The sequence below is a fragment of the Winogradskyella sp. J14-2 genome (assembly GCF_001971725.1).
Lineage (GTDB): Bacteria > Bacteroidota > Bacteroidia > Flavobacteriales > Flavobacteriaceae > Winogradskyella.
Map to the genome: position 1 here is coordinate 3,141,272 of NZ_CP019388.1, position 115,343 is coordinate 3,256,614.

96 protein-coding genes, 1 tRNA gene and 1 riboswitch (2 of these 98 running past the window's edge) are annotated in these 115,343 nt (G+C 34.6%); of the genes, 42 read left to right on the top strand and 55 right to left on the bottom strand.

The genetic code is table 11. The features are described 5' to 3' along the window. The 4 genes from rmuC to BWZ20_RS14160 all read right to left on the bottom strand — a co-directional run. A protein-coding gene (gene rmuC / locus BWZ20_RS14145; RefSeq protein ID WP_076620877.1) for a DNA recombination protein RmuC crosses the window boundary here: on the bottom strand, window positions 1–1,289 show its 5' portion. Its footprint begins 100 nt before the window's first position; the window shows 1,289 of its 1,389 coding nt (coding positions 1–1,289); its start codon is at window positions 1,287–1,289; the stop codon falls past the left edge of the window. A gap of 74 nt (window positions 1,290–1,363) precedes the next feature. Further along, window positions 1,364–2,158, bottom strand: coding sequence for an ABC transporter ATP-binding protein (locus tag BWZ20_RS14150; RefSeq protein WP_076620879.1), 795 nt, complete (start codon window positions 2,156–2,158; stop codon window positions 1,364–1,366). A gap of 49 nt (window positions 2,159–2,207) precedes the next feature. Next, window positions 2,208–3,200 (bottom strand): FecCD family ABC transporter permease, encoded by a 993-nt coding sequence (locus tag BWZ20_RS14155; RefSeq protein ID WP_410529703.1) that lies wholly within the window; start codon window positions 3,198–3,200, stop codon window positions 2,208–2,210. Between the two features lie 36 nt (window positions 3,201–3,236). After that, entirely contained in the window at window positions 3,237–4,394 is a 1,158-nt protein-coding gene (locus BWZ20_RS14160; RefSeq protein WP_076620883.1) for an ABC transporter substrate-binding protein, read from the bottom strand. 286 nt (window positions 4,395–4,680) lie between these two features. Continuing rightward, window positions 4,681–4,943: riboswitch (cobalamin riboswitch) on the top strand. Window positions 4,944–5,043: 100 nt separating this feature from the next. Here BWZ20_RS14160 and BWZ20_RS14165 point away from each other — a divergent pair. Continuing rightward, a complete protein-coding gene (locus tag BWZ20_RS14165; RefSeq protein WP_076620886.1) occupies window positions 5,044–6,975 on the top strand; it encodes a TonB-dependent receptor plug domain-containing protein in 1,932 nt (643 codons plus the stop codon). Between the two features lie 36 nt (window positions 6,976–7,011). On the opposite strand, the gene BWZ20_RS14170 is transcribed toward BWZ20_RS14165, so the two are convergent. Further along, window positions 7,012–8,466 (bottom strand): S41 family peptidase, encoded by a 1,455-nt coding sequence (locus BWZ20_RS14170; RefSeq protein ID WP_076620889.1) that lies wholly within the window; start codon window positions 8,464–8,466, stop codon window positions 7,012–7,014. Between the two features lie 187 nt (window positions 8,467–8,653). On the opposite strand from BWZ20_RS14170, the gene BWZ20_RS14175 reads away from it, so the two are divergent. From BWZ20_RS14175 to BWZ20_RS14190, 4 genes are read left to right on the top strand one after another with little or no spacing between them, the layout of a single operon-like run. After that, window positions 8,654–9,163 (top strand): RNA polymerase sigma factor, encoded by a 510-nt coding sequence (locus tag BWZ20_RS14175; RefSeq protein ID WP_076620891.1) that lies wholly within the window; start codon window positions 8,654–8,656, stop codon window positions 9,161–9,163. Then, a complete protein-coding gene (locus BWZ20_RS14180) occupies window positions 9,150–9,644 on the top strand; it encodes a hypothetical protein (RefSeq protein WP_076620894.1) in 495 nt (164 codons plus the stop codon). The genes BWZ20_RS14175 and BWZ20_RS14180 overlap by 14 nt, the downstream gene beginning before the upstream one ends. 19 nt (window positions 9,645–9,663) lie before the next feature. Continuing rightward, window positions 9,664–10,239: a DUF4252 domain-containing protein gene (locus BWZ20_RS14185; RefSeq protein ID WP_076620896.1), complete on the top strand. Its 576-nt coding sequence runs from the start codon at window positions 9,664–9,666 to the stop codon at window positions 10,237–10,239. Window positions 10,240–10,245: 6 nt separating this feature from the next. After that, a complete protein-coding gene (locus BWZ20_RS14190) occupies window positions 10,246–10,791 on the top strand; it encodes a DUF4252 domain-containing protein (protein ID WP_076620898.1) in 546 nt (181 codons plus the stop codon). A gap of 20 nt (window positions 10,792–10,811) precedes the next feature. Here BWZ20_RS14190 and BWZ20_RS14195 read toward each other — a convergent pair whose 3' ends face one another. The 3 genes from BWZ20_RS14195 to BWZ20_RS14205 form a co-directional block, all read right to left on the bottom strand. Beyond that, window positions 10,812–11,039, bottom strand: coding sequence for a hypothetical protein (locus tag BWZ20_RS14195; protein WP_076620900.1), 228 nt, complete (start codon window positions 11,037–11,039; stop codon window positions 10,812–10,814). Continuing rightward, window positions 11,040–12,383, bottom strand: a complete 1,344-nt coding sequence (gene purB / locus BWZ20_RS14200; protein WP_076620902.1) for an adenylosuccinate lyase — start codon at window positions 12,381–12,383, stop codon at window positions 11,040–11,042. A 117-nt stretch (window positions 12,384–12,500) separates the two neighbouring features. Further along, the gene (locus tag BWZ20_RS14205; RefSeq protein ID WP_076620904.1) at window positions 12,501–13,064 is read right to left on the bottom strand and encodes an adenylosuccinate lyase; all 564 of its coding nucleotides are present in this window, start codon (window positions 13,062–13,064) and stop codon (window positions 12,501–12,503) included. Window positions 13,065–13,106: 42 nt separating this feature from the next. Between BWZ20_RS14205 and BWZ20_RS14210 the strand changes: the two genes are divergently transcribed. Both BWZ20_RS14210 and BWZ20_RS14215 read left to right on the top strand, forming a co-directional pair. Then, a complete protein-coding gene (locus tag BWZ20_RS14210; protein ID WP_076620906.1) occupies window positions 13,107–13,586 on the top strand; it encodes a heme-binding domain-containing protein in 480 nt (159 codons plus the stop codon). A 128-nt stretch (window positions 13,587–13,714) separates the two neighbouring features. Beyond that, window positions 13,715–14,980 carry a glycosyltransferase gene (locus tag BWZ20_RS14215; RefSeq protein ID WP_076620908.1) on the top strand — a complete coding sequence of 422 codons (1,266 nt, stop codon included), beginning with the start codon at window positions 13,715–13,717 and terminating at the stop codon, window positions 14,978–14,980. A 123-nt stretch (window positions 14,981–15,103) separates the two neighbouring features. Here BWZ20_RS14215 and BWZ20_RS14220 read toward each other — a convergent pair whose 3' ends face one another. Beyond that, window positions 15,104–15,778, bottom strand: a complete 675-nt coding sequence (locus BWZ20_RS14220) for an SIR2 family NAD-dependent protein deacylase (RefSeq protein ID WP_076620910.1) — start codon at window positions 15,776–15,778, stop codon at window positions 15,104–15,106. A gap of 137 nt (window positions 15,779–15,915) precedes the next feature. Here BWZ20_RS14220 and BWZ20_RS14225 point away from each other — a divergent pair, with 137 nt between their 5' ends. After that, the gene (locus BWZ20_RS14225) at window positions 15,916–16,575 is read left to right on the top strand and encodes a TrmH family RNA methyltransferase (protein ID WP_076620912.1); all 660 of its coding nucleotides are present in this window, start codon (window positions 15,916–15,918) and stop codon (window positions 16,573–16,575) included. 5 nt (window positions 16,576–16,580) lie between these two features. Here the strand turns inward: BWZ20_RS14225 and BWZ20_RS14230 are convergent, their stop codons facing one another. The 3 genes from BWZ20_RS14230 to BWZ20_RS14240 all read right to left on the bottom strand — a co-directional run bounded on the left by BWZ20_RS14230 (window position 16,581) and on the right by BWZ20_RS14240 (window position 20,154). Then, window positions 16,581–17,387 (bottom strand): carboxypeptidase-like regulatory domain-containing protein, encoded by an 807-nt coding sequence (locus BWZ20_RS14230; RefSeq protein ID WP_076620914.1) that lies wholly within the window; start codon window positions 17,385–17,387, stop codon window positions 16,581–16,583. Window positions 17,388–17,507: 120 nt separating this feature from the next. Further along, complete coding sequence (locus BWZ20_RS14235) at window positions 17,508–19,301, bottom strand: DEAD/DEAH box helicase (protein WP_076620916.1); 1,794 nt, start codon at window positions 19,299–19,301, stop codon at window positions 17,508–17,510. 277 nt (window positions 19,302–19,578) lie between these two features. Further along, the gene (locus BWZ20_RS14240) at window positions 19,579–20,154 is read right to left on the bottom strand and encodes a non-canonical purine NTP diphosphatase (protein ID WP_076620918.1); all 576 of its coding nucleotides are present in this window, start codon (window positions 20,152–20,154) and stop codon (window positions 19,579–19,581) included. Between the two features lie 157 nt (window positions 20,155–20,311). Here BWZ20_RS14240 and BWZ20_RS14245 point away from each other — a divergent pair, with 157 nt between their 5' ends. Beyond that, window positions 20,312–20,611: an HPF/RaiA family ribosome-associated protein gene (locus BWZ20_RS14245; RefSeq protein WP_076620920.1), complete on the top strand. Its 300-nt coding sequence runs from the start codon at window positions 20,312–20,314 to the stop codon at window positions 20,609–20,611. A gap of 53 nt (window positions 20,612–20,664) precedes the next feature. On the opposite strand, the gene rlmH is transcribed toward BWZ20_RS14245, so the two are convergent. Together rlmH and BWZ20_RS14255 are read right to left on the bottom strand one after the other, a co-directional pair. Next, complete coding sequence (gene rlmH / locus BWZ20_RS14250; RefSeq protein ID WP_076620921.1) at window positions 20,665–21,138, bottom strand: 23S rRNA (pseudouridine(1915)-N(3))-methyltransferase RlmH; 474 nt, start codon at window positions 21,136–21,138, stop codon at window positions 20,665–20,667. Between the two features lie 11 nt (window positions 21,139–21,149). After that, complete coding sequence (locus BWZ20_RS14255) at window positions 21,150–22,040, bottom strand: hypothetical protein (protein WP_076620923.1); 891 nt, start codon at window positions 22,038–22,040, stop codon at window positions 21,150–21,152. Window positions 22,041–22,065: 25 nt separating this feature from the next. Here BWZ20_RS14255 and nadC point away from each other — a divergent pair, with 25 nt between their 5' ends. The 4 genes from nadC (at window position 22,066) to priA (ending at window position 26,870) form a co-directional block, all read left to right on the top strand. Beyond that, window positions 22,066–22,923: a carboxylating nicotinate-nucleotide diphosphorylase gene (gene nadC, locus BWZ20_RS14260; RefSeq protein WP_076621375.1), complete on the top strand. Its 858-nt coding sequence runs from the start codon at window positions 22,066–22,068 to the stop codon at window positions 22,921–22,923. 56 nt (window positions 22,924–22,979) lie between these two features. Next, window positions 22,980–23,921 carry a YihY/virulence factor BrkB family protein gene (locus BWZ20_RS14265; RefSeq protein WP_076620925.1) on the top strand — a complete coding sequence of 314 codons (942 nt, stop codon included), beginning with the start codon at window positions 22,980–22,982 and terminating at the stop codon, window positions 23,919–23,921. After that, window positions 23,911–24,333, top strand: a complete 423-nt coding sequence (locus BWZ20_RS14270; protein ID WP_076620927.1) for a DUF2147 domain-containing protein — start codon at window positions 23,911–23,913, stop codon at window positions 24,331–24,333. Before BWZ20_RS14265 ends, BWZ20_RS14270 begins: the two co-directional genes overlap by 11 nt. 104 nt (window positions 24,334–24,437) lie before the next feature. Then, window positions 24,438–26,870 (top strand): primosomal protein N', encoded by a 2,433-nt coding sequence (gene priA, locus BWZ20_RS14275; protein WP_232217116.1) that lies wholly within the window; start codon window positions 24,438–24,440, stop codon window positions 26,868–26,870. 248 nt (window positions 26,871–27,118) lie between these two features. Here priA and BWZ20_RS14280 read toward each other — a convergent pair whose 3' ends face one another. Next, on the bottom strand, window positions 27,119–27,814 hold the full coding sequence (locus tag BWZ20_RS14280; RefSeq protein ID WP_076620930.1) for a LytR/AlgR family response regulator transcription factor: 696 nt from the start codon (window positions 27,812–27,814) through the stop codon (window positions 27,119–27,121). A gap of 198 nt (window positions 27,815–28,012) precedes the next feature. Here BWZ20_RS14280 and rpsF point away from each other — a divergent pair, with 198 nt between their 5' ends. From rpsF to BWZ20_RS14305, 5 genes are all read left to right on the top strand, one after another. Beyond that, window positions 28,013–28,351: a 30S ribosomal protein S6 gene (gene rpsF / locus BWZ20_RS14285; RefSeq protein WP_076620932.1), complete on the top strand. Its 339-nt coding sequence runs from the start codon at window positions 28,013–28,015 to the stop codon at window positions 28,349–28,351. Continuing rightward, window positions 28,351–28,650, top strand: a complete 300-nt coding sequence (gene rpsR / locus BWZ20_RS14290; protein ID WP_171032511.1) for a 30S ribosomal protein S18 — start codon at window positions 28,351–28,353, stop codon at window positions 28,648–28,650. Before rpsF ends, rpsR begins: the two co-directional genes overlap by 1 nt. Window positions 28,651–28,662: 12 nt before the next feature. Next, entirely contained in the window at window positions 28,663–29,124 is a 462-nt protein-coding gene (rplI, locus tag BWZ20_RS14295) for a 50S ribosomal protein L9 (protein WP_076620937.1), read from the top strand. A gap of 68 nt (window positions 29,125–29,192) precedes the next feature. After that, window positions 29,193–30,065, top strand: coding sequence for a glycerophosphodiester phosphodiesterase family protein (locus BWZ20_RS14300; RefSeq protein ID WP_076620940.1), 873 nt, complete (start codon window positions 29,193–29,195; stop codon window positions 30,063–30,065). A gap of 37 nt (window positions 30,066–30,102) precedes the next feature. Continuing rightward, window positions 30,103–30,585 carry a DUF6495 family protein gene (locus BWZ20_RS14305; RefSeq protein ID WP_076620943.1) on the top strand — a complete coding sequence of 161 codons (483 nt, stop codon included), beginning with the start codon at window positions 30,103–30,105 and terminating at the stop codon, window positions 30,583–30,585. Between the two features lie 85 nt (window positions 30,586–30,670). Here the strand turns inward: BWZ20_RS14305 and BWZ20_RS14310 are convergent, their stop codons facing one another. Further along, complete coding sequence (locus BWZ20_RS14310; protein ID WP_076620946.1) at window positions 30,671–31,912, bottom strand: ABC transporter permease; 1,242 nt, start codon at window positions 31,910–31,912, stop codon at window positions 30,671–30,673. Between the two features lie 224 nt (window positions 31,913–32,136). Between BWZ20_RS14310 and hisS the strand changes: the two genes are divergently transcribed. After that, window positions 32,137–33,801, top strand: coding sequence for a histidine--tRNA ligase (hisS, locus tag BWZ20_RS14315; RefSeq protein ID WP_076620948.1), 1,665 nt, complete (start codon window positions 32,137–32,139; stop codon window positions 33,799–33,801). Between the two features lie 83 nt (window positions 33,802–33,884). Here hisS and BWZ20_RS14320 read toward each other — a convergent pair whose 3' ends face one another. Both BWZ20_RS14320 and BWZ20_RS14325 read right to left on the bottom strand, forming a co-directional pair. Continuing rightward, window positions 33,885–39,788 carry a LamG-like jellyroll fold domain-containing protein gene (locus BWZ20_RS14320; protein ID WP_076620950.1) on the bottom strand — a complete coding sequence of 1,968 codons (5,904 nt, stop codon included), beginning with the start codon at window positions 39,786–39,788 and terminating at the stop codon, window positions 33,885–33,887. A 197-nt stretch (window positions 39,789–39,985) separates the two neighbouring features. After that, on the bottom strand, window positions 39,986–45,211 hold the full coding sequence (locus BWZ20_RS14325) for a M14 family zinc carboxypeptidase (protein WP_076620952.1): 5,226 nt from the start codon (window positions 45,209–45,211) through the stop codon (window positions 39,986–39,988). 331 nt (window positions 45,212–45,542) lie between these two features. Between BWZ20_RS14325 and BWZ20_RS14330 the strand changes: the two genes are divergently transcribed. The 17 genes from BWZ20_RS14330 to BWZ20_RS14410 all read left to right on the top strand — a co-directional run bounded on the left by BWZ20_RS14330 (window position 45,543) and on the right by BWZ20_RS14410 (window position 76,215). After that, window positions 45,543–48,335 (top strand): helix-turn-helix domain-containing protein, encoded by a 2,793-nt coding sequence (locus tag BWZ20_RS14330; RefSeq protein WP_076620953.1) that lies wholly within the window; start codon window positions 45,543–45,545, stop codon window positions 48,333–48,335. A gap of 250 nt (window positions 48,336–48,585) precedes the next feature. Next, a complete protein-coding gene (locus BWZ20_RS14335) occupies window positions 48,586–51,600 on the top strand; it encodes a SusC/RagA family TonB-linked outer membrane protein (protein ID WP_076620955.1) in 3,015 nt (1,004 codons plus the stop codon). A gap of 12 nt (window positions 51,601–51,612) precedes the next feature. After that, window positions 51,613–53,154: a RagB/SusD family nutrient uptake outer membrane protein gene (locus BWZ20_RS14340; protein ID WP_076620957.1), complete on the top strand. Its 1,542-nt coding sequence runs from the start codon at window positions 51,613–51,615 to the stop codon at window positions 53,152–53,154. 12 nt (window positions 53,155–53,166) lie between these two features. Next, on the top strand, window positions 53,167–54,906 hold the full coding sequence (locus BWZ20_RS14345) for a LamG domain-containing protein (protein WP_076620959.1): 1,740 nt from the start codon (window positions 53,167–53,169) through the stop codon (window positions 54,904–54,906). 152 nt (window positions 54,907–55,058) lie between these two features. Continuing rightward, window positions 55,059–56,642 carry a sulfatase family protein gene (locus BWZ20_RS14350; RefSeq protein WP_232217117.1) on the top strand — a complete coding sequence of 528 codons (1,584 nt, stop codon included), beginning with the start codon at window positions 55,059–55,061 and terminating at the stop codon, window positions 56,640–56,642. Then, window positions 56,632–58,713: a glycoside hydrolase family 172 protein gene (locus BWZ20_RS14355; protein WP_076620962.1), complete on the top strand. Its 2,082-nt coding sequence runs from the start codon at window positions 56,632–56,634 to the stop codon at window positions 58,711–58,713. The genes BWZ20_RS14350 and BWZ20_RS14355 overlap by 11 nt, the downstream gene beginning before the upstream one ends. Next, complete coding sequence (locus tag BWZ20_RS14360) at window positions 58,713–60,080, top strand: glucoamylase family protein (protein ID WP_076620964.1); 1,368 nt, start codon at window positions 58,713–58,715, stop codon at window positions 60,078–60,080. The genes BWZ20_RS14355 and BWZ20_RS14360 overlap by 1 nt, the downstream gene beginning before the upstream one ends. A gap of 1 nt (window position 60,081) precedes the next feature. After that, window positions 60,082–61,428, top strand: coding sequence for a glucoamylase family protein (locus tag BWZ20_RS14365; protein ID WP_076621377.1), 1,347 nt, complete (start codon window positions 60,082–60,084; stop codon window positions 61,426–61,428). Between the two features lie 10 nt (window positions 61,429–61,438). Further along, entirely contained in the window at window positions 61,439–62,224 is a 786-nt protein-coding gene (locus BWZ20_RS14370) for a prolyl oligopeptidase family serine peptidase (protein ID WP_076620966.1), read from the top strand. Beyond that, window positions 62,224–64,575 carry a beta-glucosidase BglX gene (gene bglX / locus BWZ20_RS14375; protein WP_157358419.1) on the top strand — a complete coding sequence of 784 codons (2,352 nt, stop codon included), beginning with the start codon at window positions 62,224–62,226 and terminating at the stop codon, window positions 64,573–64,575. The genes BWZ20_RS14370 and bglX overlap by 1 nt, the downstream gene beginning before the upstream one ends. A gap of 43 nt (window positions 64,576–64,618) precedes the next feature. Then, a complete protein-coding gene (locus tag BWZ20_RS14380; RefSeq protein WP_076620968.1) occupies window positions 64,619–66,838 on the top strand; it encodes a glycoside hydrolase family 3 N-terminal domain-containing protein in 2,220 nt (739 codons plus the stop codon). A 9-nt stretch (window positions 66,839–66,847) separates the two neighbouring features. Beyond that, window positions 66,848–69,448: a glycoside hydrolase family 2 TIM barrel-domain containing protein gene (locus BWZ20_RS14385; protein WP_083677232.1), complete on the top strand. Its 2,601-nt coding sequence runs from the start codon at window positions 66,848–66,850 to the stop codon at window positions 69,446–69,448. Window positions 69,449–69,556: 108 nt separating this feature from the next. Then, entirely contained in the window at window positions 69,557–70,444 is an 888-nt protein-coding gene (locus BWZ20_RS14390) for an alpha/beta hydrolase (protein ID WP_076620970.1), read from the top strand. Beyond that, on the top strand, window positions 70,444–72,144 hold the full coding sequence (locus tag BWZ20_RS14395) for a sulfatase (RefSeq protein WP_076620972.1): 1,701 nt from the start codon (window positions 70,444–70,446) through the stop codon (window positions 72,142–72,144). The genes BWZ20_RS14390 and BWZ20_RS14395 overlap by 1 nt, the downstream gene beginning before the upstream one ends. A gap of 3 nt (window positions 72,145–72,147) precedes the next feature. Beyond that, window positions 72,148–73,995 carry a family 43 glycosylhydrolase gene (locus BWZ20_RS14400; RefSeq protein WP_083677233.1) on the top strand — a complete coding sequence of 616 codons (1,848 nt, stop codon included), beginning with the start codon at window positions 72,148–72,150 and terminating at the stop codon, window positions 73,993–73,995. Then, window positions 73,995–74,828, top strand: a complete 834-nt coding sequence (locus tag BWZ20_RS14405; protein WP_076621381.1) for an endonuclease/exonuclease/phosphatase family protein — start codon at window positions 73,995–73,997, stop codon at window positions 74,826–74,828. The genes BWZ20_RS14400 and BWZ20_RS14405 overlap by 1 nt, the downstream gene beginning before the upstream one ends. A 10-nt stretch (window positions 74,829–74,838) precedes the next feature. Then, window positions 74,839–76,215, top strand: a complete 1,377-nt coding sequence (locus BWZ20_RS14410) for a sugar porter family MFS transporter (protein WP_076620974.1) — start codon at window positions 74,839–74,841, stop codon at window positions 76,213–76,215. A gap of 129 nt (window positions 76,216–76,344) precedes the next feature. Here the strand turns inward: BWZ20_RS14410 and BWZ20_RS14415 are convergent, their stop codons facing one another. From BWZ20_RS14415 to BWZ20_RS14425, 3 genes are all read right to left on the bottom strand, one after another. Beyond that, window positions 76,345–77,478: a PepSY-associated TM helix domain-containing protein gene (locus BWZ20_RS14415; RefSeq protein WP_076620976.1), complete on the bottom strand. Its 1,134-nt coding sequence runs from the start codon at window positions 77,476–77,478 to the stop codon at window positions 76,345–76,347. Between the two features lie 61 nt (window positions 77,479–77,539). Next, complete coding sequence (locus BWZ20_RS14420; RefSeq protein WP_076620978.1) at window positions 77,540–79,963, bottom strand: TonB-dependent receptor; 2,424 nt, start codon at window positions 79,961–79,963, stop codon at window positions 77,540–77,542. 458 nt (window positions 79,964–80,421) lie between these two features. After that, a tRNA-Met gene (locus BWZ20_RS14425) sits at window positions 80,422–80,495 on the bottom strand. A 128-nt stretch (window positions 80,496–80,623) separates the two neighbouring features. Here BWZ20_RS14425 and BWZ20_RS14430 point away from each other — a divergent pair. Together BWZ20_RS14430 and BWZ20_RS14435 are read left to right on the top strand one after the other, a co-directional pair. Next, on the top strand, window positions 80,624–81,016 hold the full coding sequence (locus BWZ20_RS14430) for an START-like domain-containing protein (RefSeq protein WP_076620980.1): 393 nt from the start codon (window positions 80,624–80,626) through the stop codon (window positions 81,014–81,016). A gap of 66 nt (window positions 81,017–81,082) precedes the next feature. Further along, a complete protein-coding gene (locus BWZ20_RS14435) occupies window positions 81,083–81,937 on the top strand; it encodes an aminotransferase class IV (RefSeq protein ID WP_076620982.1) in 855 nt (284 codons plus the stop codon). Here the strand turns inward: BWZ20_RS14435 and BWZ20_RS14440 are convergent. The 5 genes from BWZ20_RS14440 to BWZ20_RS14460 all read right to left on the bottom strand — a co-directional run bounded on the left by BWZ20_RS14440 (window position 81,934) and on the right by BWZ20_RS14460 (window position 86,483). Continuing rightward, window positions 81,934–82,488, bottom strand: a complete 555-nt coding sequence (locus BWZ20_RS14440; protein WP_076620984.1) for a YqgE/AlgH family protein — start codon at window positions 82,486–82,488, stop codon at window positions 81,934–81,936. The genes BWZ20_RS14435 and BWZ20_RS14440 overlap by 4 nt on opposite strands. Window positions 82,489–82,619: 131 nt before the next feature. Then, window positions 82,620–82,892: an HU family DNA-binding protein gene (locus BWZ20_RS14445; RefSeq protein ID WP_076620986.1), complete on the bottom strand. Its 273-nt coding sequence runs from the start codon at window positions 82,890–82,892 to the stop codon at window positions 82,620–82,622. A 197-nt stretch (window positions 82,893–83,089) separates the two neighbouring features. After that, window positions 83,090–84,049 carry a methionyl-tRNA formyltransferase gene (fmt, locus tag BWZ20_RS14450; RefSeq protein WP_076620988.1) on the bottom strand — a complete coding sequence of 320 codons (960 nt, stop codon included), beginning with the start codon at window positions 84,047–84,049 and terminating at the stop codon, window positions 83,090–83,092. Next, on the bottom strand, window positions 84,046–85,941 hold the full coding sequence (locus BWZ20_RS14455) for an ATP-dependent DNA helicase RecQ (RefSeq protein ID WP_076620990.1): 1,896 nt from the start codon (window positions 85,939–85,941) through the stop codon (window positions 84,046–84,048). Before BWZ20_RS14455 ends, fmt begins: the two co-directional genes overlap by 4 nt. A gap of 2 nt (window positions 85,942–85,943) precedes the next feature. Next, entirely contained in the window at window positions 85,944–86,483 is a 540-nt protein-coding gene (locus BWZ20_RS14460; RefSeq protein ID WP_076621382.1) for an AAA family ATPase, read from the bottom strand. Window positions 86,484–86,574: 91 nt separating this feature from the next. Between BWZ20_RS14460 and BWZ20_RS14465 the strand changes: the two genes are divergently transcribed. The 3 genes from BWZ20_RS14465 (at window position 86,575) to murA (ending at window position 88,914) form a co-directional block, all read left to right on the top strand. Next, window positions 86,575–86,868 (top strand): DUF493 family protein, encoded by a 294-nt coding sequence (locus tag BWZ20_RS14465; protein ID WP_076620992.1) that lies wholly within the window; start codon window positions 86,575–86,577, stop codon window positions 86,866–86,868. Between the two features lie 87 nt (window positions 86,869–86,955). After that, window positions 86,956–87,597 (top strand): DUF4290 domain-containing protein, encoded by a 642-nt coding sequence (locus tag BWZ20_RS14470; protein ID WP_076620993.1) that lies wholly within the window; start codon window positions 86,956–86,958, stop codon window positions 87,595–87,597. A gap of 6 nt (window positions 87,598–87,603) precedes the next feature. Next, window positions 87,604–88,914, top strand: coding sequence for a UDP-N-acetylglucosamine 1-carboxyvinyltransferase (gene murA, locus BWZ20_RS14475; RefSeq protein WP_076620995.1), 1,311 nt, complete (start codon window positions 87,604–87,606; stop codon window positions 88,912–88,914). A 148-nt stretch (window positions 88,915–89,062) separates the two neighbouring features. On the opposite strand, the gene BWZ20_RS14480 is transcribed toward murA, so the two are convergent. The 25 genes from BWZ20_RS14480 to BWZ20_RS14595 all read right to left on the bottom strand — a co-directional run bounded on the left by BWZ20_RS14480 (window position 89,063) and on the right by BWZ20_RS14595 (window position 108,631). After that, complete coding sequence (locus tag BWZ20_RS14480) at window positions 89,063–90,373, bottom strand: hypothetical protein (protein WP_076620996.1); 1,311 nt, start codon at window positions 90,371–90,373, stop codon at window positions 89,063–89,065. A gap of 5 nt (window positions 90,374–90,378) precedes the next feature. Beyond that, window positions 90,379–90,858 carry a T9SS type A sorting domain-containing protein gene (locus BWZ20_RS14485; protein WP_198034955.1) on the bottom strand — a complete coding sequence of 160 codons (480 nt, stop codon included), beginning with the start codon at window positions 90,856–90,858 and terminating at the stop codon, window positions 90,379–90,381. A gap of 10 nt (window positions 90,859–90,868) precedes the next feature. Further along, window positions 90,869–91,687 (bottom strand): helix-turn-helix domain-containing protein, encoded by an 819-nt coding sequence (locus tag BWZ20_RS14490; protein ID WP_076621383.1) that lies wholly within the window; start codon window positions 91,685–91,687, stop codon window positions 90,869–90,871. Window positions 91,688–92,019: 332 nt separating this feature from the next. Continuing rightward, complete coding sequence (locus BWZ20_RS14495; protein WP_076621000.1) at window positions 92,020–93,324, bottom strand: cryptochrome/photolyase family protein; 1,305 nt, start codon at window positions 93,322–93,324, stop codon at window positions 92,020–92,022. Between the two features lies 1 nt (window position 93,325). After that, a complete protein-coding gene (locus BWZ20_RS14500) occupies window positions 93,326–93,787 on the bottom strand; it encodes an SRPBCC family protein (protein ID WP_076621001.1) in 462 nt (153 codons plus the stop codon). Between the two features lie 11 nt (window positions 93,788–93,798). Further along, the gene (locus tag BWZ20_RS14505) at window positions 93,799–94,263 is read right to left on the bottom strand and encodes a TspO/MBR family protein (RefSeq protein ID WP_076621003.1); all 465 of its coding nucleotides are present in this window, start codon (window positions 94,261–94,263) and stop codon (window positions 93,799–93,801) included. A 7-nt stretch (window positions 94,264–94,270) separates the two neighbouring features. Then, window positions 94,271–94,435: a Lacal_2735 family protein gene (locus tag BWZ20_RS15340; protein WP_157358420.1), complete on the bottom strand. Its 165-nt coding sequence runs from the start codon at window positions 94,433–94,435 to the stop codon at window positions 94,271–94,273. A gap of 5 nt (window positions 94,436–94,440) precedes the next feature. Beyond that, the gene (locus tag BWZ20_RS14510; RefSeq protein WP_076621004.1) at window positions 94,441–94,980 is read right to left on the bottom strand and encodes a glutathione peroxidase; all 540 of its coding nucleotides are present in this window, start codon (window positions 94,978–94,980) and stop codon (window positions 94,441–94,443) included. A gap of 3 nt (window positions 94,981–94,983) precedes the next feature. Continuing rightward, a complete protein-coding gene (locus BWZ20_RS14515) occupies window positions 94,984–95,667 on the bottom strand; it encodes an SDR family NAD(P)-dependent oxidoreductase (protein ID WP_076621006.1) in 684 nt (227 codons plus the stop codon). A 4-nt stretch (window positions 95,668–95,671) separates the two neighbouring features. Further along, window positions 95,672–95,899 carry a hypothetical protein gene (locus tag BWZ20_RS14520; RefSeq protein WP_076621008.1) on the bottom strand — a complete coding sequence of 76 codons (228 nt, stop codon included), beginning with the start codon at window positions 95,897–95,899 and terminating at the stop codon, window positions 95,672–95,674. Window positions 95,900–95,902: 3 nt separating this feature from the next. Then, complete coding sequence (gene folE, locus BWZ20_RS14525) at window positions 95,903–96,595, bottom strand: GTP cyclohydrolase I FolE (protein ID WP_076621010.1); 693 nt, start codon at window positions 96,593–96,595, stop codon at window positions 95,903–95,905. 55 nt (window positions 96,596–96,650) lie between these two features. Next, entirely contained in the window at window positions 96,651–96,923 is a 273-nt protein-coding gene (locus BWZ20_RS14530; protein ID WP_076621011.1) for a TIGR03643 family protein, read from the bottom strand. 2 nt (window positions 96,924–96,925) lie between these two features. Further along, a complete protein-coding gene (locus tag BWZ20_RS14535; RefSeq protein ID WP_317041685.1) occupies window positions 96,926–97,309 on the bottom strand; it encodes a hypothetical protein in 384 nt (127 codons plus the stop codon). Window positions 97,310–97,451: 142 nt separating this feature from the next. Next, window positions 97,452–98,942 (bottom strand): cryptochrome/deoxyribodipyrimidine photo-lyase family protein, encoded by a 1,491-nt coding sequence (locus tag BWZ20_RS14540; protein ID WP_076621015.1) that lies wholly within the window; start codon window positions 98,940–98,942, stop codon window positions 97,452–97,454. Next, a complete protein-coding gene (locus BWZ20_RS14545) occupies window positions 98,939–100,417 on the bottom strand; it encodes a cryptochrome/photolyase family protein (protein ID WP_076621017.1) in 1,479 nt (492 codons plus the stop codon). The genes BWZ20_RS14540 and BWZ20_RS14545 overlap by 4 nt, the downstream gene beginning before the upstream one ends. A gap of 166 nt (window positions 100,418–100,583) precedes the next feature. Further along, window positions 100,584–101,888 (bottom strand): DASH family cryptochrome, encoded by a 1,305-nt coding sequence (locus tag BWZ20_RS14550; RefSeq protein WP_076621018.1) that lies wholly within the window; start codon window positions 101,886–101,888, stop codon window positions 100,584–100,586. Beyond that, window positions 101,870–102,007, bottom strand: a complete 138-nt coding sequence (locus tag BWZ20_RS14555) for a DUF2256 domain-containing protein (RefSeq protein ID WP_076621020.1) — start codon at window positions 102,005–102,007, stop codon at window positions 101,870–101,872. The genes BWZ20_RS14550 and BWZ20_RS14555 overlap by 19 nt, the downstream gene beginning before the upstream one ends. Continuing rightward, entirely contained in the window at window positions 102,004–103,425 is a 1,422-nt protein-coding gene (locus tag BWZ20_RS14560; protein ID WP_076621022.1) for an SDR family oxidoreductase, read from the bottom strand. The genes BWZ20_RS14555 and BWZ20_RS14560 overlap by 4 nt, the downstream gene beginning before the upstream one ends. Further along, the gene (locus BWZ20_RS14565) at window positions 103,425–104,063 is read right to left on the bottom strand and encodes a flavin reductase family protein (protein ID WP_076621024.1); all 639 of its coding nucleotides are present in this window, start codon (window positions 104,061–104,063) and stop codon (window positions 103,425–103,427) included. Before BWZ20_RS14565 ends, BWZ20_RS14560 begins: the two co-directional genes overlap by 1 nt. A gap of 1 nt (window position 104,064) precedes the next feature. After that, on the bottom strand, window positions 104,065–105,375 hold the full coding sequence (locus BWZ20_RS14570) for an ABC1 kinase family protein (RefSeq protein WP_076621026.1): 1,311 nt from the start codon (window positions 105,373–105,375) through the stop codon (window positions 104,065–104,067). After that, window positions 105,376–106,032, bottom strand: a complete 657-nt coding sequence (locus BWZ20_RS14575; RefSeq protein ID WP_076621028.1) for a TetR family transcriptional regulator C-terminal domain-containing protein — start codon at window positions 106,030–106,032, stop codon at window positions 105,376–105,378. 99 nt (window positions 106,033–106,131) lie between these two features. Then, complete coding sequence (gene arsB / locus BWZ20_RS14580) at window positions 106,132–107,175, bottom strand: ACR3 family arsenite efflux transporter (RefSeq protein ID WP_076621030.1); 1,044 nt, start codon at window positions 107,173–107,175, stop codon at window positions 106,132–106,134. Window positions 107,176–107,181: 6 nt separating this feature from the next. After that, the gene (locus BWZ20_RS14585; protein ID WP_410529712.1) at window positions 107,182–107,793 is read right to left on the bottom strand and encodes a low molecular weight phosphatase family protein; all 612 of its coding nucleotides are present in this window, start codon (window positions 107,791–107,793) and stop codon (window positions 107,182–107,184) included. A 19-nt stretch (window positions 107,794–107,812) separates the two neighbouring features. Continuing rightward, complete coding sequence (locus BWZ20_RS14590; protein WP_076621033.1) at window positions 107,813–108,286, bottom strand: DUF6428 family protein; 474 nt, start codon at window positions 108,284–108,286, stop codon at window positions 107,813–107,815. Between the two features lie 12 nt (window positions 108,287–108,298). Next, window positions 108,299–108,631 (bottom strand): ArsR/SmtB family transcription factor, encoded by a 333-nt coding sequence (locus BWZ20_RS14595; protein WP_076621035.1) that lies wholly within the window; start codon window positions 108,629–108,631, stop codon window positions 108,299–108,301. Between the two features lie 151 nt (window positions 108,632–108,782). Between BWZ20_RS14595 and BWZ20_RS14600 the strand changes: the two genes are divergently transcribed. Next, window positions 108,783–109,631: a DUF2911 domain-containing protein gene (locus BWZ20_RS14600; protein ID WP_076621037.1), complete on the top strand. Its 849-nt coding sequence runs from the start codon at window positions 108,783–108,785 to the stop codon at window positions 109,629–109,631. Between the two features lie 64 nt (window positions 109,632–109,695). On the opposite strand, the gene BWZ20_RS14605 is transcribed toward BWZ20_RS14600, so the two are convergent. The 4 genes from BWZ20_RS14605 to BWZ20_RS14620 all read right to left on the bottom strand — a co-directional run. Beyond that, the gene (locus tag BWZ20_RS14605) at window positions 109,696–111,507 is read right to left on the bottom strand and encodes a sodium:solute symporter (protein WP_076621039.1); all 1,812 of its coding nucleotides are present in this window, start codon (window positions 111,505–111,507) and stop codon (window positions 109,696–109,698) included. A 188-nt stretch (window positions 111,508–111,695) separates the two neighbouring features. Continuing rightward, window positions 111,696–112,055: a DUF4262 domain-containing protein gene (locus BWZ20_RS14610; RefSeq protein ID WP_232217118.1), complete on the bottom strand. Its 360-nt coding sequence runs from the start codon at window positions 112,053–112,055 to the stop codon at window positions 111,696–111,698. A 77-nt stretch (window positions 112,056–112,132) separates the two neighbouring features. Next, window positions 112,133–114,652, bottom strand: a complete 2,520-nt coding sequence (locus BWZ20_RS14615; RefSeq protein ID WP_076621044.1) for a PIG-L family deacetylase — start codon at window positions 114,650–114,652, stop codon at window positions 112,133–112,135. 207 nt (window positions 114,653–114,859) lie between these two features. After that, on the bottom strand, window positions 114,860–115,343 hold the 3' portion of the coding sequence (locus BWZ20_RS14620) for a hypothetical protein (protein WP_157358423.1). Its footprint extends 98 nt past the window's final position; the window shows 484 of its 582 coding nt (coding positions 99–582); its start codon lies beyond the right edge, outside the window; its stop codon occupies window positions 114,860–114,862.

Sequence of the window (115,343 nt, forward strand, 5' to 3'; positions counted from 1 at the left end):
TTGCCTTTACCTTCAACCAATTTGTTCATCGCAGCAGAGTAATCGCTTTTGGCTGCATCAATCTTTTTACCAACACCAGTTAAGTCAGACACTAAACCTTCAAACTTATCATACAATGCACCTGCTTGCTTGGCAATTTCTATAGCATTTTGCTGTTGCTTTTCGTTGTTCCACATGGTGTCAATGGTGCGCAATGTAGCTAAGAGGGTAGAAGGGGTAACGATAACAATATTTTGTTCAAAAGCTTTGTTGTAGAGTGTGTTGTCTTCATTAATAGCAACTGCAAAAGCAGGTTCTATTGGGATAAACATCAACACAAAATCAGGCGACTCAATATCATATAAATCCTGATAGTTTTTAGACGATAACTGATCTACATGTTTTTTAATTGAATTTACATGTGCTTTTAAATAGAGCGCACGTTCGTCATCTTCGGCATTAACCAAACGTTCATAATCGGTTAGCGATACTTTAGAGTCTATAATCATTTTTTTGTTATCCGGAAGATGCAAAACCACATCTGGCATAACACGAGTGCCATCTTCGCGCTGAAAGTTTTGTTGTACAAAATATTCACGGTCTTTTTCTAAACCAGACTTTTCTAGAACACGTTCTAATACCAGTTCGCCCCAGTTTCCTTGAGTTTTACTATCTCCTTTTAAAGCTTTGGTTAGGTTGGTTGCTTCTTTTGCCATTTGTTGATTAAGATCTTTAAGACCCAACAATTGCTCTTTTAAAGCAGAGTGCATACTTATGCTTTCCTTTTGAGAATCCTCGACTTTCTTTTCAAAGGTTTTTATCTTTTCTTCAAGTGGATTGAGAATGTTTTTAATGTTTTCTTTATTCTGAATAGTGAATTTCTCTGACTTTTCATCTAGAATTTTAGAGGCCATCAATTCAAAATCTTTTCTAAGCTGCTCTTGTTGTTTGGCAAGTTCTTCGTCTCGTTTTAAGTTCTGTTCCTGAAGATTCTCATACTCTGTATTTTTTCGAGATAATTCAGAATTTAATAATTCTTTTTCTCTTCTTATTTCTTCTCGTTCCGTTTCAATTTTAGAAATGTTAGCTTTTAAATCTTGTATTTGTTGATTAAAAAGAATATTCTGCTTTTGGTGTTCTGCCTCTGAGTATTGCTTTATGTCTTCTAACTGTTTGTTAAGATTGGCGTTACGTTCTTCTAAAGCGCTGGTGCTACTTTTACTCTTTAGTTGAGAGAACTTTAAGCCAAGAAAAGCACCAATTGCAGCAGAAACAATGATGGCGATAAATAAAATGAGTGTGTCGTTCATATTTGTAAAAGAGAATTTATCAAAGATACATTTTTAGTATGAAGTAAGTAGTATGAAGCTCAAAGATGAAAAGACTATTTCTTCACTCTAAAACTTCCAGAAGTATTATCAAAAGAAATTAAATCATCAGGAAAAAGGGATTCAAAAATACCTTTTGAAATTAAGTTACATGGCTGATCATAAACAACATTTTCTTTTCGCATGACGATCATGGTGTCACAAAGTTGAATGGCTAAGTCAATTTCGTGAGATGAAAATAAAATGGTTTTACCTGTTTCTTTAGTTAATTTTTGAAGCAATTTTAAAATATAGGCTTTGTGATACATGTCTAAATGTGTAGTGGGTTCATCCAAAACAATGATATCTGTGTCTTGCGCTAAGGCACGTGCAATCATTACTTTTTGTAGTTGTCCATCACTTAGTTCGTAGCATTTTTTGTTTCTAAGTTCTATAATATTAACCAGCTTAAAGGCGTTTTCAACGATCTCAACATCTTTTGAGGTTAAACTGCCTATCCAATTGGTGTAAGGATGTCTTCCCAATGCGATGAGTTCGTATACAGAGAGATTTTTTGAAGTTAATGCTTCGGTTAAAACAATACTTAGTTGTTTAGCTAGGTCTAAAGAGGATATCGATTTTAAATCTGTATCATTTAAAAGTACTGTTCCAGATAGTGCAGGTTGAACTTTAATGAGCGTTCTTAAAAGTGTAGATTTACCAATACCGTTTGCACCAACCAAACCGATAAGTTGTTTGTTTTCTAATTCAAAATTGATATTTTCCGAAATGACCGTTTCTCCCTTTTTGGTCTTATAACCAATAGAGAGGTTTTTGGCTTTTAGGATGGTATGTCGTTTTTCTTTTTTCATTTTATAAGGACCTGCTAGGTTTTAAAACCTGCAAGGTCTACTAACTTTTCTAAAACATCATTTTTCGTTGTCTAACCAATAACCAAATCACAACAGGTGCACCAACCAAAGCGGTTATGGCATTAATAGGTAAGGTGTAATCACTACCTGGAACTTGCGCTATACTATCGCAAATAAGCATAGTAATTGCACCAAACAAAAATACCGCTGGTAAAAGAATTTTGTGATTAGAGGTTTTAAAAATTTGACGTGTTAAATGCGGAATGGCCAAACCAATAAATGCAATTGGACCTGCAAATGCCGTAATGGTTCCTGCAATTAAACTTGTAGCTAGTATAATTATAAACCGACTTTGTTTTAAATTAATACCTAAACTTTTGGCATAATTTTCACCAAGTAATAAGCTGTTCAATGACTTTATCGAAATCATACTCAAAATTATCCCAACAAGATATATGAAGAAGAAAATGCTGAGTTCCTTCCAAGATAGATTACTTAAGCTACCAAAACCCCAAAACACGTATTGTTGTAATTGCTCTGCAGAACTAAAATACGATAACACACTTACCACTGCAGCAGTAATGCTTCCAAACATTAAGCCTATAATAAGTATGGCCATGGTGTCTCTAACTTTATGCGATACAGCTAAAACCGCTAATAATACCAGAAAACTACCAAGACTGGCAGCAATGACAATACTCCATTTTGAAATTAAGGCCGTCGCAAAGAAACCACCAAATAAACCAGAGCCTAAAATGATTAAAGCAACACCTAAGCTAGCACCAGACGTAATACCTAAAACAAAAGGCCCAGCTAAAGGATTTCTAAATAAGGTTTGCATTAACAATCCTGAAACTCCAAGTCCAGAGCCAACTAAAATTGATGTTATGGCTTTAGGTAGCCTGTAATTGGTAATTATAACGTCCCATGTTGTGTTATCGATATTGCCAAATAGGCTACCAATTATACTTCTTAAAGGAATATTTACAGAACCTAAACTAATATTAATAAAAAAGCAGGTAATAAGTATTACTACTAGCAATGCATACAGAAATTGATATGTTTGGGATTTATGCAATTAGTTAAGAGGTTTAAAAAAATATGGAGTGTAATTCTGTAAGAGATCTGGATGGCATATTTTTATAAGATCTTTTAAGACCAAATCTGGCCTAGCTGTTCCTAATTCATAGTATAAAACGCCACCCGTAGCACCAGAAGTGTTAACAAACGAATAAATTGACTTATTCTTAAATGCATCAAAGTTGGTGTATAACTCACTGGCTTCTTCAAGTTGTTTATAGCTAGAATAGTAGGATGGACTTAACCAAATATCTGCATGTTGGGCTTTTTCTAAAACAACTTCAAAACTTAGGGCTAAACTTCCGTTTCCAGAGGTGTCACTCCATAAATAATTAACATTAGCATCTTTTAAAAATTGTGCTTCTGGACTAGAACCATTTGGTAAATACCACACGTCTTTATGCATTGCACCACTCAAAATTGTTGGTTGTTCTTTTGCATTAGCAGCTATTTTTTTAGCCTCTAAATACTCACTTTCAATAGTATTAAAAATAGAATCTGCTTTTTTCTCTTTATTGAACAACACTCCAAAAAACTTTATCCATTCCGCTTTAGCTAGTGCTGAATACTCTACCCAATCACCATTATAAATTACCGGAATACCAGATTTTTTAATCGTTTCAAAAGTTTTGTTGACACCATCTACGCCAAATCCAATAACAACGTTTGGGTTTAGTTCTAACAACACTTCTGTATTAATACCTTCGTTTTTACCAAGTTCTCTAACTAGTCCATCGTCAATACGTTTTCTTGTTTTTTCAGAAGAAATGTAATCTGTGCCTGGAAACCCTACCAATGTTTGTTCTACATCTAGTAATTCTAATGCTGGTATGTGAGTTGTTGAAGTTACAACCAGTTTTGTAATGTTATCCGTAATTACACCATCATAAGCATCGCTTGGAAACGTCATTACTGCGAGCTGTTCTTTAGAAGCAATAAGATATTTATATGTTTTTTTTGCTTCTGGCCATGGACTATTAATCGTTAAGATTTTGTGGGTAGAATAATCTTCAACAGCAAACCCTTTAGCATATTTTAATATTAAACTGCTTTGATCTTTGCTTGGCAAATCAGGAAACGTTCTTAACGATTCCTTTTCTTCCTTACAATTAAATAGGAATGTGAATAATAGAATAAAAACAAGTGACTTTCTCATCTATTTAAAATTAGTCAATAGTTTATGATTTAATTTTTTTTAGGAGCAATGAACCTAGTTTTCCAAATGCCCATTATGGGCTTTTATATGTAACTATTGTAACTCATTAATATGTTTGTTAATTGTAGTTTTGTTAAAACTTCAATAATGAGAGACGATTCAAATTTAACCATATATATTATTGCAGGAATTATAATTGCACATTTTTTAGTGGGTTTTATCTATCTCATTTACAAAATGAATAAGAAAAACCACAAATAAACCTTTCATTTTTTAAGATTACATTACTTTTACGCCGAAATCTGGTTTTATTCAATTTTTTTGAATGAATTAAAAGGGAATTTGGTGAAAATCCAAAACTGTTCCCGCAACTGTAAGTTTATGCCGAACTGTTGTTTCGGCACCTCAAAATAGAGGTTATTATTTACTTCAATACCACTGAGAGATTGCCACAGTTGACTGAAAAAAAGTCAACTTCGCAATGACATTCTTGGGAAGGTGAAATAATAAAGATAAGTCAGGAGACCTGCCAATTTCAACAAAGAAGTCAAACTTTCGGGATAAAAGTTTACTCGGTAATTGAGATCTAGGTCTTTTTATATCCTTACTCAGTATCGCTGTATGTTCTCTCGAGCAATTAATGTATTAAATGAACAAAACAAAATTGTTTTGTAGCATACTTGGTTTAGGTATGCTCACAATTGGATCTGCACAAATTAAACAGGATTCAGTTAAAGTAGAAAAACTAGATGAAGTTGTATTATCAGATTCTCGCTTTGCGCTAAAACGAGAAAATTCTGGTAAGGTTATTACAAAAATCACCTCTAAAACATTAGAGAAATTACAAGGGCAATCGGTAGCCGAAATCATTGGAAGAACCGCTGGAGTAGAAATTAATGGTGTACGCAGTAATGCAGGGCAAAATCTCAGTTATTTGGTACGAGGAGGTAGAAATCGTCAAGTTTTAATTATGATTGATGGAGTACAAGTTACCGATCCGTCGCAAATTGCAAACGATTACGATCTACGCTTTCTCAATGCAGATCAAGTAGAGTCTATCGAAATTTTAAAAGGTGCCTCGAGCACGCTTTATGGTACTGGTGCTGCAACAGCAGTAATTAACATTAAGCTAAAAGAAGCTTCTAAAAAAGCATTTAGCCTTAATTTAAGAAGTACGCTTGGTACTAATCAATCTGCAGATGAAGATGCCTATGCCTTAGAAGACTTTAGAAATAGTGTTACTGTAAATGGAAGTTTAGGAAAGTTTAATTATTTGGCAAGTTTTGGTCATCAATTTACCGATGGACTTTCTGCCATTGCCAACGGAAATGAGTCAGATGCTTTTAATAGCAATAACGGTAATTTAAAACTTGGTTACAGGTTTAGTGATAGCTTTAGATTAAATACCTATGCGAGCTATGATAATTATAAAGCAGATTTTGATGACAGTTTTGGAATGATGGATGCTGAGAACGTATCAATATCTAAACAATACAGAATAGGCGTATCACCAGAATTTAAATACAATAATGGAAGCATTACTGTTAACGCAGCTTATAATGATGTTGAACGTGATATTGAATCGAGTTTTCCATCAATGTTCAATGCTCAAAGTGTTATTGTCGATGCCTTTAACCGTTATAATTTTAGCGATAAATTTTACACTGTTTTAGGTCTTAATTATCAAGACAATCAAATGGAAAGTTTTTCAATTCCATTTGGTGAAACTGAGTTTAGCCAGGCAATTGACCCAGAAACTGCACAATTTACAATTACAGATCCGTATGCCAATGTGGTTTATGTTTCGGATTTTGGATTAAACGTCAATGCTGGTTTAAGGCTAAATAACCATAGCGAATACGGGAGTCATTTGGTATATAGTTTAAATCCATCATATAAGTTCGATGTTGATTTTGGTTACATAAAGGGTTTGGCGAGTTATAGTACCGCTTTTATTACACCATCTCTGTTTCAGCTATTTGAGCCAAGCTTTGGAAATGCAGACCTAGAACCAGAAGAAAACCAAACTATTGAAGTGGGAGCGGAAGTATCTGTAAAAGGCAAGGCAACATTTAGCTTGGTTTACTTTAACAGAAACGAAGAAAACTTTATTGATTTTGTAGATACAGGAGATTTTGTTTTTCAGTACCGAAATATTGAAAAATCATTTACGGCAAGTGGTGTTGAGTTTGTTGCACAGGTAAAACTGTCCAAGGATATAGACATTAACTTAAATGCAACATATACGACTTTAGATGAGGATTTAAGCCTAAGAATACCTGAGATTAAAATTAATACAAGGTTAGACTACAGCTTGTCAGAACAAATACAAACGAGTTTATCTTATCAGTATAACGATCAACGTGAAGACGTTTTTTTTAATAATACAACGTTTGAAAACGAAGTTGTTACCTTACAATCTTACGGTTTGTTAGATTTTAATGTAAACTATATAATCTTACAAGATAAACTGTCGCTCTTTGCAAATGTTACAAATATCTTTAATGAAGACTATCAAGAATTATTTGGTTTTAGTACTAGAGGTAGAGGAGTTAACCTTGGCTTTAATTTAAAACTATAGAGAATAAAAAAGCCGCTTACAGAGCGGCTTTTTTACTTAATCTTCAAACATTAAACTTTCAATGGGCGAAAACTGAATTTGTTTAATTAACGGTCTAAATTCTGGCTCTATTGGTGTTATAGCTGGTCTTCCTCCTGTCGTGATTTCTACAATGGCAACCGCTAAAAGTGGGTCTGACGAGGTCCCGAGAGTTCCTAAGTCTCCAGGTGTTTCAACATAAAGAATATCTGGTGTTAAACCTATTGCTGGGACCAAGACCTCATTAACGTTTGTTGAGTTAGCAGTAAGAGGAATCAATGCGTAATTATGCCCTGCATTTACATTCTGGTTGCCAAAATTTTGAGAGTCAAACACTAATCGGTTAGATTGTGTTTTGCCAGCTGTGTTGTCCCCAATATGTACTACCTCAATATATGGCCTAAGACTATTAATTATCAACTCGCTGGCAGAAGCAGAGCTGGCAGAGGTTAAAACATATACTTTATTGAGGTTGAGACTGTTAATGCCTGCGCCATTTGAAAGTGAATTTGTGAATTCGTAATCTCTATTCTGATTTGCCTGATTATCGTTATAAAATAATTTTGAAAATATTTGGCCATTAAACTGACCGGTAATCATGCTTGCCAAGTGCACAGCGGTTTGTATGCTACCACCACTATTGTATCTTAAATCTAAGATCAGCTCCTCAGCACCTTCTGCTTGAAACTGCGCAAATGCAGCGTTTAATTGACTATCAAAAGTACTCGTAAACCCATTATACATTAAATAGGCAACATTGATATCAGAAAAATTTAAAACTTCTGCAATATGCACAGGATTTTCAGTATAATTTTCTTTAGATAACGTTACACTGTCGTTATTTAACTCAATAGTGTCATCATCAACCTCTGGTGTACCATTACTATTATAATTCGCAAAATTCAGGGTATAAGAATTCTGACTTAATAATTCAATTCTGTTATCAACCGTTAAGTTAATTCCATCTACAGCTCTAAAAATTTGTCCGCGCACAAGTCCCAAATTATCAGCTACGCTATTATTTAAAACTAAAGTAATAGCTCCAAATAATTGTGTTTGGCTTCCTGGAATAAAAAACAGTCTAAATTCTAATCCGTTTGTTAATATAGTGCCTTGCTGAGCGTTTAATACATCAAGGTAATTTGGCACAATAACACTAAACGGATCCAAGGGATCAAATCTTAGTGTAGTAAATAAGTCCTCAGGAGTATTAAAACCATCGAGATATTCTTGGTATTCTTCAGTTTTATCATAGCGATTATCTATACCATTTATTCCAAACCTGTCATTAGATAAATCAGGAATATTATCATTGTAGAGATAATAAGCGTTCATGGCTTTCCAAACAAAATCTTTAATGTCCGTGTTTGCAACAACATTATCGTCTTGGTCTTCAAAACAGCTTGTTATAACCAAGCACAATGCAACGGTTAGAATAAATGATTTGGCAATTTTCTTTCTTATGGTTTTCATAGTGTCTTTTTCTTAATGATAGCAATGCTTTACATTATGTCTGTAAAACTCTAAATTTACTTACATTATTATAAATAAAAAAACTTTGTAACAAATTGTAATGTATGTCGTCGTAATGTTGAAGGTTTATAAAAACACCTTTTTTATCCTAAGTATACCTTAGGTAACCACCAATCAAAAAAAAGTAATGAAGCAGGCAGATTTTGTAAGCTTAGTAATGCCATTTAAGGATAAAGTATTTCGTTTAGCCAAGCGTTTATTGGTGTCGCGAGAAGAAGCAGAAGATGCTACACAAGAAATACTGCTGAAATTATGGAAAAATAAAGAGAAGATAGAAAACTATAATAATGTTGAAGCTTTCTCTATGACAATGACAAAGAATTTTTGTTTGGACAGACTAAAATCTAAGCAAGCACAGAATTTAAAAATTGTTCACAGTAATTATACAGATAACAATGCGTCATTGCAAAAACAAGTTGAAGCTAAAGATAGTGTCAACTGGGTGTCTCGTATAATGGAAGATTTGCCCGAACAACAAAAAATAATCGTACAACTAAGAGATGTTGAGCAGTATGATTATGCAGAGATAGCTAAAATGTTAGATATGAATGAGACCGCAGTGCGTGTCAATCTATCGAGAGCAAGAAAAACAATAAGAGAAAAATTAACTAATACACATCAACATGGTATTAAATAATATAGAAAAACTAATAGAAAAGTATAATAATGCAGAAACAACTTTAGCAGAAGAAGCTACGCTAAGAGATTACTTTGCAAGTGATAATGTTGCACCGCATTTAGAACATTATATACCTATGTTTGCATACTTTTCACAAACGCAGCAAGAGCAGTATACCAAAGACGTTCCATTAAAACCTAAGAGAACAAAATTGTATCAATGGATTTCTGTCGCAGCAGTTACAGTTCTTATGCTTGGTCTTATTGTTCCACCTATTCTTGGTCCTTCAGAAGAAGAGATAAAACAAAAGGAATTAGCCATGGAAACCTACAATAAGACCATGGAAGCTTTAAGTTTAGTTTCCATAGGAATGAATGAGGGCAAAGAGCAACTTAATTCATTAACACTAATTTCAGACAATCTCAATCAAGGATTAGAAGAAGCGAGTAGGCTAACAAAGTTTTCAAAAGCCACAAACAGAATATTTAAAAACAAGTAAAACACACAAACTAAGAATTATGAAGAAATTAATTGTAATAATCGCACTTATTTTAGCACCAATGTTATCTGGAGCACAAAGTATTTTTGATAAATATGAAGATATGAAAGACGTGACGTCTATCGTAGTTACTCAAAAAGCTTTCAGAATGTTAGCTACTATAGATCTAGATGTAGATGATCCTGAAGCAAAGGAATTCATGGAAATGGTAAAAAAGATTACAGGTCTTAAAGTATTTACAACTGGAGACCAAAAAATATCAGCTGATATAAAAAATACTGTTGATAAATATCTAAAATCTTCAGATCTCGAAGAGTTGATGAGAATCAAAGATGGAGAGCAAACAGTTAATTTTTATGTTAAGGAAGGTAAAGATGAAAATCATGTTAAAGAGTTACTAATGTTCGTTTCAGGACTAAAAGAACTTACAGAAGGACAAGACATAGAAATAAACGGTAAAAAACGTGAGATAGAAACTGTTCTTTTAACTTTAACTGGTGATATAGATTTGAGACAGATTTCAAAATTATCTAGCCAAATGGATATTCCAGGTGGTGATCAGTTAAAAAAGGCAGGCGAAAAAGGTAAAGAGTAATATATTATGATACAATCAATCAAAAAATTAATAGTAATGTTGTTTTTGGTTGTGGCTTACACAAGCTGCAACCAAGAGCCAACGTTGCAAACCTATTTTGTAGATAGTGAACCCAAAACAGGTTTCTTTTCTGTAGATGCGCCAGTTAGTTTGCTAAATTTAGAAGAAGTTAAACTTACTAAAGAACAAAAGGAGGCTTATGAGTCTATAGATAAGCTCAATGTTTTAGCTTATAGAATAGATGCCACAAATATAGAGGAGTACGAGTTAGAACTAGCAAAAGTTAAAACCATTCTAAAAAATCCAAAATACGAAGAGTTAATGAGAGGTGGTAACAGTACAGACGGTCGTTTTATGGTAAAGTTTATAGGTGAGGTAGACCATGTTGACGAACTAATTCTATTTGGAAACGCAAAAGACAAAGGCTTTATGGTAGCAAGAGTACTTGGTGATGATATGAATGCTGGCAAATTAATGTCCCTTCAATCGGTCTTAAAGGATATGGATTTTGAAAACGCAAATCTTAAAGGTATAACAGACTTTTTTAAATAAACTGACAGATATTTAAAATGTTAATGAGAATCGTCCTGGAGTTTGTCTTCAGGACTATTTTTTTTGGCATCATTTTTTAGAGCGTGCCAAAAAGCAATAATTAATAATCCACCAAAAAGCGAAAATAATAAGGCTTTAATAATAAAATATTCCAGCACCTCAAACATTCCGGCAGTAAAAAAACCAATTGTAATTATGGCAATGATTATTAGTGCTATAGAATTTTTGTTTATCGGAAAAAGTCTCATTTATATACCAGTGTAGTTGCTTGGTGTTATTGTTTTTAATTCAGATTTAATAGCATCTGAAACCTCTAAAGTATCAATAAATTCAGAAATTGATTTTTTATTAATTGCTTCATTGGTTCTTGTTAGCCCTTTTAAAGCTTCATATGGGTTTGGGTAACCCTCACGACGCAGTATCGTTTGAATAGCTTCAGCAACAACTGCCCAATTGTTTTCTAAGTCTTGTTCAAATTTAGAGGCATTTAGAAGTAATTTGCCCAGTCCTTTCAAAGTCGATTTAAAACCAATTATAGTATGGCCAAAAGGTACACCAGCATTTCTTAAAACCGTACTGTCTGTTAGATCACGCTGCATTCTAGATATCGGTAGCTTCGCCGCAAGATGTTCAAAAATGGCATTGGCAATGCCCAAGTTACCCTCACTGTTTTCAAAATCAATCGGGTTTACTTTATGTGGCATCGCAGAGCTACCAACTTCTCCTTTTTTAATCTTTTGTTTAAAATAATCCATGGATACATATGTCCAGATATCTCTATCTAAATCTATGATAATGGTATTAATACGTTTTAAGGCATCAAACAACGCAGCCATATGGTCATAATGCTCAATTTGGGTTGTTGGGAACGAGTGTTGTAAACCTAACTTTTCTTGTACAAATTCGGTTCCAAAAGCTTTCCAGTCTACGTTAGGATAAGCAACCTTGTGTGCATTAAAATTGCCAGTTGCTCCTCCAAATTTGGCTGCACTAGGTACGTCATTTAATAGGTTAAACTGTTCTTTTAATCTAACTGCAAAAACATCAATCTCTTTCCCTAAGCGTGTTGGTGAAGCAGGTTGACCATGTGTTCTTGCCAGCATTGGCACAGCTTTCCATTCTTCGGCTAAGTCTTCAATTTTTTTGAGTAAGCTTAAGTACTCAGGAACATAAACATCGTTCATTGCTTCCTTAATACTAAGTGGAATTGCAGTATTATTAATATCTTGGGACGTTAACCCAAAGTGAATAAATTCTTTATGCTCAGATAAGCCAAGAGCATCAAACTTTTCCTTTATAAAATACTCAACTGCTTTTACATCGTGGTTAGTTACTTTTTCAATCTCTTTTATGGCAGCAGCATCAACTGGTGTAAAGTTTTTATAGATGGCTCTTAAATTTTCAAAAGTACTAGATGAAACAGATTTTAGTTGTGGTAAAGGCAATTCGCATAGTGCAATAAAGTATTCAATTTCTACAAAAACACGATATTTTATTAAAGCTTCTTCAGAAAAATAATTGCCTAAAGCCTCTACTTTAGATCTGTATCTGCCATCTATTGGTGAAATTGCGCTAAGTGCTGTAAGTGCCATTTAAGTTGGTTTTTTAAGAAGCATCAAAGATAGTGAAGTAAGTTGAAAAGTGTAGAGTAAGTAGTGTAAAGTTTGAAAGAAATAGAACCAAAATACTTCACACTTTTTCCTTATTACTTATTTATTGATTTTTTTCAGGATATGCCTTGCTCTGGCTTTAAAACCCGAGCTTTGCATCTGAAAATCGCGTTCTAGAATAATTGTCAATTCTTGGTGAATCCAATCATATTCGGTACCCAGTAAATAAAGCGAATTCATAGAATAGGCTTTAGGTGCAATTTTTTCGTCATTAATCATCCAATCAAAACAAGCTTCAATAATTTTTTCTTTGTGAGATTCGCTTAAATGATGTTTTATCTTTGTGTCATGTTTTCCGTAGTAAGCAGTTATTAGATATTCACAGATTTTAGCCATTGGTCGTACTGCAGAATCTAGGTGTATTTTAGAAATGTTTTTTGTAAAGATGTCTAAATAAGGAATGATAGCTTCAAGATTTTCACCACACATAAATTCAAACACCCATGCTGCTCTACACGAAATTTTATCATCTACATCAAACAAAATTTCTATAAGTGGTTGCACCAATTCGGGCTGGTTTAAAACTAGTTTAGCAAAATGTAATCGCTTTTCGCGAGAGTGATTAACGTAATTTAATTCCTTATAAAGTTGTGCTTTTGTCAAAACGTTTCTTATTTTTAACGCTTCTAAATTAGTAAAAAAACCATGATACGAAAATCGCTTAAAAGAATAGGTCTTGTTTTGTTAGTTGTATTGGTGATTGCTCAGTTTTTTGGACCAGAAAAAAATGAAGGAGATATCGTTTCGGTTGATGCCTTTATTGCAGATACAAATCCACCTGAAGATGTCCATACCATTCTAGAGAATGCGTGTTTCGATTGCCATAGCGACCATACAAACTATCCTTGGTATAATGCTATTACGCCAGTAAATTATTGGTTGGCAGATCATGTAAAAGACGGCAAAAAGCACTTTAACGTATCTAAATGGACCGACTATTCAGACAAGAAAAAAGATCACAAACTCGAAGAGTTGGCCGAGGAGGTAGAAGAAGGACACATGCCATTACCAAGCTATACCTGGACGCATAGCGATGCGAAACTTAGCAAAGAACAAATTGAAGCCATAGAAGAGTGGGTGAAAATGGCAAGAATTAAGTATGCATTTTTAAAAGATCCGCAATAGAAGAGAATATATAAAAGCTAGACTGTCATTGTGAGGACGAAGGACGTGACAATCTCTTTATTTTTAATTATTACTTCAACAGATTGCCACGCTTATGCTCGCAATGACACATTATCTTTGAACATTTAATGAAAAATAAATTACTAATCATTGGCTTTGTTTGGCCAGAGCCCAAAAGTTCTGCCGCTGGTAGTAGAATGCTGCAACTCATAGAGCAATTTCTTAATCAGGATTTTGAAATTACTTTTGCCTCTGCTGCCAAAACTTCTGATAATACTTACGATTTATCTCTACTCGATGTAAGAACACAAAGCATACTATTGAATGATGCATCTTTTGATGACTTTATTAGCCAACTGCAACCAGATGTTGTGCTTTTTGATCGGTTTATGGTAGAAGAGCAATATGGCTGGCGTGTGGCTGAACAATGCCCAAATGCTTTGCGTGTTTTGGATACTGAAGATTTTCATGGCTTACGAAAGGCTAGGGAACACGCTTTAAAAGAAGGTGTTGAGGTTACGGTTGAGCATTTGCAAAACGATACCACAAAACGCGAAATAGCTAGTATTTATCGTTGCGATTTAAGCTTAATAATCTCTGAAGCTGAAATAGACATTTTAACCCAACAGTTTAAGATTGATGAACGTTTACTCCATTATCTGCCATTTTTGTTAGAACCAATAGAAGAAGAAAGGATAAACAATTTACCAACTTTTGAAGAACGCCAACATTTTATTACCATTGGTAATTTTTTGCATCCACCAAATTATGATGCAGTGTTGTATCTAAAACAATCCATTTGGCCATTAATAAGACCGCAATTGCCAAATGCTGAGTTGCATATTTATGGTGCTTACGAATCGCAAAAAGTAACGCAACTACATAAAGAAAAAGATGGTTTTTTAATAAAAGGGTTTGCAGAGTGTGTAAGCGATGTAATGCAGCAAGCAAAGGTATGTTTAGCTCCATTGCGTTTTGGTGCAGGACTAAAAGGAAAACTCATAGATGCCATGCAAAATGGTACGCCTTCTGTTATGTCTAGCATTGCAGCTGAAGGTATGTTTGATAATAGGTGTAAAGATGAGTGTCACACTGAGCGCAGTCGCAGTGTAAATGGATTCATTACAGATGATCCAGAAGCTTTTGCACAAAAAGCAGTAGAGCTATATACCAAAGCAGAAGTTTGGAAAGACAAACAACAAAACGGTTTTAAGGTTTTGAATCATCGTTTTGATAAATCTAACTTTAAGGATGAGATTGCACAAAAAATAGAAGAGTTAAGAACAGATTTAAAAACCCATCGTCAAAAAAATTTTATTGGTAACATCCTACAACACCAAACTTTGCAAAGTACCAAGTATTTGAGTAAGTGGATTGCCGAGAAGAATAGATGAGGTTTCGTTATCGCTTGGGATATGAATCCGTTTCAATCGTTTATATCCACCGATTCTGACGTAAGTTCAGCACAAGTAACGAAGTTTGCCTAAAAAAATGACAATATCAAGTTTAAAAGCTTCTTACAAAACCTCAAGAATATCCTTCATGCCTTTAGTTGCTGGTTTTGCAATCACCTTAATATTCTGATTGCGAACCACAGCCGGTTTTGGGTCTATGTAATATATTTCAGTATCTGGTTGTACATAATGCATTAAACTTGCTGCAGGATATACTTGCATGCTCGTTCCAATAATAACTAGAATATCTGCCGCATAACAAATTTTTATGGCCGTATCCATCATAGGCACGTCTTCACCAAACCAAACAATATGAGGACGCAGTTGATAACCTTTCTCGCAGGTATCTCCTATGTTGATGTCTTCTGTCCAAACTCTAATATCTTTTGGATTGCCAGTACTTCGTATTTTCTTGAGTTCTCCATGTAGATGTACTACGTCGGTACTGCCAGCACGCTCATGCAAATCATCAACGTTTTGGGTGATGATGGTGACTTTGTAGTTTTTTTCAAGTGCAGCCAAGTCTCTATGTGCCTGATTGGGCTCAACGGTTTTAAGCTGTCGTCGTCTTTGGTTGTAAAAGTCTAAAACGAGTTCAGGGTTTCGTCTAAAACCTTCTGGTGAAGCTACTTTCATTACATCGTGCCCTTCCCAAAGTCCGTCATGGTCTCTAAAGGTTTTAACACCACTTTCAGCACTCATACCAGCACCTGATAATACAACAATGTGTTTTTTCATAGATTAAAAATATAAAATATACTGTCATTGCAAGTGTGGCGTGGCAATCTTTTACATTGAAATTCAATTATTTTAAAATTGCCACGTCATTCGTTCTACATTCCTTACAATGACAGTAATTTTTTTAATTTTGAGTCATGTCAGATTTAAAACTATTAGAACATCTAGAATCCTATCTCACAGAAAATAGAAGAGAACGATTTAAAAGCGTGTTAGCTCAGCGCACCAAACATTTTACCGTGGCTACAGAAGATGTGTATCAGCTACACAATACAAGTGCTGTAATACGCTCTTGCGATGTGTTTGGTATACAAGAAGTAAATATTGTAGAAGAGGTAAATTCTAAACGAATTGACAGGGAAATTGCCATGGGAGCGCAGAAATGGGTAGATTTAAATCGTTATCATACCACAAAATCTTGCATTGAAGATTTAAGGGCTAAAGGTTATCAGATTGTGGCTACAAGTCCGCATGCAGAAGATTGCGACCTTATTGATTTTGATATCACAAAACCATCTTGTTTTTTCTTTGGCAGAGAAACCGAAGGACTATCTGAGCGTGTTTTGGAAGAAGCGGATTGCTTTTTAAAAATTCCTATGGTAGGTTTTACCGAAAGTTTAAATATCTCAGTATCTGCAGCAATTATATTGCAGTACGTAACGTCTAAGTTACGTAAGTCTAAAATTAATTGGCAACTGTCTGAAGACGACTATTTAGAAAAGCGTTTTGATTGGATTAAGAAAACACTAAAAGACTATGATGCTATTGTAGAACGCTACATGGCAGCAAATGATTAAGGTAACTAAGCCTTATCTTTCTTTTTGTTTTTGCGTTCTTTGCTTCGTTGAATCACTTTGTATTCTTCGTAGCACTCACTAATTGCATCTAAAATTTGCAAGTCATTTGCAGTATTTATAAAGTCTTTAGAATAGTTACATTGGTTAACGATCTCATCTAAGTCGTATTTGGTAACTCGTAACAATACCATAAGCATCTCTCTATCAAACCGTTTAGCTAGCTGATTTCTAATTTCATCATCTTCCTTAATCTTCTTAAGCTTATGCATTTCGTTTGGCTTTTTGCCAAACATGTTGTACAGAAAATCGGCAGGATTAAAAATAGCACCCAAAACCTTTGTTGCAATATTTGGTTTTCCGCCTTCATAGGCTTTACCATATAAACCAGAGATACGGTATTGGTTATTATTTCTAATAGGTACCTGCTTTATGTCTACCTCTAGGTAACCTGTAAGTTCTAGGGATTTTACGGTAACTTCTTCTAGCGCTAAGGCCAACTCGGTCATTATAATCTCGGTATTACCAAACTTTAACCAATCGTTTGTAACTCTTACTTTTATAGATTTGTAGCCCAAATAAGAAAGATGTAATGTATCGTTAACTTTGGCTTTAATTTCAAATTTGCCATCATCATCTGTTGCTGTACCAACAACTTGGTTTATGTTTACAATATTAACCTCGCTTAAAGCTTCTTGCGTTGTAGAACTTTTAATGGTTCCTTTTACTGTTTCTGGAGTTTTTGTGGCAGTACTGTCTTGACTATAGCTGTAAACTGTAGTAAAGCACAAAAGTATAGAGAGTAGGTATCGCATAGTGTAAAATACTTTGTAAAGGTAATAAACAAAACGGATTTTATACTTTTACCTAAAAGATTTGACTAAATATTAACAACATTAATGCCATAAAAAAGCCTCTAAATAGAGGCTTATAATTTATTTTCTTCGAGATCTGCGCGGTCTGTCAGACGCAGAACGTCTCCCTTTTTTAGATGATTTTTCAGAACGTCTTCCATCTTGTCTTCCAGAATCATTACTGCGTCTAGAGCGTCTATCACCACGAGGTTTGTCATTACCTTTTCGTTTTCCGCCACGATTTCTGTCGCGTCTTCCGCCACCACTGCGTCCTTTATTTTCGCTAACCTCTACATTAACAAAGCGACCATTATACTTAAAGTCTGTAAAAAATGCTAAGACTTTCTCTTCGTTTTCTTTTTCGGTATTGAAAAATGAAAAACTATCCTTTACATCAACTTTAAAGACATCGTCTTTACCAAGCTCTAAAACTTCTTTTAAGAAATCCTTTAAAGACATCCAGTCGTAACCATCCTTACGACCAACATTAATAAAGTAACGCGTGTCTGTTCCAGATGCTCTTCCGCCATCATCACTACTACGACCAGATTCTGAAACTGAAAGGTCTTTAGAGTTTTTATAGTAGTTAAAGAAACGTGTAAACTCAACCGAAAAGAACTTTTTAATCAATTCATCTTTTTCAGTGTCTTCAAACAGTTCGTTAATGCTATCTAAGTATTTATCAATCTCGTGATTAACTTCTGTGTTATGAATTTTATTGGCCAAGTTCATTAATTGCACCTCGCAGATTTCCATACCAGATGGGATATCTTTCTTTTCAAACTGTCTTTTAATAATGCGCTCAATACTTTTAATTTTTCGTATTTCGCTTTTAGCAACTATAACCATAGAAACACCAGTTTTACCAGCTCTACCAGTACGGCCAGAACGGTGTGTGTAAGTTTCTATTTCGTCTGGTAATTGGTAATTGATAACGTGAGTTATATCATCTACATCAATACCACGTGCAGCAACGTCCGTTGCCACCAGCATTTGAATTTGCTTGTTTCTAAAAGACTTCATGACTAAGTCACGTTGATTTTGGCTTAAATCTCCATGTAATGCACCAGCACTGTAACCGTCTTCAATAAGCTTTTCGGCAATTTTTTGTGTATCGCGTTTTGTTCTACAGAAAATTACCGAGAAAATATCAGGATTAGCATCTGCCAAACGCTTTAACGCCAAATAACGATCACGACCATTAACCAAGTAATACTCATGGGAAACATTACTTGTACTTTCGTTTTTGTTACCCACGGTAATTTCAATTGGGTCGGACATAAACTTTTTTGCAATTGCAGCCACTTCTTTTGGCATTGTTGCTGAAAATAGCCACGTACTTTTATCCATTGGTGTGTGTGACAAGATATCTGTAATATCGTCATAAAAGCCCATGTTTAGCATCTCGTCGGCTTCATCTAAAACACTGTATTGTATTTTAGAAATATCTACCAAATTGCGGCTAATCATATCTTTCATACGACCCGGAGTAGCAACAACAATTTGTGCACCTTTTTTAATTTGCTTGGCTTGGTCTGTTACGCTTGCACCACCATAAATGGCAACAACGTTTAGGCCTTTACAGTATTTACCATACAATTTTAACTCGTTGGTGATTTGTAAACACAATTCTCTGGTAGGTGAGAGGATAAGCCCTTGCGTGGTTCTGCTATTGATATCAATTTTTTGAAGCATCGGAAAACCAAATGCTGCGGTTTTTCCTGTGCCAGTTTGTGCAAGCGCTACTAGGTCGCGCTCTTCTGCTAATAATACTGGAATTGCTTTTTGTTGGATTTCACTTGGTGTTTCAAATCCTAAATCTGAAATACCATTAAGAAGGTCTTCATTAAGACCAAGGTTTTGGAATGTACTCATTCTTGTTTTTAATGTATGCGATAAATTAATGTAGTGTTACATTAGAAGCGTATCGACATACTTAAACCAAAACTTCTCGTAACACACCTCACTCTGAGGTTTTCGCGCTTTTTTAAATCTCCGCGAATTTTGGCGCAAAGATAGTCTTTTATTTGAATTGGTAAGGTTTTGATGCATTTATTAAAAATTAGGTAGTGCTCGTTTTTTAACCAATGTAATAATTGGTATAATAAAAAGTTTTATGCACAACAACTCATTTTTATAAATTAAAGCCAGCTTATAATTGATTTAGATGATTTATCAACTTTTGTACCGCTCTGCCACGGTGTCCGATTTTGTTTTTTTCTTCTAAAGAAATTTCGGCAAAAGTTTGGGTATAGCCTTCAGCTTTAAAAATAGGATCGTAGCCAAAGCCTTTATCGCCTTGTTTTTCTGTTGTAATTTCACCTCTGCAGATGCCAGTAAAAGTTTCTATTTTACCGTTGAGATGCAATGCAATTACGGTTTTAAATTGCGCTTTACGAGAGGTCGCATTTTTAAGATTAGTAAGTAGTTTGTTTATATTATCTTCTGCGCTGCGCTGCGGACCTGCGTAATATGCTGTGTCTACGCCAGGCTCACCGTGTAATGCATCTACCTCTAAACCTGTATCATCTGCAAAACAATCGTAACCATAGTTGTCCTTTACATAACTGGCTTTTTGTTGTGCATTACCTTCAATTGTGCCAGTAGTTTCTGGAATCTCTTCATGGCAACCAATGTCTTTTAAACTCAGTAGTTGAATATGCGGTGGTACAAGCGATTGTACTTCTTTAATTTTGTTTTTATTGTTGGTAGCGAATACAATTTGCATCTCTATTTTTTTGTTAAAAATAGATTATTAAAATGACTTCGAAAAGCTAGAGAGATTTTAATATAATTTAGCTTTAGTTTATGACAATTATCAGTTATACCTCCTGTAAATTGTCGTATATTAGATAAAGGAATTATTAATTAAAACAAGTAATATTATGACGGTAAATTTTCAATATGTAAACACAGATGTAAGTGAAACATTATCAGCGTTTACAACAGAAAAGTTAGAAAAATTAGCAGATAAATTTGAGTTTTTAATTTCAGCTCAGGTTTATATTAAGCATGATGACAAAGACCACGAAGCTGGTAAAATTTGTAATGTAGAATTAAGTCTTCCTGGTCCACGTATTTTTGCAACCTCAAATGAGGCCTCTTACGAAATGGCAGTTAATGAAACTATAAGCGATTTAACACGTCAATTAAAAAAGAGAAAAGAAATATTTAAAACACACTAAATTAAAATAAAACGTTTAGACGTTTAATTATAACAGAGGGTTTACTCGGTTGGTTATCTATGATGATAAGGTTCGTTCTTTAAAATTGTAAACCCTCTGTATAATTGTTCTATAAAAAATAAGCGAACCATTTGATGCGAAAATGTCATTTTAGACAATCCTATTTTTCCGTTGGCTCTTTCGTAAACTTCTTGAGAAAATCCATAAGGACCTCCAATAACAAAAATTAAAGTTTTTATTCCAGAGTTCATGTGCTTTTGTAGGTAGTTAGAAAATGCTACAGAATCCATTTGTTTTCCATTTTCATCTAATAAAATCAGAATATCAGAGTTTTGTGTCTTGGAAAGAATTAATTCGCCTTCCTTTTCTTTTTGCTGTTCTTCAGAAAGATGCTTCACTTTTTTAAGATCCGGAATTATCTCAAATTCAAATTTAATATAATGGCTCAGTCGTTTTTTGTAGTCTTCAATTAGAGTCTGAAGATTTTTATTATCCGTTTTGCCTATGGCGATGAGTTTTATTTGCATTTTATCTTTAACTAATAACCAATACTATAGCATTCAATATTTATTGGATAACTATTCTCATGTCTTTCAAAAGCATCTCTAATTTTTTCCTTATCATTAGAAGCAGGTATTTTAAACGAACTTGACCTTGATGAGCGTCTATTTGCACCTTTTCGAAGAATAGGTAAGTCAGTTAAGTTTTTATTGTAGTCTGCAATTAAATCTGTCCAATCTTCTTGTTTAATCATTTTAATGATTTTTTTATCACTCGATTCTCCATATCTATAGTAATTGCCGTCAGGTCTTAAAATAATCATTCCAGAAAACCCATTGAAGAATAAATCATTAATTAATGAATTAATTTTATTTAATTTCAAATTCTTATATGTATAGGCGGTTTTTGAGCGCATTCTATATAGGTATAAATGTTTGGCATCATACTTTAAACTGCGATCATGACACTTTTGAATAGATTCGTCAAACTTTTTTTTCCTTTTTAAATATCTTTTTTTTGAGATTCTGATTTCCAAAGTATCACCATTTCTCATTTTATGAATATAGTGAGGCTTGCGACGTTTCTTAAATTCTAAGTAGCTTAATAAACTATCTCGAAAATGTATAATTAATGTTTCATTACTTTTGAGTCTAATCCCATAATCATTTATAATTTCTTTCGTTAGACTATCTCGGTTAGATTTACTTATGTGGCCAAACTTTTCAGTATTTCTTAGAATATGAACTTCAAACGAGTCAATTAACATGACTTTTTCGTGAAATAAATAAGATTTTTTCTTTTTATGGAATTCATCCGAACCTATTTTTTCTAAGTCATCATTTAAATAAATATTAACTTTATCTTTGTTTTGAGTGTAGCTATTCAAAGCTAGCATCAAAGTGAGAAATAAAGACAGAAAATACTTCATAGATTCAGATTTAATCCTAAATGTAATGATTTCAAAAGAACAATTCCAAACCGAAATAGATTTAATTATAGCCAATGCCATTAGAGAAGATGTAGGAGATGGCGATCATAGCTCTTTGGCATGCATACCAGCTTCAGCTACTGGGAAAGCTAAACTTTTAGTAAAAGACAACGGTATTATTGCTGGTATTGAATTTGCTAAAAAAGTGTTTACTTACGTGGATAAAGACATGAAAATTGAAACACTTATCGAAGATGGAAGTAAAGTGAAGCATGGCGATATTGCGTTTTATGTAGAAGGATTTTCGCAGTCTATTCTTAAGGCTGAGCGTTTGGTGCTTAATGCTATGCAACGTATGAGTGCTATTGCAACTAAAACCAGAAAGTTTGTGGATTTGTTAGAAGGTACAGGAACTAAAATTTTAGATACTCGAAAAACGACTCCAGGAATTAGAGCGTTAGAGAAATGGGCTGTAAAAATTGGAGGTGGAGAAAACCACAGATTTGCGTTATATGATATGATTATGTTAAAAGACAATCATATCGATTTTGCAGGTGGAGTAACAAAAGCTATTAACTTAACCAAGCAATACTTAAAAGATGCCAATAGAGATTTAAAAATTATTGTTGAAGCACGCGACCTAGAAGAAATTAAAGAGATATTAGATTGTGGTGGTGTATATCGTATTCTTATCGATAATTTTAATTATGAAGACACCAGAAAAGCTGTTGCGCTTATTGGTGACCAGTGCCTTACAGAATCTTCTGGAGGTATTAATGAAAAAACAGTTAGGCAGTATGCTGAGTGTGGTGTAGATTATATTTCATCAGGTGCATTGACACACTCTGTTTATAATATGGATTTAAGTTTAAAAGCTGTCTAGAAAAACGAAAAGTCTAACAATCTAACCGTCTAAGTAGTCTAAATCTCTAAAGCTGAATGACAAAACCTATCGAAGATAAACTAGATAAAATTCCTGTAATTAATATAGTGGTTCGCTTTTTTAAGCAAATCCGATTACCAGGTTTTGAGGGTTTATCTATCTACGACTTACTAGAACTCTATGTAATGGGTATTGTAAAGGGTGCATTAACAACAAGAGCCAGTGCCATTGCTTTTAGCTTTTTTACTGCAATATTTCCGTTTTTACTGTTTGTGATAATTTTAATGCCTTACATACCTATAGATGGTTTTCAAGTGGAGTTTGAGCGTTTTCTAAACGATTTTTTACCACCACAAACCTCAGAGTTTTTCTTTGCAAATATTTTTGAAAATATAAGTGGAGGCTCAGGAGCAGGCTTGTTGTCTTCGGTTTTTTTATTATCTATGTTATTGATGGCAAATGGCGTAAATGCTGTGTTTTCTGGTTTTGAAAACTCATACCACGAGCAGTTAACGCGAAATGTATTTCAACAATACATGTACGCGCTTGGTGTAGCACTTATTTTGGCAGTTTTAGTGCTTTTAACTGTAGCTTTCTTTGGGTATACAGAGATCTATATAATAACACCACTAAATGATGCTCTAGAAACCGAAAAAGCAACAGCAGAGCAGTGGATTGCTGTTGTGAAGTATCTTTTTTTTATACTCATGGTCTATCTAGCCACAGCGACCTTATATTACTTTGGTACTAAGGAAGGAAGACATACTAGATTTTTTTCTATAGGTGCATTACTAACTACGTTACTTATTATTCTCACCTCGTATCTCTTTGGTATTTATATTGATAATTTTTCACAATACAATAAATTGTATGGATCCATTGGCGCGCTTTTAATCTTGTTGTTATACTTATGGCTAAATGCTAATATTTTGCTTTTAGGTTATGAGTTAAATGCATCTTTAAGACGTTTAAGAAAAATAAATACTTATGAGAAATAACTTATTACTTTTAATATTAATCCTGGCTAATCTGCAATTAAATGCACAAGATATTTTGGGAAAGTGGAAAACAATTGATGATGAAACTGGTGAGCCTAAATCTGTTGTTGAAATTTATGAGAAAGAAGGTAAGATTTATGGGAAAATAGTAGACATTCTTACTAAAAATAGAGATGCGATTTGTAAAAAATGCGATGGTGAAAACAAAAATCAACCGATTTTGGGACTAGAAATTATAAACGGTCTTGAAAAAGATGACGCTATTTATGAAGGTGGTACAATTCTAAATCCTGAAAACGGAAAAGTGTACAAATGTAGATTAAAGTTAGAAGAAGACACGGATACTTTACAAGTAAGAGGCTACATTGCATTTCTTTATAAAACGCAGTATTGGAAACGGGTTATAGAGTAAGCAGTATTCAGCAAAACGTAATCATTAAGATTAAATAATCAATTGTATTTTTGTACAACACTTAAGACTAACTACTAGCCACTATTTACTTCCTCGACGTCATATTGCCAATTCCGCTTCAAAAAGCGTTTACCTATCATATTACCGAGGCTGAAGCTCAATTTATAAAGCAAGGTATGCGAGTCGCTGTACCCTTTGGTAAAAGCAAAATTTACACAGCTTTAGCTTATAAAGTTCATAATAATGCACCTGCGGCATATGAGGCAAAAACCATTCATCAAATTTTAGATGAAGCACCTGTTGTAACTGAATTACAATTAAAACATTGGGAGTGGATTGCTAAATATTATATGTGCAGTCTTGGTGAGGTAATGCGAGCTGCAATGCCAAATGCTTTTATTATAGAAAGCGAAACTATTCTTGTTAAAAATGAAAGCGCTGAAATCTCAGAAGCTGATCTTAAAGATGATGAGTTTTTAATCTATGAAGCTTTGCAATATCAATCTTCTTTAAAGATTGAAGATGTGGTTTCTATTTTAGATAAAAAACGAATTCTTCCAGTAGTAAATCGTTTAGTAGAAAAAGGCGTATTGCAATTGCAAGAAGAACTTTATGAAAAATACAACCCAAAGTTGGTGCGTTATGTAAAGCTTCATAAAGCGTATAAATCTGAAGAAAAACTTAAAGAATTATTAGATACACTTAATAAAAATGCAACAAAGCAACGTGAGGTTATTTTAACCTTGTTTACACTCGAAGCTTCAGAACAAAAACCAATAAAAGTTTCAGAATTAAGCGAGCGAAGTGGAGCATCATTAGCTATTATTAGAGCACTGATTGATAAGTCTATTTTAGAAGAATACTACATTCAAACCGATAGAGTGCAGTTTGAGGGTGAAGGTGATGAGCAAACCAAGCAATTGAGTGATGCTCAAACCGAAGCACTTGAGAGCATTAAAGTTGCTTTTGAGACCAAACCAGTAACACTTTTACATGGTGTAACATCATCTGGAAAAACTGAAATCTATGTAAAGCTTATAGAAGAGCAGCTAAATTTGGGTAATCAAGTATTATACTTATTGCCTGAAATAGCTTTAACAACGCAATTGGTGCAACGTCTTCAGGATTATTTTGGTGAAAAAGTTGCAGTTTTTCATAGTAGATATTCAGGTAATGAACGTGTTGAAGTGTGGCATAATCTTAAAAACAATTTAGAAAAAGCACAGTTGGTTATTGGAGCACGTTCTGCTTTGTTATTACCGTTTTCTAATTTAGGATTGATTATTGTAGATGAAGAACACGAGCAATCGTACAAACAATTTGACCCAGCACCACGATATCATGCCAGAGATGCTGCTATAGTCTTAGCTAACCTACATAAGGCCAAAACACTTTTAGGCTCAGCAACACCAAGTTTAGAAAGTTATTTCAATGCTACACAAAATAAATATGGATTCGTAGAATTAAAAACGCGTTTTAACAATGTGCTTATGCCAGATATAGAGTTGGTAGATTTAGCAGATAAGTACAAACGCAAACGTATGAAAGGTCATTTTTCTGATCGTTTAATTGAAGAAATGGCCGAGACATTAGATGAAGGTTTTCAAATAATATTATTTCAGAATAGAAGAGGATTTTCGCCAATAGTAGAATGTACCACTTGTGGTAATTCACCACAATGTCCCAATTGCGATGTAAGTTTGACATACCATCAATACAGAGATCAGTTGCGTTGCCATTATTGCGGTTACCATACGGTTATGCCAAAAACCTGTCAAGCTTGTGGTAATGCTACGTTAGATACTAAAGGTTTTGGTACTGAGCAGATTGAAGAAGAAGTAAAAGTACTTTTTCCAGACAAGAAAGTGGCGCGAATGGACTTAGATACCACACGAGGAAAGCATGGTTTTGAAAAAATCATTTCTAAGTTTGAACAGCGTGAAATTGATATTTTAGTGGGTACTCAAATGCTAACCAAAGGCTTAGATTTTAGACATGTAAAATTGGTTGGCATCATGAATGCTGATAATTTGCTGAACTTCCCAGATTTTAGAGCACACGAACGTAGCTATCAATTGATGACACAGGTAGCAGGTAGAGCAGGCCGGACCGATATAAGAGGAAAGGTGTTGATTCAGACTTATAATCCGCATCATAATATTTTACAGCAAGTGTCTACAAACGCTTATAAAGATATGTTTGCAGAACAGATGAATGATCGTTACAATTTTAAATATCCACCAATCTATCGTTTAATTAAAATTACGTTAAGACATAAGGATTACAACAGAGTTAATCTAGCAGCAGATTGGTATGCTAAGTCATTAAGGCAGGTGTTTAAAGCAAATGTTTTAGGACCAGAATTTCCACCAATTTCCAGAATACGGAATTTATTTAATAAAAACATCTTAATTAAAATTCCGCAAAATCAATCGCTTTCTAAAACCAAAGATGCTATTATGAAAATAGATAACAGTTTTAATGCTGTTAAGGATTTTAGGTCTGTGAGAGTAGTTATTAACGTAGATAATTATTAAAACAAACCATAGAAAATTTTGGTGAAATTCCTCAGTTCGAGTGGATTTTTCGATTGAAATGAGAAAAATTTGTATCGAGAATTAGAATTTTATCAATCAAAAAGTTCTCGATACAATTTTTCGTTCCTCAAAATCACTCGAACTGACGTCAAAATATACAACCGTTTAAACAAAAAAATCCCAACATTACTGCTGGGATTTTTTATTTCAATGTGTATTATTGAGATATTCTGAAAATGGTAGTCATTCTACATATTATTCAAAGCATCTACTAATTGTGTTTTCTTATTTCGACTCAAAGGAATCTCATAAGCACCTACTTCAACATTTTTACTGTTAAAGCGATCAATTTTATCTAAATTCACAATATAAGATTTGTGGATTCTCAAAAATTTTCCTTCTGGTAGCTCCTTTTCAAAAGCTTTCATTGTAGATAATACTACAAGGCTGTTTTCTTCTGTTACAACTTTTACATAATCGCCTAAAGCTTCAATCCATTTAATATCCTTAATATAAACTTTACGTTTTTTAAGGTTACTCTTCACAAAGATGTGCTCGCCATCAGTTTCGTTAAAGTCTAATTTTAACTTATGCTGCTCAATAGCTTTTTCTACGGCAGTGTTAAAACGTTCTTTTGTGATAGGTTTTTGAAGGTAATCGGTAGCATCGTAATTAAATGCTTTAAAAGCATATTCAGTTTTACCAGTAACAAAAATAATTTGGGGTTTGTTGTTGAGGACGTCTAGAAGTTCAAAACCATTTAATACAGGCATCTCTATATCTAAGAAGATAAGATCTACTTTGTGTGTATTAAGACCGTTTTTCGTTTCCAACGCACTGCTATACTCTGCAATAAGATTAAGAGAGGAATGATTCTCAATTAACTTTACTATAGAGAGGCGCTGAATCGCAGAATCATCAACAACTACACAGTTTAAAGTCATAACATTAATATTTTATTAGGTTAAGATATCGACAATAGTACGATAATTTCGGTTAAAAAACAAATTTTACCGACAAACTGTAAAATTTAACATAATCTTAAGCGCAAAAACCGTTCAAAACTTTCAAATAAAAAATATTGCCAAAATTAGAAATATTCCGTATTTTTGCAGCCGTTTTAACAATAAATAAAATTTATTATGAATCATTATGAAACTGTTTTCATCTTGAATCCCGTTTTATCTGAAGACCAGATAAAGGAGACAGTTAAGAAATATGAGGATTTTCTCGTTTCTAAAGGAGCAAAGATGATAGCCAAAGAAGATTGGGGCTTAAAAAAATTAGCATATCCAATCCAAAACAAAAAAAGTGGTTTTTATCACTTATTTGAGTACCAAGTAGCTGGGGAAGCTATTGAGCCTTTAGAGTTAGAGTTTAGACGTGATGAGCGTTTTATGCGTTATTTAACTGTAAAATTAGACAAGCATGCCATTGCTTGGGCTGAGAAAAGAAGAGAAAGAAACAAACAAAAAGCTTAATTATGTCATCAATAGAACAACAAGCAAAAGGAAAAAAAGATGGTGAGATAAGATATCTTACACCATTAAATATAGAGACACAAAAAACAAAGAAGTACTGTCGTTTTAAAAAGTCTGGTATTAAATACATCGATTATAAAGATCCAGATTTCTTATTAAGCTTTGTTAACGAGCAAGGTAAATTGTTACCAAGGCGTTTAACAGGAACTTCTTTAAAATACCAAAGAAAAGTATCGGTGGCAGTAAAAAGAGCTAGACACTTAGCTTTAATGCCATATGTTGCTGATTTATTAAAATAAAATATCATAACAATGGAACTTATATTAAAACAAGACGTTGAAAATTTAGGATTTAAAGACGATATTGTAACAGTAAAGAACGGTTATGGTAGAAATTTTTTAATTCCTCAAGGACATGCTGTGATGGCAACCCCTTCTGCTAAAAAAGTATTAGCAGAGACTTTAAAGCAACGTGCCTTTAAAGAAAAATCTATTATTGCAGAAGCCGAAAAAACAGCAGAAGCTCTAAAAGGACTAGAGATTAAAATTACGGCTAAGGCTGGTACAGGTGCTACTGCTGGAGATAAATTATTCGGTTCTATAACAAATATGGATTTAGCTGAAGCATTGAGAAACGAAGGTCACGATGTTGACAAGAAATATATTTCTATCAACGGAGGTAACATTAAGCGTTTAGGACAATACGAAGCGGTTATTCGTTTACATAGAGAGGTAACAGTTGACTTCTCTTTTGAAGTTATTGCTGAGGCTTAATAATTCTCAAATTAAAATAAATCAAAGCCGTTTAGTTTTCTAAGCGGTTTTTTTATTCATTCATATTCATGAAAAGACACTTACTTTTAATTCTCGTCATAGGATTTATAGCTTGTAAGAATTCTAAACCTGAAGAAGGGCAATTAGAACAAGTACAAAAATCGAAACTCATTGAGCTTTTTAAGACCTCAAGAACCGATTATCCAAATATAAGTGTGCATCGTGGCGGAAAAGGTATAAAAGGTTATCCTGAAAATTGCCTCGAAACCCTAAAATTTGTCAATGATAGCATAAAAGCCATCTTTGAAGTAGATGTGGCTCAAACAAAGGATAAGAAGTTAATTTTAATGCACGATAATTCCATTGACAGAACCACTAACGGAACAGGATTAGTCAAAAATCTAACCTATAACCAAATAAAGAATTTTAATTTAATAGATGATTTTGGTTATAAAACGGAATATAGGGTTCCTCTTTTTTCTGAAGTACTTAAGTGGTGTAAGAACAATAATGTAATTTTGACTATTGATATAAAACGCGGTGTTAGCCAAGAGCACGTCATTAAAGCGATTGAAGTAGCTAATGCAAAAGATGTCAGTATTATAATAACTTACGACGTTGTACAAGCAAAATCAGCTTATAAGTTGGATCCAGGCTTGTTGCTCTCAGTTTCAGCAAGAAATCATGAAGAGTTTGATCGATTATTAGAATCTGAAATTCCAACAGAAAATATGCTAGCCTTTACAGGAACAAGATTATCAAATAAGAGTTTATACAAAAGTTTACATGATAAAGACATTGTTTGTATTTTAGGAACATTGGGCAACTTGGACAAACAAGCAGAAGCAAGAGGCGATGAATTATATCTACGATGGAAAAATCTAGGAGTTGATATTTTAGCAACGGATAGACCTTTTGAAGCATTTAGAGCAATAAATTAATTTTTAGATTCTTAAACAAGTTCAGAATGACAATAAGATGAAATATACACGATTAACAAAAGAGCAGTTTGAAGAATTACACCAGGAATTTATTAATTTCTTGGCAACACAATCTATAACTGCTGATGAGTGGGAAGACATTAAGAAAAATAAGCCAGAAGCTGCAGAGCAGGAGTTAGATGTGTTTAGCGACCTAGTTTGGTATGGTGTGTTAAGCAAAGTAGAATACTTAGAGCATATTTCGCCAAATCAGATTCACCTTTTTAAGTGTAGAGAAAAGGATATGCACTTAATAGCGCTTAAATTAAAGGAAGATAAGACTGATTTAACTACAAAAGAAGGATTTCAGTGGTTAAGGGATAACTTATTATCTGATGATATTGAATTTTTTAACGCAAAGAAGGATTACTCTGATGAAAAACATCAGGATATTTTTAAGCTAATTCAGCAAGGTGCTAATATTACCAAGGGTGAGTTGTTTCAGTATTTCGAAAAGTTGATAAGAAGTAGTGAGAAGTAAATAGTAATAAGTGATAAGTCATTTTATTTTCACTAGACACTAGACACTAGACACTAGACACTAGACACTAGACACTAGACACTTATTACTCATACCTAAGTGACTCAATAGGGTCTAGTTTTGCAGCTTTTGTCGCTGGATACAATCCAGAAAATACAGCCACAATAAATGCAATAGTGGTTGCCCAAATCATAGCAGTCCAAGGTGTGGAAAATTCGAGCTCAAAACCTGCGGCAACTCCCCAACCAATTAAGATGCCTAGTATTATCCCTAATATACCTCCAAGTTGACCAATAATTATCGTTTCCATAAAAAATTGAAATGCAATAGTGCTTCGTTTAGCACCCAAGGCTTTACGCACACCAATTTCTCGGGTACGTTCACTAACAGAAACCAACATAATATTCATTAAGGCTATAGTAGAGCCAAAAATGGTAATAATACTAATTACCCAAGCCGCTATGTATAAGGTGTTTGTGTTGTCTGCCACTCGGTTTATAAGATCTTCACTGCGTTCAATGCCAAAATTGTTCTCTTCAACAGGACTTAATCCTCTAACGTTTCTAAAGGTAATAATCGCATCGTCTTGTGCGCCTTCCAGCATATCTGTTTTGTCCACTTTAACGCTAAGCGTATAATTGATATTTGGGTTGGTAAAGATAGATCGCGCTTTTTGAATAGGCATAATCACTCTCAAATCTTGATTATTACCAAACGTTGAGCCTTTTTCCTTTAAAACACCAATGACTTTAAATTTAGAACCTCTAACACTTATGGTTTTGTCAATCGGATTTTCATCAGGAAAAAGTGCTTTTTGCAAATCACTACCAATAACACAAACCGCATTATTATTTTCTACGTCGGCAAAATTAAGTGAGCGACCATTTTCTATTTCTAGGCCAGAGTTTTCAATAAAATGTTCGTTAGAACCAATAACTGCAACTTCCGGATCTGTTTTTTCATTATCATATTTTACTTCAGATGTTGCAGAACCATAAAATGATACTGCAACTTTAGTATATGGGTAATCGTAATTATCAATAAAATCTTTTACGTTTCTGTAACTTATTACAGGGTTAACCTTTTGGCGCTCCCTACTACTTTGGCGTTGTGCTCTAAACTCGTAACGCTGAAAATTAAAGGTATTGGCACCCATTGACGAAAAATTACTAGAAATGGTATTCTCTAAAGCTGATACACCACTTAGAATACCGACTAGTGCCATAATACCAATAGCAATGATTAAAACCGTTAAAATGGTACGAAGTAGCTGGCTTTTTATAGAACCAAAAGCAATTTTTACATTCTCTCTAGCTAATGAAAACATAGTTGTGACTAAAGTTAGTTGGGTTGTTTAAAACCATAAGACGTCTCAAACACCATAAAGTTACTATAAATTTAAAATTACTTGGGTATGCCTCTAAAAATTATAATATTTTTGTGAATTATATGATTAACTTTTTTAATCATATGGTTCACACTGAGCGCTGTCGAAGTATTATAAAATAAAAGTTTCACTAAAAAGAGATTCCTGCTTTTGCAGGAAATGTTATGGCACAAAAACCAAGTATTCCTAAAGGTACCAGAGATTTTAACGCAATAGAGGTTGCAAAACGTTCTTATATAATGAATATTATAAAAGCGCAATTTGAGTTATATGGATTTCAACCGATTGAAACACCAAGTTTTGAAAACTCAGATACTTTAATGGGAAAATATGGTGATGAAGGAGACCGCTTGATTTTTAAAATTTTGAATAGTGGTGAGTTTTTAAAGAATATTAATGAAAAGTTTTATACAAATATCTTTCTTATTCAAAGTTTAATAAACAATGGATATAAAAAATTAGAGGTTTATTTAGATTCGAGTGATAAACTTTTTAATTTATATGAAAATGATGAAGCAGGATTTTTAGAAGTTGTAAAGGAATATCAAATATTTCATGATGAGGATTATGAGTTATTTGGATTTCGTAGTGATTATATATTATTAAAAACAGCCAAAGTTTTTTATGATTCTAATTTCGGAAAGAATATAAACTTAGCTAATGGTTATAGAGGATTGTTGGTTAAGGAGATTATTGATAGATATTTTAGAAAATCATCTAATACTATAGGTCCTCAAATCTCAGAAAAAGCCCTTCGTTACGATCTTACAGTGCCTTTTGCACGTTACGTGGTACAGCACCAAAATGAGATTGAGTTTCCGTTTAAACGCTACCAAATACAGCCTGTTTGGCGTGCAGATCGTCCGCAAAAAGGGCGTTTTAGAGAGTTTTACCAATGTGATGCAGATGTAGTGGGTTCAACCTCTTTATTTCAAGAGGTTGAGTTTGTGCAACTTTATGATGCTGTTTTTACGGCTTTAGATTTAAAAGGTGTTACTATAAAAATAAACAATCGTAAGATTTTATCTGGTATTGCAGAAGTTATTGGAGCACAAGACAAGTTAATAGATTTTACAGTTGCTTTAGATAAGCTAGATAAAATAGGAGAGGAGAAGGTAAAAGAAGAAATGCGTAGCAAAGGCATTTCAGAAGACGGTATTTCTAAACTTCAACCTTTATTTTCTTTACAAGGTGAGTTTGGTACGCAAGTAGAAAGTCTAAAATCTATTTTAAACACCTCTGAAGTTGGAATAAAAGGTATTGAAGAATTAGAGTTTATTGATGCTTCAATTTCTAAATTAGGATTAAAAACAGCCAAACTTCAATTAGATGTTACCTTAGCAAGAGGACTTAATTATTACACAGGTGCTATTTTTGAAGTGGCAGCACCAGAAGGCGTTAAAATGGGCTCTATTGGTGGCGGTGGTCGTTATGATGATTTAACGAGCATATTCGGTAAACCAGATACAAGTGGAGTAGGCATTAGCTTTGGACTGGATCGGATTTATTTGGTTTTAGAAGAATTGAATTTATTTCCAGAAACCATTGCAGATGCAACCAAAGTACTATTTATTAACTTTGGTGACAAAGAAGCCATGGCTTGTTTACAGGCAGTTACTCAATTAAGAGAACATGGTGTTAAAGCAGAGTTGTATCCTGAAAGTGCAAAAATGAAAAAGCAAATGGCGCACGCTAATCGTCGTAATATACCTTATGTGGTTTTAGTAGGAGAGGAAGAATTAAACTCTGGTATGTATACCCTTAAAAACATGAAGTCAGGCGAGCAAAGCAAGTTAAAGTTTGAAGAACTATTAGCGTCGTTACAATAAAAAACACGAAACATATGAAATGAAAAAGCCCTGAATTATTCAGGGCTTTTTTTGAGGTTAAGATTTAAGATTTGGGGCAAAAATTACTTTACTAAAACCTTCTTAGTCGATACTGAACCGCTTACAGTATATAACTTTATTACATAAGTTCCAGTACTTAAATTCTTAACTTCATATTCAGAGTAACCGCTCTCTGAAATGCTTTCAAATTTGTGGACAGATTGTCCGAGTATATTAAATAGTTCTATAGATTTTACATCTATCAGGTTAGGATTTATTAATACAATTTTCTCTTTGTTGTTAGCGTATAATACGTCTAAAGAATTGTTTTCTTCGTCATCTATACCCAATAATTGAGCTTCGGTTGCAAATGTAATTTCAAATCGATTTAAATATTCACCTTCGTTTAAGAATATTTCGTAATCACTCACTCTTAAATCGTGGAATAAATTTAGTGTCTTATCGTGTAGATAGATATTAACGTCGTTTGGTACATTTTCTAGAGCATTTATTGTAAATGTACTAATACCATCAGCACTTGTCTTTATACCCAAAGGATATACTGTAGTAAGATTGGCATTATCGTTAGCTTGTATAATGAATTTTTCGTTACCAATTATCCAGAACATATCATCTGTTTGATCTTCGTTTAAATGCGCATCGTAAGCCCAATCTACATCCTCAGTTGCATTCTCGTCAATAGTTAATAGAAGTTCTCTTTGAAGATGTATTGTATTGCTTGCTCTATAGCCAATTCTAAACTTCATTCTGTCATCTATATCTTGTTCATTATTTTGGTTGTTAGATGAATTCGTTGTTCTCATAAATACAGATGAAGCACTACCTTCTTTAACAAATGCACGTTGATCGTTCTCAAAGTTTATCGTTCCTGTACTGATACCAGACACAAAGAAACCTTGACTCACAGGTACATACCTTCCTGGTGTTTTTGTACCTACACCAACCTGAGCTACATCTGGATCTGGTGCTGGTGCTGGTACACCACCAGATAGATTATATACAGCATAACCACCTTGGTATTCTTGTAAGATGTGAGATCCGCCGCCCCAATGTTCCCAAAACTGAAGTGCTCCGGTTGTATTAGGATTATCTAGGATAAACTCATCTGCATCTAATGCAGAAGCGTAAGGGTTACCGACTAAGTAGTCATTACCCATATTTATTGTTAAGCTAATATCTCCATTATTTGGTTTTCCTAAGAAGACATAATTTTGATCATCTAAAATGCCGCCAGTATTTGGCCCTTTCATGGTAAATCCTTCACCTGCATATATTGTACCTGTGCGTCTTACATGTTGCCATGCAGAGTAATCATCGCTTGTAAGGTTAGCAAATTTCCAAATCCAGTAATCAGCAATTCTTATAGGGTTTGTTGCTGCGCCATTATACCCTGATCCTGAGAAGTTTATAGGGTTTGTGCCATCAAACATTACATCCTGTACGGTGTAACTATAATTATTGGTTGCAGTATCTATTTCACCGACAGGTGCAGACCAATAATTATAAGTGTAAGTATCTGCAGTACCTTGTTGATCTTTTTCTAACTCTCCATTTACTGCAACGAGCAAGTCGCTATTATGCACCTGTATTAATTGAGACTCACCTTCTAAGTCAATTTTGCCAGTTAGGCTTAAGTAGTGTGACACTGTAAGGCCATTGCCCGCATTTGTGGCATTGTCACCATTTAGAGTAAGCTCATTAGCATCTACATATAGTCCAAGGATAGTTCTGTTTTCGTTATTACTAGGTGGTAATGTACTGTTATCCATTGTAATATTATGAGATGTTCTTACAATATTCCAGTCAATGGTTATGTTGCTATTTACTATAGATGCACTACCAGGTACGTATTGCACATTTCCGTTGGTCCACGTGGTGCTGGTATCCCAATTACCATTTTGAGTTGTTTGGTATGGTAAAGGAGCAGTTTGCCTGTCAACGGTATCTAAGTTTCTTAAGGCACCTTGATTACCATTGCCAGAGGCATCATCTGTGTTTGTGTAAGTATATATAGACATAGGATAATATCCTGCTAAATCACTCCAAGGGATGGCATTTATATCATTCTTGGTTATAGAAGTTGGTAATATTCTACCCATTACTTGACCAGCATTATCTTCAATTTCTTGATTCATTACAAATCTTAACTGATCTTCTGTTAATGCGGTGTTCCAAACACGAACTTCATCTATATTGCCCATAAAGTTTTGAACTATAGTACCTTTTCCAGCTGCTGCAATTAAAAATGAATTATTGGTGGCTACTGGTGCTGTTCTTGTGTCAAAGGTATCTAAAACACCATCAATGTACATGTAGACCGTTGTACCATCATAAATTACAGCTACATGGTGCCATTGGTCATCTGGTATAGACGTGTTGGTCGTTCTAGTTTGTGTAGACCCGTTAATCCAACGTATCTGGACTCTGTTGTCGTCTAAAATTCTTAAGTCGTAACCTTCTGTAAACGACGTCGGTCTTTTAGATAAAATAGACTTTGTACCAGTATCAGCTGCGTCACGTTTTATCCAGGCAGAAATTGTAAAACCTGTTGGGTCTAAATCTAAATTATCGTCTATATCTATATAATCAACAGAACCATCAAAATATACCGAGCGTACAACCTCAACTTGTGGTGCATAACCAAATGTTATATATTTTGTACCGTCAAAATCATATTCCGTTTCTAAATTACCACTGCCATCAGAAGTCATTATTCTATAATCTGCAGTAGGATCAAAGACATTTGTATTAGAAATGAACATATAGAAATTACCAGGTGGTGAAATATTTCTTATAGCATCTTCTGGTATTCTTATTTTAACTGTTGGTATATCGCCACCGTTTTCTACAACTTTCCATATGCGTTGCATACCTGTAAAAGTTACATTTGTGGTCAGTGCAGGCGTAATTCCAGCACTCATATTTACTGAGATGACAGATGCAGCTAAGTTTAAGTCAGCCCCATTGTTTCCCCACATAAGGTATTCTTTATCGTTTAATGCTGTTGCATTTAATGTTTTGTTATCGTAATTGGTATTATAAATATCAGTAAGTCCCATAGTTAAGATACCTCTTGTTCTTCCATCAACATCGGTTTCGTAATTAATACTGCGAGATTGTTTTTGGTCTAATGTAGAGGCGTCGTCTCTTCCGATCCCAGCTATATCATAGTTGTAGCCAGCATTAGCAGACTGATCCCATATTACTGTGCCATCACTATCCACGTAATCTGTAGAGACACCATTAACACCTTGCGTAATACCATATTTAACTGCTAGGTAGCTTTCTATTCTTGGTCGCTCTGCTACATCATCAACTCTAGAGTTGTAACTAATAACCTCAGCAACTCTACCATTAAAACTACCAGCAAAGGCCTGACTTCTCCCAAGCCAAAAGCGTCTATTTGTTGAATTATTAAATTGAGGCACACCAACTTCAGTTATACCAATGTTGTTTCCATTCATATATAGCTCTTGCGATGTACCAGCACTTGTATTTCTTGCACTTAGTATTAAAACATTATTTGAGTCGTACACTGTTGTTCCGGTTTCAGCGATACCATAACCTCTTAAATTTGGGTCTGTTGGGCTAGGTGTTGGGTTGGTACCATTTGCATAGGCGACCATTTCGTTTGTAAAACGTGCTGAGTAGTCACCAAATCCATAACCTGTAACATCTTCATCCCAAATATCAGTAATGGTATTTTGACCGCAGAATAAATCCATTGGTGGGAATAGTGCGCTGCTTACGGTAACATCTGGCACTACCACGATATAAAGCTCTTGGGTATTAAAACCGCCTGTAGCGTGTAGAGCGTCTCTATCATTTTCTAAGTATGTAAAACTTTTAGGTGCTGTTGTGGGATCATTATTAAAGTGAACAACTGGATTAAAATTAATATTATCCGTTATGTTATTTTTATAGATAGGCTTCCCTATGCTTGTGTTGGCAGGATCTGCAACTTTTGCATTATGACCTTGACCATTATCTATCCATGCATTAACATCTGTGTTATCTGTTTGTACGGTAGAACCATCTATTTCATCTGCCTTTAACCAAAGCGTTAGTCCAGAATTAATGCCACCAGGAGCTAGTGTTGGTGTACAGTAAGATGTACCAGAAATGGCGATTTTATCTATGTAAATTGTATCTGTTGTGTCTGTTCCCTGATTTGTAAATCTAAATTCTGCAGTAGGCGCTATAGGAAATGAAAAGTCTGTGTTCTTTAGGGTAGCTGTTCTGGCAAAAAAGTTATTATTAATAAAGTCACCATCTGTTCCAATAGTATTACCGTTAGAGTTAAATAATGTTACGGTTTGCCACGTATCTAAAGCACTTTCCCTATATTCTAAAATAAAACTTTTGTTAAGTTCTACTCCCTCAGCATAAAAGAAAAACTCTACATCTACTTTATCGTAACCATTAAGATTGATTCCAGATAAGCTCATTTGGCCTGTATTTCTTAGCCTTATAGAGTAGTTGTTTTGGTATGCTCTAGAACCATCATTAATTCGATCTGCATCAGTTCCTAGCGTCCACCCATCGTTTCCAGCTTCGAAGTTTGCTGAATAGACAGGTGTTACACCACAAGGAGGAGGAATAAAACCTGTTCCCTGGATAGCAAACGTATAAGGGTTTTCATCAGAATCGTCGTTAGCTATAGATACTGTAGCTGTCCTTAATCCTAAAGCGCTAGGATCAAAGGTTATCGAAAATATTGTATCACTACCAGCTGAAATACTGTTTGAAGGTACAAGACTTACCCAGAAGTCCGCAGCATGAGCACCACTAATAGCCACATAAGGTGATGCGCCAGTAAGAATTAATGGGTCAACGCTACCTAAATTTTGAATGGTGAAAGTGTTTGTATTTGTGCCTCCAGATAATGTAATAAATCCAAAGTCAGTATCATCTGTAATACTAGGTGTTGTATCTCCATCTACAATGGTAATACTGTTTCCAGTAATGTTTATTTCTGGGGCAGGTGAGCCTGCAACTATATTAACTGTATAATCTTCTACCTCGCCGTACCCAAAAACCTCACATTGAGAAGGGATAGCATTCCATTTCATAGATACTCTCATTCTTGTACTTCCGAGAGTTGCACCACTAGGAATTGTGAAATTACTTGTAATTGGAGATGCTGTCGTTGGTGAATGTGAAAAAACTAATTCACCCGCGTCGTCAAAATCTAAATCTTGATTGTAGTCAATCCAAATAGCATAGCCTTCTGGGAAAGTTGTTCCTGTCCATGTTGGTGTTATTGTAAATGTATAATTAGCTGATAAATCCAGATCTGTAGAAATACCAGTAAAATCAGAGTAACCTGTACTGGTTGTTCCAGCACCCGAAGTATTATCTATTGTATTAATTTGAAATCTACCTATATATTCGTCGGCAGTACTGTTTCCGTTTGAAGAACAATAACCTGGTGCCGTTACTTCAAAGTTGTCAAACATGTTCCACTCATTATTGTCATTAGCCGTTCCTGTAAATCTAAATTGTGAATTAGAGGAGAAGGTATAACTACCAGTTGTAAGTGTAACCGTAAAACTATTTGATGCACCAGAACCATTATTATTAAAATCTCCGGGTTTAGTGAATGATCTAACTAATACCCATGAAGTTCCATCATAGTATTCTAAGTCAAAACCCTCGCCACTATCTACATTGGCAGACTTGTGGCAAAAAGAAACATCTACAGTAGAATAGGGCGTTAAATCTATTGTGGGTGATGTCATATAGTTATTGCTGGTGTCATTATCTTTTGAGTAGATTGCGTTTGATCCAAAGCAATTCCAGCCAGAGCCAATAGTTCCTGCATCAGTTCCACCATCGGTCCATCCTTGTAATCCCGTTTCAAAGTCATAAAAGGCAACTGTAGTCTGCCCGAAAGAAAATGAAACTATAAAAAACAGAAATAACGAGGAAATATACCTATTTAAGGTTTGCGTAATAGTTTTCATAAGCGGTTAAGTTTAGTTTGGGACTAAAATTATGCTTCAAACATATAATATTATTCCATAAAAAGCAAAAAAATTCGACGAAATGCACATTTACTAAAGAATTTATAGAGAATAATACCCGAAAACCAAAAGGTTAATTCTCTAAATAAAAAAGCCGAAGAGCATGCTCTTCGGCTTTAGCTATAAATGAATTTAGATTATTTTACAATTACTTTTTTTGTGATACTTAAAACCTGATCCGAAACTCTTACTAAGTATACGCCAGTGCTAAAGTCTGATGTATTTATTTTATTAATTGTGCTTCCAGCTTTAAATTCGCTATTGTGAACGTGCCTGCCTTGAATATCGTATACAACTACTTCTGTATCGTATTCTAATAGTCCTTTTACTACAATCTGTTCATTGTTATGTTCACTATATACTTGTAATATGTCTAAGTTAGAGTCGTTATTTGATAATGTTTGTACATCAAACCTTAAATAAAATCTTCCGGTATCAGAGATGCTAGATGATGGTGTAAAAGTATAATCTGACGTATTAAGTAGCGTAAAAGTGTTTAAAACAACATCCTCTAGGTATACATCTGTACTTATGCTTGTGTTATTAAAGCTTATGGTTACTTGTTGTCCTTCTGGGACGTTGACACCAAGAGGTATTACAGTTGTATCGTTGAGGTCATTGAAGTTTATGGCTTGTATAGCCATGTCTCTACCAGCATTATCACTTACCAAGTGCGAATAAATTGCAAAATCTGAAGGTGCTCCGTCAAAATGACTTGCATCATAACCAACATCAATTCCCAGCGATGCGTTGTCTGTAATATAAAGATCTGTACTAAAACTTTCAGCATCTGAGCTTAAAACAATTGTTCCAAACTCTGTTGGATTATTACTTCTTCCAGAAATAAAGTCATCAGAAGAACCCGATCTTCTCATTGATGGCAAGAAATTAACCGTACCACCACCATCTTTAGATGATACAAAGAAACCTTGTCCTGGTGCTATCAATGTATTTGGGTTTGCAAGCGCGTATGCTAAATTAAAAATCGTCCAATAACTGCCGTTGGAATTATCTGCATCATAACCATATACTGCAGCACTTTGAGTATCGAATTCTGATAAGTTATCGGTTAAAAAATCATCTAAACTTATATACGATGGATAAGGGTTACCGATTAAATTCCAAATTTCAAAAGCAGAACCCGTTTTTTCAATAGGTATGCTGAGGTTTCCTGTAGTTACAGATCCTGTGAAAGTAAATGTTCCGTTATCAGTTGATGCTGTTCTGTATCCTTTACCAGCTTGTAATGTACTTACTTCGGTTGAAGCATAGGTTAGATAATCGCTCGTAGATTTATCAAAAGGCCCAAATAAATAGAGTGTTTCGCCAGTATTGGACAAAATATTGGCGTTATTAGCTCTGAAGTTAACAAAACTTTCGCCACTAAAAGGTGGAGAGATTAAGTCATTTCTATTAGCACTAGAGTTTACATGTCTATTGTACTTGAGGTTAGCTGTAGCGTTTCCGGTTAAAATTAAACTAGAAAACTCGTTGGAGTCAGAGTTCATTATAAAATCACCATTATTAACAATACTTCCGTTGACAGTTATGGTGTTTTCTTTGCTAATATTTAGTGTTGCACCTGTTGCAACATTGATATTATTAACTGAAATATCTGCATTGGTATTATAAGTGCCATTTAAAACCATAACATCTTCTGAACTAGTTACACCAGAAGGTGCATTTGGTGTCCATGTATTATTTTGAAATAATAAACCATTGAATAAATATATCTTGTAGTCTTCTACTTCGCCATACTGAAAGGTTTCGCAAGATGTAGGTACGTCATTAAATTTTAAAGCTACTCTCATTATTGTTGCACCATTTGATATGTTGGCTGGTATTGCTACGTTTCCTGATACAGAATTACCTCCTGTTACAGGGTTTCTTGTATATACTTGTTCGCCAGGGTCTGTAAAATCTCCATCTCTGTTATAATCTATCCAAGCAGCATAACCTACTGCATTATTTGTACCAACGTTGTACTCTGGTGTTATTGTTAGTGTATACGTTGTACTTTTTGATACCATTGTAGACACCGACGTAAAATCTGAGTATAATTGCGCATTGGAGGTGTTATTTATTGTGTTAAACATAACACCACCTATGCCTAAAAATAAGTTGGTATCTGTAGCTTGAGAATCGCAATAGTTAGTTGGTAATTCTGTGATGCTTATTTGGTCTATTGCAATATCACTACTCCAGCCGTTGCCTGTTGTAGCGGAAAACCTAAACTTTACCACAGCGTCACCGTAGCTGCTTAAATCGAAACTTTCAAGTTTCCATATTTCTTCACTCCCTCCTGTTTGAGAAAATAGATTATTCCAGCTTATGCCATCATCTAAAGAAATATCGAGTTCTAAGGTACCAAGATCACTACCGAACATATGATAATTAAATGTAAATATACCATTGGTAATATTAGCTAGGTTAAAGCAAGGACTAATAAGAATAACATTGGCATTAGACCCTAGGCCAGCAGTAGATGCTTCAGTATAAAGGTAGTTCCCTCCACCAGTTATGTCATCTTGTGGTCCTGTATTGTTGGACTGTGTTCCGTTGGAGTTTAAACTCCAATTTCCATCGTCACCAGAGGCTTGTGTCCACTCTCCCAAATCGGTATCAAACGTTTCTGTATATGGGAATGAGTTTACCAAAGTACCTGTACATGTTATTTCTTCTAATGTTGTAAATTGAATTGAGCTACTGTATACAGATGTTGATGAGGTACATCTGCTTCTTACTTGAACTTCATATTCTGTTAATTCGGTTAATCCGTTTATTGTATACGATTCTTGAGGGATGTCTGTTATTTCGTTCCAGATAGATGTTCCTGTTTCTCGGTATCTTAAATCATAAGTTGCTGACGGTATATCGTCCCATACAATGCTGGCACTTGTATCTAATACAGTATCTGTGCTAAGGTTATTAGGTACAGTTGTAGCACAGGGTATGGTAATACTTATAATTTTAAAATCATCTATAAAGAAACCATCATTAGTTGTGGTGTAGCTTTCATTTACATTTAGGGCGTCTGTTCTAAATCTAAATCTAATTTTAACATTATTAGAGTTTAATAATGAAGCATAATTATTGTCTATTGTTATTTCCTCCATCACCCAGTTATCCATTCTATCACCATCGTAAATTTGACCGTTACTATTAGCCTGAAAATTGGCATAGGTACTGCTTTTATTATCGTGGCTTGTTGTGGCACTTGTGGCATTTGGTTTAGTATAATTCCCTTTTAGAGAAATCCAATTAGATCCACCATCTGGTGAGCCTAAAACTTCTACATAATCATAGTTTCTTTCAATATCCCATTTAGTATAGAATTGAATTTTAACTTCTGTAGCGTTTGAAAAATCAAAGTTACCAGTTGTTGTTAAAGTTTTGTTTGCATTATTAGAATAGGTGCCTGTATTTATTGATGTACTACCTGAGAAAGCATCTGAAGTTGTTGTTGTCCAGCCACCACTCTGTGTCCAACCAGTTAAACCGTCTGTATCAGGGCTGTTGCTAAACAAAATAGTAGGCTGGTAGTATTTTTCATAATTTACTTCGTAGATAATACCATCGTCATTAGAAAACTGCACTTTGTACTCAATTTTATCGTTAGGATTTATAGATGGGTCTAAGACTAATGAGGCTGATACGTTTCTTTGATTTTGATTGCTGTTCCCAGTTGTGTTAATAGGTATTCCTGTTTGTGTTGGAGGTGAAGTAATACTAACTATATTAGACGATATAGGTGTTACCGTTACTGTAAAGCCGCTTTGAGTTTGTCCAATACGCTCTATACCAAAATCTAAATTTGAATTTAGGCTTGTAATATTACTTTGTGTTAAGTCGTGCAGTTTGGCATATTTACCACCATAGTATGCTGTGGCTAGAGAAATTCTCATAGACCTTTTAGCTATAGGTACTATTGAAGAAATAGAAGGCCAGAAACCTTCGCCACCATGCTCTGGTGTAGTAGCAATTATGGCTTGGTTTAATCCTGTTGAATTGTTGTTGTCAGGATCTCCACCCATCATCCAATCATCTGGCAAACCATTAGACTCGTAAAAGATCGTTGCCCCATAAAGGTACCTGTTATATCTGGTCATTTCTTCATGCCATCTATAATATTCATCTTCTCTACCCGTATTATTATTAGGGTCACCACCATAAGGGTGTGGCACTGAATTGGCAAATGAATGGTTCCATACAGCAGATTTAAAACTTCTACTAGATATAAAATCTACCATAATCTGCGTTTCTGGCTCAGATTCTGGGCCTGGACCTCTATAGGTACCACTAGAACTTGTTCCAGAAGAGCCGATATTGTTTAATCCCCAATAATAATCGAAGTTTCTGTTTAAATCTACACCTCTGTTTGGGTCTATTGTCCCGTTTGACAATGGTCTTAAGTTTTTACGCTGCATCCCTCCACCATTTGGATTGGTAACTTCGTTATATCGCAGCCCATCTGGGTTAACAACTGGTACAAAATACAATTCGTTGTTATCTACTAATTCTTTAATAGCGGGATCTGTATTATAGTTTTCTATTATATACCACATAAAATAGATGTTATTCATAAGAGCACTCAATTCTCTAGAATGTATCATTGAGGTATATAATATTTGAGGTTTTGTACCCTCTGGTGTAGTACTCTCATTTCCGGTAATACGAACGTAATATATGGTCTGAGGATTCCATCTTACCGAACCAGTACCAGAGTAAGTTGAGGGCCCATTGTTATGTTGGTTAACAAAGTTATTGTTAGGATTACCCCATGTTTTTTGTCCAGAAGAAGATGCATCGGTTTTTGGTGAAACAATATCTAGTCCATTGCTTTGCGAATAACTACGCATAGCATCGAGTTGCGCCTCCATTTGGCTTACTGTAAGACAACCTCCCATGGTTAAAGTATTTACATTAGGGAAGTTTTGAGGCTCTATAAAATTAATCTCGTCTTCACCAGAATACTGTATAATATTGTCTATAACAATATTAGAAACTGATGATTTTTCTGTTATAATCTCTTTAGACTTGCCGTCTGTATGTTTATGCTGATGTTTTATGTGCGGACCGCCTTCTTTAGCTCTCTTTTTATAAAATGACGATACATCGTCTATTAAAGTTATAAATGATATACCATCTTGCGCTAATAAATTAACTTCGCCCTGGGATAACTCGAGGATTAATTCGTTATGCTCATGATGTGCGCCACAGCTTAAATCAATACCATTTGAAGCAATTGTATTTATGGTGTGTTGATCTGGGTTTAAGATTTTTATTCTTGTATAGTTTTCTTGAGCGTAAGCGCTAAATACTACAAAGAACAATAGTGAGATAAAGTAGGTAGTTTTTCTCATTAGTTGGGGTTTTAATGAATTTATTTCGGTTGCTAATATATATTTTTTATTTTAAAAAAATCCACAAAACGCAAAAAAAATCGATAAAATGCATATTTGCTTTTTTTTAAGTTCAACATTTGGATTTCAAAAGAGCTAAATCTCAAAGTAAACAAGCTTGTTTAATTACTATAATTAGGTTTATTTTTGGTTGATCGATAACATTACGCGTTTTATTTTATTAAGTAAGGTCTAACAAGTAAATTTACCTGTACATTACCAATTGTTTTAATAAAGTAGATTATTTTAATTTATGTGCAGTATTAATCAACACAAACCTCGAGTAGCTGAGATGAAAAAAATACCATTAACATTATACTTCACCTTTCTTTTCACTTTAGTCTGCTATTGTCAATTTTCACCAAATATTTATAATTACTCAATAGCAGAATACAAGGCTAGTAACCAAAATTGGGATTTGTGTAGGGCAAAAGACGGAAAAGTTTACGTAGCAAATAATATAGGTCTGCTAGAGTATGACGGTTTAGACTGGAAGTTATTTCAGCTACCAAACAAAACCACTGTTAGGTCTGTTTTAACGCACAAAAACCTCATTTTTACGGGTTCTTTTGAGGAGTTTGGCTACTGGTATGAGAATGATTATGGCAAATTAGTCTACCAATCTCTAAGCGACTTAATAAAACCCCAGATTTCTGCCAATGAGGAAATTTGGCAAATAATAAACTATGACGAGAAAATTATATTTAGGTCGTTTTCGAGTATATACATATATGATTTTAAAAACGTTTATAGAATTCAACCAAGCTCTGCTGTAATATCCTTAAATTTAGTAGACGGTGACTTATTGCTCTCTACGTTAAACACTGGTATATATCGATTACAAGATAAAAGCCTAATACCTTTTTTTTATGATGAAGCTCTTAAAGACACTAAAATAATCTCTATAGTAAAAAAAGAAGATCAGTATTTAATTTTAACATCGCTTAAAGGAAGCTTTTATTTACGTTCTAACAAATTACAGCCTACAGATTATGCTTTTAACGAGGAAATAAAGCAACATCAATTAAATAAATTTTCTAAGCTAGAAAATGGCGATATGGTTTTTGGAACCATAAAAGATGGTGTCTATATAGCTAATAGTAAGGGAGAAATTAAATTTCATATTAGTAAGGAAAATGGTCTTGCAAACAATACAATATTGGGTCAGTTTTTAGATCAAAAAGATAATTTATGGCTAGGACTAGATAACGGAATAGCAAGTATAGACCTGGACAACACGAGCTATTTTTTTAACGATATATCTGGTAAACTCGGAGCGGTATACGATATTGTAAGGCACGAAGGGCTGCTATATATCGGTACAAATACAGGCCTATTTTTCTTGGATGATAACAACAACTTAAATTTTATAGATGGTTCCCAAGGTCAGGTATGGGATTTAAAAATTATTGACAATAATCTATTTTGTGGACATAACGAGGGTACTTTTTTAGTCAATAAAAGTGAAATAAAAAAGATCTCAGATTTTACAGGCGGCTGGACTATACAAAAAGTACCAGAGCACGATAATTTATACATACAAGGAACTTATGCTGGCTTGGTAAAGTTTCAACAAAAAAATGGCAAGTGGGAAACTAAACATATGGGTAAAACCACAATTCCTTCAAGATTTTTAGTTTTTGAAAATCCATATACAGCATGGGTTGCACATGCTTATAAAGGCGTTTACAAAGTTAATTTTAACAAATCTTATGATACAATAACCAAAGTTACTAATTACGGATTTAGAGGTTTAGACTCTGAGTATAATACCAGAGTATATAACATAAGAAATGATATTGTTTTTAAAACTAATAATGGATGGCAAAAATACGAACCTTTACTAGACTCTATTGTTCCATTTAATTTATTAAACAAAAAGTTTGGTAAACATTCTTACATAATATCTGAGCAATCAATGAGTCCTATTGTGCTAAAAGATAAAAAAGGAGTAATAAGGTTTAAGTATATTAACAATGACAGTGTTGAAACAAAAATAAACAACAAACTAATAAAGAAAAGGTATATAGTAGATTACGAACATGTATCTAAAATTGACGACGCTCTTTATGCTTTAAATTTAGATAATGGTTTTATGCTCATTGACGAGACATTTAAAGATAGTACTAGTGTTTTTAAGCCTAAAATAGAAACTATTAAGATTAATGGTGATAGAATAAAACTATCCTCAATAAAGGAGGATAGTACTTTAAAAATAAAATATAATCAAAGTATAAATTTAGAAATTTCTTCATCCAATTCTAATAACCATTTTTTTGAGTATAGTATACCTAGCCTAAGTAAAGGCTGGTTTAAAGTAGATAACAGAAATCTTGAGCTAAACAACATTAATCATGGATTATATAACATCTTACTAAGAACCATAGACGATTCCGGAAATACATCAGAAATAAAAACATTGCAACTAGATGTAAGCCCTCCTTGGTATAAAGGAACCATAGGTCTATTGCTATATGTATTAGTATTATGTGCTTTAATTAGCTTATTCTATTATCTGCACCACAGAAAAATACAAAAAGAGCAGCGCTTAATGCGAGTTAAATACCAACGAGAACAGCACAAGCTTTTACGTGAAAAAACCTTGGAGAACGAAAAACACATAGTGCAGCTAAAAAATGAATCACTACAAAATGAACTGAAAATAAAAAGCAAGCAACTAGCCAATAATGCAATGGCCTTAGTTAAGAAAAATGAAGTACTTCAGGATATTAAAAAAGAACTAGCTGTTAACAAAGAAGGTTTCAAGGATTATTACTCTTACAAAAAACTAATAAAAAAACTTAACAACTCTATTGAGCGTAAAGACGAATGGGAAGTCTTTGAAGAAAACTTCAACCAAGTACATGACGAGTTTTTTACTAAGTTAAAAACACGTCATTCAGTTTTAACACCTAAAGATTTAAAAGTGTGTGCCTATATTAAAATGAATCTAGCAAATAAAGAGATTGCACCACTTATGAATATTTCTGTTCGTGGTGTAGAGACGCACAGATACCGACTTAAAAAGAAATTAGATTTAGAAAATGACATTTCTTTGACAGATTATTTATTAAATATTAAATAAGAACTACTCAAAGTTGTTAATATCATATTTTTTACTACGTCATTACTACGTCACTTTGTTAAAATATTAAGATTTTACAACGTTTTCGTTTATATTTAAACTACGTCAAAATCAGATTTTAAGGGCATTCATACGTTTTTAATATTTCTTGGCGTAATTAAAATGTAAACAACACCTACGTTGTGTAAAGGTTAAGATTTTAACTTTATGATTAGAAAAAATCTAACTATTACAATCTAAATGTTAATGTATGAAAACTAAATTCAGTTTAATATTGCTTTTATGCGTTTCTCTAATTTCGTGGAGTCAGCAAATAGAAGTAAATGGTGTTGTAACTTCAGCAAGTGATGGAATACCATTACCTGGTGTAAGTGTCATTGTAGAAGGTACCTCCAGAGGTGCTGTAACCGATTTTGATGGTAAATACACAATTAGTGTACAGAGCGGTCAAAAATTAAATTTTAGTTATATAGGGTTTAAAGCTCAAAGTATAGCAATTACCAACCAAACTACAGTCAATATCGCATTAGAAGAGGACATAGAGTCCCTCAGCGAAGTTGTTGTTGTGGGTTATGGCTCACAAAAGAAAGCAGATTTAACAGGTGCCATTTCTACCGTTAAGTCGGAGGAAATCGCCAAAACACCTGCTACCAATGCTATGCAGTCATTACAAGGTAGGGTAGCCGGACTTCAAATAGTAAGTTCTGGTCAGCCAGGAACAGGCCCAACGGTTAGAATACGAGGTGTAAATTCATTTTCAGCTGGTGGTGGCCCTTTGTATGTAGTGGATGGTGTATTTTATGATAATATAGACTTTTTAGATCCCAATCAAATAGAGAGTGTGTCGGTTCTTAAAGATGCGTCGTCAATAGCTATATTTGGTACTAGAGGAACAAATGGTGTTGTTATTGTAGAGACAATTTCTGGCAAAGCAAATAGTAAGCCAACAATAACTTACAATGGATACACTGGTTATCAAAATGCACAAAATGTGGTTAAGATGGCAAATGCAGAACAATTTGTTACTATGGCTTTAGAGTCTGGGTCGCAGGCAGATATTGAGTTTGTAGAAAACGCCATACAGCGCTACGGAAGAAGTAGAGTAAATCCTAACATCCCAGATGTCAATACAGACTGGTACAAGGAAGTCTTAAGAGTAGCACCTATTACTAACCATAGTATAGGTGTTACTGGTGGTACCGAAAACACAATTTATGGTGTTAACGCTAATTACTTTTCTCAAGAAGGTATCCTAGACATGAAAAACGAATACGAACGTTTTAATATTCAATCTAATGTTGAAGCTAAAATATCTGACAGATTAAAGGTTGGCGTAAATACATTATTTAGTAATGCTACGCGCTTCAACCCAGAAAACGGAGCTTGGTTTCAAGCATACTTTGCGGTGCCTATTTTACCAGTTTTTGATACACTTAACCAAGATGCTACACCAATTCCATTCTCAGACGCAACGCTGCTTGGTTATAGAGGTTCACAGAATCCATTTCCAACAATGAGGTTCAATAACAATAGAGTTAGACAAAGAAAATTTTTGGCGAGTATATTTTTAGAGTATGATATAATACCTGATAAATTGAAATTCAGAACATTCTACAGCCATGATTACGAAACAAACTCAGAGAGAAACGTAAGATTACCATATTTTATTACTGAAAACTCTCAACGCGCTGTATCTTCTATTAGAAGAGCGGAGTTTAACAGATCTAATCAGTATTGGGATAACCTATTAACCTATACAGATAGTTTTGGTGATCATAATCTCAAGGTAACAGCAGGTACATCTTTCATCGATAGGCAAGATGAATTTCTTTCTGCCACTGGTGACGATATTACAGGTATTGGTCTAGAATCTTCTTGGTTTTTAAACTTTGCAGATCCTGGATCTTTTGCAGATCAGGTAAGTGGTATTGGCGATCGTTTATATTATTTTGCATATTTAGGAAGACTTGAGTATAATTTTAAGAATAAATACCTCTTAAATGCTACTTACAGATATGAGGGCGATAGTAGATTTCCAAAAGAAATTTGGTTAGGTACAGGAAGTGTTGGTCTAGGTTGGGTAATGTCTGAAGAAAAATTTATGGCTAACAATGGTGTTTTTGATTTCCTAAAACTAAGAGGTAGTTGGGGTCAATTGCCAAATGGAGCACTTTCTGGTAGTGCTGGTACGAGAACAATTTCCACATTAACAACCGCAATAAACGATCTCTTAACAAATGGTATAATTAGTTCAAATAACTTTACAAATTTAGAGCGCGAAATACTAGAAGAAACAAACGTTGGTATAAGTGCTAGACTTTTTGATAATAGACTATCTCTAGAATTAGATTACTTCATTAGAGACACAAAACGATTAGTAATTCCGGTAATTCAGCCCATTGCAGGCAATACTGTCTTAGAAAACAAAGGCGAAATGCGTAACAAAGGTTTTGAGATAGCTGCTGGCTGGAGTCAACGTATCAACGATAATTGGAGCTACTCTATTAGTGGAAATCTGGGTACACTAAATAATGAGATGACTAGGATTGATAATAATCTAGGGTATTTAGATACTGGTAGTGCAGAGTTTCGTCAAAGATCAATCGTTGGGCAACCAGTTGAGGCCTTCTTCGGATTAGAAGTTGAGGGAGTATATCAAAATGACCAACAAGTGGCTAATGACCCAATTGCGGTGGATAACAACTTAGAACCAGGAGACTTTATTTATAAAGACCAAAACAATGACGGTGTTATTGACGATCAGGATAGAGTAGTTATTGGATCTTATCTGCCAGAAATTACTTATGGTGGTAACATGCAGGTTTCGTACAAAAATTTCGATCTATCTGTTGCCATTGCAGGCCAAGCAGGTAATGAAATACTAAACCGCAAACGTGGCGAAGTTATTTTTACTAATGATACAAACGTAGATGCTGATTTTGCTATCAACAGATGGCGTGGTGAAGGAACAACCAATTCTTATCCATCATCAGCTGGGCGTCGAAAAGGTTGGAATCAAAGATTGAGTACCTTCTTTATCGAAGATGGATCATTCTTTAGAATTCAAAATGTTCAGTTAGCCTACACAATTCCTGCGAGTGAATTAGGTAAAAATATGCCAGAGGTGAGATTAACACTCACAGCAGAAAGACCACTAACTGTATTTGATTATAATGGCTTTAATCCAGAAGTAGCTAACGGTGTGGATAGACAAACATATCCTATACCTGCTATATATACTTTTGGCGTAAATATTAAACTTTAAAAAAAACGCAATATGAAAAACTTAAGAAAACTATCCAAATCATTGGTGTTGCTGCTGGTGATTTGTATTTCACTATCGTCCTGTAACGATAAACTAGAGGAGAATGACGGCCAACTAGCGTCCAGTGATTTAGACTTTACTCAAACAGATGATATGATACTACCTCTTATCGGCTCATACGCCGTAACATACTCTAGAGGATGGGAAGACCCACTTCTTATTGGAGTAAGAGGAGATGATGTTAATGCTGGTGGTTTGGGAGATCAACCGCTATTTGCAGAAACAGATTTGTTTAACTACGATAATGGGTTTTGGATGTACAATCAAGTATGGGAGAATTTTTACGGAGATATCCTCGATATTAACAATACCCGCGAAACTATTGAACAATACAAAGAATTTGCAACAGGCGATGATATAGCGCTAGCAGATCAATATATAGCCGAAACAATGGTGCTTAGTGGCTTTCAGCATTTGCAGATGTCTAAGCTTTGGGGAGATATTTTTATAATCACCTCTACTAATGTTCAAGAAGAACTAGATAATGGTGTATTTACTAAGATGGAAGTAATGCAGTACATATCAGATCTTATGGATGAAGCCATACCTTTCTTGCCAGATGTACGACCAAATGAAAGAACCGATGTTCCTGGTGGTGTAACCAAATATACAGCTCTAGCTGTTAAAGCAATGGCCAATTTAGAAATGGAAAAATATCAAGAAGTCGCAGATGCTACGGGAGAAATTATCAACTCCAACAAATTTATGTTGTACCCAGACTTTTATGAACTCTTCAAAAAGCCTGGTAAACTAAGCAACGAAAATATTTTTGAATTACAATTTTCAGACTTCAATTCAGATTCAGGCCCAGTGAGTAACCATTTATACGCACCCTTTGGACCATCCAGTTGGGATCCTCTCGTAGAAACAGCATCAGGTGGTTGGGGATTTTATGAGCCAAGCTTAAAATACATAAAGTTTATGTTAGATAGAGGCGATCAAATTAGATTGGTAACTAGTGTTAACTTTACACCACGAGGAATCGATGAGATTATGATGGATCCTGAATATTCAACATTACCAAGTTACATTACTAACGTCACATTAGATGGTGATGTGTTCAACGACTACCCTAGAGCTATGTTTGGTAGTGGTAAACACTATTTACCTTCTAACCAATTAACTCCAGGAAGAAATAGTTATGGTTCTGGTAAAAATTTCATTGTTATCAGATATGCAGAAATATTATTGATGTACGCAGAAGCTTTAACACGTGGTGTAAGTGGAAGCGGACTAACAGCAGACCAAGCGGTTAATATGGTTAGATCTAGAGTTAATATGCCAGCTCTATCTAATGTTACAACACAAGATGTTATTGATGAAAAATTTGCTGAATTAGCTATGGAATGGGGAATTCGATACTTCGATATGATTAGACTAAATGAATATAATGAACTAAGCTACGAAGGCCGAACTTTTACCGCGCAAGACGAGCTTTTGCCTTATCCGCAAGAGCAGTTAGACTTACTACCACTAGAAGATCAAGACAATTAAAATATGCTAAACATGAAAAAATTTAAATACATATTTGGGTTATCCATAATGATGGTGATATCTTCTTGTTACGAAGGTATAGACCCAATCACAGAAGTAGATCCAGGACCAGATGCTGGTGCACCTATCGTAACCATTGAAAGACCAGTAGATGGCTTCTCAATTCAAGTTCCAGATCCAGTAACTTCTACACCTATTGAGTTTAGAGCAGAGGACGATATAGAACTTGCTTCCGTAATTGTAAGGTTAGACGGACAAGAGATAGCTTCTTACGATCAATTTCTCGACTATAGAATTTTTATAGAAGAATTCGTTTATGACAACATTACAACAGGCGATCATGTACTCGAGGTATCTGCAACAGATTTAGTTGGTAATACAACTGTTTCTGTGTCTAATTTTAGTAAAGAACCTCCTTACACTCCATTGTATCCTGGAGAAACATTCTACATGAATTTTGATGGTAGCTATAGTGAATTAGTAACCGTAACAGATGCAGATGAGGTTGGTAACCCAGGTTTTGCACCCGAAGCCAGAGTGGGTACAGGCGCTTACGCTGGTGCTCCAGACTCCTATTTAACCTTCCCAACCGACGGTCTTTTGGCAAACGAGTTTAGTGCTTCATTTTGGTTAAAGGTTAATGCAACACCAGATAGAGCAGGTGTATTAGTAATCGGGCCAGAAGATCCTGGAAATCCAAACTATCCAGATTCACAAAATAACAGAAACGCAGGTTTTAGATTCTTTAGAGAGAATGCTGGTGGTATGCAGCGCTTTAAACTAAATGTTGGGACAGGAAGCGGAAACAGTTGGTTTGATGGTGGAGCAGCAGCAGATGTCGATCCTTCTGCAGATGAATGGGTACATTTCGCATTCACCATTTCAGGCAGCGAATGTGTAGTTTATAAAAACGGTGAAGTTGTTAGTCAAAATTCTTTTACTGGTGTAGACTGGACAGGTTGTGATGTGTTATCCATAATGTCTGGTGCGCCTAGATTTACGGGTTGGAATCATAGATCTGATGAAAGTTATATGGACGAGCTTAGACTCTTTAACATGGCATTAACCCAAGAGGAAGTTATAGAATTAATAGCTCAGGCTGATGAGATATTTAAGTTAGATTTCAATGGTAGTTTTACCGAAGACTATAGTGACCAAGACTGCACTGAAGTTGGTAGTCCAGATTTTTCATCAGACGCCTACGAAGGCACAAGTGCTTATCAAGGAGCAACGGATTCTTATCTAACATTTCCTACAGATGGTCTGTTAAACGAAGAATTCTCTGCAGTATTTAGGTACAAACTTAATGGAACACCAGATAGAGCAGGTGTACTTGTCATTGGTCCGCCAGATACTAACAATCCCGATGCCCAAAACAATAGAACGAGTGGATTTAGATTTTTCCGCGAAAATGCCGGAGGCATGCAGCGCTTTAAATTAAATGTAGGTAGAGGTGATGGTGATTCTTGGTTTGATGGCGGTGCAGCAGCAGATTTAGATCCTAATAACCCTCAATGGGTACAAATGGCATTTACCATTTCAAATACCGAGTGTGTGGTTTACATTGATGGTCAGGTTGTAAGCCAAAATACCTTTACTGGTGTCGATTGGTCAGATTGTGACATACTTTCAATAATGTCCGGTGCACCTAGGTTTACCGGTTGGAATCATAGATCTGACGAAAGCCTAATGGATAATCTGAGAATTTATAAAAAGGCACTTTCTCTAGAAGAAATTCAATCTATGCTGTAGCACAAAAATATTGAGCCGAAACACCAAATATAAGTGTGTATAAACTTTTGAATTAGTCTTTATTGCTTTAGCTGCATTTATAAAAATAAATGCAGCTAAAGTTTATCCTAAACTTACTAATGAACCTAATATATCAAAATAAAGTTTTTGTTTTGACGGCTATCTTATTATCAATATTTAGCTGCAAAGATTACACCAACAAAGCGTCTTTGAATGGCATTAGTCAAGATACTTCAAAGGTCGTCAATAAAAGTGTGACTATTGATTCTTCAAAACCAAATGTTATTATTATTAACGTAGACGACTTGGGTTATGGTGATGTTGGTGTTTACGGCGCCACCAAAGTGCAGACACCAGCGATAGATAAACTTGCTAGCGAGGGTATGATGTTTACGGATTTTCATTCGGCTTCTGCAGTATGTTCCCCCTCAAGATATGCCCTTTTAACCGGAAGATACCCAAGCCGTAAAAATTTAAATAATCCAATTTTTCTTAAAGCAAATCTTAAAATTGATACATCTAGAACAACCATTGCAGATGTATTCAAAAAATCAGGATATGAAACAGCAATAATCGGCAAATGGCATTTGGGATTTGGTCACCAAACACCAGTAAATTGGAATAAACCGCTTAAACCAGGCCCTTTAGAATTAGGGTTCGACTATTATTTTGGAGTACCAGTGTTAAATAGTCATCCACCCTTTGTTTATGTTGAAAATCATCACGTCGTTGGGCTTTTACCAGATAAAGATCCTCTGATATATAATACAAAGGCAGAAACCGAGCACTTTGATGAAAAATTTGGTTATAACGAAATAGGAGGTGGTCTAGCAGCACACCGATTATATAAGGATAGAGAGGTTGGTACAACACTAAAGAATAAAGCGGTCGATTGGATAAAGTTGAATAGCAAAAAACCTTTCTTTCTCTATTTTGCTACAACTAATATTCATCATCCATTTACACCTGCTCCAAGATTTATCAATAGCAGTGACGCTGGTACCTATGGAGATTTCATTCACGAATTGGATTGGATGATTTCAGAAATCGTAAGAACTCTCGAGGAAGAAGATATAGCCAACAACACACTACTTATCATTACAAGTGATAATGGTGGTATGTTGAATAGAGGAGGGCAACAAGCCAGAAAGATGGGACATAAGCAAAATGGGGATTTATTAGGCTTTAAATTTGACGCTTGGGAAGGTGGTCATCGGGTACCATTTATTGCGCGCTGGCCAAGACGAATAAAAGCTGGTACTGTAAGTAATGCTTTGGCGTCAAATATTGATTTAATGGCAACCTCTGCCGACCTATTAGGCATAACGCTTGGTGATAATGAAGGCGAAGATAGTGTTTCAATGCTCAATGTTTTACTCGGTAAAGATACAAAGGGTAACAGACAAGAATTATTGATTAGTCCTTCTAGCCCAAGACATTTGGCCATACGAAGCGGTAAATGGATGTACATCTCAAATCAAGGAGGTGGCGGTTTTGCAGACAAGAATCTGGGAGATCATACTTTTGGTGGGCCAGCAGCATTCAGCTTTACCAAACAGAAAAACAGTGATGTACAAGATGGAAAAATTAAAGACAACGCACCATTAGCTCAACTTTATAACTTAGAAGTAGATCCTTATCAGAATAAAAATGTATACGACAATTACCCTAATATAGTAGATAATCTTAAGAACATGATTGAAGAATTAAAATTAAATACAAGTCATGGGAAATAATTCAGCTAAAAAAATATTAATTTTTTTATGTGGACTATATGTTTTGGCGTGCAATACAAATAATACAGACAAATCGCAAAACTATATTTCCTATGTAGATTTGGTTAACAAGTTAACCGATTTAAGACAATTGGCAAAGCTTCCAGAAAAAGGAGAAAAAAGTGCCATGTGGTCTAGTTATGACAGAGCTAGTAAAATAGATAGCATTACAGGAGAATTCATCAATTGGGATGCTAATATCGACGGGCTTAGACCTCAATACATTAGAAAAGAAGGTGAATATGAGGTATTGGCAGAAATGGAAGGTCCGGGAGCCATTGTAAGAATATGGTCTGCAAGCCCAAGAAAAGGTAAAGTGAAGATTTATATAGATGGAAATGACACACCGATAATTGACGAATCGTTCATAGACTATTTTAAGCCAAGTGTACCTGCGTTTAGTTACAGTGGCTTGGTCTATGAAACCAATGCTAAGGGTTTCAACAATTATGTGTCTATATCTTATAATAAAAGTTGCAAAATAGTCGCTGAACTCGGTTGGGGACAATATTACCAATTTAACTATATCACATTTCCTGATGACGTTGAGCTCGAGGATTTCAGTCCTGTTCTTAACGAAAGCCAAGTTAATGCGCTTCAAAAAACAGATGATTTTTTCAATAACCATCTGGGAAAATCACCTTATAGTGATACCGATTTTGAGCGTATTTCCAAGAAGGTTACGTTAAATCCTAAAGACAGGAAGACAGTAGTCAGTTTATCTGGTGCTAAAGCCATAACAGAACTTTCAATTAAAATAAAAAATAGGGATTCTTCTGAGATAGCAGAGTTACTAAGAAAAACATCCATTGTCATGAAATGGGACGGCAGCAGCGATATATCTGTTTGGTCACCATTAGGAGATTTCTTTGGGACAGCTCCTGGTTGGAACAACTATAAAACACTACCAATGGGTATGACGGAAGAGCATATGTATTCGTATTGGTATATGCCATTTTCAAACGGTGCCGAGATTATTCTAGAAAATGATTATGACAAAGCAGTTGATTTAGAGCTATTGGTTTCTTACGAGACACTCGAAAATGATGTTGAGAATTATGGCAGATTTCATGCGAAATGGCACAGAGACTTAGAAACACTTCCAAAAGACCGTTGGCCCGATTGGAAATGGTTAGAAACCCACGGGAAAGGTCGCTTTGTTGGTGCATATCTATTAGTGTGGAATCCTAAAGGTGGTAGTTACACAAAAGCAACTCCAGGGCACCATTGGTGGGGTGAAGGCGATGAAAAGTTTTTCGTGGATGGAGAAGAGTTTCCTTCTACTTTTGGTACAGGTACAGAAGATTATTTTGGTTATGCTTGGTGTAATCCTTCTTTTTTTGAGAAAGCATATCATAGCCAATCCTTGGATAATGATAATATGGGCTATCAACCAATGACAAGATGGCAAATAATAGATAATATACCTTTTCAAAAATCATTTGATGCCTATTTGGAAAAGTACTTCCCTAATGAATGGCCAACGCAATATGCCACAACGGTATATTGGTATTTAGAACCTGACGGGAAAGATAATTTAGGTAAAGTGCCTTTAAAAGATAGATATGCTTACGAAACACCTTACGAAGTTTTTAGAAAGGAAAATGTTATCGAGGCAGAACATCTTAAAATCAAATCTAATTCTGGTGGTTGGGCGTCTACGGACGTTTGGGTAAATGAAAATTTGTACTCTACCACAAGCGGACATAAAATTATGCTATGGTCGTCTGTTAAGAATAAAGATAACAAACTATCATTGAGTTTTGACTGGCCGAATGATGGTGTTTATGAGGTATATGCTAACGTAGTTAAATTAAAAAATGGAGGTGTATTTGGATTTAGCATCAACAACCACACTTTAAAAAATGTAGATTTTAAAACACAAGATTCCTTGAGAACCGAAGTTATACATTTGGGAAGAGTGAAATTAAATTCTGGTGAGCAAAACCTCAATATAAGTTTTAAGGGTAACACGTTTAAAGAAGCCAATGGACTTCAAATAGACTACTTAGAATTAAAAAGAATCAATTAATGTACACTACTAGAAAAATAACAATCCTAACTTTCATCATTTTAGGTCTTGTATTGTCTTGCAAGAGCGAAAAGAAAGATGTTCCCGAGAGTAATAAGGGACTTTATTCTGATTTGACCAATCAAGAGCTTTTGGATACTATTCAATTTCAAACCTTTAATTATTTCTGGGAAGGCGCAGAGCCAAATTCTGGTTTAGCTAGAGAGCGGTTACATATGGATGACGTCTATCCTACCTCACCAAAAAATACAGTTACAACTGGCGGAAGCGGCTTTGGGCTTATGGCTATTATTGTTGGTGTTGAACGAGGTTGGATTACAAGAAAAGAGGCTCTCGAAAGATATACTAAGGTGGTTGATTTTCTTGAAACAGCAGATCGTTTTCACGGTGCTTGGCCACATTGGATTGATGGGGAAACAGGGAAGGTTTACCCTTTCAGCAAAAAGGATAATGGTGGCGATTTAGTTGAAACGGCTTTTTTGATTCAAGGTCTCTTAACAGTTGCTGAATTCTTTAAAGACGGTAATGAACAAGAAAAAGCGTTGGTAGCAAAGATAGATAAATTATGGCGAGGGGTAGAATGGAACTGGTACACCAAAGGTGGCGAAGATGTGCTGTACTGGCATTGGTCACCCCAATACCGTTGGGAAATGAATTTTCCTGTAGGTGGTTACAATGAATGTTTAATTATGTATGTGCTTGCTGCAGCTTCGCCGACACATTCCGTTTCAAAAGAAGTTTACGAAAATGGTTGGGCAAGAAATGGCGATATCATTTCAGATGAAACATATTATGATGAAGATTTGGTGTTGGATTATTATCAACATAGCGATGCACCCATCGGACCATTATTCTGGTCACATTATTCCTACTTAGGGTTGAATCCAAAAGGTTTGTCAGATCAATATGCCGATTACTGGAAATTGACTCAAAATCACGCTAAAATTCACTACAAGTATGCGGTAGATAATCCAAAAAAATATAAGGGATATGGTAACAGCCTTTGGGGACTGACTTCTAGTTATTCTGTAAAAGGCTATAAAGGTCACAGACCAGGAAATGATCTTGGTGTAGTGTCACCTACAGCAGCATTATCATCGTTTCCTTATACACCAGGAGAAAGTATGAATATGCTAAATAATATCTACAAAAACCATGACAGTTTGGTTGGTAAATATGGTCCTTATGATGCTTTTAGTTTTGAGCATAATTGGTACACGCCGAGGTATTTGGCAATCGATCAAGGGCCAATTCCTGTGATGATAGAAAATCATAGAACAGGCTTACTATGGAATTTATTTATGCAAAACAAAGATGTTCAAGCGGGTTTAAATAAGCTTGGATTTAAAATTGAAAAAGAAAATTAAGATGAAGACTTTCAGACTATTAATTATTACAGTATTGTTTTTAAACTGCGGATCAGATAATGGTCCAGGTTATCAAGAACCCTATGATCCAAATGATAATGACCCTTTCATTCCATTATCTGATACAGAAATTATGGATTTAACCCAACAAGAAACTTTTAAATATTTCTGGGATTATGCAGGCGCAAATTCTGGTGCGGCAAAAGAGCGTTATCACCCAAATGATCCTAGCAATAGCCAAAATGTTATAACTGCTGGCGGTAGTGGATTTGGTTTAATGGCCATAATAGTTGGTATAGAACGTGGTTATATCTCAAGAGCTGAGGGTGTTCAACGATTGCAACAAATACTCAACTTTTTTGAAGGTGCTGACCGTTTTCACGGTGCTTGGGCACATTGGATGAATGATGCCACTGGTGCAGTTATACCTTTTAGTACCCAAGACGATGGTGGTGATATTGTTGAAACTGCATTTTTGGTTCAAGGGTTGATTTGTGTTAAGGAATATTTGAAAGATGGCTCTACTGAAGAACAAGAATTGGCAAACCAAGCTGATACACTTTGGAAAGGTGTAGAATGGGATTGGTACACAAACGGACAAAACAAGTTGTTATGGCATTGGAGTCCTAACAATGGTTTTGCTATTAACCTCGAGTTGAGAGGTTATAATGAAACCCTGTTAGCATTTATTCTAGGCGCAGCATCACCAGATTATCCTATTCCAGCAGAGGCTTATCATCAAGGTTGGGCGAATAATGGAAATATCGTATCGTCTGCAAATCAATATGGTATTCCTTTAATTTTAGACCATGCTGGTAGCGGAACAGGACCCCTGTTCTGGGCGCATTATTCATATTTAGGCTTAGATCCTTCTAACTTAAATGACCAATATGCTAATTATTGGAACTTGAATGTAAATCATACCAATATCAATTACCAATACTGCGTTAACAATCCTAATGATTATGCAGATTACGGACCAAACTGTTGGGGATTAACAGCAAGTTATACAAGAAATTCAGACGGTTCTGTGGGCTATACGGCTCACGATCCACAAAATGACAATGGCACAATTTCTCCTACTGCAGCAGTAAGTTCAATCCCTTACACACCAGAAAAATCTCTGGCGGCAATGCACTATTTCTATGAAAATGATTTAATGGGACCAGCAGGGTTTTACGATGCATTTAATCCTGAACATAATTGGGTAACAGAACGTTATTTAGCCATAGATCAGGGACCGCAAATTATTATGATAGAAAATCATCGTACAGGATTATTATGGAATTTGTTTATGCAAAACGAAGAAGTTCAAAATGGATTGGATGCCTTAGGGTTTACTTATTAATTATTACAGGATGAAGATATTTCAAATAATATTTATTCTATACTCATTAATCACGACTACATTTGTTAGTGCACAAGAGCATATATTTAAAGAAAAATTTCATGTAAAAGGTGAAGATACCTTACAGTATCGCATTATGTACCCTGAAAATTTTTCCGAGGAAGAAACATATCCAGTAGTATTATTTCTTCACGGTGCAGGAGAACGAGGAAACGATAATAAAAAGCAACTTGTACACGGTAGCAAATTATTCACGGATAAAACTAATAGAGATTCATTTCCGGCTATTGTGATTTTTCCGCAATGCCCTAAAAATGACTATTGGTCTAAAGTAGATGTTGATAGATCAACAAAGCCTATAGGTTTAAAGTTTGAATATGAAACCGGTCCGACAACAGCAATGGCCTTGGTACTGGATTTAATGGATGAACTTGCTGAAAAATCGTTTGTAAAAAAAGAGAAGATATATGTTGGTGGTCTGTCTATGGGAGGCATGGGAACTTTTGAAATTCTTTCGAGAAGACCAGACATGTTTGCGGCAGCCTTTGCCATCTGCGGTGGTGGTGATCCAGAATCTGTGAAAGAATACGCCAACACTACTAGTCTCTGGGTTTTTCATGGCGCTAAAGACGATGTGGTTGATCCTCAACTTTCAATAGATATGGTAAGTGGCATTTTAAAATATGGTGGTAAACCAAACTTTACTTTATATGCAGACGATAATCACAATAGTTGGGACTCTGCTTTTGCAGAACCAGAATTATTAAAATGGCTTTTTTCTAAATCAAAAAAATAATGAGAACTTTCAAAAACACTAACATAAAACCTCTGATAGTTGCTGTTTGTCTACTAACAGCAGTATCTTGCAATAACAAGAATAAAAAAAACACATCCTCTAAAACCGATAATCCGTATCAAGAGAAAGTAGATTCCATTATCGGTCTAATGACTTTAGAAGAAAAATTAGGACAATTAAACCTACCGGCAACAGGACCAATTACAACAGGATCTTCAAAAAGTACAGATGTTGTTAAAAAAATTGAAGACGGTAAAATAGGCGGCCTATTCAATCTTGGTGACCCTAAAAATATTTACGAAGTACAGAAAATCGCTGTCGAAAAAAGTCGACTCGGTATTCCTTTAATTTTTGGGATGGACGTTATTCACGGATTCAAAACTACATTCCCAATTCCATTAGGTTTATCATGTTCATGGGATATGGAAATGATTGAAAAAACAGCACAAATTGCAGCGTCTGAGGCAAGCGCTAACGGTATCAACTGGACGTTTTCACCAATGGTCGATATTTCTCGCGATCCGCGTTGGGGAAGAGTTTCCGAAGGTAATGGTGAAGATCCATACTTGGGTAGTGAGATTGCTCGTGCCATGGTTCGTGGTTATCAAAAAGACGATTTAACTGCTAATAATACCTTAATGTCTTGCGTAAAACATTTCGCTTTATATGGTGCCCCAGAAGCAGGTAGAGATTATAACACGGTAGATATGAGCCGTATAAGAATGTATAATGAATATTTGCCACCTTACAAAGCAGCGGTTGATGAAGGTGTTGGTTCTGTTATGGCATCGTTCAATGAAATTGATGGTATTCCAGCGACTGGAAATAAGTGGTTACTAACTGATTTATTGCGAGATGATTGGGGATTCAATGGTTTTGTAGTATCAGATTACACAGGTATTTACGAAATGAAGGCACACGGAATGGGTGATGCGTACGCGGTAACCTCTTTGGCTTTAAAAGCAGGATTGGATATGGACATGGCTGGCGATTCGCCAAATATAGATGCAGCTTACATTAAGCATTTAGAAGGTGCTTTAGAACAAGGAAAAATAGCGATGGCAGATATTGATACCGCTGTAGCTCGTGTGCTTACTGCAAAGTACCAACTAGGTTTATTTGATGATCCTTACAGATATTGTAATGAAGAACGTTCAAAAAATGAAACCTATACACAAAAGAATAGGGATTTTGCACGTCTCGTTGGTGCTGAGTCTACCGTACTACTTAAAAATGAAAATCAACTATTACCGTTAAAAAAGTCAGGAACAGTAGCCGTTATCGGACCTCTAGCAAAAGCAGGTAACAATATGCCTGGTACTTGGAGTGTGTCTTCCGATCATGATAAAGCCATTTCGGTTTGGGACGGTTTACAGCAAACAGTAGGTGAAAATGTTAATTTGTTGTATGCCAAAGGTAGTAATTTAGATTACGATCTAGAGCTTGAAAAAAGGGCTACAATGTTTGGGAAAACGATCCCGAGAGATGGCAGAACAGACAAACAATTATTAGATGAAGCACTTGCAATAGCTAAAAAATCTGATGTAATTGTAGCAACCATTGGCGAGTCTGCGGAGTTTAGCGGTGAAAGTAGTAGTCGTACAGATATCGGAATTCCACAAGTACAGAAAGACTTATTACAAGCTTTATTAAAAACAGGAAAACCTGTGGTATTGGTATTGTTTACAGGAAGACCTTTAACTTTAGTCGAAGAAAATGAAACTGTACCCGCAATTTTAAATGTTTGGTTTCCAGGCAGCGAAGCTGGTTTGTCCATTTCAGATGTGTTGTTCGGTGATGTTAATCCTTCAGGGAAGTTAACGGCAACATTCCCAAGAAATGTTGGCCAAGTACCACTTTTTTATAACCATAAAAATACAGGAAGACCACTAGGTAATAAGGAAGGAAAATTTGAAAAATTCAAAACCAATTATTTAGATGTTCGTAATGAGCCATTATATCCATTTGGTTATGGGTTGAGCTACACAACATTTGATTATTCAAACTTCAATCTTGATAAAACTTCTATTGGTATGGGTGGCGAAATCTCTGTTTCGGTAGACGTAACAAATTCTGGCAATTATGATGGTAAAGAAGTCGTTCAGCTTTACATAAGAGATGTCGTTGGCTCCGTAACAAGACCGGTTAAGGAATTGAAAGGTTTCAAAAAGGTAAGTATTAAAAAAGGGGAAACTAAAACAGTGACCTTCAACCTATCAGTAGAAGATTTAAAATTCTACAACTATGATTTAGATTTTGTTGCCGAACCAGGAATATTCCAAGTATTTGTTGGAACAGATTCAACAACAGAACTAATGAAAGAATTTGAATTAAAAAATAACAAAGAGTAGCCTTGTCACTTCGAGCGTAGTCGAGAAGTCTAAAAAAATTATAATGAGAAAAATAATCTTTTTCATATTATTTATAAACGGAAGTTTTATAGGCTTTGCCCAAAACTACGAAGTTAAAGTAGATTCGTTAATGAATCTGATGACACTTCAAGAAAAGATAGGGCAAACTGTAATGTACAGTGGTCGTTGGGATCAAACTGGTCCAATCGTAGGTACAGACAATGGCAAATACATTCGTGAAGGAAATTTAGGCGCCATGCTCAACGCATTTTCTGTAAAAGGCACACGAGATCTACAAAAAATTGCAGTTGAAGAAACACGCTTAGGCATACCGTTATTGTTCGGTTATGACGTCATTCACGGCCATCGCACCATCTTCCCGATTAATTTAGGATTATCTGCTAGTTGGGATTTAAAAATGGTTGAAGAAAGCTCTCGCATTGCTGCCGAAGAGGCTTCTGCTGAAGGTTTGCATTGGACGTTTGCACCCATGGTCGATCTTTCGCGAGAGCCTCGTTGGGGACGAATTTCAGAGGGTGCTGGTGAAGATGTCTATTTAGGAAGTGAAATAGCAAAGGCCTATGTAAAAGGGTTTCAAGGTGACGATTTATCGAAGCCTAATACTATTTTGGCCTGTGCAAAACATTACGTGGCGTATGGCGCTGCCCAAGCAGGTCGTGATTACCACACCGTAAATATGGGTGAAGGTGAACTACGAAATGTGTATTTACCACCGTTTAAAGCTGCGGTCGATGCTGGCGTCGAAACATTTATGTCGGCATTTAATGAGTTAAATGGTGTGCCTACTTCTGGAAACAAATTTACCCTAAGAGATATTCTTAGAGAGGAATGGGGATTTGAAGGGTTTGTAGTGTCAGATTATACATCCATTAACGAGTTGGTACCTCACGGATTTGCAAAAGATAGTATTGATGCTGCCAGAATCGGGATGAATGCTGGTGTGGATATGGATATGGTCGGAAAATTATATCACCATTTTTTAGAAGATTTGGTCAAAGAAGGTAAGGTCCCGGAAGCGTATGTTAATGATGCCTGCCGAAGAATTCTTCTCGCTAAATTTAAATTAGGTTTATTTGACAATCCTTATCGATACATCAATGAAGAGCGGGAAAATACCACCAAATACAAGCCTGAATTCTTGGATAAAGCCAGAGAAATTGCGGCAGCGTCTTCTGTCTTACTTCAAAATAAAAATGAAGCTTTACCACTTTCAAAAGACATAAAAAAGATTGCGTTTATTGGCCCTTTGGTAAAAGACGAATATGATATTATTGGTAATTGGGCAGCAAAAGGGGATCGAAAAGGAAAGGCAGTTAGTGTATATGAAGGTATTTCAGAATATTTAAATCCCAATCAGATTCTTTATGCTAAAGGTTGCGAAATTTTAAAGGATGATGATTCTGGTTTTGAGGAAGCCATTTCAATATCCGAGCAAGCTGATGCCATTGTTTTAGTAATGGGCGAAGGTCACCATATGAGTGGTGAAGCGGCTTCGAGAACTAATCTAAAGATTCCAGGTATTCAACCAGAACTTATCAAGAAAATAAGAGAAGCCAATCCAAACAAAAAAATCACTTTGGTATTAATGAATGGTCGTCCATTAAATTTATCTAATGAAGTGGATTTGGTGGATGCGATTTTAGAAATCTGGTTTCCCGGTACAATGGGTGGCGCAGCAACCGCTGATTTATTATTTGGAGAAGTCAATCCTTCAGGAAAATTAACGGTAACATTCCCGAGAAATGTGGGTCAAGTGCCTATTTACTACAATATGAAAAATACGGGAAGACCAATCCCAGAAGATAATCCTAAGGAAGATTACAAGAGTAATTATATCGATGTACCAAATACAACATTATTTGCTTTTGGGCATGGGCTGAGTTATACAACATTCACCTATTCAGATTTCAGAATATCGTCTCAAACTTTAAATCCAAATGGAACTATTGAAGCTTCGGTAACTGTTACCAACTCAGGCAATAGGGATGGACACGAAATAGTACAACTCTACATTCACGATAAAGTAGCAAGCGTCACAAGACCTGTAAAGGAATTAAAAGGCTTTCAAAAATTAGCTTTGAAAAAGGGTGAAAGTAAAACCGTAACATTTAAAATTTCGGTTGAAGATTTAAAATTCTACAACAGCGAAATGAAATATGGTGTAGAACCAGGTGAGTTTGAAATTGCCATTGCGCCAAGTTCAGATTTTAGGTTTAAACATACATTTAACGTATTAGATTAATAGCTAATTATGCCACACATTAACCATAGAATGTTTTTATTAAGCTTTATGTTGTGTGTGGCTTTCCCTTTTTTTTGTAGCTCACAATCAAAAACTATTAATTCTGGATGGCAATTTTCCGAGGATAAAACGACCTGGGAAACCGTAAATATTCCTCATACGTGGAATAAGGATGATGCCTTTGATGATGAGCGCGGCTACCGTCGTGGATTAGGTTTTTATAAAAAGCAAATCTATGTGTCTTCAGAAGGCAAAGACCAAATTTTCTATTTAAAATTTAGCGCCGTAAATCAAGAAGCAACAGTTTTTGTTAATGGAGAAAAAGTTGTGAATCATAAAGGTGGTTACACCGCTTTTAATGTTGAAATCACATCACGTTTAAACTTCGATGCCTACAATTTAATTGAAGTTGAAGTTGATAATTCCCATAATGTAGACATACCACCATTAGATGCGGATTTCACCTTTTACGGTGGCATTTACCGCGATGTGGAATTAATTAAAGTTCCAAAGCAACATTTTAGTTTAAAGGATTATGCTTCCGATGGATTCTATGTTAATTATGACGATATCTCCAAAGAAAAAGCCAGTATAAATATTAAAGTTTTAATTGACAATTTTGATAAAAAAACCGAAACGCATTTAGACCTTAAGATTTTTGATGCTGATGGACATCTGATAAGACAAGATCATCAAGGACTAAAATTAAAAGCAAACGAAACAAAAACGATTGAAGTTAATTATCCAGATATTAAGAATCCAAAATTATGGTCACCTGACCATCCGTATTTATATAAATTACAACTGACTTTAACTGATAAAAACGGAAGGGTTTTAGACCAAAAACAGTCTAATTTGGGCTTTCGTTGGGCGAGTGTAGATCCTGAAAAAGGTTTCTTTTTAAATGGAAAACCGATTAAATTAATTGGTGTCAATCGTCATCAAGATTACAAAGATTATGGTAATGCAGTGCCAATCGAGCTGCAAAAACAAGATATTCATCTCATAAAAAATATGGGTGCAAATGTCATTCGATTTGCACATTATCCGCACGCTAGAGAACTGTACAAGCTTTGTGATGAACTTGGTATTTTAGTCTGGACAGAAATACCTGTAATAAATCTGGTAACAGATTCAGAAAGTTATTTTGAAACAAGTCTGAATATGCAAAAAGAGCATATTAAACAGTATTACAATTTCCCTTCTGTCGTAATGTTTGGATATATGAATGAAATCTTTATTCGTTTGGTTTTCAACCGAAATTTATCAAACGAAGAAAAAGCTGAATTAAAAAAAACAGCACTCAAATTAGCAACTCAGATCGAAGATTTAACGAGAACATTAGCTCCAAATCATATAACCGTTATGGCTTGTCATAATTCAGATGTGTATAATGAAACAGGTATTGCGGATATACCAATGCTTTTGGGCTGGAATTTATATTTTGGTTGGTACGATAAACAGATTGAAGATTTAGGAAAATTTCTGGATGAGCAGCATAACCGTTTTCCAAATCGTTCATTGTTATTGTCAGAATATGGTCCTGGAGCAGATGTTCGGATTTTTACCAAAACGCCTAAAAAGTTCGATTTTTCTACCAATTACCAAGCAAAACTGCATCAGTCGTACTATAAACAGATTATTGATCGACCTTTTGTAACGGGAATGACAGCTTGGAATTTTGCGGATTTTGGTTCGGAGTTTCGTGGTGATGCCATTCCGCACGTTAACCAAAAAGGATTAGTACAATACGACCGCAAACCAAAGGATATTTATTATTGGTACAAATCGGTTTTAAATGACAAAGAACCGTTTATTCATATCGCTACCGACTATTTAAAAGGATTAACGTTGTTTGAAGACGAACCATTTCCAGTTCAAATATATTCTAATGAAGACGAAGTCAGCGTAAGTTTGAATGACAATAATTTAGGTGATTTCAAAGTTGAAAATGGTTCGGTAACTATCGATATGCCTTTTATAAATGGAAGCAACAAAATTAAGGTTTCAACCCAAACTATTTCCGAAGAAAAAATAATAAAGGTTAATCGTATTGAAAAACTAGATTTTAAAAATTTTAAGCGACTTGGAATTAACATTGGGTCGCATTTTAATTTTTATGATGAAGAACAAAATATAACTTTTGTACCAGACCAATCTTATAAAGAAGGCTGGTTTGGTCATAAAAACGGAACAGCTTACGGTATGACCAAAGACAAAAATCAAGGTCTGCCACATAATATCAAAAACACCAATGAAGAACCCTTGTTTCAAACCTTGCTCGAAGGTTGCAAAGACTATAAAGTGGACGTTCCAGAAGGCAATTACAACGTGACCTTATATTTTGTTGAGCCACAAATTAAGCCAACCGAAAATATTTATAACCTTTCAGAAAACGCTTCTGAAACCGATAAAAAACAACGCATTTTTGATGTTTATATCAACGATACATTAATCGAAAAACAATTGAATTTAGCCCAAGCCTATCCAGAAAAATATGGTGTAACGCTCAGTGCTATCGTTCAAACTAAAAAAGGATTAACTTTAAAACTCAATGCCATCGAAGGTTTGCCTGTGATTAGTGGCATTTTAATTGAAAAGCTGGACTGATACTGTCACACTGAGCATTGGTTGAAATCAAAGTATACTTTGATTGAAAGCACACTACGAAGTAGTCGAAGTGTCTCGAAAAGCTCAACCTGACAAATAAAATTTAATATGAAAAACAGACTAACATTATTAATCTTACTAATTGGCTTATCGCTTACATCTCAAAACAAAGCAACTTACACCTATTCCATTAAAGGAAAAGACACATTGAAACTAGATGTTTACACACCAGAAAACATCAAAAAAACCGATACGTTACCTGTATTGCTTTGGATGCATGGTGGCGGATTTGCGGTAGGCCATAGAGATTACATTGACGATGAAAATCTTGTAAAATATGCTGCTGATAAACAAAATTATATTGGTATTTCTATTTCATACAGATTACTAAGAAAAGGCACGGCAACTGGGTTTGGCTGTGATTGTACCAAAGACGAGAAACTAGAAACCTTTAAACAAGCTGCAATCGATTATATGGACGCTGCAAAATATGTAGTTGAGCACGCTAAGCAGCTTCAAATCGATACCACAAAAATCATTGCTGGTGGCAGCAGTGCAGGTGCAGAAGGTATTTTGAATGCCGTTTTTATGCGTGAGTATTTTTTAGATAAAGCAGAAGATTACAAAGACGTAAAGTTTGCAGGTGTGTTTTCTTGTGCAGGCGCAATGGTAGATGCTAGATATTTAACCCAAGATAATGCAGTTCCTGGTGTTTTCTATCATGGCACAAAAGACCAGCTCGTGCCTTTTGGCAATGCACCACATCATTATTGCGAGCCAACAAGGGATGGTTATATTATGTTAGATGGTTCGCAAGTCATAGTTGATAAACTCGAAAATTACGAAATCTCATACTATTTCAACATTGTTAAGGATGCGCGTCACGAAATCTCAAGAATTCCATATGAAGAATTGGATAAAGTATTCAACTTTTTTGAACGTACAGTCCTCAATGATGAAGTCATTCAAACAAAAATTATAAAAACCAAAGAGTAATGCGATATATTTCAGTTTTATTAATAGGCCTTTTAGCCTTTCAATCTTGTAAAGAAAAGAACAAAGACGATGTCAGTTCGAGCGCAGTCGAGAACTCAAAAAGACCAAACATTGTTTATATAATGGCAGATGACCACGCCGAACAAGCCATTAGTGCTTATGGTCATCCGATTAGTCAATTGGCACCAACACCAAATATCGACCGAATTGCAGAAGAAGGTGCGTTATTCAAAAATAATTTTTGTACCAATTCTATTTGTGGACCAAGTAGAGCCGTAGTCTTAACAGGGAAATTTAGCCACGAAAACGGATTCAGGATGAATGGAGACCAATTTGATGGCAGCCAACAAACCTTCCCCAAACTGTTGCAAAAGGCAGGTTATAGTACCGCAATGATTGGTAAGTGGCACCTGCATGGTCTACCTCAAGGCTTCGATTATTGGAACATTTTAAAAGATCAAGGCAATTATTACAATCCCGATTTTATTTCAATAAATGATGCTACTAAGGTTGCGGATACTGTTCAGGTACAAGGTTATGCTACTGATTTAATTACTCAAGATGGGTTGGCTTATCTCAATAAAATGAAGGATGGCGACAAACCATTTATGCTCATGTTACAGCACAAAGCTCCGCATAGAAACTGGATGCCAGCGCTACGTCATGCAAATTTATATGATAACGTGGAATTTCCATTACCAAATACTTACTTTACGGCACATGAAGGTTCGTTGGGTTCCAAAGAACAACAGCAAACCATTTTTAAAGACATGTACGAAGGTCATGATTTAAAGTTGACCAAAGAGAAGGGAAGCCCAGAATTGGCTTGGAACCCCTGGAAAACCGATTTTGAACGAATGACGCCAGAGCAAACCAAAGCTTGGAACAACGCCTATCAGGCCAAAAACGATGCTTTTCATGATGCCAATCTTTCTGGACGTGCTTTGGCCGAGTACAAAGGCCAACGCTACCTACAAGAGTATTTGGCGACCATAGCTGCTGTAGATGAAGGTGTAGGACAAGTGCTCGACTTCTTGGAAGAAAACGGACTAGCCGAAAACACTATCGTTATTTATACCACAGACCAAGGTTTTTATTTGGGCGAAAAAGGATGGTTTGATAAGCGTTATATGTACGAAGAATCCTTGGCAATGCCATTATTGATAAAATATCCTGGAGTGATAAAGCCAGGCACTGAGATTGATGCTATGACGCAAAACCTTGATTTCGCAGAAACCTTTTTAGATTATGCACAAGTAGAAATCCCGGCAGATATGCAAGGCAAATCGCTCCGTCCATTATTAGAAAACACATTTAAAGGCGATGAGTTTAGGGATGCAGTATATTATCATTATTATGATTATCCAGCATTTCACATGGTTAAAAAACATTATGGTGTGCGGACAAAACGTTACAAGCTAATGCATTTCTATGATGATATTGACACTTGGGAATTGTACGATTTAGAAGAAGATCCTAAAGAAGTGAAAAATCAAATCGACAATCCTGAGTACGATGCCATTGAAACAAAATTACGGGCAAAATTGGCCGAGCTTCAAAAGCAATACAAAGTTACACCAACTGATTTTGCACGTGCACCAGAAGACCGTGTTGAGCGCGCCTATAAACAATTTGAAAAACTTCGTGGAAAAACAGGTACAGCTTATGATCCTATAAACGACAAAGACACTAAATTATAAATCATGAAAAAATTACTTTTTTTCTTCATTATAGCATTTGTTTTGTCCTGTAAAACAGATAACAATCAGAATACTAGTTCAAATTCTGGTACAATAGAAAATGACGAAACACAAGATGAGGCACAAACCTACATCAATCCGCTTGATATTGATTACACATATATGGTGTATAATTCAAGTAAGAATAAATCGTACCGTTCTGGTGCAGATCCTGCTTTGATTGAGTTTAAAGGCGAATATTATATGTTCGTAACACGTTCGTTTGGCTATTGGCATTCCACAGACTTAGTCAATTGGAATTTTATAAAACCACAACAATGGTTTTTTGAAGGAAGTAATGCACCAACAGCATTCAACTACAAAGATTCGTTAGTTTATTTTGCTGGCGATCCTGCTGGCTACGGAAGTATTTTATATACAGACGATCCTAAAAAAGGACTATGGACTCCAACTGCTTCTATTTCTAATAATATACAAGATTCAGAATTATTTATTGACGATGATGGCAAAACTTACCTCTATTGGGGAAGTTCTAACGTGCATCCCATTCGTGTAAAAATGCTGAATAAAGACGACCGCTTTTTAGAAACTGGCATTAGAAAAGAGCTGATAAATTTAGATGAAGAAAAGCACGGATGGGAACGTTTTGGCGAAAACAACTTTCACCCAACCTTAAAAGAAGGTTATATGGAAGGCGCGTCAATGACTAAGCATAACGGAAAATACTATTTGCAATACGCAGCACCAGGCACACAATTTAACGTATATGCAGATGGTGTGTATATAGGCGATTCGCCACTTGGACCTTTTTCTTATATGAAAAATAATCCGATGAGCTTTAAACCAGGCGGATTTACTAATGGAGCAGGACACGGTATTACAGTAAAACAAACCAATGGTCAATACTGGCATTTTGCGACGATGGCACTAGCATCTAATGCGCAGTGGGAGCGTCGTTTATGTATGTTTCCTACATATTTTGATGATGATGGTTTAATGTATAGCAATACCTCTTATGGCGATTATCCACGTTTTGGGCCAAATCATCCAACAAAAGCAGGACAGCACAATGGCTGGATGTTGTTATCCTATAAAGGAAATGTAACGGTGTCGTCTTCACTTCAACAAATTATGAAATTTACATCTAATGATAATGAAGTTGAAGTGAAAGAAATCCCAACAACAACCAATGCCAAAGGACAAATAACTTCAAACGTATTAACCGACGAAAACCCAAAAACCTTTTGGGTTGCAGAGGCTAATGACAATAAGCAATGGATAACTATTGAATTATTGAATGAAGGAACTGTACACGCCATTCAACTAAATTATCACGATCACGAATCTGGAATTTACACACGTGTTGAAGGCTTAAAACATCAATTCACAATAGAAACGTCTGAAGATGGTAAAAATTGGAAAACCGTTATAGATAGAAGTCAAAGTGAGATTGACGCGCCAAACGCTTACCTAGTTTTAGAAAAACCGGTAAACGCAAAATACATAAGATATAATAATATAAAAGTACCAGGAAATAACTTCGCCATGTCCGAAATTAGGGTGTTTGGTATTGGTTTGGGTGAAGCACCTAACAAGGTGTCTAACTTTAGAGTTAATCGCGAAAAAGACCGACGAGACGTATCATTTTCGTGGGATGCAGTAGAGGGTGCTCAAGGTTACAACATACGTTGGGGAATTGCGCCAGACAAACTTTATCATTCTTGGCAACTCTATGATACAACAAACCATTTTATGCGCAATTTAGATCGCGATACCTCCTATTATTTTACTATTGAAGCGTATAATGAAAATGGTATTTCAGAACAATGTAACGTTATTTTTGTAGAATGATGAGTAAATATATACTAACCATATTAGTTGTTTTTAGTTCATTTTTGGTTTCATCTCAAGATCTAAAAATTATGAGCTACAACATAAAACTAGATTATCCCAAGGACGGAAAAAATAGTTGGGCCAATAGAAAACCATTCTTAATCAGTCAGGTAAAATTCTATGCACCAGATGTATTGGGAGTGCAAGAAGCCATGCCAAATCAAATGAAAGCTATGGATAGCCTATTAGTGGATTATAGCTACGTTGGTGTTGGTAGAGATGATGGTAAGAATAAAGGCGAGTATTCTGCCATTTTTTATAATAAGGATAAGCTCGATGTAATAAAATCTTCAACCTTCTGGTTATCAGAAACACCAGGCAAAGTTAGTATGGGTTGGGATGCCGTTTGTAATCGTGTATGTACTTATGCATTATTTCAAGATAAAAACACAAATCGTAAGTTTTGGGTGTTCAATACACATTTTGACCATGTAGGGGAAGAAGCAAGAAAGCATAGTGCCATTTTAATTCTTGCTAAAATAAAAAGCCTAAATACGGAGAATCAACCCGTATTTTTAACAGGTGACTTTAATATGGAACCTAATCATAAAAGTATCTCTTTAATTTCTAAAACATTAAAGGATTCTAAACACATTTGCGAATTAGATTTTGGTCCACAAGGGACATTTAATGGTTTTAATTTTAATAAACCAGTAACCCGTAGAATCGATTATATTTTCGTATCAGAAGATGTTGAAGTTAACAAATATGCAGTGTTGAGTGATAATTGGAATATGCAATACCCATCAGACCATCTACCTGTGTTAATAGAAGCTAAACTAACTAACTAATTATATAACAATGAATAAGAAGACATTTTTACTGCTAATTACAGCAATTTCGGCCCTTGGTGGTTTGCTATTTGGTTATGATACTGGTGTAATTAATGGCGCACAATTTTATTTGAGTAAGTATTTTGAATTTGACCCAACAATGAAAGGTTTAGTTGTGAGCAGTGCACTTTGGGGTTGTTTTTTTGGTGCCATTATTGCCGGACCCTTAAGTATAAAAATAGGGCGCAAGTGGTCGTTAATTATTTCAGCGATACTATTCTCTGTATCAGCTTGGGGTTCTGGACTACCAGAAATGTTGCCTGAAACTATAACGGTGCTTATCGTTTTTAGGATTATTGGTGGATTGGGAATTGGTATAGCTTCGATGAATGCACCTATGTACATAGCCGAAATTGCACCAAGTAACATTAGAGGAAAAATGGTAACGTACTACCAACTAGCTATTGTGGTAGGCTTTTTTGTAGTGTTTTTAGCTACTTATTTTATAGGTAATAACTTAACCGAAGCACAAAATATTCAATTTGGCTGGAGACGCATGTTTTGGTCTGAACTTATACCAAGTATCCTGTTTTTAGTGCTCCTGTTTCTTGTTCCTAAGAGTCCACGTTGGTTGGCATTAAAAGGAGATGATGATGCAGCCTTGAGGATTTTGAATAAAGTTCATGGTGAAGTTCAGGCAAAAAACGAAATTAAAGAGATTAAAGAATCTTTAGAAACTAATAACAACAAAGAAAAAGTTAATTATTTATCAAAGGCAATTCTTATAATTATAATCATTGGTACTGCACTTTCTATGTTACAACAGTTTACAGGAATTAATGCGGTACTATATTACGGAGCAGATATATTTGAAAAGGCTTTAGGTTTTGGAAAAGAGGATGTATTGGCTCAACAAATATTGTTAGCATTTGTTAATTTGGTATTTACGTTTGTGGCGATGTTTACTGTTGATAAATACGGTAGAAAACCATTATTGTATATTGGTTCTATTGGTATGATTGTAGGGTTCTTGTTATTAGGAGTTTCATTGCAACAAAATGCAGTAGGCTTGGTATCTTTAATTGGTGTTTTAGTATTTATCGCTTCTTTTGCTTTGTCCATGGGACCTGTAGTTTGGGTGATATTATCAGAAATGTTCCCTAATAAAATGCGAAGTGTTGCCATGTCTGTAGCCGTAGCAGCACAATGGGCTGCAAATGGTTTGGTATCACAGACGTTTCCGATGGTAATGGAAAGTGAGGCCAACAACAGCGCACCTTGGAATGGCTCAATGCCATACTTTATTTTTATAGCCTTTATTCTTGTAATTATCTTTTTAACTTATAAGTTTATTCCAGAAACCAAAGGAAAATCCTTGGAAGAGATCGAGGAATTTTGGGAGTAATCAGACTTAAATTGTATAAATAAAAAAAAACGGTTTAGCAGATTCTAGACCGTTTTTTTTATATACTATCGTTTCAATTTTAATTTACATCAACAAAAACGTATGTAATAGAATAGAGGCGCACTAAACTTAGATGCTTTTTATAACTTTCTTCTTTTTATAGTTTCGTCCATACCATAGCAAAACACCTGTAATTGGTAAACTTGCTGTTAATAAGCTAACTAAAAAAGCAATAATCTTTCCGGCTATTCCTCCTATTGCGCCTATGTGTATGTCATAATTCATACGCAGTATTTTATCAGCTAATTGGGCATTTTTATATTTTCCATAAATACTTGGCGTTTCAATTTCCTCTAAAGTGTTTTGATCGAAAAACCTAAAATCTGAATCATAATATAACCCTTTACTGTTAGAAACTTCTACATAGATACTTTCTTCTTTTGTTTTGGGGTAATGTATTTCAAAGCTCTCAGCATTTGGATTTTCTTTTTTGAGTTTATAAATTAAATGATCTATTGGTACTTCACTGTCTTTTTCATTAATATTGCTCAGATTTTTTGGCACAATAAAATGCACATTTTTTTGGCCACTAGCAGTTTTATACACTATATATTTTAGCCAGTTGTAGGACATCATGGAGCCGGTAAATGCTAAAATCAATGCCAACGAACAAATATAAAATCCTATAACAGTATGTAGATCAAAGTTTTTACGTTTCCAGCGTGTGGTTTTTTTCCAATCAAATCTTAAGCGTTGCTTAAGATTTTTACGTTTTTTGGGTAGCCATAAAATGAAACCCGACAAAATAATTAAAATAAAAACTAAGATTGAAGCTCCTACAACTTGCTCGCCAATTGCTTTGGGCAGCCAAAGGCGCATGTGGCCCTTTAAAACAAATGCAAAAAAACCTGAAAGGTGGTCATCTATCTGAATCACCTTACCAGAGTATGGATTTAAGAAGACGCTTTGGTAAAACTCTGGTTCAGCGTCGTAAAATATAACTTCTATAGCCTCATCACTTTTCTTAAAAAGTGTTCCGTGCACTGTATTATTGGGAAAAATCTCTTTAGCTATTTCTCTTGCCTCAGTTGGTGTTATAATGGGTTGGTTCTGTGGTGAGACGTTTTTATAATCGTCGTATAAGCTTTCAATTTCGTCTTTAAAAGTCCAGCAGCATCCTGTAATTGCCACTATAAATACCACGAGACCTGTAATAAGGCCTAATATTTTATGTAGCTGAAATATGATCTTTTTAAAGGTCATTGATAAGAGTTTAAGAAAAGAGCAAGAACAATTTATTGTCTTGCTCTTTTTACGGAAATAATTAAAATAGATATGAAATGTTTGCCAATAATGCTCTTGGTTGTTGGGGATTTATGGTGGTCCATCCTTTGTAGTATTCCTTATTAAAGGCATTATTTAATTTTAACCCGATTCTATATTTATCTGCCTGATAAAAAACGGTTGCGTTTGCAATGGTGTAACTTGGTAAGATAAACTCTCCGGTAGAGGCATAGTTAATTGCAAGACGCTCACTTGCGCCATTAAATCCTAATCCAATTCCAAAACCATCTAATTTTCCATCTTGAAATTCATAATTTGCCCAAAAGTTATAAAGTGTTTCTGGTCCAGCTTCAAGTGGTCTTCTATTTAGTATTTCTGTATTGTCTGATTTGGTAGTTTCGCTGTCGTTATTACTATAGCCAGCTCTAATATTGAGTCCTTTTATTGGGTTGGCATTTATTTCAATTTCAAAACCTTTGCTAACTACTTCACCACCTTGAATTCTATTAAAGGGCGACGAAGGATCTGTTATAACTCGGTCTTTTACCTTAATATCGTAATAACTTATGGTTGCATTTAGGCGGTTATTAAAGAGGTTTGTTTTAATTCCAAACTCAAGTTGATTGGCTTGTTCTGGGTCAAAGGTCTTTAGAGTTTGTGGACCATCATCAGGGTTGCCCACTAATTGCGGTGCCACATTGGTAAAACCATTTTGGTAGTTTCCAAACACTGATAGTTTATCTTTTATGGGCTGATACAATAATCCTAATTTTGGTGAAAAGGTGGTTTGATTAAAATCGTCATCGCTATCAGATAGATCACCTTCATTATCAAAATGGTCTAACCTTATACCCATCATTGCAGAGAAGTTATCCGTAAAATTGATAACGTCAGATACATATACACTGTAAATATGATATTTAGACTTTATATTAGCTACTCCTTGCGATGCCAGTACAGCATCAACACCCGATGTTGATAGCGGGAATAAGTCATCTTCAACATCTGGAGTAAAAGGATTATCACCGTTTAGGTTTCCGTCTGGTGTTACATTTCCGTAAAACGCATATCCTGTACTGTTATCTGTCTGTGTTTGATTAAAATAGTCGATACCAACAACCATTCTATTTCTTAACGCGCCGATGTTAAAATCTCCTATAAAGTTTTGCTGAATGTCTGTTGTTTGGGTATTTGCATTCTGTCTGTTAATAAAACGAGAATATGTATTACCTTCTAAAATACCAAAATCAAAAAGGTACGAGTAATATCCCTTTGTTGATGTGAAACTTTTTGAAAGTAGGGTTTGAGATTGCCATGTATCGGATATTTTATAATCCATTTCAATTCTATAATTCTGAGTAGGGTTTTGTAAGGTTAAGTCATTGCTTGTAAATGATAGTTTGTTGTTATAATTGAGTTCATTAAGATTTGATGCGACTGTTGGTGCGCTTCTATTTAGAAATAAAAACGTAGGGTTTGTTTGCTCTGCTTGGGTAATTTCTCCGTAAAAAGAGAACGAAAGTCTATTGTTTACTCTATACGATAACGATGGTGCTATAAAAAAAGATGTTCTAAAGCCAGCGTCTTGAAAACTTTGTTCTGTTGTATAAGCGGTATTTAACCTAAAATATAAATTATCTTTTTTGCTCAACGCAGTATTAAAATCTCCAACAATTTGGTTTAGTCCATAAGTCCCAGAAGTAAAAGATAACTCACCGCCTGTACCTACATAAGGTTTTTTGGTAACAACGTTTATGAGGCCACCATAAGAGCTTACGGCATTTCCAAACAATGTGGCAGAAGGCCCTTTTAATACCTCAATACGCTCAATGTTTGCAGGATTTATTGTTCCGTTTGTTAGACCAGGTAGACCGTTTACCAGTTGAGGCTGAACAGAAAACCCTCTAAGCGAATAATAACCAGCACCGTCGCCACCACGACCTGTAGATGTCCACAATTGCTCAACACCAGTTGCATTTTTTAGTGCATCATCAAAATTTGTAACGATCTGTGATTTTAAAATTTCGTTGGTGACTGTACTGTATACTTGTGTGTTTTCTATGTCTTTTAGAGGAAGTTTAGCAACATAAGCCGTTTTTTTTCTTGAGAATTTGTTGCGACGCTCGCCTTGGATGACCACCTCATTTAAAATTTCATTTCCCTCATAGAGAATTATTGGTTCTAGTTCTAAGGTTTGATTATTGGTTACTGAGATAGGAATTTCTTTTGTTTTAAAACCGATATGAGAAACCGAAAGAATATAATTACCTTTCTCTAGAGTATTAATTTCAAAGTAACCATTTTCATTGGTTTGTGTACCCTTGGTTGTGTTCTGTAAAGTAACATTTACACCATAAAGAGGGTTTTGATTGTAGTCTTTTACAGTTCCAGTAACTGTGCCGCTTTGAGATAAAATTAAATTTGTAAATAGTAGGATGGCTAATGTAGGTAATAGATTTTTCATTTGTATTTATTTAGACTTGATATAAATAGTGAATTAGGACGCAAAAATATTTATCAATTCTTTATTTACAAAATTATTTATAACAATTCTAAATAATAATTTTTAACACATTGATTCTCTGATAGAAGATGAGTGTTTATTTGATTAAAAAAAACTAGCTAAGTCAAAACGAACGCAAGCTTTCTAACACTATTTAAGTTTCTACTATTGTATAATTTTAAATGGCATGAGAACCTTTTGAGTGACTGACACTATAGGTGTTATCGTAGGTTATAGGTTGGTTTTCTCACAGATTTTACTGAAATATTATAGCTAATAATTGGTTATAACCGTTGTTAAAACATTACTATTGTTATTTCTGTTTTTGTGTTTAAGACGTCATTAAATCACAAACTAGATGAATAAAAAAACGGCTTAGCGTGAACTAAACCGTAAATTTTGGGTGATTTATCTACTAGTAGCGAGATCGAGATTTGAACTCGAGACCTCCGGGTTATGAATCCGACGCTCTAACCAACTGAGCTACCTCGCCATTTTTGCGGTTGCAAATATAAAAACAAAATCTAGTACCACAAACAATACATTCTAAAAAATATTTTTTATCTAAAGTTTTGAATTGTATCATAATTGCATATATTGAACAAATAATTAAATGCTTCTATGGACGATAAAGAAAAATATGAAATGGAGTTTGTAATACAAGCATCTCCATCGTTGATTTACCAGTATATATCTACACCTTCAGGCCTTTCGGAGTGGTTTGCCGACAATGTGAATTCTAGAGGAGAATTGTTTACTTTTATTTGGGATGGATCTGAAGAACAAGCAAAATTATTGACAAAAAAAAGTGGAGAACGCGTAAAGTTTCGTTGGTTAAGCGACGAAGAAGATGGTGCGAGTTATTATTTTGAAATTAGAATACAAGTAGACGAAATCACAAAAGATGTATCTCTTATGATAACAGATTTTGCTGAAGAAGATGAGATAGATGAAGGCAAAATGCTTTGGGATAATCAAATCTCTAGTCTTAAACAAGTTTTAGGCTCGCGATAACCTGTAACTAACACAACTATTATATATTTGTCTCGGTTTAATTTAAAACTAAATCGAGACTTTTTTATGGTAAATTTTAACGGAAACCTAATTGACCCTGATAATGCTTTATTCACATCAGAAAATAGAGGCTACAAGTACGGTGATGCACTTTTTGAAACTTTAAAAGTTGTTAATGGTAAAATATTTTTTTGGGAAGACCATTACTTTAGGCTTATGGCATCGATGCGCATAATGCGTATGGATATTCCTATGAATTTTACTATGGAATTTTTAGAGGCAGAAATTCTCAAAACGATTGAGGCAAGCAACCTACATAATACGTCTGCAAGAGTACGATTAAATGTTGATAGAGGGGAAGGTGGTAGGTATTTACCAAGCGAAGCATCTAAAGTAAACTTCAATATTACAGCAGAAACTTTTGAGGAGGCATTTTATATAGTTAAGGATAACCAATCCTACGAAGTTGATTTATATAAAGACTTTTTTGTTGCACCAGGATTGCTTTCTGGCTTAAAAAACAACAATAAAGCAATCCAAATAATGGGAAGCATTTATGCCAAGGAAAATGATTTAGAAAATTGTTTGGTACTCAATACCAATAAGTCTGTGATAGAAGCTTTAAACGGGAATTTATTTTTAGTAAAGGGAGATAAAGTTAAAACTCCACCTCTTGAAGATGGATGTTTAAAAGGTATAATGCGAAAGCAGATTTTAGAAATTTTATCTAAGGATGTAAATCTTTTTGTAGAAGAAGCTTCAATTAGCCCTTTTGAACTTCAAAAAGCGGACGAATTGTTTATCACAAATGTAATTAAAGGTATAGTACCAATAAAAAAGTATCGTAAGAAGACTTATAGTAACGATTTTGCAAAAAAACTTGCTAACAATTTGAATGCAAAAATAAGGCTAGGAGCTTAATTATAGCTTGGGTTTTCGGGCGCATTAGACCATATTTTATATTCACCACCGAGCTCTAACATTTTTTCGCGCCAAAAAGAATTACAGGACTTTGCAATAATTTCGTTGTTATAAATATTTTCGGATACAAGCCACGCATTAGACTCTAATTCGTTATCTAATTGCTGCTCAGCCCAGCCTGAATAGCCTAAAAAGAACCTTATATCATTCTTGGTAATTTTATTACTATTAATAAGGTCTAAAACTACGGTAAAGTCTCCTCCCCAAAAAATACCATTAGATATTTCTACACTATTAGGAATTAGTTCTGGTGATTTATGGATAAAGTATAGATTATCTTGTTCTACAGGGCCACCATTATATATTATAAATTCTGATTCTGTTCCTTCAATAAGGTCTTTTAAATTATATTCTAGAGGTTTGTTTAGTATAAACCCAACAGATCCCAACGCGTTATGGTCTGCTAAGAGAATCACAGCCCTATTAAAGGATATGTCGCCTATTATAGATGGCTCTGCGATTAATAAATTGCCTTTTTCGGGTTTAGTCATTTTTTAAATATCCTATAAATGATAATTAAATCTAGAATATTTTTGTCACTTAAACAACTTAAAGCTATTAAAATTGGGGTAAAAAAAAGCCTGCTAATTTTAGCAGGCTTGATATTTTAAGAAAAAATGTTTTAGTTTACAGCGTTGCTTAAGTCAGAACCTGCCTTAAATTTTACTACATTTTTAGCTTTAATCTTAATAGTTTTACCAGTTTGTGGGTTTCTTCCATCTCTGGCAGCTCTTCTAGAAACTGACCAAGATCCAAATCCTACTAAAGAAACTCTATTTCCTTTTTGTAAAGCTCCTTCGATATCAATTAGCATAGAATCTAATGCTTTTTTAGCAGCAGCTTTTGTAATTCCAGCATTCTCTGCCATACCATTGATTAAATCTGTTTTGTTCATAAATTTTAAATTTAAATTGTTAAATATTTAGTTTTTAAAAAATTAATTTTTAAAAATCTATACACAAATTTATCAGTAATATTAAGCCACGCAAGTAATAGCAAGGGAAATCGGCGATTTTGTTGATAAATTACACTATTTGTTAATAAAGCAATGCGTTTTATCGGATTTTTCACTATCTCAATGATGGTAGGGCTTTACAAGAGTTTAGCATTTTTAGAAAATTCAAAACCGTTTAAAAGTGATTTTGTATCCATTTTTCGTTTTCCAGGTAACTGCATTTCGTTCACTTTTATATAACCTCCTTGGCATGAAACTTTTAGTTCTGTTTTGTCAATAAAAATTTGTCCAGCTTCAAAATTATGTGCTTGGTATTCTTTTTCTACATCGTATAGTTTAATAGCTAGTAGATCTTTTTCTGCATTATCTAGATAGCACCAAGCTGTCGGAAAAGGATTTAGTCCTCTTATCTTGTTGTAAATGGTATCTAAATTAGATGTCCAATCTATTTTGCAGTTATCGCGATTAAGTTTGTAAGCGGTTTTTAAATCTTCTGATTTTGGTTGAATGGTTGTGGTTACCTCACCTGTTTCAATGAGTTGTACTGTTTTTACCACAAGATTACTTCCTATAGTCATGAGTTCATCATGTAGCTCTCCAACTGTAGTGTTTTCAATAATACCTGTTTCTTCACTTAGTATTATGGCGCCTGTATCAATTTTTTCATCTATAAAGAATGTGGTGACTCCGGTTTTCTTCTCACCATTTATAATGGCCCAATGTATTGGTGCTGCTCCTCTGTATTGTGGTAATAAAGATGCGTGTAGGTTAAATGTACCATACTCTGGCATTTGCCAAACAACTTTAGGTAACATCCTAAAAGCAACAATAATTTGTAAGTTGGCATTAAGTGCTTTTAATTCTTCAATAAAAGATTGGGCTTTAAGATTTGTAGGTTGAAGAATATTTAGGTTGTGCTCTAATGCAAATTCTTTTACTGCAGAAGCCTTTAATTTTTGACCACGACCAGCTTTACGATCTGGAGCTGTAATTACTCCAACCACATTGTAATCATTTTCTAAAAGTGCTTTTAAAGTGGCAACTGCAAAATCTGGAGTTCCCATAAAAACAATTCGTAAGTCGCGTTTTTTTGTCATAGTATTGCGTAAGTGTTAGAATTTGTAATAATAATCTTTTTGGTTGCTATTAGCATTTTAAGAGTCTCTAATAGCTCGCTTTGTGTACAGCTAATAGTTAGTAATAATTGGCGTGAGGATAAATCTTCTTTTTCTAATGCTTTTAGAATTTTGTCAGCAACATTATTGTTGGTTTTAGTTTGTAGGTGTGTTGTCTTTTGAAGACAAACCGAACACAAACCACAATTTTTAGTTATTTTTTCTCCAAAGTAAGCAAGCAACTGTCGGTTTCTACATATGGTATCATTGTTTATATAGTTTACTACTGCTTCTATTTGTTGGTGTTTTAGTTGGTGATGTTGTTCTATGGTTTTTATTATGGGATTTATAGTGATACTATCTTCACGAGGTTTTAAAAATGTAATTTCAGAGTCTGTATTAGCCATTTCTAAACTAATAACTTCATCCTTTTCTAATTGTTTTAGTTGCTCAATAACCTTCTTCTCCGGCATGCTAGATTTTTCAGTAACAAGATTTAGATTAACTTTTGTGTCGTAATCAAAAATACCACCATAGGTACGAAGCAGTACTTTTATAAGCGTATTAAAATCTAAATGCCGCTCTAAATATTGAAATAATTGATGGTTAGAAATTAAAAACTGAATCTTTGTCTTAAAGTTAAAGTGTTGTGTTAATACAATGATTGAGTTTCTGTCTAAAAGTGTTAGTGTGTTGTAAGTAAGACTAAGATTAAGCTTATAGGTGTTACAAAACGTTTTAAAATCGAAATGAAACGTACTGTTTTCTCCATCACCGTATGCAATTTGAAAATAGTTACACAGCTTTTTATAGATGGTTTTTACATAGTCTGAAGACGGTAAAGTATTCAAAAATTGACTTTTTAAATGTTCTTCATCTATATTTTGTTTTAATATAATAGCATTTGCTAATTTTCCATTTCTGCCAGCTCTCCCTGCTTCTTGGTAATAACTCTCTAAACTTTCGGGTAAATTGTAATGTATAACGTTTTTTACGTTAGGTTTATCAATCCCCATGCCAAAAGCCGTAGTTGCTACCATGATGAGTTTCTGCTCACTTAGCCACAATTGTAATCTTTCATTTTTTTCTTTGTTTGTAATGCCACCATGGTAAAATGTAGATGAAAAACCTTGTGCCTCTAGATAGTTACTTATGTCTTTTGTAGCACGTCTGTTTCTAACATAGATTATAGAACTTTCTGGGTTTTTACTTAACGTATGTTTTAACTGAAACAATTTGTCTTCTGTTTTAATAACTTGGTAAGAAATATTTTTTCGTGTAAAAGAAGCTTTAAATATTTTTGGAGCAACAAAATCTAAATTAGAAACAATATCGTCTATAATGCTGTATTTGGCAGATGCGGTTAATGCAATACAATTCACTTGAGGATGAAGTTCTCTTAGAATTGAAATATGCTTATAAGCTGGTCTAAAATCATTTCCCCATTGACTAATACAGTGTGCTTCATCTACAGCTATTAAATTTACTTGCATAAGTTGCAAACGCTCTTTTACTAGAGGCTGCTGTAAGCGCTCTGGCGAAAGATATAAGAACTTATAGTTACCGTAAATACAGTTGTCTAACTGTGTATCTATATCTTTATAAGACATGCCAGATGTTAACGCAATAGCTTTAATGCCTTTTTGTTTTAGCGTATTAACCTGATCTTTCATTAAGGCAATAAGCGGTGAAACCACAATGCAAATGCCTTCTTTCATTAAAGCAGGAATCTGAAAACAAATGGATTTTCCACCACCAGTTGGCAACAAAGCAAAAGTATCTTCATTTGCCAATACAGAATTGATTATGTCTTCTTGTAAGGGTCTAAAAGAAGTATAACTCCAGTAACGTTCTAAAACTTCAATAGGATGCATTACTACAAATTTAAGACCTCTAAGATAAAGTCTGTGCGCTTTTCTATACTTTCAAAAGGAACATCAATGAGTTGATAGCCAAATTTCATATAGGTTTTTAATAAATGATGGTGAATTTCTATGGCCTGCTCAAAATTTTCATAACGTTCACTATCGCTAGTAAAAATCTCTTGCCATGGTGCTAAAACAAAAACATGGCTATAGCGATTGTTTTTTGATGCATCTATGAAGTATTGAGGGTATTTATCTCCTATATAATCCATGTAGGCCAAAATGTCTGGAAGGCCTCTGTCTAAAAAAACAGCACTAGCAGTTTCATTAGAAGCCTCGTTATATTGTTTTAAACGTCCTTCCAAAAGCTTTTCGCTAAACAGCAATGGTTCTGTTAAAAAAAGTTGATCTATGCCATCCCTTCTTGCATTTAGAGTAACCTCTCTCGAGATTTCATCATAGCACAAGAAACCACGATTTTTAAGGTGATTTATTATGGATGATTTTCCGGTACCAGGACCACCTGTAATTACGATTTTCTTTGGACTCAAATTGGCAGTATTTTTGCAGTAAAAATCGTTATAAATTATTAAAACCAAAAATGTAAAGTAAGATGTATCTTTGCATTTATAAAAATAGATAATGGACAAGAATAAAAAATCAGATGCGTTTTATAAAAAACTTAAGACACAACTACAAGATACAGCCCTTTGGCCAACAGAATACTTGTACAAATTCATAGTCGTTTCTGAGACTTCAAAAATAGAAGAAGTAAAGGCACTATTTAATCATACAGGTGCAGTAATTAATACAAGACCATCTAAAAATGGTAAATATACCAGTGTTTCTGTTAATGTTAGAATGAAAAACCCTGATGCTGTCATTGCCAAATACAAGGAAGTAGGCGAAAAGGTGGAAGGTGTAATTTCCCTTTAAAATTTATTCTAAGCTAGCTATTTTTTTGTACTTTGCGGCATAACCTAGAAACTTCGGGTTTTTAATAATTTACTACACATTTATATTTTGATTGACAATTTAGAATACAATACAGAACGCGAACATTTAATAATACCAGAATATGGCCGTCACCTGCAAAAGATGATTAACTATGCCAAATCTCGCGAAACAAAAGAAGAGAGAAACAAACTAGCAAAATCCATTATTTCTGTAATGGGAAATCTTCAGCCTCACCTAAGAGATGTGCCAGATTTTCAGCACAAGCTGTGGGATCAATTGTTTATTATGTCTGATTTTGAACTGGATGCAGATTCTCCATATCCTAAACCCTCTAGAGAAGAATTAAGTGCAGGTCCGGAGCCCTTAAAATATCCACAAAACCATCCTAAATATCGTTTTTATGGTAATAATATAAAGACAATGATAGACGTAGCATGTACTTGGGATAAAGGCGAAATGAAAGAAGCTTTGATTTACACCATAGCCAACCACATGAAAAAATGTTATCTCAATTGGAACAAGGATAGTGTAGAGGATACTGTTATTTTTGACCATTTATTTGAATTATCTAACGGTAAAATAAACCTTAAAAATAGCGAGGAAGACCTTAGTGACTCTTCTAGCTTAATGCGTACAAAATCTAAGTATAGCAACAAAGGAGGAAAAAAATCAAAAAAGAAATATTCTAACAATCGCAAACGTTACTAATTACACATGAGTACATTTAAAATCGAAGGCGGACACCAATTAAAAGGTTCAATAAAACCACAAGGTGCTAAAAACGAGGCTTTACAAATTCTTTGTGCAGTTTTGCTAACCTCAGAGACTGTTATCATTAACAACATTCCAGATATTATTGATGTTAACAAGCTTATTGCATTGTTAGAAAAACTCGGTGTTAAAATTGAAAAACTAGGACACGGTTCTTACAGTTTTAAGGCTGATGAAGTTAACCTAAAGTATTTAGAGTCTGCAGAATTTAAGGAAGATGGTAAAGGGTTAAGAGGCTCGATTATGATTGTTGGTCCTTTATTAGGGCGCTTCGGTAAAGGATACATTCCAAAACCAGGTGGTGATAAAATCGGTCGTCGTCGTTTAGATACTCATTTTGAGGGTTTTATAAATCTTGGTGCTAAGTTTAGATATAATAGAGAAGACTATTTCTATGGAGTAGAAGCAGAGGAGTTAAAGGGAACTTATATGCTACTCGATGAAGCTTCTGTTACAGGTACAGCAAATATTGTTATGGCTGCTGTTTTAGCAAAAGGCCAAACAACAATTTACAATGCTGCTTGCGAACCTTACCTACAGCAGTTGTGTAAAATGCTAAACAGAATGGGTGCCAAAATTTCTGGTATTGGTTCTAATATGCTCATTATTGATGGTGTTGAGCGTTTAGGTGGTACAGAACATAAAATGCTGCCAGACATGATTGAAATAGGTAGTTGGATAGGTTTAGCAGCAATGACCAAAAGCGAATTAACCATTGAAGATGTTAGCTGGAAAGATCTGGGACAAATACCCAATGTTTTTAGAAAGCTAGGAATTACTGTAGACCAACAAGGCGACAATATTTTTATACCTGCGCATACAGACGGTTACCAAATTCAAAATTATATTGATGGTTCTATACTAACCATTGCAGATGCGCCTTGGCCAGGTTTTACACCAGACTTGCTTAGTATCGTTTTGGTAATAGCAACACAAGCTAGAGGCGAGGTATTAATACATCAAAAAATGTTTGAAAGCCGCTTATTCTTTGTAGATAAGTTAATTGATATGGGCGCAAAAATTATTTTGTGCGATCCACACAGAGCAACGGTTATCGGTCACGATTTTAAGTCTCAGCTAAAAGCTACAACGATGACCTCGCCAGATATTAGGGCAGGAGTTTCATTATTGATTGCAGCACTTTCAGCAAAAGGCACTTCAACCATACATAATATTGAACAAATCGATAGAGGTTACGAAAACATCGACACACGTTTAAGAGCAATTGGAGCAAGGATTGAGCGTCTGAACTAAAGTTTAATTTGGTTGATATAAAAAATATACTTCGTTTTGTTAGTTGCTCTTTTAGTCATTTATTAAAACTTATAAATTTTTTGCTTCGTAAATAAAAAAAAACCACACAATGTGGTTTTTTTTCTTAATTATAATACTAAATAATAATTTAGTCGTCTAAATATGTTGCACGTATTTGAATTTTATTATAACCGTCTATTGTAGCAAAAACTTTATAGGTTTTCGCAGGACCATCATTTGTATTATACATAGGAAAAAGAATAAATTCTTGAGTCTCATAAGTGTTTAGTGTAATTCTATCATTATAACCTGAACCATCCCAAAGACTTAATATTGGTTGCCATGTATTGTAAAAAATTTCATCACTTCTAAAATTATATTCAGTAGTATTGCCGGGTAGACTAATACTATAGCTTTTCTTTTTACCATATACCTGTTGTTGAGAACTACCAGAGATTGTTCTCGCTTCAATATGTCCCGATCCTGAAGTACTACTATATCTAAACTGAAGATTACCTACGGTAACTATAGAGTTTGTAGCAGAATCAGCTAGACTACATAAAGACGCATCGTGAGTAGCTACGGCTTCTGCTGGAGACTCCCATGTAGCATTTCCATTTGCATCAGAAGTTAATACAGCACCTTCAGTTGCATTATCTGTAATTTGTAATTGTGTGGTTTTAGTTTTACCGATAACATCGAGTTTTTCAGCCGGATTATTAGTACCAATGCCAATATTACCTCCTTTTTTTATGGTAAGGTTGGTAATATCATCATCAAAACGAAATCTAAAAAAACGAGAGGCTTCGTCAACATCGGCGACATTTTCAAAATTGAAGCGACTACGGTTGCCAGAGTTTTCTCCGTTTAGTACAATACCTGTCTCTCCGCTTGGTGTTCCAAATTGGATATGATGATTTGTTGTGCTCCAAGCAATTCCACTCGTGCCATTTACCTCTAAATTATGTGTAGGGTCGTTTGTGCCAATACCAACATTCCCGTTGTTAAATACAGCATCATTAGTATTTGTACCGTCAGTAAATTTCTGATTTTTTGATCGTTCCGCTACAATAGCATAGGGTACACTTAGCATTTCCGTAGTTTGCGATATGGTATAGTTAGAACCACCAGTAAGGTCTATATCTGTTTTAACAAAATGGGTGTCACTAGCCCAATCGATGTTATCGAAGCTATCGGTTGTTGTGCCCAGACCAATTTTTAAGGTGGCCAAACCATTTATATTTGTTGTAATTACATGGGTTTCGGTATACACGGTAGATCCTGTTGCACTTCCTTGTAGTATACTAATTTGAACTCCAATATTTTGATTGGCAACTAATTCCCCTGCATTATCTCTAACGACTGCTTGATAACTAATAGCGTTTTGTGCAGTTAAGTAGGTGGTGAGTATTAAACTAAAAATAAGTCCGAGTAATAAGTGTTTGGTAATTGTTTTCATTTGGGTTATTGTTTTAAGATTTTGTAAGTTTTAAATTTGTTATTGCTTGTTGCTATGTTTAAAAAGTAGGTAGCACTATTTAATTGTGATAGGTCTATTTGAAAGGACTGGTCATTGGTTTCTCCTACAGTTACAATTTTACCGTTTAGATCTATTAATGTGTAGGAAGTTTTTACACTTAGAACATCTGAGAGCTTAACATTAATTAGGTGCGTTGTAGGGTTAGGAAAAATAGAAATATCAAACTCCGTGTCTACGTCTGAGATACTTAAAATTTCCGAAATATCATAGGACTGCTGAACACCTTCTGTTACAGTATTGTTGCCATCTGTTGCCATTTTATAAAATACCTGGCCTATGGTATAGCTCAGATTTCCATTGGTGTTTACTGCATTATCACCAGCAGTAGCAATAGCAGTTTGTGCACTTGCTATTGCACTAAATGACAATACCGTTAAAGGTATTGTAAGTAAGTTTGTTTTCATAGTATATAGATTAAGATTTATGTTTTTCTTTATGATATTCTCTAGATAAGGCATTGGAAAGTAGTGGATTAAAGTTGTTTTTGTAAGACTTAATACTTTGTCCTAAAAACTTCTTAAAATCTTTTTCAAAATGAGAATTATCATAGTAATTATATTTTACAATAAGATCTTCTAAATGAATTTTTTGTTCTTGAAATTCTCGTATGATGTTATTGAACCTTACCAGACAAATAAACCTGTAAGGTGATGCGCCTACTTCTTTCTTAAACATCCGTTCTATTGTACGCTCACTAAAAGGAAAGCGCTCGCTGAGATCTTTTACAGTAAGACATCCGCGCATGCTGTGTATGTAGTTAACGATTAAGGTGGAATCTAAGCTGGTATTCCATGTTTTGTAGTAGGTGTATAAGTGTTTATCTAAAACTGTTGAGATATCAGCAATAGTATTAGAGTCGTAAAGTTCATAATATAAGCGATCTAAGCAGTCGGTATCTACATAGTCGTTAAGATCAATAAGTTTGTTTCTACAGTTTCTAGCAATAAGGTTTGTTATATTATGAAGGGCATGATTTGGAAGTTCTACAGAAATCCAAACGCTATCTTCGTAAGCTTTTACATTAAAATAATCACCTGTTCCTTTAACAAATATTTTGGGAATAGTTATTGGGTTATTTTTATAATCATAAGCATCAAACTTTCCGTATCTAATCATAATATAACTGTAACCGTAATCATTAATACACTGTAATGGTACATCGTGATTATAGTTGATTCTTATGACGTCTCTAAAAAAAGTATGATTATAGTCTTTTTGTACTATAAATTGCATTAGTGTTATGTTAGGGTTTTCAAATAAACTTAAAAATTCCGACAAAAAGATGTAAAATTCCGACAATATGGATTAATAAGTAGGTTAAGTTTTGTGTTAAAAAAATATACCTACCCTGTAATAATTAACCAAGAGGATAGAGAATATCATTAGAACACATGTTTATTGAGGATGTATTATTGTGAATGATAATATTGTTATAGTTAGCTTACTTAATTAGATATTAGCTTTAATTATTACATAAGATAAAGCTTCCTCATATGACTATTATTACCATTGTAGATAAGCATGTTAACTTCAGACAATAGCTTTTTTTAAATTAAAACAACCCATTAATTTAATGCTTGTTTGTAGGTTTTTAAGCAACGTTCTCTAGCTTCTTTATGGTCTACCATTGGTTCTGGGTAGGAAAACTCTTGATATTCTGGGACCCATTTTTTAATGTACGCATGGTCTTTGTCAAATTTTTTAATCTGAGATGTTGGATTAAAAATTCTAAAGTATGGAGCTGCATCTACGCCAGAACCAGCAACCCATTGCCAATTACCAACATTACTTGCCATTTCGTAATCGTGAAGTTTTTCTGCAAAGTAAGCTTCTCCCCATCGCCAATCTATTAAAAGGTGTTTACATAAAAAACTACCGACCAACATACGAACTCTGTTGTGCATAAAACCTGTTTCGTTAAGTTCTCGCATACCTGCATCGACAAGTGGATATCCGGTCTTTCCTTGACACCATTTATTAAATTCATCATCGTTATTACGCCAGTCAATTCTATCGTATTTGGCTTTAAAGGCTTTGTCTTTTGTATGCGGAAAATGCCATAGTATTTGCATAAAAAATTCGCGCCAAATTAATTCTTGCCAAAAGGTTTCATTTTTTTCGTTAATGGCTTTCTTTATCATTTTTCTGACACTTACTGTACCGAAACGTAAATGAGGACCAAGACGTGAAGTGGCATCTTTTGCAGGGAAATTTCTGGTATCTTCATACTCCTGAATTAAAGTTGGTGTAACCTCATAAGGTGCAATTTCTTGTTTCGATTTCTCAAAACCGATATCAGATAGACTTAAATTAGACAACCTAGTGTGCTCAATGAGGTTGCTTAAAAAAGAGTTTGTGTAATATATTTTTAAATCTAAGGTTTTAAATTTTTCTTTCCACCTACGCATGTAAGGAGTGTATACTACGTAAGGATCTCCATCGTTTTTTACAACCTCATCTTTTTCAAAAATTACTTGATCTTTAAAGGTCTTAAATTCAATATTTTGAGATTCTAAATACGACTGTACAGCTTCATCACGTTCCTTAGCGTAAGGTTCGTAATCATGGTTGGTATAGACCGTATTAATATCAAATTCTTCGGTAAGTTGCTTATAAATGTCTAATGGTTTACCGTGGTATATGGCTATACTGCTGTTATGATCATTCTGAAGCGTAGTTCGCATGTCTTGCAACGTTTCATGAATAAAAGTAACGCGTGCATCATCTTTGGGTAGTTTATCTAAAATTTCAGAGTCGAAAATAAATAATGGTAAAACAGGATATTCTCCCTTTAAAGCTTCATAAAAGCCTACGTTGTCATCTAATCTAAGGTCTCTTCTAAACCAAAATATATTTACTGTTTTGCTCATATTAATATTTTCCGAAAAGCTCTTCTAGCTTTTTAGTTCGGTAATTAAAAATTTCTTCAAGTTTTGGTTTTACTAAAATAGGGTGTACCATTTGGCCTAATATTCCCATAGGAACTTTGTAGTCTACAATGTCTTCCATCTCTACACCACCTTCTATAGGTTTTATAAAATGCTTGTGGTGCCATAATGCGTAAGGACCAAAACGCTGCTCATCTACAAAATACTCTTTATCTTTAACGTGTGTTATTTCTGTAACCCATTTGGTTTTTATACCTAAAACTGGTGTAACAATATACTGAATTATTTGACCAGGAAACATTGGTCTGTCTGCACCAGATAATATATGAAATCCCATATAATCTGGTGTAATTGTTTTTAGATTTTTTGGGCTCGATAAAAATTCCCAAGCTTCGTCAACAGATATAGGGAGATTTTGTTTTGTATGTAATGTGTATATTTTCATTTTAAGATGTACTAATTGTAAAAAACAACATATGCATTTAACGATGTGGCAATGCAAAGCCAGATTAAATATGGTAATAATAGGTATTTAGCGTATTTTAACCTATCGCTTCTAAATGTTATAAAAAAATAGAAAATAATGATAAGTAATGCACTGATAACAAAGAGTCCCAATGCTGTAAAATGTTGATTGAAAAAAACCCAATTCCAACTTACATTAAGTACAACTTGTACACTAAATATCGTCCATAAAAAATTAGATTTTCTATCTTTAAACAGTTCAGCTAAATACCAAGAGAAGCAAAGCATAATTAGCGTCCAAGCTACACCAAATACCCAACCAGGAGGTGTCCAAGGTGCTTTATTTAGGCCTAAGTACCACTCTGATGTTGGGCCATTATCCATGAGCCAACTGCCTAAGGCTAGACCACCAAAATTGATAATTAAAAATAAGATAAAATATGCAATCTTGCTCAAGACGTAACTATTTAAGCGCTTCTAATTTTTCTAAAACTTTTTGAGCCTCTGCATACTTATTATCGCTTGCAGCTCTGTTTGTAGTAGATAACTTATGCCACTCTGCCATAAGCTTTTCGTACTGTTTTTGCAGTTTTTCTTTTTCTGAATTTTTTTTAAATAATCCAAACATAGCGGTTATTTTAGATGTTTTGTAATCCTAGAATTTGTAGGTTTAGTAATGGAGTAGAAGTAATCGATAAACTCACCATGCTCGTCAATCAAATATTTTTGAAAGTTCCATTTTACAGTAGAGTTTTGCTTTCCATTTAGACGTTTTGATGTGAGCCATTTATATAGAGGATGTTGATTGCTTCCTTTTACATCTATTTTTTCTGTAATTAAAAACGTTACACCATAATTAACTTTACAAAACTCTTGGATTTCGTCTGCATTACCTGGCTCTTGCCCACCAAATTGATTGCATGGATTACCTATAACTACCAATTTATCCTTATAAGAATCAGAAAGCTCTTGTAATGCTCTGTACTGTGGAGTAAAACCACATTTTGAAGCCACGTTAACAAAAAGAATTTTCTTCCCCTTAAATTCAGATAGTTTTATCGGTTTTCCTGCTAAGCTATTAATTTCTATATCATATATAGAGGCTGTTGCTTTATGCTTTATCTTATTGTCTGATGTACTTAGCGTACCTACAAATGTTTTTAGTGGATTCATAAATTATAATTTAAAACTAACGATACCACAATCCATTTCAAATATTTGCCCGGATAAAGCAGCAGCTTTGTGAGATAGTAAAAATACTACCATATCTGCAACTTCTTCTGGTTGCAGATATTTTTTTAGCGGATGACGATCAGTCATATTCTCTATCATACGTTCATTACGCAACAGTTTAGAAGCTAAGTCTGTATCTGTAACAGTTGGTGCAATTGCGTTTACTCTAATTGTGGGTGCTAACTCTGCACCGAGGGATTTTGTAAGACCTTCGATTGCAGATTTTGAAGCCGCAACACTTGCATGAAAAGGCATACCAAGTTTTGAAGCTACTGTACTAAACAATACTATTGAAGGTTGTTTGCCATTTTTTAACACAGCCAAGTATTTTTGAATGGTTTTTACGGCACCTAAGACATTTATCTCAAAGTCATTCTTAAAGTCCTCTAGACTTAGTCGGTTAATGGGCTTAAGATTAATGCTTCCTGGGCAATACACTAGGCCATCGGCTTCCGAAATATCTGGTAGCTCATCATTAATAATGTCACATTGATGATGTGTGAGGTTTTCGTGAGATTGCTCGGGTTGGCTTCTACTTATATTAATTACTTTATGTGAAGAAAGCAAAGATGCAACTGTAGCGTTGCCAATGCCTTTGCTTCCACCTACGACAATAATGGTCTTCATATTTTTATGCAGCTGTTAATGGACGCCCTTTTAATCTCTTTTCAATTTTTTGTTTAATCACAGTGATCCGTTTCATTAAATCCATTAATTTGGCGTCCTTTTTCTTTTTATAAATTTCATTAACACCTAAGATGATCTCTTTAGCTTCTCTTGCAGCTAAAATTCTATCGCTTGTTGTCTTAAAGGAAAACTTTCTGTTTTCAAACTCAACGGCTCTTTCTAAAATATCCATAGCTTAATTATTTATGTAATTTTGCAATTCAACAATTTTTTCTGGTTTATTAAATTCTCCGCCATAATATGTTGTTACTGTAGATGAAGTATCATCTTTTACACCTCTAGAAGATACACAAAGGTGCTTTGCATCAATAATTACGGCTACGTCTTCGGTTTCTAAAACTGTTTTTAGTTCATTTGCTATTTGCTGTGTTAAACGTTCTTGTACTTGTGGACGTTTTGCATAATATTGTACTATTCTATTGAGCTTAGATAAACCTATAACCTTACCAGAGGATTTGTAGGCTACGTGTGCCTTTCCGATGATGGGTACAAAGTGATGCTCGCAATTAGAATAAAACGTAATATCTTTTTCTACCAACATTTGTTTATATTGGTACTTGTTGTCAAATAAGGCAACTTTGGGTTTGTTTTTAGGATCTAGACCAGAAAAAATTTCTTCAATGTACATTTTGGCAACACGGTCTGGTGTCCCTTTCAGAGAATCGTCTGTTAAATCTAAACCGAGAACATCCATAATTTCTGAAAAAAGAATTGAGATACGTTGTTTCTTTTCTTCGTCAGACATTTCAAATGCATTGGCTTTCATGGGTGTGTCTATACCTGTAAATAAATGGTCGTCTCCAATATCATCTATAGACAATCCATTGAGCCTGTGGCCGTTTGTGTTAGGAATAATTTTTGTTTTCATAGTATCTTTTTAATGTGCTGTATTTAAGTACTCCAAGCTTAAATCAAAGCACGGGTTATCGTTTTGAAATAGAGTTATTTGATATGGACTTTTGGCGCGAGCATTTAAATCTGCCTTTATCAAAAGTTCTTTTGTACATGTGTTTAGTAGCTCTGCCTTGTACACGTTTTCTCCACATTTTAAAGCTACTTGGTTTCATTTCTTTGCGCATAAGTTCTATAACCTCTTGCTCTTTTAAACCAAATTGAAAGGTAATAGCTTCGAAAGGTGTGCGATCCTCCCACGCCATTTCAATTATGCGATCTATTTGTCTTTCGTTTAATGTCATTCTTATGCTGGCATTGAAAATTGTAAATCGTACTTCACCTTTTCGTCTAATAACTTATCAAAGAATTTTTTATTTTCTCTAAAAGTTTTACTATCTCTAAAATGAATAAAGCGTCCTTGGGCATGGAGGCTAGAACCATTGACTTTGTAAATAACAAGTTGATAGTAAGGAATTACCCATGTAAAATTCTTCAAACCTTTATTTATCATAATTAAAATACCCTTAGGTCGAAGCTCAATATTAGCATAGTTAATATCAGAAACCGTATTCAATATACTCTTCATATTTGGGCTAACTTCATCTATAATCATGCGTTTAGACCCTACACCTTTCATCTTCAATTTCTGTACCAAACCAAAAGCATTGCCAACAAGATCTGCAATCATTTGTTTGTGTTCAGAGTTATAATGTGTGGTATTTAATATCATAACACTGTAAAGATACAAATGTTTAACCTTTTAATGTAATTGTTAAACAAAAATTAACAGAGAATTATGATTGTGTTTTATGACGAATTTATCTGATGTTTTAGTCGTTCTGTAAAAGGCGATTACGATCTTGTAAGGTATGTCGTTTTAAGATACGAAAACTTTCTTTTACAACTTCTGCATCTTTTTTCATATTCCATAGAATATCACTAGCACGCTTTCTATTTTCTTTAATATCTACGATAGGTTCAGGATAGTCTTCACCAAGTTTAAAATTATAAAGGCCTTGTTCTAATTCTGTCATTAAATAGGGCTCGTGAATAAAAGGCACGTCTAAGTGAGCCAGCTCAGGCACCCATTTTTTTATAAACTCAGCATTAGGATCGTGTTTATGTCCGTTTAAAGTAGGGTTGTAAATTCTTAGATTGTTTATTCCTGTTTCTCCGGCTTGCATTTGTAATTGCGGAAAGTGTATGCCAGGCTCAAAATCTAGGAACTGCTGTGATAGGTGTTCTGATGCGTTTTGCCAAGGTTGCCACAAGATGTGTGTAAAGAAAGACACTAACATGGCGCGCATTCTAAAGTTTACATAACCTGTCTCTATAAGGCAACGCATGCTTGCATCTACAAGCGGAAATCCTGTTTGGCCCTCTTTCCAAGCTTGTTGGTATTTTAACGATATACTCTTTTTTAGTTTGTGGTATCCTTTATTAACGCTCTCGTTCTCCATAGTATGTTCCATTTCAAACTTTTGAATAAAATGGGCCTGCCAGCGAAGGCGTGATAAAAATGCGCCAATATGCCGTTTATTGTCACTTTGTTCTTTAATTTTCTGAGCTTTTTGAAAAATCTGTCGTATAGAAACATTTCCCCATGCAATATAAGGTGAAAGTCTACTGCAACTTGTGCGTGATGCTTCTGGTTTTGATATGTTGAACATATAGTCTTTATGACGATTCTCAAAAAATGAAGAAGCATATTTCCAAGCGCTAGAACTTCCACCTTTTTGAAATTTAGTATTTTCAGGAGTGTTTAAATTAGTAACGGTAAGTACGCTTTCTAAGAGTGAAATATCTTGAAGAGATAATAATTGCTTATGGTTTGGTTTAAATTCTTTTAGCGGCTCTTTCATGTAATCTTCCCAATCTTCTAACCAGTTTTCTCTATTTAAAAGACCGCGTTCTACACCATTATTCTTGCTTTCGTTCCATCTAATAAAGTTATTTCTGCAATAACGTAAAAATTCTTTGTCTCTATTGTAAGTTATTAAGATACCAGTTTCGATATGAGAGTAAATAGCATCTATTTTATAGAATTCTTGAATGAGGTTAAACGCAGTTTGAATATCGCTAGTAACACTAAGTACTTTAGAGTCTAAAGGTTTTAACTGCGCGTTAAGATCTCTAAGAGATTCTTTTATAAAATTGAAATGACGCTCACTGTAGTGATTGTCGTTTATTAAGATATGCTCAAACACATAGAGTAAAAGTGTTGGTTTTCCTGTAACAAGCGCATTACTTAGTGCTTCATTATCCTGAAGTCGTAAATCGCGCTTAAGCCATACAACATTAATATGTGGTTTGTTTGTCATTTTAGAGCTTTGAGAAATTTTTCTGCGTTATTAAAATGGTTGTCTAAAGTGTCTTTTTTCATGCGATCTAGGTTACCCAAGAGCATACCTAATCTAGGATTGCTCTCAAAAAACTCACGATGTTTATCCATAAAAGTCCAAAACAAGCCATCCCAAGTCTCTTGCCATTTGCCTTTACTGTAGTTGCTCATTTTCATTATGTAGTTGCTGCTGCTTATGTATGGTTTTGTAGACATTAAACCACCATCGGCAAACAGACTCATGCCATACACATTTGGTACCATTACCCAATCGTAGGCATCTATAAATAATTCCATAAACCATTGGTAGACTTCATCTGGATCGAACTCGCAAAGCACCATAAAATTGCCAAGAATCATTAGACGTTCTATATGGTGAGCATAACCCGTTTTTAATACTTTTTTTATAACATCGTCTACGGGTTTTATACCAGTAGAACCATCGTAAAATGATGAAGGAATTTTTCGATCAAAATTCCAGAAGTTTTTGGTGCGTTCTTCTGTGCCTTTTACTTCGTAAACACCTCTTATAAATTCGCGCCAACCTAAAATTTGCCTTACAAAACCTTCTGTTGAATTGATTGGCACATCATTGTCTTTGGCATAAGTAATGGCTTTCTCAATAACGTTTGAAGGATTTAGCAAACCAACATTAATCAAAGGCGAAAGTAAACTATGATTTAAAAAATGCTCTTCCTTTACAATGGCATCTTCATAAACGCCAAATTCATGAAAGCGGTACTCAAAGAACTGTTGCAACCATGCTTCAGAGGATTCAAAATCTATAGGATAATTGATGAAGTCATTTAGTTCACCATAATGATTATTAAAATGTTTTTCTGTGTACTTTATAGCCTCCTCGTAGTATTCAGACCGTTCGGGAAATTGAATATTTGGTGGTGTTTTGTCTTTTGGGTATTTCTTTCTGTTTTCAGAATCGTAAGTCCATTTACCACCTTCAGGTTCTTTGGAAACCATTAAAATGTCTCGTTTTTTTCGTTGTTCTTTATAAAATGAAGTTTGAAAAAATTTCTTTTTTGAAGGTTTAAAAAATGAGCTGAGATCTTTTTTTGTATTGATAAACAGAGGACTTTCGTACCATTTAATTGTAATGTCTTTTGCAGTTGATTTAATGCGCTTTTCTAACCAATTGTCTGTTGGGTCAATGACATGAAGCGTTTTTGCACCATTGTCAATCAGTTTGGGTATCAATGTTCTAATGTCGCTATCGTCTGAAGTTGCTTCAATATAATGAACAGTTTTACCTTTAGACTCTAAAAAATCAGCATACGCTTTCATAGACGCTCTATGGAACGCTATTTTTTGTTTATGAAATTTATACTGCTTAAAAAAAAGATATTCTTCAATGAGGTAAATAGCGGCATCAATTTCTAGGATTGGAGAATCCTGAAATAATTGATGTGGAAATAGTAATATGTTGTCGTTCTTTTTCATGTTTACTTCCTGCGAAAGCAGGAATCTTATTTTGGTCTTACTATGTCTTTAGTTTTTTCGACCAACAAGATTTTTAAAACTTGAAGGTCGGCTAATTCTCATGTTACCAGCTTTGACTGTTAGATATACTTTTAGCCAAGAGATTCCTGCCTTCGCAGGAATGGTATTAAAACAAACTCGGTTGTAACCATAAATTTCTAAATTTTCCGTTGCTATCGTAACGCTCGGCTTGCAATTGCACATTGAATTTACGATCACGAGGATCGTTACCAACTCCTGCTACATACATCCAATTACCATAGTTGCTATGCACATCATAATCGAGTAGGAGCGATTCAAAATACGCAGCACCTATACGCCAATCTAACTCTAACTCTTTGGCAAAATAGGATGCTACGTTTTGGCGACCTCTATTGCTCATCCATCCGGTTTCTTTAAGTTCTATCATATTGGCATTTACAAAATCAGATGCTGTTTCGCCATCAATCCACCGTTGTATTTGCGTTTGATTTGTAGCCCAGTTATAGTCTTTTTTTAGAATGCCTTCGAGTTTAAAAATCTGGTTGCCGTGCTTTAGTGAAATGTATTTGAAATAGTCGCGCCAAATCAATTCAAAAATTAACCAGTAGGTCGATTGATTTTTATAATGTTCTTTTTCAAACTGCCTAACTTTCCAATAGATGGTTTTGGCAGAAATACTACCATTTGCCAACCAAGGAGAGAATTTTGAACTATAATCCTTGCCCACCAAACCATTTCTGGTTTTCTTATAAAAACCTAATTTTTTTGTGTTGAAAAAATAGTCTTCCAGTCGGTTTTGAGCAGCAGTTTCACCTCCCTTAAAAGGAAATGCTGAGTGTGCATGCGTTTCAAAATTATTAAAACCTAAGTCTGTAAGTGATGGGATGTTTGTGCTATTTTCAATGTGATTACTTTCTGGTAGTTTAAGTGTTTCAACCTCAGGTCTTATACTGACATATTTTTCTAATTTTTTTCTGAAAACTGTAAAGACTTGTGGTGTTTTAGAAATCTCAAAATTGATATCTTCAGGATTAAACAAAAATTGATTGTAAATATGATGCCAAGTCACATTGTAAATTTTTGCTTTAACTGCGTTTTCAGTGTCAATTTCTTCTTGCGTCCATTCTTTTTGAAGGTAAATTTCCTCGACATTTAGTGTATTACAAAGCCGTGGAATTATTACTTCAGGATGCTCATAATAAACTAGCAATTCTATGTTGAGTTGACTAAGTTTCTCCTTTAAGTCTTTAATGGTTTCAATTAAAAATTGTGCTCTAAATTTTTCTGTTTTTCTAAAACCAAAAGCATCAATTTGAAACTGCTTAGGATCGAAACAATACACACCAAAAACAGTATTACCATTTTTAGTGGCTTCACTTAAAACAGCATTGTCAATGGTTCTCAGGTCATTTCTAAACCAAATCAGATTTTTTATGTCTTTCTTCTGCATTTTTCGCTACAATATTTTACGTTGTCCCAATTCTTTGCCCATTTTTTGCGCCAAGTAAAAGGTCGCTCACAAACTGGGCATATCTTTGTGGGCAGATGTTGTTTTTTTACACCTCTCATTCGGGTTTTATTAAGGCATTAATCATGCCTTTAAACACAAAGGCATGAAATGGTAAAACCATATACCAATATAATCTTCCCCAAAGTCCCTTTGGCCTAAATACGGCACGTTGGTAGAGTTTGTTTTTTACAATTTTAAATTCAAGCCAAGCTTCACCAGGTAAGCGCATTTCTGCAAATAGGAGTAGTCGCTTTTCTCCTCTGTCTGCAAAGAGCACGCGCCAAAAATCTAAAGGATCTCCAGCTTCAAGATAAGTGTCATGAGTACGTCCTCTTCTAAGACCAACACCACCAAAAAGTTTATCTACATAACCTCTAATTTTCCAGAGACTATTAAAACTGTACCAGCCATTACGTCCTCCAATACTCCAGATTTTATTTAAAGTATAATCTTCATTTTCTATGGTTCTAGAGCGTATATCTTTAAAACAGCCATACTGCGGTAATTCTATATGTTTAGATAGTTGATCTTTAAATCGTCCGCTGCTAACGGCGTCTTTCCAACTAGAGATTACACTATTTTGCTCTATTCTTTGAAATGCGAGATTAACAGCTTCTTTATACGATAATGGCTCAATATCTATATGCTTGTTAATATCGCTAGGCTTGCCGATGACTTCTACTTTCATACTATCGACTAAGGCTTGGGCCAATTGAAATGATGTTGAAGTGACAAAATAGAGCCAATAAGATGACAGTTTTGGACTTAAAACAGGTAATGTGTATATATACCGTTTTAAACCACGCACTTCTGCAAATTGTAAAAGCATTTCCTTGTAGGTTAACACTTCAGGTCCAAAAATGTCATAGGACTTATTGTAAAGTGCTTCTTTACCTAGGGCTTGAGATAAGTAGGTGAGTACATCTCTAATACCAAGCGGTTGGGTTTTTGTATTCAACCATTTTGGTGTAATCATAACCGGTAGTTTCTCTACGATATCTCTTATAATTTCGAAGGAAGCACTACCACTACCTACAATAATTCCTGCTCTAAATGTTGTTAAGGCATAGCTGTTAGATTTTAAGGTTTCTTCAACTTGTAAGCGAGATTTTAGATGTTTAGAAAGTGAATCGTCGTTAACAATACCGCTGAGATAGATGACTTGCTTACATTCAGTAGCTTCAATAAGATTTTTAAAATTGTGAGCGCACTGACGTTCTAAATCCTCAAAATCGTCAGCATTTGTAGCCATGGAATGTATGAGGTAGTAAGCCGCATCTATGGTTTTTGGAATTTTATTTGGTTCTGGACTTAGAAAATCCATTTTTATAAAAGAACACCTTGGATGTTCCTCAATTTCGTCTGGAATACGATTTAGATCACGAACACAACACACCAATTCATGACCTTCCTCAAGAAGTTGAAGTGCTAATCTTTTGGCAATGTAGCCTGTTGTTCCTGTAATTAGTATTTGCATTAGTCATTGGGTATTGCAAATTCTGGTTTAGGTCTTTGGTAATCTAATCGTTTTTTTAAATCTGGTATAGCATATCCGTCTAGACCATTTATGGTTGCTACTTTACCTTTTGATAGATTGATGAAACCATCTTTTTCTAATAGACTGTCTGGCACATGTAGCTTTTCAATTTTACCTATTAATAAAATGGTATTATTGGCTTGTATAGAGTATTCTTCTACATAGCTCATTGCTATTTGTATAGGACAACCTTTAACAAAAGGTGCAAAGAAATTGTCTTTATATTCTTCTTCTAATTTAGTGGTGTCAAATTCTGAAATTTGAGCATCGTATTTTGCTGAAGTATGATGTGCGTCTTCTAAAATGTCTTCATAAATATGATTAATGGTGAATTTTCCTGTAGATTTTATGTTCTCGTAAGTATTGCGAATAACAGTTGTAGGTCTAAGAAAAAAACCTAACAAAGCAGGGTTTGAGCCCAAATGCGTAATAGAACTAAAAACCGCAACATTAGTAACGTCTAAATTGTCTTTAGTACCAATTAAATTCGCAGATTTGTAACCACTACAACTATTAATAAGGTTGATGCGGTACAAATGATGCATGTTGTCTATGTCTTGGGTACTAAAGGTCGCCATATTACAGATTTATAAAATTGTTAATTTTAATGTTTTTAGCCTTAAGGTCGAACATTAAATTATACAACCCAAAAAATGTGCGATTGATATAAATGAAATGTTTAGACCCACGATTGCCATTCATGTTTCTTAACTCTGTACTTTTAGAATATTTCTGCCCCATTTCTGTAATTCTTCCGAAGAAATTGGCATCTGAAAAATCGAACTCCTCCGAATGAAAAGGCTGCGTGAATAAGCTTAACAGCTCATGAAACATATCCGTAAAGAAGATAATTTCTTCCTCAGAATCATCAGGTCTAAGAATTTCTAATTCGTAGAGTTTTTCTTTAAATTTTGTTGGGTTATTGATGGTATCTTTTTCTGCAAGTTCAAAGTAAGGCTTGTAAAATTCCTCAGGTATAGTTTTCATACAGCCAAAATCTAAGGCAATGAGTTTTCCGTCTTTAGAAATTAAAAAATTACCAGGATGCGGATCGGCATGTACTTTTTTAAGATTGTGAATTTGAAACATGTAGAAATCCCATAGAGCTTGGCCTAATTGAGATGCTAAGTTTTGGTTTGTATTATGACTGGCGAATTCAGAAAGATGCTCACCTTCCATATAATCCATAGTTATAATGCGCTCAGAAGATAAATCTTCGTAATATTCTGGGAACTTTAAATTCGGCACATGTTTACAAGCGTCTACAACAGCTTTACTCTGGGCAATTTCTAATTTGTAATTGGTCTCTTCTGTGAGTTTATCTTCAACTTCTTTGAAATACTTATCCGAGTCTTTTCCTTTTATGTTAAACATCTTAATAGCTACTGGTTTTACCAATGCTAAATCTGATGCGATACTTTCTGCAACTCCAGGATATTGGATTTTCACAGCAAATTTTTTCCCATTCTTTTCTGCAATATGGACTTGACCAATACTGGCAGCGTTTACTGAAGTTGCATTGAAAGTATCAAATAATTCGTCGGGATGTTTCCCAAAATATTTTTTAAATGTTCTTATGACCAATGGTGGTGATAAAGGTGGTACCGAAAACTGTGATAACGAAAATTTTTCGACATATGCTTGTGGCAAAATGCTTTTTTCCATACTTAGCATTTGCGCTACTTTTAGTGCACTGCCTTTAAGTTTTTTTAAGCTATCGTAGATATCTTCGGCATTACTTTGATTGAGACGTTCTTTGGCTTCTTCTTTAGAATTTACCATTTTGTCTCCATAGTATTTTAGGTAATTAACACCAACTTTGGCACCTGTGGTCACCAGTTTAGATGCGCGAGATATTTTTGATATTGGTATGCTATCTATGGTCTTCATTTAATTACTATGTATTTTTTCTTTGTAAATAAACTTACCAAAGTCAATTAAACTTTTTAGCGGAGTAGTGTCAATGAGGTCAAAGCTTGCTCTAACCGATTTTTCAATAAATACATCTGTTTTTTCAAACGAAGTAGAAGTGTCATCTAACCAAAACTTCATGGTGAGTAGCAATTGTAACCATGCAGATTCTTTTAAACTACGTTGCTGAAGTTTTGTCAATTGCTCTTGCTTTAAATCAATCGTCTTTATATCAAGCAATTCAATATAGTGCATAAATTGTTGCTTTAATGGTGCTAAAGTACGTAGTGTTTTGAGAGAATTTTTTTTATCACCAAGAGCATAGGCTACATAGCTTCTGTTTGCTGTTAGGATTTCAAAAAAAGTGAAATAAAAACTTAAAAGCTTATTGCGTTCGTCAAAGGAAGCATAATCGTCACTTTTCTCTAAAACCGTAATCGCATTATCAAAAAACAATTTGAAGATAGACTGTTCTAAAACCTCAAATGAAGAAAAGAATTGATAGAATTGTTGTTCTTCAAAATTATTATCTTTTGCAAACACATATACCGATTTAGGCTGTTGGTTGTGCGTAAGAACATAATCCATGTAAAAAGAAATGAGGTCTGCTTGCTTTATATTTTTTTTCTTTGCCATTGTAGTTAATTTACAATGTAAAGATACAAAATGTTTAATGATTTAAATTAAAAGTTAAACAAAATTTAACACCAAGTTTTAAGCAAGCAGCACCTAAAACTAAACGTTTTGTGTTCTGTAGTATTTTTTCCTTAACCAAAACGCGACTCTAACTAATAGAATTAGTGCAGGTACTTCTACTAAAGGCCCAATAACTCCAGTAAAGGCTTGGCCTGAGTTGAGGCCAAATACAGCAATGGCAACAGCTATGGCTAGTTCAAAATTATTACCAGCAGCAGTAAATGCAATGGCAGTATTTTTATCGTATGGTGCACCCATAGCTTTACTAGTAAAAAAGCCAATAAGAAACATTAACGTAAAGTATACTATTAAAGGTATTGCAATGATTAAAACATCACCAGGAATCTCAACAATCAGTTCTCCTTTTAATGAAAACATTACAATAATTGTAAATAACAATGCAATGAGTGTTAATGGTGAAATTGTTGGAATAAACTTTTGGGTATACCATGTTTCGCCTTTTAGTTTTACTAAAACAACACGCGATAGTATGCCAAGTACAAAAGGAATACCTAAATAAATAGCAACGCTCTCTGCAATGGTTGCAATAGATATATCTACAATGGCTCCTTTAAACCCAAAATATGGTGGAAGCACTGTGATAAATACATACGCATAAAAACTGTAAGCAAACACCTGAAAAATACTATTTAGAGCTACTAAGCCAGCACCATACTCACTGCTACCTTCTGCTAAATCGTTCCATACTAATACCATAGCTATACATCTCGCGAGACCAATAAGAATGAGACCTACCATATATTCTGGATAATCTTGTAAGAAGATTATTGCCAAAAAGAACATTAAAACAGGGCCTATAACCCAGTTTAAGATTAAGGAAATGGACAATATTTTTACATCTTTAAAAACCTTAGGCAACAAACTATAATTAACTTTTGCCAATGGTGGGTACATCATTAAAATAAGTCCGACAGCAATAGGAATGTTTGTAGAGCCACTACTGTAAGTGTTAATAACCTCAGGAAATTTTGGAAATATATAACCTATACCAACACCCAAAATCATAGCTAAGAATATCCATAAGGTAAGGTAGCTATCTAAAAAACTTAATTTCTTTTTCATGATTTATTATTTCTTAATTTGAGAAAAAACATACTTCATTTCAGTTGCAATTTGAGTACTACGCTCTTCATATTTCTCTGCTTGTTGTGGAGTTCCATCAGCTACTTTTGGATCTTCGTAAGTAATAGGAATACGCTTTTCTGCACCAGCTATAAAAGGACAACCTTGATCTGCAGAAGAGCAGGTCATTATGGCTGCAAAACCACTTTGAGGATTAAATTGCGACGCAATGGTTTTTGAAAACCCAATGATAGGATGCGTGTTTTCAGCATATTTTAAACTGTAAACGGGATTATTTCCTTCAGAAAGTTTATCCACTTTAAAACCTGAGTTAGCTAGTGTCTCTGCAGCTACCCGAAATAATGATGTAGCTTCTGTACCTGCAGAATAGCAAAACAGATTATTAATGCCATAGTACTTACCCAAGACTTGTGCCCAAGCTTGAGATAAATGACTTCTTCTAGAATTGTGCGTACAAATAAAATTGAGGTTTACAGTGGTTTTGGCATCAACTTTAGATTGAATAAAATCTATTAAAGGTTGAAGTGTTTTTTTTCGTTCTTCAGGGATTGAAGCTGTATCAAAACTTTTAATATTCTCTTTTAATGTTGAATACATCATGATTCAGATTTTGAATTTAACAACAGTTACCATCAGGTGAACAACATATTTCATCATCAGTTAAACTGGAAAGTTGACGTTTTGGTTTAGCTTCAGGAATACCACATTTGTCCTTTGCAAGACAATCAGTTTGCTTTGTGGTTAGTAAAAAAATATTACCATCGAATTCTAATCCAAATTTACCAATTGTTTCTCCTTGGTATTCAACTTCAATAGGTAGGTTTTTATTGATGTTTAATTTTTCTACAGAAAGGTTAATGATATTCAATAATTTTTCAGGATGTAGCCTATGGTCGTAGTCATCGGCATTCCATAATTGAAAATTAATAACTTCTTCGTTTCTAATCGTTCCACCACAATCGATAAATAGTTTGTTTATTTTTCCTACTTCCGTAACATGAAAATGCGAAGGAACTAAATCACCATTAGGCAATTGAAAAGCAATCTTATCTAGATTACTTAAAGTAGATGTAATCTCTTTTAATGTCATAATATTTAAATTTTAGCAGCAGTCGTTGCTGTTGTTATTGTTTTGTTCTATAAAATTTGAAATTATAGATGTCATGTTATTCCAGTTTTGTTCATCTAGGCAATAACAGACGCTAGTACCTTCAATGTTACCTTTAATAAGACCAATGTTTTTTAATTCTCTAAGATGCTGAGAAATGGTGGCCTGCGCTAGGCCAATTTCATCAACCAAATCACCACAAATACAGGTGTTTGTTTTAAAGATTTGCTGTAAAATAGCTACTCTTGCAGGATGTGCAAAGGCCTTAGCGAGTGTTGCAATTTGGTTTTGAGTATCTGTAAATATTTCAGATTTTGTTAAGCCCATAATTTATTTAATTATTATATTGCAATATTACGATAAAAGGATAAGTGAAACGTAAATTCAACGTTAATTTTACAGTTTTAGGTATTCATTAACATTACCAAGTAGTCTTTAGTTGTAATTTTAACATAATTTTAAAACAACACTTATCAACATGAAAAAACTAGTACTATTTGTATTTGCATTGGCTCTAATGTTTACAGCAAATGCACAATTAGAAACACCGCAGCCTAGCCCTCTTACAACAATTGAGCAAAAGGTTGGGTTAACAGACGTAACCCTAGAGTACTCTCGCCCGAGTATGAAAGGAAGAAAAATATTTGGCGATTTAGTGCCTTACGGTAAATTGTGGCGTGCAGGTGCCAACAAGAACACGATAATAACATTTAGCGATAATGTTTCTATAGATGGTAATGAACTCAAAGCCGGTTCTTATGCTATATTTATTTCTCCTAATAAAGAATCTTGGGATGTTGTGTTCTACACAGACACAAATAATTGGGGAACGCCAGCTAAATGGGATGACTCTAAAGTTGCAGCTAAGGTTTCTGCAAAGGTTTATAAAATGCCAATGGATGTAGAAACATGGACCATTGGTTTGGATGATTTAACAAACGATTCGGCTAATATTGGTTTTATTTGGGAAAAAACGTATGCAGCCGTTACATTTAAAGTTCCAACTGAAGAAAAAGTGGCAACTTCCATTAAAAATGTAATGTCTGGTCCTACTGAGAATGACTATTATTCTGCAGCGTCATATTACTTATCTGAGAATAAAGACCTAGACTTAGCAATGAAATGGATTGATAAAGCTGTTGAAATGACTAAAGATGAGCCGCGTTTTTGGTACTTAAGAAAGCAGTCTTTAATCCACGCTGCAAATGGTGACAAAAAAGGCGCTATAGCTGCTGCGAAAAAATCCTTAGAAGGTGCTAAGAAAGCAAAAAATGCCGATTACATTAAAATGAATGAAGATTCTCTAAAAGAATGGGGAGCGATGTAATTAAAGTTACAGACTTATAAATAAAAAAAGCGCACTTATTAAGAATGCGCTTTTTTTTATATTCTTAGATTTGCTCTGTCTTCTTAATTAAGTGTTGATGTAGATTAGCAATTATTATGACAACGACACATCCAAAAAGGTTTAGCCATAAATAAGGCATCCAATCAAAAGCCCAACCGATTATTACGATGACTTGAGTAATTAGTGCTGCGTTAAATACTGCGCCACCTTTAATGTGTTTAAAGAAAAACGCAAGTAAAAAAATACCAAGAACATTACCATAAAATATAGAGCCTATAATATTTACTAATTGAATTAGATTTTCTGCCAAATCCGCAAAGCAGGCAATAATTATAGCAACAATTCCCCAGCCTAATGTAAACCATTTGGTCACGGTTACCATGTGCGTTTCTCCTTTGTCTTCCTTAAGATTTCTACCATATAAATCGATAGACGTAATCGTGGCCAAAGCGTTAATTTCTGAAGCTGTGGAAGACATGGCGGCAGAAAGAATAACAGCTAATAGCAAGCCAATTAGACCAGTTGGTAAATGATTAAGGATAAACCTAATGAACATGTAATCTCGGTCGTTGGTTTGCGTGTCTTTTGCAGCATCTCTGTAGAGTGCTTCTAGTTCGGCAGACTTAATTTTATAAACTTCACTTTTAGGGTCAGATTTTAAATCATAAACGGTCTTTTCGAGCGCTATGTAATTTGCTCTGTATTCAGGGTCTATAGCGTTTTTAATTAAAAATTTAGACTCTAGGCGGTATATTTTTTCAATACTATCTATTTGAAAAAGTTGTTGTTTTAACTCAGGGTTTTCGTTCTTTGCATAAGCTAAACTAAGGCGTTGCTTCATGTCAAATAATTCTGCCTGTTTATCTTGAAGTGCTCTATATTCATTTCCGTATTCTGAAGCTAAAACGGTTTCAGTAGATTTATCAATAAAGTTTAATGGTGAAGGGTTAAACTGATAAAATACAAATACCATAACACCAACCAGAAGAATAAAGAATTGCATAGGTACTTTTAGTAGTCCGTTAAAGAGTAAGCCCATTTGCATTTCTTTCATGCTTTTACCAGAAAGGTAGCGTTGCACCTGGCTTTGGTCAGTTCCGAAATACGACAACATTAAGAAAGTACCACCAATGAGTCCTGTCCAAATGGTATAACGATTTTCTAAATCGAAAGAAAAATCTAGTACTTGCATCTTTCCTGTAGCACCAGCAATATCTATAGCATCTATAAAAGAAACTTCTTTAGGTATAAGTTTAATAATAATTACCAGTGCAGCTACCATACCAGCAAAAATGACAAACATCTGCTGTTTTTGGGTTACTGTTACTGCTTTTGTTCCGCCAGAAACGGTATAAATAATAACTAAAACACCAATGATGATGTTAAGGGTAACGATATTCCAACCTAAAACAACAGAAAGAATAATGGCTGGCGCAAATATGGTAATACCAGCGGCTAACCCACGCTGAATTAAGAATAAAATAGCGGTAAGTGTTCTGGTTTTTAGATCGAAACGATTTTCGAGAAATTCGTAAGCCGTATACACTTTAAGCCGATGATAAATAGGGATAAATACTAGGCAGATAATCACCATAGCAATCGGCAAGCCAAAATAGAATTGTACAAATCCCATACCGTCCGAAAATGCCTGACCTGTGGTAGAAAGAAAGGTAATAGCACTGGCTTGTGTTGCCATTACAGACAAACCGATTGTCCACCATTTTGTAGTATTACCACCTCTTACATAATCCTGAACATTTTTGCTACCTCGCGTTTTCCATGTGCCATAACCTACAATGATGGCCAAAGTGGTAATTAAAACCGTCCAATCTATCCAGTCTAAAGTCTGTTGCATAGGCTTAAGCGAATGAAGCAGTTATAAAATAAAATAATACAATATAAAGTGCATTAGCTATAAGTACAATGGTGTACATTTTATTCCATTTTTGCTTTGGTTGTGGTTGGTTTTGCATATTAATCAATTATCATTTTTTTATAAACATGTTAATTTATCGAATTGTTTAAAATCATAATATTTTTTCATTATTTAAATATTTTTTGATCATAATCATATTCTGATTCATTAGGGAAATAACCATTCAAATCAGGGAAGATAAGCTGTAAATATTTAAACTCTGAATTCTCATAAAATCTAAATGAACTCAATGCATATTCAGTTAATGATTCATTATTAATTTCAATAAAATAAACAGGAAATCTGGTAGTCAAACTTTCTATCTTTATATTAAGAGGTATTTCGTTATATTTAAACTTCTCAGCATAATTATTAATCAATTCATTTGTGAGACCATTTGGAAGTCCAGATATAATGAGTTCAGGAATATTAAAATTTTCGTACAGCCCAGTTGAGTATCCAAAAGGAGTAAAGTCAACTTCTTCCATTACATATGTTGTATGAAATCCAAATTTCTCAATATTATCATTGACCAATTTGAAATATTCCTCTCGCTTGTTCAATTTTAATTTTTTAGTTTGTTAGCTTCTTCTTTACCAGCAGAAAGCAGATTGGCAAAAAGACGATAAGCACCAGAAACACCAGCAGGAAACTCTCTAAAAAAGCTTAAAGCTGTATATATGTAGTTTCCTTTTCCGTATTTGGCAACCAAGAGACTCCCTTCTTTAGAAGACTCGCCTTTGTCGTTCATAGAAAGAAGTGGTGTAAAATCTTCTGACCATTCATTAGGAAAATACAAACCGCGTTCTTGTACCCAACCTTCAAAATCTTGTGTTGTAATTTTATTTGGAAAATTTAATAGCGGATGACTTGGCTCAAGTATTTTAACTTCAGCATTTTCATCAGTAACACGATCTCTTGAGATTTCTAAATCGTAAGGTGATAAATTATCGACTTTAAGGCGTCTGTTAGTGTTATACTGTACAATGAGGTTTCCACCTTCTTTAACATAATCCAGTAAGAATTTTTGTTTAAACTTAAGTTCGTCTAAAATATTATATGCTCTAATACCTACAACAACAGCATCAAAATTAATTAGGTTTTCGGCTGAAATTTGATCTGGTTTTATAACGGTAACGTTGTAACCAATTTGTCTTAGACTTTCTGGCACAACATCTCCAGCACCTTCAATATAGCCTATGTTATTACCACGTTTATCAATGTCTAAACGCACCACTTTACTTACGCTTGGTATTAAAACGGTTTGGTACGGAATGTGACTGTAGTCTATTTCTACAAGTTCATCAGTGTAATAGTCTCCATTACTATTTACCATTGGTGTAATAAGACCTTCACTCTGATTTTTTGGCGGAATCACTGTAAATACCACTTTTTGAACATCACCTTTATTAACAATTTCAATTTTTTGCTTTTGTGGATAGACGTTCCAATCGTTTGGATAAGCCATTTGCACATAACCTTCAATGGCGTCTCTACCAGCTTTTACAATCACTTCAATCTCTTTTTGTTGATCGTTTTCAAAAATAAAAACCTTATCAGAAATGCTTGCAGAGACTTCTGGTATTACTTCAAAAGGTCTGTACAATTCGCCTTTGTCTGGTTGCGAATACCGATATACTACAGGTTTGGTTATGGTGATAGGTGTCCCTTCAATATTTAAATTAAAATCTACAAATGCAGCTCTTGGTGTTTCTGGTTTGCCTATCCATTGCGGATTATCAACATGATACATACCAAGTGTACTCTTTTTATTTAGCCAATACGGAGTCGTGTAGTGGCTGTTTTTTGGTATTGTAATGGCTTCGTTAAAATTTAACTTCTGGTTTTCTACCATATCCATTTCCTTAGAAATAGCATTAGGCAGTGTCGATAACTTGTAGGATTTTAAATTAATTGATGCAGAGCTTCGGTTTAATGCTTCGATGTTTAAACTTACGGTAGCGTTAGGTGCTGCATGTGGTGAATTTGCTGATACCTCTAAGTATAAGCCTGCACAAGCTTCTATAATAGTTAGTAATTCTTTAGTTTTAATGGTTTTCCAATGCTCGTCTTTTACATTTTGAAGTAATCTATAGGCTTCTAATAATTGTGGTAGGTGAGTGGCTGGGTTTTTAAAATTAAAATTCTCTTCAACGGAGTTTAAAATGTCTCCAATTGCTTTTCCACCTTCAATTCTATTCCAAGTGGTGTCTATACCTGCAAAAACTGATTTGCTATCATCTAACGGTTCACCTTTTAAATATTCAATGTATTCTTGTTGTGTGCCTCGTTGGGATAAACGACCAAAGCCTTGGCATAAGTGCTGACTGCTTGCTAAGGCAGCAACTTCGTTGTTAGACATACCTTTGCTTGGATAATAAACACCAATATCAAAATTTAGCATATTGCTTTTGTCGGCTTCTTCAAATTTTTCTTGGCTTCCATAAAACCACCAAGATGTGTTAAAGAAGATACGCTTTGGCTGCCAAGTTTCTGTATATTTTAACTGCGATGGATATTGAGAAGCATCATTGGCCAAATCAAAAGCTTCCATACTTAGCATCGCAGAAGCTGTATGATGACCATGAGTTCTGCCAGGTGTTCTGTGGTCAAAACGGTTAATAATCACGTCTGGCTTAAAGGTTCTAATTGCCCAAACCACATCTGCCAAAACCAAATCTTTATTCCAGATCTCTAGGGTTTCGTCAGGATGTTTTGAGTAACCAAAATCGTTGGCTCTAGTGAACCTTTGTTCACCACCATCGACACGACGAGCTGCTAGTAATTCTTGGGTTCTAATGACACCAAGAAGTTCTCTAATTTCTGGTCCTATAAGATTTTGTCCACCATCACCTCGTGTTAACGAAAGGTAAGCCGTACGTGCCTTAACTTGGTTAGACATATAAGATATTAATCGTGTGTTTTCATCGTCTGGATGCGCTGCGACATATAAGACAGAACCTAGGACATTAAGCTTTTGGACAGCTTCGTAGATTTCTGAGGAATTAAATTTTTTGGGTTGTTGTGCTGATAATGATATTAAACAGCTAAAAACAAAAAGAATACAGAGTCTAATCTGAAACATGAGGTTATTTAGTTAGTGTGCTGTTCAAATATAAAAAAGTTGCCTACTATAACCTCGTTTTTAGGGTTTGTTTAACGGTCTCGGCTATGATTTCGTTACGTTGAAAATTCCAGCGGAATTTTCGACTCTAGAAACCCAACCGTTTAAAGTTGAACTAATTTTGTAAATAGACGATTATTTAGTATAAATTATAGCCATTATTAGCAACTAGCTTTTTTTCATTTCATATCTCCAATATAAATTGCTATAAATTAGATATGTTACTATTAATCTTTGTGTATCGCTGTCAAATTCTACCTTATCAATTAGTTCAGCCAATATTTCTCTATTCGGATAAGAATTGAGTTGAACCTTATCCTTTGTGTCAAGAATAAACTGGTAATGTATTTTGTTATTAAAGGAATTTATTGCACAATCGTAAAATAATTCCTCAAAGAACAGAGCCGTCATTAAATTATTCTCAATAAAATAATTGGTCGAATTAAAATCCTCAAATTCTTTCTTTAGATATTCAGCTTTTTCAATTTCACCAATCAATTTCAAATATCCGTTTTTATTGTTATAAGGTAAATAACCAGTATTTAGCAAATGATATTCAAACTTTTGAATTGAATCAAAAATACTTACCGAATTCGCAATATCTGATTCGGACGTTTTTAACGGATAAAGAATTGTTCTATCAAATGTTTTG

Coding starts and splice junctions, on each gene's coding strand:
- BWZ20_RS14150 (WP_076620879.1), bottom strand. CDS start 2,158: ATGAAAAAAGAAAAACGACATACCATCCTAAAAGCCAAAAACCTCTCT.
- BWZ20_RS14160 (WP_076620883.1), bottom strand. CDS start 4,394: ATGAGAAAGTCACTTGTTTTTATTCTATTATTCACATTCCTATTTAAT.
- BWZ20_RS14165 (WP_076620886.1), top strand. CDS start 5,044: ATGAACAAAACAAAATTGTTTTGTAGCATACTTGGTTTAGGTATGCTC.
- BWZ20_RS14170 (WP_076620889.1), bottom strand. CDS start 8,466: ATGAAAACCATAAGAAAGAAAATTGCCAAATCATTTATTCTAACCGTT.
- BWZ20_RS14175 (WP_076620891.1), top strand. CDS start 8,654: ATGAAGCAGGCAGATTTTGTAAGCTTAGTAATGCCATTTAAGGATAAA.
- BWZ20_RS14180 (WP_076620894.1), top strand. CDS start 9,150: ATGGTATTAAATAATATAGAAAAACTAATAGAAAAGTATAATAATGCA.
- BWZ20_RS14185 (WP_076620896.1), top strand. CDS start 9,664: ATGAAGAAATTAATTGTAATAATCGCACTTATTTTAGCACCAATGTTA.
- BWZ20_RS14190 (WP_076620898.1), top strand. CDS start 10,246: ATGATACAATCAATCAAAAAATTAATAGTAATGTTGTTTTTGGTTGTG.
- BWZ20_RS14195 (WP_076620900.1), bottom strand. CDS start 11,039: ATGAGACTTTTTCCGATAAACAAAAATTCTATAGCACTAATAATCATT.
- purB (WP_076620902.1), bottom strand. CDS start 12,383: ATGGCACTTACAGCACTTAGCGCAATTTCACCAATAGATGGCAGATAC.
- BWZ20_RS14210 (WP_076620906.1), top strand. CDS start 13,107: ATGATACGAAAATCGCTTAAAAGAATAGGTCTTGTTTTGTTAGTTGTA.
- BWZ20_RS14215 (WP_076620908.1), top strand. CDS start 13,715: ATGAAAAATAAATTACTAATCATTGGCTTTGTTTGGCCAGAGCCCAAA.
- BWZ20_RS14220 (WP_076620910.1), bottom strand. CDS start 15,778: ATGAAAAAACACATTGTTGTATTATCAGGTGCTGGTATGAGTGCTGAA.
- BWZ20_RS14225 (WP_076620912.1), top strand. CDS start 15,916: ATGTCAGATTTAAAACTATTAGAACATCTAGAATCCTATCTCACAGAA.
- BWZ20_RS14230 (WP_076620914.1), bottom strand. CDS start 17,387: ATGCGATACCTACTCTCTATACTTTTGTGCTTTACTACAGTTTACAGC.
- BWZ20_RS14235 (WP_076620916.1), bottom strand. CDS start 19,301: ATGAGTACATTCCAAAACCTTGGTCTTAATGAAGACCTTCTTAATGGT.
- BWZ20_RS14240 (WP_076620918.1), bottom strand. CDS start 20,154: ATGCAAATTGTATTCGCTACCAACAATAAAAACAAAATTAAAGAAGTA.
- BWZ20_RS14245 (WP_076620920.1), top strand. CDS start 20,312: ATGACGGTAAATTTTCAATATGTAAACACAGATGTAAGTGAAACATTA.
- rlmH (WP_076620921.1), bottom strand. CDS start 21,138: ATGCAAATAAAACTCATCGCCATAGGCAAAACGGATAATAAAAATCTT.
- BWZ20_RS14255 (WP_076620923.1), bottom strand. CDS start 22,040: ATGAAGTATTTTCTGTCTTTATTTCTCACTTTGATGCTAGCTTTGAAT.
- nadC (WP_076621375.1), top strand. CDS start 22,066: ATGATTTCAAAAGAACAATTCCAAACCGAAATAGATTTAATTATAGCC.
- BWZ20_RS14265 (WP_076620925.1), top strand. CDS start 22,980: ATGACAAAACCTATCGAAGATAAACTAGATAAAATTCCTGTAATTAAT.
- BWZ20_RS14270 (WP_076620927.1), top strand. CDS start 23,911: ATGAGAAATAACTTATTACTTTTAATATTAATCCTGGCTAATCTGCAA.
- BWZ20_RS14280 (WP_076620930.1), bottom strand. CDS start 27,814: ATGACTTTAAACTGTGTAGTTGTTGATGATTCTGCGATTCAGCGCCTC.
- rpsF (WP_076620932.1), top strand. CDS start 28,013: ATGAATCATTATGAAACTGTTTTCATCTTGAATCCCGTTTTATCTGAA.
- rplI (WP_076620937.1), top strand. CDS start 28,663: ATGGAACTTATATTAAAACAAGACGTTGAAAATTTAGGATTTAAAGAC.
- BWZ20_RS14300 (WP_076620940.1), top strand. CDS start 29,193: ATGAAAAGACACTTACTTTTAATTCTCGTCATAGGATTTATAGCTTGT.
- BWZ20_RS14305 (WP_076620943.1), top strand. CDS start 30,103: ATGAAATATACACGATTAACAAAAGAGCAGTTTGAAGAATTACACCAG.
- BWZ20_RS14310 (WP_076620946.1), bottom strand. CDS start 31,912: ATGTTTTCATTAGCTAGAGAGAATGTAAAAATTGCTTTTGGTTCTATA.
- hisS (WP_076620948.1), top strand. CDS start 32,137: ATGGCACAAAAACCAAGTATTCCTAAAGGTACCAGAGATTTTAACGCA.
- BWZ20_RS14320 (WP_076620950.1), bottom strand. CDS start 39,788: ATGAAAACTATTACGCAAACCTTAAATAGGTATATTTCCTCGTTATTT.
- BWZ20_RS14325 (WP_076620952.1), bottom strand. CDS start 45,211: ATGAGAAAAACTACCTACTTTATCTCACTATTGTTCTTTGTAGTATTT.
- BWZ20_RS14330 (WP_076620953.1), top strand. CDS start 45,543: ATGAAAAAAATACCATTAACATTATACTTCACCTTTCTTTTCACTTTA.
- BWZ20_RS14335 (WP_076620955.1), top strand. CDS start 48,586: ATGAAAACTAAATTCAGTTTAATATTGCTTTTATGCGTTTCTCTAATT.
- BWZ20_RS14340 (WP_076620957.1), top strand. CDS start 51,613: ATGAAAAACTTAAGAAAACTATCCAAATCATTGGTGTTGCTGCTGGTG.
- BWZ20_RS14345 (WP_076620959.1), top strand. CDS start 53,167: ATGAAAAAATTTAAATACATATTTGGGTTATCCATAATGATGGTGATA.
- BWZ20_RS14355 (WP_076620962.1), top strand. CDS start 56,632: ATGGGAAATAATTCAGCTAAAAAAATATTAATTTTTTTATGTGGACTA.
- BWZ20_RS14360 (WP_076620964.1), top strand. CDS start 58,713: ATGTACACTACTAGAAAAATAACAATCCTAACTTTCATCATTTTAGGT.
- BWZ20_RS14365 (WP_076621377.1), top strand. CDS start 60,082: ATGAAGACTTTCAGACTATTAATTATTACAGTATTGTTTTTAAACTGC.
- BWZ20_RS14370 (WP_076620966.1), top strand. CDS start 61,439: ATGAAGATATTTCAAATAATATTTATTCTATACTCATTAATCACGACT.
- bglX (WP_157358419.1), top strand. CDS start 62,224: ATGAGAACTTTCAAAAACACTAACATAAAACCTCTGATAGTTGCTGTT.
- BWZ20_RS14380 (WP_076620968.1), top strand. CDS start 64,619: ATGAGAAAAATAATCTTTTTCATATTATTTATAAACGGAAGTTTTATA.
- BWZ20_RS14385 (WP_083677232.1), top strand. CDS start 66,848: ATGCCACACATTAACCATAGAATGTTTTTATTAAGCTTTATGTTGTGT.
- BWZ20_RS14390 (WP_076620970.1), top strand. CDS start 69,557: ATGAAAAACAGACTAACATTATTAATCTTACTAATTGGCTTATCGCTT.
- BWZ20_RS14395 (WP_076620972.1), top strand. CDS start 70,444: ATGCGATATATTTCAGTTTTATTAATAGGCCTTTTAGCCTTTCAATCT.
- BWZ20_RS14400 (WP_083677233.1), top strand. CDS start 72,148: ATGAAAAAATTACTTTTTTTCTTCATTATAGCATTTGTTTTGTCCTGT.
- BWZ20_RS14405 (WP_076621381.1), top strand. CDS start 73,995: ATGAGTAAATATATACTAACCATATTAGTTGTTTTTAGTTCATTTTTG.
- BWZ20_RS14410 (WP_076620974.1), top strand. CDS start 74,839: ATGAATAAGAAGACATTTTTACTGCTAATTACAGCAATTTCGGCCCTT.
- BWZ20_RS14415 (WP_076620976.1), bottom strand. CDS start 77,478: ATGACCTTTAAAAAGATCATATTTCAGCTACATAAAATATTAGGCCTT.
- BWZ20_RS14420 (WP_076620978.1), bottom strand. CDS start 79,963: ATGAAAAATCTATTACCTACATTAGCCATCCTACTATTTACAAATTTA.
- BWZ20_RS14430 (WP_076620980.1), top strand. CDS start 80,624: ATGGACGATAAAGAAAAATATGAAATGGAGTTTGTAATACAAGCATCT.
- BWZ20_RS14435 (WP_076620982.1), top strand. CDS start 81,083: ATGGTAAATTTTAACGGAAACCTAATTGACCCTGATAATGCTTTATTC.
- BWZ20_RS14440 (WP_076620984.1), bottom strand. CDS start 82,488: ATGACTAAACCCGAAAAAGGCAATTTATTAATCGCAGAGCCATCTATA.
- BWZ20_RS14445 (WP_076620986.1), bottom strand. CDS start 82,892: ATGAACAAAACAGATTTAATCAATGGTATGGCAGAGAATGCTGGAATT.
- fmt (WP_076620988.1), bottom strand. CDS start 84,049: ATGACAAAAAAACGCGACTTACGAATTGTTTTTATGGGAACTCCAGAT.
- BWZ20_RS14455 (WP_076620990.1), bottom strand. CDS start 85,941: ATGCATCCTATTGAAGTTTTAGAACGTTACTGGAGTTATACTTCTTTT.
- BWZ20_RS14465 (WP_076620992.1), top strand. CDS start 86,575: ATGGACAAGAATAAAAAATCAGATGCGTTTTATAAAAAACTTAAGACA.
- murA (WP_076620995.1), top strand. CDS start 87,604: ATGAGTACATTTAAAATCGAAGGCGGACACCAATTAAAAGGTTCAATA.
- BWZ20_RS14480 (WP_076620996.1), bottom strand. CDS start 90,373: ATGAAAACAATTACCAAACACTTATTACTCGGACTTATTTTTAGTTTA.
- BWZ20_RS14485 (WP_198034955.1), bottom strand. CDS start 90,858: ATGAAAACAAACTTACTTACAATACCTTTAACGGTATTGTCATTTAGT.
- BWZ20_RS14490 (WP_076621383.1), bottom strand. CDS start 91,687: ATGCAATTTATAGTACAAAAAGACTATAATCATACTTTTTTTAGAGAC.
- BWZ20_RS14495 (WP_076621000.1), bottom strand. CDS start 93,324: ATGAGCAAAACAGTAAATATATTTTGGTTTAGAAGAGACCTTAGATTA.
- BWZ20_RS14500 (WP_076621001.1), bottom strand. CDS start 93,787: ATGAAAATATACACATTACATACAAAACAAAATCTCCCTATATCTGTT.
- BWZ20_RS15340 (WP_157358420.1), bottom strand. CDS start 94,435: ATGTTTGGATTATTTAAAAAAAATTCAGAAAAAGAAAAACTGCAAAAA.
- BWZ20_RS14510 (WP_076621004.1), bottom strand. CDS start 94,980: ATGAATCCACTAAAAACATTTGTAGGTACGCTAAGTACATCAGACAAT.
- BWZ20_RS14515 (WP_076621006.1), bottom strand. CDS start 95,667: ATGAAGACCATTATTGTCGTAGGTGGAAGCAAAGGCATTGGCAACGCT.
- BWZ20_RS14520 (WP_076621008.1), bottom strand. CDS start 95,899: ATGGATATTTTAGAAAGAGCCGTTGAGTTTGAAAACAGAAAGTTTTCC.
- folE (WP_076621010.1), bottom strand. CDS start 96,595: ATGAAAACAAAAATTATTCCTAACACAAACGGCCACAGGCTCAATGGA.
- BWZ20_RS14530 (WP_076621011.1), bottom strand. CDS start 96,923: ATGACATTAAACGAAAGACAAATAGATCGCATAATTGAAATGGCGTGG.
- BWZ20_RS14535 (WP_317041685.1), bottom strand. CDS start 97,309: ATGATTGCAGATCTTGTTGGCAATGCTTTTGGTTTGGTACAGAAATTG.
- BWZ20_RS14540 (WP_076621015.1), bottom strand. CDS start 98,942: ATGACAAACAAACCACATATTAATGTTGTATGGCTTAAGCGCGATTTA.
- BWZ20_RS14545 (WP_076621017.1), bottom strand. CDS start 100,417: ATGAAAAAGAACGACAACATATTACTATTTCCACATCAATTATTTCAG.
- BWZ20_RS14550 (WP_076621018.1), bottom strand. CDS start 101,888: ATGCAGAAGAAAGACATAAAAAATCTGATTTGGTTTAGAAATGACCTG.
- BWZ20_RS14555 (WP_076621020.1), bottom strand. CDS start 102,007: ATGAGAGGTGTAAAAAAACAACATCTGCCCACAAAGATATGCCCAGTT.
- BWZ20_RS14560 (WP_076621022.1), bottom strand. CDS start 103,425: ATGCAAATACTAATTACAGGAACAACAGGCTACATTGCCAAAAGATTA.
- BWZ20_RS14565 (WP_076621024.1), bottom strand. CDS start 104,063: ATGGCGACCTTTAGTACCCAAGACATAGACAACATGCATCATTTGTAC.
- BWZ20_RS14570 (WP_076621026.1), bottom strand. CDS start 105,375: ATGAAGACCATAGATAGCATACCAATATCAAAAATATCTCGCGCATCT.
- BWZ20_RS14575 (WP_076621028.1), bottom strand. CDS start 106,032: ATGGCAAAGAAAAAAAATATAAAGCAAGCAGACCTCATTTCTTTTTAC.
- arsB (WP_076621030.1), bottom strand. CDS start 107,175: ATGAAAAAGAAATTAAGTTTTTTAGATAGCTACCTTACCTTATGGATA.
- BWZ20_RS14585 (WP_410529712.1), bottom strand. CDS start 107,793: ATGTATTCAACATTAAAAGAGAATATTAAAAGTTTTGATACAGCTTCA.
- BWZ20_RS14590 (WP_076621033.1), bottom strand. CDS start 108,286: ATGACATTAAAAGAGATTACATCTACTTTAAGTAATCTAGATAAGATT.
- BWZ20_RS14595 (WP_076621035.1), bottom strand. CDS start 108,631: ATGGGCTTAACAAAATCTGAAATATTTACAGATACTCAAAACCAAATT.
- BWZ20_RS14600 (WP_076621037.1), top strand. CDS start 108,783: ATGAAAAAACTAGTACTATTTGTATTTGCATTGGCTCTAATGTTTACA.
- BWZ20_RS14605 (WP_076621039.1), bottom strand. CDS start 111,507: ATGCAACAGACTTTAGACTGGATAGATTGGACGGTTTTAATTACCACT.
- BWZ20_RS14610 (WP_232217118.1), bottom strand. CDS start 112,055: ATGGAAGAAGTTGACTTTACTCCTTTTGGATACTCAACTGGGCTGTAC.
- BWZ20_RS14615 (WP_076621044.1), bottom strand. CDS start 114,652: ATGTTTCAGATTAGACTCTGTATTCTTTTTGTTTTTAGCTGTTTAATA.